Origin of the sequence: Pseudonocardia sp. Ae717_Ps2, from assembly GCF_001932475.1 — a bacterium.
GTDB lineage: Bacteria > Actinomycetota > Actinomycetes > Mycobacteriales > Pseudonocardiaceae > Pseudonocardia.
The window spans coordinates 1-110550 of sequence record NZ_MCIS01000001.1; the positions used below are offsets into that span (position 1 = coordinate 1).

117 protein-coding genes, 1 tRNA gene and 4 pseudogenes (1 of these 122 only partly in view) are annotated in these 110550 nt (G+C 72.9%); 64 read left to right on the forward strand and 58 right to left on the reverse strand.

All coding sequences use genetic code 11. From position 1 onward, the window contains the following. Together Ae717Ps2_RS38690 and lnt are read left to right on the forward strand one after the other, a co-directional pair. A pseudogene (locus Ae717Ps2_RS38690) lies at positions 1-482 on the forward strand (hypothetical protein); the annotation flags it as partial. Further along, positions 398-1123, forward strand: coding sequence for an apolipoprotein N-acyltransferase (gene lnt / locus Ae717Ps2_RS38695; protein ID WP_233147384.1), 726 nt, complete (start codon positions 398-400; stop codon positions 1121-1123). The pseudogene Ae717Ps2_RS38690 and the gene lnt, both read left to right, overlap by 85 nt. Here the strand turns inward: lnt and Ae717Ps2_RS37985 are convergent. From Ae717Ps2_RS37985 to Ae717Ps2_RS00030, 6 genes and pseudogenes are all read right to left on the reverse strand, one after another. After that, positions 1098-1250 (reverse strand): hypothetical protein, encoded by a 153-nt coding sequence (locus Ae717Ps2_RS37985; protein ID WP_198932365.1) that lies wholly within the window; start codon positions 1248-1250, stop codon positions 1098-1100. The two genes, lnt and Ae717Ps2_RS37985, sit on opposite strands and share 26 nt — an antisense overlap. Continuing rightward, positions 1220-1675: a GNAT family N-acetyltransferase gene (locus Ae717Ps2_RS00010; protein ID WP_198932108.1), complete on the reverse strand. Its 456-nt coding sequence runs from the start codon at positions 1673-1675 to the stop codon at positions 1220-1222. Before Ae717Ps2_RS00010 ends, Ae717Ps2_RS37985 begins: the two co-directional genes overlap by 31 nt. Positions 1676-1964: 289 nt before the next feature. Then, positions 1965-2573: pseudogene (locus Ae717Ps2_RS00015) on the reverse strand (hypothetical protein); the annotation flags it as partial. A gap of 25 nt (positions 2574-2598) precedes the next feature. Further along, on the reverse strand, positions 2599-2820 hold the full coding sequence (locus tag Ae717Ps2_RS00020) for a cold-shock protein (protein WP_075332854.1): 222 nt from the start codon (positions 2818-2820) through the stop codon (positions 2599-2601). A 288-nt stretch (positions 2821-3108) separates the two neighbouring features. Then, the gene (locus tag Ae717Ps2_RS00025; RefSeq protein WP_233147386.1) at positions 3109-3492 is read right to left on the reverse strand and encodes a hypothetical protein; all 384 of its coding nucleotides are present in this window, start codon (positions 3490-3492) and stop codon (positions 3109-3111) included. A gap of 109 nt (positions 3493-3601) precedes the next feature. Beyond that, positions 3602-3856 carry a glyoxalase/bleomycin resistance/extradiol dioxygenase family protein gene (locus Ae717Ps2_RS00030; RefSeq protein WP_083695499.1) on the reverse strand — a complete coding sequence of 85 codons (255 nt, stop codon included), beginning with the start codon at positions 3854-3856 and terminating at the stop codon, positions 3602-3604. Between Ae717Ps2_RS00030 and Ae717Ps2_RS34905 the strand changes: the two genes are divergently transcribed. From Ae717Ps2_RS34905 to Ae717Ps2_RS35840, 4 genes are all read left to right on the forward strand, one after another. Beyond that, the gene (locus Ae717Ps2_RS34905) at positions 3855-4139 is read left to right on the forward strand and encodes a TetR/AcrR family transcriptional regulator C-terminal domain-containing protein (protein ID WP_139318853.1); all 285 of its coding nucleotides are present in this window, start codon (positions 3855-3857) and stop codon (positions 4137-4139) included. The genes Ae717Ps2_RS00030 and Ae717Ps2_RS34905 overlap by 2 nt on opposite strands. Before the next feature lie 948 nt (positions 4140-5087). Further along, positions 5088-6188, forward strand: coding sequence for a DNA methyltransferase (locus Ae717Ps2_RS40160; RefSeq protein ID WP_369804863.1), 1101 nt, complete (start codon positions 5088-5090; stop codon positions 6186-6188). Position 6189: 1 nt separating this feature from the next. Further along, on the forward strand, positions 6190-7356 hold the full coding sequence (locus tag Ae717Ps2_RS00040) for a DUF262 domain-containing protein (RefSeq protein WP_075332855.1): 1167 nt from the start codon (positions 6190-6192) through the stop codon (positions 7354-7356). Further along, positions 7353-8051, forward strand: coding sequence for an MAE_28990/MAE_18760 family HEPN-like nuclease (locus Ae717Ps2_RS35840; RefSeq protein ID WP_143510269.1), 699 nt, complete (start codon positions 7353-7355; stop codon positions 8049-8051). The genes Ae717Ps2_RS00040 and Ae717Ps2_RS35840 overlap by 4 nt, the downstream gene beginning before the upstream one ends. A 105-nt stretch (positions 8052-8156) precedes the next feature. Here Ae717Ps2_RS35840 and Ae717Ps2_RS37990 read toward each other — a convergent pair whose 3' ends face one another. The 4 genes from Ae717Ps2_RS37990 to Ae717Ps2_RS38705 all read right to left on the reverse strand — a co-directional run bounded on the left by Ae717Ps2_RS37990 (position 8157) and on the right by Ae717Ps2_RS38705 (position 10299). Further along, positions 8157-8324 (reverse strand): hypothetical protein, encoded by a 168-nt coding sequence (locus tag Ae717Ps2_RS37990; RefSeq protein ID WP_170917006.1) that lies wholly within the window; start codon positions 8322-8324, stop codon positions 8157-8159. Next, on the reverse strand, positions 8321-8929 hold the full coding sequence (locus tag Ae717Ps2_RS40165) for a hypothetical protein (RefSeq protein WP_083702225.1): 609 nt from the start codon (positions 8927-8929) through the stop codon (positions 8321-8323). Before Ae717Ps2_RS40165 ends, Ae717Ps2_RS37990 begins: the two co-directional genes overlap by 4 nt. Before the next feature lie 156 nt (positions 8930-9085). After that, entirely contained in the window at positions 9086-9496 is a 411-nt protein-coding gene (locus tag Ae717Ps2_RS40170) for a transposase (RefSeq protein ID WP_083702226.1), read from the reverse strand. Positions 9497-9894: 398 nt separating this feature from the next. Continuing rightward, the gene (locus tag Ae717Ps2_RS38705; protein WP_233147387.1) at positions 9895-10299 is read right to left on the reverse strand and encodes a hypothetical protein; all 405 of its coding nucleotides are present in this window, start codon (positions 10297-10299) and stop codon (positions 9895-9897) included. A 69-nt stretch (positions 10300-10368) separates the two neighbouring features. On the opposite strand from Ae717Ps2_RS38705, the gene Ae717Ps2_RS38710 reads away from it, so the two are divergent. Beyond that, complete coding sequence (locus tag Ae717Ps2_RS38710) at positions 10369-10515, forward strand: hypothetical protein (protein WP_233147388.1); 147 nt, start codon at positions 10369-10371, stop codon at positions 10513-10515. Positions 10516-10529: 14 nt separating this feature from the next. Here the strand turns inward: Ae717Ps2_RS38710 and Ae717Ps2_RS40175 are convergent. Beyond that, a pseudogene (locus Ae717Ps2_RS40175) lies at positions 10530-10598 on the reverse strand (hypothetical protein); the annotation flags it as partial. A 75-nt stretch (positions 10599-10673) separates the two neighbouring features. Continuing rightward, the gene (locus tag Ae717Ps2_RS38000) at positions 10674-10874 is read right to left on the reverse strand and encodes a DDE-type integrase/transposase/recombinase (RefSeq protein WP_198932109.1); all 201 of its coding nucleotides are present in this window, start codon (positions 10872-10874) and stop codon (positions 10674-10676) included. Positions 10875-11602: 728 nt separating this feature from the next. Here Ae717Ps2_RS38000 and Ae717Ps2_RS00060 point away from each other — a divergent pair. Further along, positions 11603-12783, forward strand: a pseudogene (locus Ae717Ps2_RS00060) (IS701 family transposase). Beyond that, positions 12780-12947: a hypothetical protein gene (locus Ae717Ps2_RS38005; protein WP_170917006.1), complete on the forward strand. Its 168-nt coding sequence runs from the start codon at positions 12780-12782 to the stop codon at positions 12945-12947. The pseudogene Ae717Ps2_RS00060 and the gene Ae717Ps2_RS38005 overlap by 4 nt, the downstream one beginning before the upstream one ends. A gap of 164 nt (positions 12948-13111) precedes the next feature. Here the strand turns inward: Ae717Ps2_RS38005 and Ae717Ps2_RS00065 are convergent, their stop codons facing one another. Genes Ae717Ps2_RS00065 through Ae717Ps2_RS00075 form a run of 3 tightly spaced genes read right to left on the reverse strand, consistent with a single transcriptional unit; the run spans position 13112 to position 15488 of the window. Continuing rightward, positions 13112-14038, reverse strand: a complete 927-nt coding sequence (locus Ae717Ps2_RS00065) for a phosphotransferase (protein ID WP_083702227.1) — start codon at positions 14036-14038, stop codon at positions 13112-13114. After that, positions 13930-14622 (reverse strand): HAD family hydrolase, encoded by a 693-nt coding sequence (locus Ae717Ps2_RS00070; RefSeq protein WP_083702228.1) that lies wholly within the window; start codon positions 14620-14622, stop codon positions 13930-13932. The genes Ae717Ps2_RS00065 and Ae717Ps2_RS00070 overlap by 109 nt, the downstream gene beginning before the upstream one ends. Further along, positions 14619-15488 carry a winged helix-turn-helix domain-containing protein gene (locus Ae717Ps2_RS00075; protein WP_075332857.1) on the reverse strand — a complete coding sequence of 290 codons (870 nt, stop codon included), beginning with the start codon at positions 15486-15488 and terminating at the stop codon, positions 14619-14621. Before Ae717Ps2_RS00075 ends, Ae717Ps2_RS00070 begins: the two co-directional genes overlap by 4 nt. Before the next feature lie 128 nt (positions 15489-15616). Between Ae717Ps2_RS00075 and Ae717Ps2_RS00080 the strand changes: the two genes are divergently transcribed. The 22 genes from Ae717Ps2_RS00080 (at position 15617) to xerC (Ae717Ps2_RS00190) (ending at position 32944) form a co-directional block, all read left to right on the forward strand. Next, positions 15617-16018 (forward strand): hypothetical protein, encoded by a 402-nt coding sequence (locus Ae717Ps2_RS00080; protein ID WP_075332858.1) that lies wholly within the window; start codon positions 15617-15619, stop codon positions 16016-16018. Positions 16019-16338: 320 nt separating this feature from the next. After that, on the forward strand, positions 16339-16527 hold the full coding sequence (locus Ae717Ps2_RS00085) for a hypothetical protein (protein ID WP_075332859.1): 189 nt from the start codon (positions 16339-16341) through the stop codon (positions 16525-16527). Positions 16528-16530: 3 nt separating this feature from the next. After that, positions 16531-16869, forward strand: coding sequence for a hypothetical protein (locus Ae717Ps2_RS00090; protein WP_075332860.1), 339 nt, complete (start codon positions 16531-16533; stop codon positions 16867-16869). Continuing rightward, a complete protein-coding gene (locus Ae717Ps2_RS00095) occupies positions 16857-17057 on the forward strand; it encodes a hypothetical protein (protein WP_233147389.1) in 201 nt (66 codons plus the stop codon). Before Ae717Ps2_RS00090 ends, Ae717Ps2_RS00095 begins: the two co-directional genes overlap by 13 nt. Before the next feature lie 241 nt (positions 17058-17298). Next, on the forward strand, positions 17299-18606 hold the full coding sequence (locus Ae717Ps2_RS00100; RefSeq protein ID WP_233147390.1) for an FtsK/SpoIIIE domain-containing protein: 1308 nt from the start codon (positions 17299-17301) through the stop codon (positions 18604-18606). Beyond that, complete coding sequence (locus tag Ae717Ps2_RS00105) at positions 18606-18821, forward strand: hypothetical protein (RefSeq protein WP_075332862.1); 216 nt, start codon at positions 18606-18608, stop codon at positions 18819-18821. Before Ae717Ps2_RS00100 ends, Ae717Ps2_RS00105 begins: the two co-directional genes overlap by 1 nt. Continuing rightward, complete coding sequence (locus Ae717Ps2_RS00110; protein WP_233147391.1) at positions 18818-19483, forward strand: hypothetical protein; 666 nt, start codon at positions 18818-18820, stop codon at positions 19481-19483. Before Ae717Ps2_RS00105 ends, Ae717Ps2_RS00110 begins: the two co-directional genes overlap by 4 nt. A 115-nt stretch (positions 19484-19598) precedes the next feature. After that, a complete protein-coding gene (locus Ae717Ps2_RS00115; RefSeq protein WP_075332864.1) occupies positions 19599-20930 on the forward strand; it encodes a replication initiator in 1332 nt (443 codons plus the stop codon). Continuing rightward, positions 20927-21145, forward strand: a complete 219-nt coding sequence (locus tag Ae717Ps2_RS00120; RefSeq protein ID WP_233147392.1) for a helix-turn-helix domain-containing protein — start codon at positions 20927-20929, stop codon at positions 21143-21145. Before Ae717Ps2_RS00115 ends, Ae717Ps2_RS00120 begins: the two co-directional genes overlap by 4 nt. Beyond that, complete coding sequence (gene xerC / locus Ae717Ps2_RS00125) at positions 21129-22292, forward strand: tyrosine recombinase XerC (protein WP_075332865.1); 1164 nt, start codon at positions 21129-21131, stop codon at positions 22290-22292. Before Ae717Ps2_RS00120 ends, xerC (Ae717Ps2_RS00125) begins: the two co-directional genes overlap by 17 nt. A 467-nt stretch (positions 22293-22759) precedes the next feature. Then, entirely contained in the window at positions 22760-23521 is a 762-nt protein-coding gene (locus Ae717Ps2_RS00130) for a GntR family transcriptional regulator (RefSeq protein WP_075307005.1), read from the forward strand. A gap of 144 nt (positions 23522-23665) precedes the next feature. Then, positions 23666-23884 carry a hypothetical protein gene (locus Ae717Ps2_RS00135; RefSeq protein ID WP_075307007.1) on the forward strand — a complete coding sequence of 73 codons (219 nt, stop codon included), beginning with the start codon at positions 23666-23668 and terminating at the stop codon, positions 23882-23884. Beyond that, the gene (locus Ae717Ps2_RS00140; protein WP_143510272.1) at positions 23884-24231 is read left to right on the forward strand and encodes a hypothetical protein; all 348 of its coding nucleotides are present in this window, start codon (positions 23884-23886) and stop codon (positions 24229-24231) included. The genes Ae717Ps2_RS00135 and Ae717Ps2_RS00140 overlap by 1 nt, the downstream gene beginning before the upstream one ends. Continuing rightward, positions 24228-24506, forward strand: a complete 279-nt coding sequence (locus tag Ae717Ps2_RS00145; RefSeq protein WP_139318755.1) for a hypothetical protein — start codon at positions 24228-24230, stop codon at positions 24504-24506. Before Ae717Ps2_RS00140 ends, Ae717Ps2_RS00145 begins: the two co-directional genes overlap by 4 nt. Before the next feature lie 342 nt (positions 24507-24848). After that, positions 24849-26078 carry a hypothetical protein gene (locus Ae717Ps2_RS00150; RefSeq protein ID WP_075332867.1) on the forward strand — a complete coding sequence of 410 codons (1230 nt, stop codon included), beginning with the start codon at positions 24849-24851 and terminating at the stop codon, positions 26076-26078. A 27-nt stretch (positions 26079-26105) separates the two neighbouring features. Beyond that, entirely contained in the window at positions 26106-28445 is a 2340-nt protein-coding gene (locus tag Ae717Ps2_RS00155; RefSeq protein WP_083702230.1) for an FtsK/SpoIIIE domain-containing protein, read from the forward strand. Positions 28446-28650: 205 nt separating this feature from the next. Then, positions 28651-29064 carry an RRQRL motif-containing zinc-binding protein gene (locus Ae717Ps2_RS00165; RefSeq protein WP_198932111.1) on the forward strand — a complete coding sequence of 138 codons (414 nt, stop codon included), beginning with the start codon at positions 28651-28653 and terminating at the stop codon, positions 29062-29064. Then, on the forward strand, positions 29061-29264 hold the full coding sequence (locus Ae717Ps2_RS35845; protein WP_075332868.1) for a hypothetical protein: 204 nt from the start codon (positions 29061-29063) through the stop codon (positions 29262-29264). The genes Ae717Ps2_RS00165 and Ae717Ps2_RS35845 overlap by 4 nt, the downstream gene beginning before the upstream one ends. Next, positions 29261-30181: a bifunctional DNA primase/polymerase gene (locus tag Ae717Ps2_RS37175; RefSeq protein ID WP_158071436.1), complete on the forward strand. Its 921-nt coding sequence runs from the start codon at positions 29261-29263 to the stop codon at positions 30179-30181. The genes Ae717Ps2_RS35845 and Ae717Ps2_RS37175 overlap by 4 nt, the downstream gene beginning before the upstream one ends. Further along, entirely contained in the window at positions 30178-31548 is a 1371-nt protein-coding gene (locus Ae717Ps2_RS00180; RefSeq protein ID WP_075307021.1) for a DUF3631 domain-containing protein, read from the forward strand. Before Ae717Ps2_RS37175 ends, Ae717Ps2_RS00180 begins: the two co-directional genes overlap by 4 nt. Positions 31549-31551: 3 nt before the next feature. Next, entirely contained in the window at positions 31552-31782 is a 231-nt protein-coding gene (locus Ae717Ps2_RS00185; RefSeq protein ID WP_075307023.1) for a helix-turn-helix domain-containing protein, read from the forward strand. Between the two features lie 127 nt (positions 31783-31909). Continuing rightward, a complete protein-coding gene (gene xerC / locus Ae717Ps2_RS00190; RefSeq protein WP_233147393.1) occupies positions 31910-32944 on the forward strand; it encodes a tyrosine recombinase XerC in 1035 nt (344 codons plus the stop codon). A gap of 89 nt (positions 32945-33033) precedes the next feature. On the opposite strand, the gene Ae717Ps2_RS00195 is transcribed toward xerC (Ae717Ps2_RS00190), so the two are convergent. Then, positions 33034-33105: transfer RNA gene (locus Ae717Ps2_RS00195), tRNA-Val, on the reverse strand. Between the two features lie 39 nt (positions 33106-33144). Beyond that, positions 33145-34095, reverse strand: a complete 951-nt coding sequence (locus Ae717Ps2_RS00200; RefSeq protein WP_020627794.1) for a metallophosphoesterase — start codon at positions 34093-34095, stop codon at positions 33145-33147. Positions 34096-34133: 38 nt separating this feature from the next. Between Ae717Ps2_RS00200 and Ae717Ps2_RS00205 the strand changes: the two genes are divergently transcribed. Then, complete coding sequence (locus Ae717Ps2_RS00205) at positions 34134-34607, forward strand: GatB/YqeY domain-containing protein (RefSeq protein WP_020627793.1); 474 nt, start codon at positions 34134-34136, stop codon at positions 34605-34607. A gap of 61 nt (positions 34608-34668) precedes the next feature. On the opposite strand, the gene topA is transcribed toward Ae717Ps2_RS00205, so the two are convergent. The 5 genes from topA to Ae717Ps2_RS00230 form a co-directional block, all read right to left on the reverse strand. Then, complete coding sequence (gene topA, locus Ae717Ps2_RS00210) at positions 34669-37482, reverse strand: type I DNA topoisomerase (protein WP_233147711.1); 2814 nt, start codon at positions 37480-37482, stop codon at positions 34669-34671. A gap of 336 nt (positions 37483-37818) precedes the next feature. Continuing rightward, entirely contained in the window at positions 37819-38409 is a 591-nt protein-coding gene (locus tag Ae717Ps2_RS00215; RefSeq protein ID WP_337819625.1) for a hypothetical protein, read from the reverse strand. Between the two features lie 75 nt (positions 38410-38484). Continuing rightward, positions 38485-39087 carry a hypothetical protein gene (locus Ae717Ps2_RS00220; RefSeq protein ID WP_075308811.1) on the reverse strand — a complete coding sequence of 201 codons (603 nt, stop codon included), beginning with the start codon at positions 39085-39087 and terminating at the stop codon, positions 38485-38487. Positions 39088-39161: 74 nt separating this feature from the next. After that, positions 39162-39767, reverse strand: a complete 606-nt coding sequence (locus Ae717Ps2_RS00225) for a hypothetical protein (protein WP_139318852.1) — start codon at positions 39765-39767, stop codon at positions 39162-39164. A gap of 120 nt (positions 39768-39887) precedes the next feature. Next, positions 39888-42191, reverse strand: a complete 2304-nt coding sequence (locus Ae717Ps2_RS00230) for a sodium-translocating pyrophosphatase (protein ID WP_060713601.1) — start codon at positions 42189-42191, stop codon at positions 39888-39890. A gap of 419 nt (positions 42192-42610) precedes the next feature. Between Ae717Ps2_RS00230 and Ae717Ps2_RS00235 the strand changes: the two genes are divergently transcribed. Then, complete coding sequence (locus tag Ae717Ps2_RS00235; RefSeq protein WP_075308807.1) at positions 42611-45178, forward strand: DEAD/DEAH box helicase; 2568 nt, start codon at positions 42611-42613, stop codon at positions 45176-45178. A gap of 374 nt (positions 45179-45552) precedes the next feature. On the opposite strand, the gene Ae717Ps2_RS00240 is transcribed toward Ae717Ps2_RS00235, so the two are convergent. From Ae717Ps2_RS00240 to ssd, 7 genes are read right to left on the reverse strand one after another with little or no spacing between them, the layout of a single operon-like run. Next, positions 45553-45987 (reverse strand): Rv3654c family TadE-like protein, encoded by a 435-nt coding sequence (locus Ae717Ps2_RS00240; RefSeq protein WP_075308803.1) that lies wholly within the window; start codon positions 45985-45987, stop codon positions 45553-45555. Further along, the gene (locus Ae717Ps2_RS00245; protein WP_233147394.1) at positions 45984-46559 is read right to left on the reverse strand and encodes a TadE family type IV pilus minor pilin; all 576 of its coding nucleotides are present in this window, start codon (positions 46557-46559) and stop codon (positions 45984-45986) included. Before Ae717Ps2_RS00245 ends, Ae717Ps2_RS00240 begins: the two co-directional genes overlap by 4 nt. Continuing rightward, entirely contained in the window at positions 46537-46737 is a 201-nt protein-coding gene (locus Ae717Ps2_RS00250) for a DUF4244 domain-containing protein (protein WP_075308801.1), read from the reverse strand. Before Ae717Ps2_RS00250 ends, Ae717Ps2_RS00245 begins: the two co-directional genes overlap by 23 nt. A gap of 58 nt (positions 46738-46795) precedes the next feature. Next, complete coding sequence (locus tag Ae717Ps2_RS00255; RefSeq protein ID WP_075332870.1) at positions 46796-47443, reverse strand: type II secretion system F family protein; 648 nt, start codon at positions 47441-47443, stop codon at positions 46796-46798. Then, positions 47440-48228 carry a type II secretion system F family protein gene (locus tag Ae717Ps2_RS00260; RefSeq protein WP_075308797.1) on the reverse strand — a complete coding sequence of 263 codons (789 nt, stop codon included), beginning with the start codon at positions 48226-48228 and terminating at the stop codon, positions 47440-47442. Before Ae717Ps2_RS00260 ends, Ae717Ps2_RS00255 begins: the two co-directional genes overlap by 4 nt. A gap of 26 nt (positions 48229-48254) precedes the next feature. Continuing rightward, a complete protein-coding gene (locus Ae717Ps2_RS00265) occupies positions 48255-49412 on the reverse strand; it encodes a TadA family conjugal transfer-associated ATPase (protein WP_075332871.1) in 1158 nt (385 codons plus the stop codon). Further along, a complete protein-coding gene (gene ssd / locus Ae717Ps2_RS00270) occupies positions 49409-50500 on the reverse strand; it encodes a septum site-determining protein Ssd (protein ID WP_075334127.1) in 1092 nt (363 codons plus the stop codon). Before ssd ends, Ae717Ps2_RS00265 begins: the two co-directional genes overlap by 4 nt. Positions 50501-51172: 672 nt before the next feature. Between ssd and Ae717Ps2_RS00280 the strand changes: the two genes are divergently transcribed. After that, positions 51173-52132, forward strand: a complete 960-nt coding sequence (locus Ae717Ps2_RS00280) for an HAD family phosphatase (protein ID WP_233147395.1) — start codon at positions 51173-51175, stop codon at positions 52130-52132. An 850-nt stretch (positions 52133-52982) separates the two neighbouring features. On the opposite strand, the gene Ae717Ps2_RS00285 is transcribed toward Ae717Ps2_RS00280, so the two are convergent. Then, on the reverse strand, positions 52983-53735 hold the full coding sequence (locus Ae717Ps2_RS00285) for an oxidoreductase (RefSeq protein ID WP_075308793.1): 753 nt from the start codon (positions 53733-53735) through the stop codon (positions 52983-52985). 336 nt (positions 53736-54071) lie between these two features. On the opposite strand from Ae717Ps2_RS00285, the gene acs reads away from it, so the two are divergent. The 7 genes from acs (at position 54072) to Ae717Ps2_RS00315 (ending at position 61156) form a co-directional block, all read left to right on the forward strand. Next, on the forward strand, positions 54072-56048 hold the full coding sequence (gene acs / locus Ae717Ps2_RS00290; RefSeq protein ID WP_075308791.1) for an acetate--CoA ligase: 1977 nt from the start codon (positions 54072-54074) through the stop codon (positions 56046-56048). 42 nt (positions 56049-56090) lie between these two features. Beyond that, the gene (gene arfB / locus Ae717Ps2_RS00295) at positions 56091-56534 is read left to right on the forward strand and encodes an alternative ribosome rescue aminoacyl-tRNA hydrolase ArfB (RefSeq protein WP_086002413.1); all 444 of its coding nucleotides are present in this window, start codon (positions 56091-56093) and stop codon (positions 56532-56534) included. A gap of 132 nt (positions 56535-56666) precedes the next feature. Continuing rightward, positions 56667-57188 carry a phage holin family protein gene (locus tag Ae717Ps2_RS00300; RefSeq protein ID WP_020627149.1) on the forward strand — a complete coding sequence of 174 codons (522 nt, stop codon included), beginning with the start codon at positions 56667-56669 and terminating at the stop codon, positions 57186-57188. Between the two features lie 6 nt (positions 57189-57194). Next, positions 57195-58145, forward strand: coding sequence for an alpha/beta fold hydrolase (locus Ae717Ps2_RS00305; RefSeq protein WP_075308789.1), 951 nt, complete (start codon positions 57195-57197; stop codon positions 58143-58145). Positions 58146-58195: 50 nt separating this feature from the next. After that, positions 58196-59464, forward strand: a complete 1269-nt coding sequence (gene purD / locus Ae717Ps2_RS00310) for a phosphoribosylamine--glycine ligase (protein WP_020627151.1) — start codon at positions 58196-58198, stop codon at positions 59462-59464. Between the two features lie 199 nt (positions 59465-59663). Further along, complete coding sequence (locus tag Ae717Ps2_RS35855; protein ID WP_075550151.1) at positions 59664-59873, forward strand: hypothetical protein; 210 nt, start codon at positions 59664-59666, stop codon at positions 59871-59873. A gap of 164 nt (positions 59874-60037) precedes the next feature. After that, the gene (locus tag Ae717Ps2_RS00315; protein WP_198932252.1) at positions 60038-61156 is read left to right on the forward strand and encodes a pyridoxal phosphate-dependent aminotransferase; all 1119 of its coding nucleotides are present in this window, start codon (positions 60038-60040) and stop codon (positions 61154-61156) included. Between the two features lie 7 nt (positions 61157-61163). Here the strand turns inward: Ae717Ps2_RS00315 and Ae717Ps2_RS00320 are convergent, their stop codons facing one another. The 3 genes from Ae717Ps2_RS00320 to Ae717Ps2_RS00330 form a co-directional block, all read right to left on the reverse strand. Beyond that, entirely contained in the window at positions 61164-63314 is a 2151-nt protein-coding gene (locus tag Ae717Ps2_RS00320; protein WP_075308787.1) for a YhgE/Pip domain-containing protein, read from the reverse strand. After that, a complete protein-coding gene (locus Ae717Ps2_RS40015) occupies positions 63311-64303 on the reverse strand; it encodes an ATP-binding cassette domain-containing protein (RefSeq protein ID WP_175581809.1) in 993 nt (330 codons plus the stop codon). The genes Ae717Ps2_RS00320 and Ae717Ps2_RS40015 overlap by 4 nt, the downstream gene beginning before the upstream one ends. A gap of 335 nt (positions 64304-64638) precedes the next feature. Continuing rightward, entirely contained in the window at positions 64639-65799 is a 1161-nt protein-coding gene (locus tag Ae717Ps2_RS00330) for a low specificity L-threonine aldolase (RefSeq protein WP_051050150.1), read from the reverse strand. Positions 65800-65915: 116 nt separating this feature from the next. Here Ae717Ps2_RS00330 and Ae717Ps2_RS00335 point away from each other — a divergent pair, with 116 nt between their 5' ends. The 3 genes from Ae717Ps2_RS00335 to Ae717Ps2_RS00345 all read left to right on the forward strand — a co-directional run bounded on the left by Ae717Ps2_RS00335 (position 65916) and on the right by Ae717Ps2_RS00345 (position 68840). Beyond that, a complete protein-coding gene (locus tag Ae717Ps2_RS00335; RefSeq protein ID WP_020623689.1) occupies positions 65916-66500 on the forward strand; it encodes a TetR/AcrR family transcriptional regulator in 585 nt (194 codons plus the stop codon). A gap of 67 nt (positions 66501-66567) precedes the next feature. Beyond that, positions 66568-67986 (forward strand): adenylosuccinate lyase, encoded by a 1419-nt coding sequence (gene purB / locus Ae717Ps2_RS00340; RefSeq protein WP_198932113.1) that lies wholly within the window; start codon positions 66568-66570, stop codon positions 67984-67986. Beyond that, entirely contained in the window at positions 67983-68840 is an 858-nt protein-coding gene (locus Ae717Ps2_RS00345; RefSeq protein WP_075308785.1) for a phosphoribosylaminoimidazolesuccinocarboxamide synthase, read from the forward strand. Before purB ends, Ae717Ps2_RS00345 begins: the two co-directional genes overlap by 4 nt. Before the next feature lie 80 nt (positions 68841-68920). Here Ae717Ps2_RS00345 and Ae717Ps2_RS00350 read toward each other — a convergent pair whose 3' ends face one another. Continuing rightward, positions 68921-69871, reverse strand: coding sequence for a sugar-binding transcriptional regulator (locus Ae717Ps2_RS00350; protein WP_075332872.1), 951 nt, complete (start codon positions 69869-69871; stop codon positions 68921-68923). Between the two features lie 149 nt (positions 69872-70020). On the opposite strand from Ae717Ps2_RS00350, the gene Ae717Ps2_RS00355 reads away from it, so the two are divergent. The 6 genes from Ae717Ps2_RS00355 to Ae717Ps2_RS00380 all read left to right on the forward strand — a co-directional run bounded on the left by Ae717Ps2_RS00355 (position 70021) and on the right by Ae717Ps2_RS00380 (position 76223). Beyond that, positions 70021-71112 carry an alcohol dehydrogenase catalytic domain-containing protein gene (locus Ae717Ps2_RS00355; RefSeq protein WP_075332873.1) on the forward strand — a complete coding sequence of 364 codons (1092 nt, stop codon included), beginning with the start codon at positions 70021-70023 and terminating at the stop codon, positions 71110-71112. 8 nt (positions 71113-71120) lie between these two features. Beyond that, complete coding sequence (locus tag Ae717Ps2_RS00360; RefSeq protein ID WP_075332874.1) at positions 71121-72440, forward strand: RbtT/DalT/CsbX family MFS transporter; 1320 nt, start codon at positions 71121-71123, stop codon at positions 72438-72440. Further along, positions 72437-74164 (forward strand): dihydroxyacetone kinase family protein, encoded by a 1728-nt coding sequence (locus Ae717Ps2_RS00365; protein ID WP_075308777.1) that lies wholly within the window; start codon positions 72437-72439, stop codon positions 74162-74164. The genes Ae717Ps2_RS00360 and Ae717Ps2_RS00365 overlap by 4 nt, the downstream gene beginning before the upstream one ends. Then, positions 74161-74667, forward strand: a complete 507-nt coding sequence (locus Ae717Ps2_RS00370) for a ribose-5-phosphate isomerase (protein ID WP_060713574.1) — start codon at positions 74161-74163, stop codon at positions 74665-74667. The genes Ae717Ps2_RS00365 and Ae717Ps2_RS00370 overlap by 4 nt, the downstream gene beginning before the upstream one ends. Then, positions 74667-75389 carry a GolD/DthD family dehydrogenase gene (locus tag Ae717Ps2_RS00375; RefSeq protein WP_075308775.1) on the forward strand — a complete coding sequence of 241 codons (723 nt, stop codon included), beginning with the start codon at positions 74667-74669 and terminating at the stop codon, positions 75387-75389. Before Ae717Ps2_RS00370 ends, Ae717Ps2_RS00375 begins: the two co-directional genes overlap by 1 nt. Positions 75390-75464: 75 nt before the next feature. Further along, on the forward strand, positions 75465-76223 hold the full coding sequence (locus Ae717Ps2_RS00380; RefSeq protein ID WP_233147396.1) for a DUF2334 domain-containing protein: 759 nt from the start codon (positions 75465-75467) through the stop codon (positions 76221-76223). Positions 76224-76300: 77 nt separating this feature from the next. On the opposite strand, the gene Ae717Ps2_RS00385 is transcribed toward Ae717Ps2_RS00380, so the two are convergent. From Ae717Ps2_RS00385 to Ae717Ps2_RS00395, 3 genes are read right to left on the reverse strand one after another with little or no spacing between them, the layout of a single operon-like run. Then, on the reverse strand, positions 76301-76672 hold the full coding sequence (locus Ae717Ps2_RS00385) for a VOC family protein (protein WP_020623699.1): 372 nt from the start codon (positions 76670-76672) through the stop codon (positions 76301-76303). Then, entirely contained in the window at positions 76672-77304 is a 633-nt protein-coding gene (locus Ae717Ps2_RS00390; protein WP_075308773.1) for an MBL fold metallo-hydrolase, read from the reverse strand. Before Ae717Ps2_RS00390 ends, Ae717Ps2_RS00385 begins: the two co-directional genes overlap by 1 nt. Positions 77305-77349: 45 nt before the next feature. Continuing rightward, positions 77350-78354 (reverse strand): NAD-dependent epimerase/dehydratase family protein, encoded by a 1005-nt coding sequence (locus Ae717Ps2_RS00395; RefSeq protein WP_075308768.1) that lies wholly within the window; start codon positions 78352-78354, stop codon positions 77350-77352. A gap of 60 nt (positions 78355-78414) precedes the next feature. Here Ae717Ps2_RS00395 and purS point away from each other — a divergent pair, with 60 nt between their 5' ends. From purS to purM, 6 genes are all read left to right on the forward strand, one after another. Then, the gene (gene purS / locus Ae717Ps2_RS00400) at positions 78415-78648 is read left to right on the forward strand and encodes a phosphoribosylformylglycinamidine synthase subunit PurS (protein WP_043278022.1); all 234 of its coding nucleotides are present in this window, start codon (positions 78415-78417) and stop codon (positions 78646-78648) included. Beyond that, complete coding sequence (gene purQ, locus Ae717Ps2_RS00405; RefSeq protein WP_075308766.1) at positions 78645-79319, forward strand: phosphoribosylformylglycinamidine synthase subunit PurQ; 675 nt, start codon at positions 78645-78647, stop codon at positions 79317-79319. Before purS ends, purQ begins: the two co-directional genes overlap by 4 nt. Before the next feature lie 166 nt (positions 79320-79485). Beyond that, positions 79486-81792 carry a phosphoribosylformylglycinamidine synthase subunit PurL gene (gene purL, locus Ae717Ps2_RS00410; RefSeq protein ID WP_075308764.1) on the forward strand — a complete coding sequence of 769 codons (2307 nt, stop codon included), beginning with the start codon at positions 79486-79488 and terminating at the stop codon, positions 81790-81792. Further along, positions 81792-82130 (forward strand): sterol carrier family protein, encoded by a 339-nt coding sequence (locus tag Ae717Ps2_RS00415; protein ID WP_075308762.1) that lies wholly within the window; start codon positions 81792-81794, stop codon positions 82128-82130. Before purL ends, Ae717Ps2_RS00415 begins: the two co-directional genes overlap by 1 nt. Positions 82131-82249: 119 nt before the next feature. After that, a complete protein-coding gene (gene purF, locus Ae717Ps2_RS00420; protein WP_075308760.1) occupies positions 82250-83836 on the forward strand; it encodes an amidophosphoribosyltransferase in 1587 nt (528 codons plus the stop codon). A gap of 43 nt (positions 83837-83879) precedes the next feature. Continuing rightward, positions 83880-84977, forward strand: coding sequence for a phosphoribosylformylglycinamidine cyclo-ligase (gene purM / locus Ae717Ps2_RS00425; protein ID WP_020626716.1), 1098 nt, complete (start codon positions 83880-83882; stop codon positions 84975-84977). A gap of 269 nt (positions 84978-85246) precedes the next feature. Here the strand turns inward: purM and Ae717Ps2_RS00430 are convergent, their stop codons facing one another. The 4 genes from Ae717Ps2_RS00430 to Ae717Ps2_RS00445 form a co-directional block, all read right to left on the reverse strand. Further along, positions 85247-85987, reverse strand: a complete 741-nt coding sequence (locus Ae717Ps2_RS00430; RefSeq protein ID WP_020626717.1) for an NUDIX domain-containing protein — start codon at positions 85985-85987, stop codon at positions 85247-85249. Positions 85988-86181: 194 nt separating this feature from the next. Then, positions 86182-86388, reverse strand: a complete 207-nt coding sequence (locus Ae717Ps2_RS00435) for a DUF3073 domain-containing protein (protein ID WP_043281081.1) — start codon at positions 86386-86388, stop codon at positions 86182-86184. Positions 86389-86609: 221 nt separating this feature from the next. Beyond that, the gene (locus tag Ae717Ps2_RS00440) at positions 86610-87734 is read right to left on the reverse strand and encodes a folate-binding protein YgfZ (protein ID WP_075308756.1); all 1125 of its coding nucleotides are present in this window, start codon (positions 87732-87734) and stop codon (positions 86610-86612) included. Further along, positions 87731-88186 (reverse strand): Fur family transcriptional regulator, encoded by a 456-nt coding sequence (locus Ae717Ps2_RS00445; protein WP_051050347.1) that lies wholly within the window; start codon positions 88184-88186, stop codon positions 87731-87733. The genes Ae717Ps2_RS00440 and Ae717Ps2_RS00445 overlap by 4 nt, the downstream gene beginning before the upstream one ends. Positions 88187-88475: 289 nt before the next feature. On the opposite strand from Ae717Ps2_RS00445, the gene Ae717Ps2_RS00450 reads away from it, so the two are divergent. Together Ae717Ps2_RS00450 and Ae717Ps2_RS00455 are read left to right on the forward strand one after the other, a co-directional pair. Further along, positions 88476-90233 carry a hypothetical protein gene (locus Ae717Ps2_RS00450; RefSeq protein ID WP_075332875.1) on the forward strand — a complete coding sequence of 586 codons (1758 nt, stop codon included), beginning with the start codon at positions 88476-88478 and terminating at the stop codon, positions 90231-90233. Between the two features lie 43 nt (positions 90234-90276). Further along, positions 90277-91944: a hypothetical protein gene (locus Ae717Ps2_RS00455; RefSeq protein WP_075332876.1), complete on the forward strand. Its 1668-nt coding sequence runs from the start codon at positions 90277-90279 to the stop codon at positions 91942-91944. A 3-nt stretch (positions 91945-91947) separates the two neighbouring features. Here the strand turns inward: Ae717Ps2_RS00455 and Ae717Ps2_RS00460 are convergent, their stop codons facing one another. The 10 genes from Ae717Ps2_RS00460 to Ae717Ps2_RS00495 all read right to left on the reverse strand — a co-directional run bounded on the left by Ae717Ps2_RS00460 (position 91948) and on the right by Ae717Ps2_RS00495 (position 97507). Beyond that, positions 91948-92811: a biotin-dependent carboxyltransferase family protein gene (locus Ae717Ps2_RS00460; RefSeq protein WP_075332877.1), complete on the reverse strand. Its 864-nt coding sequence runs from the start codon at positions 92809-92811 to the stop codon at positions 91948-91950. Continuing rightward, complete coding sequence (locus tag Ae717Ps2_RS00465; RefSeq protein WP_075308748.1) at positions 92808-93422, reverse strand: allophanate hydrolase subunit 1; 615 nt, start codon at positions 93420-93422, stop codon at positions 92808-92810. Before Ae717Ps2_RS00465 ends, Ae717Ps2_RS00460 begins: the two co-directional genes overlap by 4 nt. Further along, on the reverse strand, positions 93423-94067 hold the full coding sequence (locus Ae717Ps2_RS00470; RefSeq protein WP_020626033.1) for an FABP family protein: 645 nt from the start codon (positions 94065-94067) through the stop codon (positions 93423-93425). After that, positions 94064-94297 carry a hypothetical protein gene (locus tag Ae717Ps2_RS37180; RefSeq protein WP_020626034.1) on the reverse strand — a complete coding sequence of 78 codons (234 nt, stop codon included), beginning with the start codon at positions 94295-94297 and terminating at the stop codon, positions 94064-94066. The genes Ae717Ps2_RS00470 and Ae717Ps2_RS37180 overlap by 4 nt, the downstream gene beginning before the upstream one ends. A gap of 80 nt (positions 94298-94377) precedes the next feature. After that, positions 94378-94677, reverse strand: coding sequence for a DUF1416 domain-containing protein (locus Ae717Ps2_RS00475; RefSeq protein WP_020626035.1), 300 nt, complete (start codon positions 94675-94677; stop codon positions 94378-94380). A gap of 1 nt (position 94678) precedes the next feature. Next, a complete protein-coding gene (locus Ae717Ps2_RS00480) occupies positions 94679-95515 on the reverse strand; it encodes a sulfurtransferase (protein WP_020626036.1) in 837 nt (278 codons plus the stop codon). 34 nt (positions 95516-95549) lie between these two features. Continuing rightward, positions 95550-96014, reverse strand: coding sequence for a DUF4395 domain-containing protein (locus Ae717Ps2_RS00485; protein ID WP_060713556.1), 465 nt, complete (start codon positions 96012-96014; stop codon positions 95550-95552). A 63-nt stretch (positions 96015-96077) separates the two neighbouring features. Then, positions 96078-96152: a putative leader peptide gene (locus Ae717Ps2_RS40180; RefSeq protein ID WP_350662235.1), complete on the reverse strand. Its 75-nt coding sequence runs from the start codon at positions 96150-96152 to the stop codon at positions 96078-96080. A gap of 71 nt (positions 96153-96223) precedes the next feature. After that, positions 96224-96655: a thioredoxin family protein gene (locus Ae717Ps2_RS00490; protein WP_075308746.1), complete on the reverse strand. Its 432-nt coding sequence runs from the start codon at positions 96653-96655 to the stop codon at positions 96224-96226. A 21-nt stretch (positions 96656-96676) separates the two neighbouring features. Next, complete coding sequence (locus Ae717Ps2_RS00495) at positions 96677-97507, reverse strand: DUF2993 domain-containing protein (protein ID WP_075308744.1); 831 nt, start codon at positions 97505-97507, stop codon at positions 96677-96679. A gap of 202 nt (positions 97508-97709) precedes the next feature. On the opposite strand from Ae717Ps2_RS00495, the gene Ae717Ps2_RS00500 reads away from it, so the two are divergent. The 6 genes from Ae717Ps2_RS00500 (at position 97710) to pstB (ending at position 103680) form a co-directional block, all read left to right on the forward strand. After that, positions 97710-98498: a response regulator transcription factor gene (locus Ae717Ps2_RS00500; RefSeq protein WP_020626040.1), complete on the forward strand. Its 789-nt coding sequence runs from the start codon at positions 97710-97712 to the stop codon at positions 98496-98498. 16 nt (positions 98499-98514) lie between these two features. Continuing rightward, the gene (gene mshD, locus Ae717Ps2_RS00505; RefSeq protein ID WP_075312471.1) at positions 98515-99399 is read left to right on the forward strand and encodes a mycothiol synthase; all 885 of its coding nucleotides are present in this window, start codon (positions 98515-98517) and stop codon (positions 99397-99399) included. Positions 99400-99599: 200 nt separating this feature from the next. Then, the gene (gene pstS, locus Ae717Ps2_RS00510; protein WP_020626042.1) at positions 99600-100703 is read left to right on the forward strand and encodes a phosphate ABC transporter substrate-binding protein PstS; all 1104 of its coding nucleotides are present in this window, start codon (positions 99600-99602) and stop codon (positions 100701-100703) included. 120 nt (positions 100704-100823) lie between these two features. Continuing rightward, a complete protein-coding gene (gene pstC, locus Ae717Ps2_RS00515) occupies positions 100824-101768 on the forward strand; it encodes a phosphate ABC transporter permease subunit PstC (RefSeq protein WP_233147397.1) in 945 nt (314 codons plus the stop codon). A 1-nt stretch (position 101769) separates the two neighbouring features. Next, a complete protein-coding gene (gene pstA / locus Ae717Ps2_RS00520) occupies positions 101770-102888 on the forward strand; it encodes a phosphate ABC transporter permease PstA (RefSeq protein ID WP_020626044.1) in 1119 nt (372 codons plus the stop codon). Between the two features lie 12 nt (positions 102889-102900). Continuing rightward, positions 102901-103680, forward strand: a complete 780-nt coding sequence (pstB, locus tag Ae717Ps2_RS00525; RefSeq protein ID WP_060713548.1) for a phosphate ABC transporter ATP-binding protein PstB — start codon at positions 102901-102903, stop codon at positions 103678-103680. A 78-nt stretch (positions 103681-103758) separates the two neighbouring features. Here pstB and Ae717Ps2_RS00530 read toward each other — a convergent pair whose 3' ends face one another. The 7 genes from Ae717Ps2_RS00530 to Ae717Ps2_RS00560 all read right to left on the reverse strand — a co-directional run. Continuing rightward, positions 103759-104421, reverse strand: coding sequence for a PhoU domain-containing protein (locus Ae717Ps2_RS00530; protein WP_020626046.1), 663 nt, complete (start codon positions 104419-104421; stop codon positions 103759-103761). 71 nt (positions 104422-104492) lie between these two features. Then, a complete protein-coding gene (locus Ae717Ps2_RS00535; protein ID WP_020626047.1) occupies positions 104493-104693 on the reverse strand; it encodes a dodecin domain-containing protein in 201 nt (66 codons plus the stop codon). A gap of 98 nt (positions 104694-104791) precedes the next feature. After that, complete coding sequence (phoU, locus tag Ae717Ps2_RS00540) at positions 104792-105448, reverse strand: phosphate signaling complex protein PhoU (RefSeq protein ID WP_060713545.1); 657 nt, start codon at positions 105446-105448, stop codon at positions 104792-104794. A gap of 98 nt (positions 105449-105546) precedes the next feature. Further along, positions 105547-107151, reverse strand: a complete 1605-nt coding sequence (locus Ae717Ps2_RS00545) for an LCP family protein (protein ID WP_139318850.1) — start codon at positions 107149-107151, stop codon at positions 105547-105549. Between the two features lie 746 nt (positions 107152-107897). Continuing rightward, positions 107898-108788 carry a GGDEF domain-containing protein gene (locus Ae717Ps2_RS00550; RefSeq protein WP_020625093.1) on the reverse strand — a complete coding sequence of 297 codons (891 nt, stop codon included), beginning with the start codon at positions 108786-108788 and terminating at the stop codon, positions 107898-107900. Positions 108789-108944: 156 nt separating this feature from the next. After that, positions 108945-110066, reverse strand: a complete 1122-nt coding sequence (dusB, locus tag Ae717Ps2_RS00555) for a tRNA dihydrouridine synthase DusB (protein WP_075334128.1) — start codon at positions 110064-110066, stop codon at positions 108945-108947. A gap of 108 nt (positions 110067-110174) precedes the next feature. Continuing rightward, positions 110175-110550: the 3' portion of a superoxide dismutase family protein gene (locus Ae717Ps2_RS00560; RefSeq protein ID WP_075308738.1), read on the reverse strand. It continues 176 nt past the right edge of the window; only the last 376 of its 552 coding nucleotides appear in the window; its start codon lies off the right edge, out of view; the stop codon is at positions 110175-110177.

Below are 110550 nucleotides of genomic sequence, written 5' to 3' on the forward strand. Positions count from 1 at the left end.
AGAGCAGGTTCCCGCTGAACGGTTTCCCCTGGGGCCGGGTCGCGTTCGGGCAGGTCGAGGGACCGTTCCTGCCGCTGGCCGCGATCGGTGGGGCCCCACTGGTGTCGGTCGCGGTGGTCGCGGCCGGATTCTGCGTGGCGGCGTTCCTGCAGCGCCCGCGCCGGGTCGTCGGCCTCGTCCCGGTCGTTGTGATCGTGCTCGTGCTGCTCGCGGTGCCGACCCCGCCCGTCGACGCCCAGGACGGCACCCGCACCGTCGCGGTCGTGCAGGGCAACGCGCCCGACATCGGGCTCGGTCTCTTCTCGGCCGGTCGGACCCTGCGCGCGAAAGCCTCGCCGAGACCTCCGTGCTGGCCGACCGGGTCCGGTCCGGCGCGGTCGCGCGGCCGGACCTCGTCGTGTGGCCCGAGAGCTCGCTGTCGACCGACGGCGTCGACCCGGCGGTCGACCGGGCCGTCGACGCGCTCGGCGTGCCGTTCCTGATCGGCGCCAACTACGAGGCGGGTGCGACCGACACCGAGAACGCGGTGGTCGTCTGGAACCCGGGGACGGGAGCGGGGGAGCGCTACGCGAAGCAGGAGCTCGTGCCGTTCGGCGAGCGCATCCCGCTGCGGGCGGTCACGCAGTACCTGACCCCGTTCGTCGCGCTGGCCGACTTCACCCCGGGTACGGCGCCCGGGGTCCTGCCCGTCGCGGGCACCCGGGTGGCGACGGCGATCTGCTACGAGACCGCCTACGACCACGTGCTGCGCGACGGCGTCGCCGACGGTGGTTCGCTGCTGGTGATCCCGACCAACAACGCCTGGTACGGGCGGGGCGAGATGACCTGGCAGCACCTCGCTATGTCGCGGCTGCGGGCCGTCGAGCACGGCCGGGCCGCGGTCGTCGCGGCGCTGTCCGGGGCGAGCGCGGTGATCCGGCCGGACGGCTCCGTCGTCGCCAGGACCGGGCTCTACACCGCCGACACCCTGGTCGAGCAGGTGCCGCTGCGCACCGAGCTGACGTTCGCGACCCGCTGGGGTGCCTGGTTCGAGCACGGTCTGGCGCTCGCCGGGCTGCTCGCCGCCGCGGCCGGGTACCTGCTGCGCCGCCGGGAGCTCAGCCGGACGTCGACCGGCGCATGACCACCCGCGGGAACCCGCCGGACACCCCGGTGGTCTCCGCGGCGACCGTGAACCCGCCCGCCTCGAACAACGCGCGGGTGCCGACATAGGCCATCGTCAGGTCGACCCGGGCTCCCCGGTTGTCCACCGGGTAGCCCTCGACGCCGGTGCGCCCTGGTCGCGGGCGTACCCGACGGCGCCGGCGAGCAGGGCGTGCGCGATGCCGCGGCCCCGGTGGCCGGCACGGACCCGGAAGCACCACACCGACCAGACCGGGAGGTCGTCGACGCGCGGGATGGTGCGGGAGCGGGCGAACGGCAGCTCCGCGCGCGGGGCCACGGCGGCCCAGCCGACCGGTTCGCCGTCGTCGTGGGCGACGACGCCGGGCGCGACCACGCGGGTCGTCAGCTCCCGGACGTACTCGCCCCGGGCCCGGCCGGTCAGGGCACGGTTCCGCGCCGCGGGCAGCCGGTGCGAGAGGCACCAGCAGACCGACGCGTCGGGGGAGCGCTTCGGGCCCAGCAGGGTCGCGAGGTCGTCGAAGGAGGTGGCCGGAGCGACGACGAGGGGCACCGCGCCACGCTAGTCCGGGAACGCCTCGGCGAGCATCCGGTGTCCATGGGCCTCGAACGGCTCGTCGCCGACCTGCAGGGCCCAGGTCGCGGTGCCGACGGCCTCGGCGACCCATTCGCGGCGCCACGGGCCGGGCTCGCGCGGGTCGCCGCCGTAGCCTTCGTGGTGGGCAGCCTCCAGCGCCGGGTCCCACCGGAACTGGCGGGACGCCAGGCGGACGAGGTCGGTGAGCGGGGCGCAGTGCCGCCCGGCCCAGGTCGATCATCGAGACCGCCCCGTCGTGCACCAACCAGTTGCGCGGATGCCAGTCACCGTGGGTGGGAACGAGCCGGGCCGCCGGGACCGGCCAGCCGCTCACCTCCGCCCGCAGCCGCGCGAGGATCCCGGTGCGATGCGGTGCGGACGCCCGAGCCTGGTCAGGACGGTGTCGCGCAACTGGGCGCCGTAGCCGTCGTCGTCGACGGCTACGCGGTCGTGCAGCAGTGCCAGCAGCTCCCCGGCCCCGCGGTAGGTCGACGGCTCGTGCTCGGCGGGTGTGTCCTGCACCAGGGCCCCGGGCAGGTAGCGGGTGACCAGCAGCTTCGCGTCGGCATCGGCCCGGTGGAGCTCCGGCGCACGACCGCGGGCGACGAGCGGGGCCAGCCACTCGCGGTGGGCGCGGATCTCCCGGGCGATGTGGGCGTCGGCGTCGTCGCCGGCCTTCACGACGAGGTCGACGCCGTCGTGGCGAACCCGCAGCACCGTGGTCCCGACCAGGCCCCAGCCGAGGTCGGCCACGACCTCGTGCCCGGGCAGCCAGGATCCGAGCAACGAGGCCTGACGGGCGGACAGCGGCACGGCACGACGCTAGCCGCCCGGAACACGCCGATGGCGGCACCCCCAGTGGGGATGCCGCCATCGGACGGAGGAACTACTGCCCGGCGCTACTGCCGGGCGGGGTGTCTCAGAGGGGACACCGAGGAGGCCTGCGGGCCCTTGGCGCCCTGCGTGACCTCGTAGGACACGGCCTGGTTCTCCTGCAGCTCCTTGAAGCCGCTGCCCTCGATCGCCGAGTAGTGGACGAACACGTCAGCGCCGCCGTCCTCGGGAGCGATGAAGCCGAAGCCCTTCTCGGCGTTGAACCACTTCACGGTTCCGTTGGTCATGGTGACTCCTTGTCATGCAGCTTTCGGACGGAACAACCACGTCGTGCGGCTGCCCGGGTCAGAGGAATTCCCAGACGGCAGCCAGCTTCAGCTACACCAAAGACAGCGGATCCGCCCGCATCATCATTCTGCGGACGCCTGTGAAACACGAAACTCAGAACTACGGTGACCGAGAGGAACGCTACCGCAGCACGCCGTGTGGGCCAAACACCCGTTCCTCCCGGCGGGCCCGGAGGCGACGATCCCGGGTCCGTGACCTGCTGATCATGGTGCCGATCGTGACCCTCGTCACTGACGGTCGTCGCCCCGGGGGCCGGGGCGACGACCCGTCGTCGGGGGATCAGGCGTCGGTGGCGGCCCGCTGCCGCACCGCGATGGTGCGCCGGCGAGGTCCTCCTCGTTGCAGAGCAGCTTGAGCTCGTAGTACGCGGCCTCCGAGGCCTCGTTGTAGTCGAGGTGGATGGCGATCACGTCCACCGGCTCGCCCAGCCAGGTCTGGGTCTCGCGCAGCCACTGCGCGGCACGTTCCAGTGCGGTCGGGAGGTCGTTGTCGCGGAACTGGACCGGGCGGAACGGTACGTCCTGGATCCCGTCGAGCTGGTGTGCCGGGCGGGGGAGGCCACCGGCCAGTCCCGCGTCGTCCAGTTCGAGCGCTACCGGGTTCTCACTCATTCCTCCAGGATCCCGCATCACGCCCTGTCGTCGCACCCCACCACCCCGGCGGGTCGCCCGTGCCCCGGTGGTTCCGACCACGGGCCGTCGAGCAGCCGGTGGCGGTCCGCTACCGGGGAGCGGTCGCCCCGTTCCAGTCGACGAGCTGGACGACGACGCCGTTGGGGTCGCGGACCTGGAAGGCTCGCTCGCCCCACTCCTCGGTGGTCAGCGGCATGGTGATGGCGACCCCCTCCTCGACGAGGCGTGTCAGCTCGCCCTCCAGGTCGTCGACGGTGAACGCGAGGATCTGCCCGGCCGCGTGGAGGCCGCGCTGGTCGTCCGGGAGCGTCTCCAGGCCGCGTCGCAGGAAGATCACGTTCATGCCCACGTCGTCGCGGGTGAGCGAGGCGAACCCGTCCGCCGCCGCTCTCGCCGAGCAGGAGGCCCGCGAGGCGGCCCTGGCATCGTCGCTGACCGACGAGCAGTGGTGGGCGGTCAACGCGCCGCTGCTGGACCGCGTGCTGGACCCGGAGGTCTACCCGCTGGCGGTCCGGGTCGGCAGCGCGGTGGGCGCGGCCCACGGGAGCGCCTGGGATCCGGATCGCGCGTGGGAGTTCGGCCTCGCGCGGACCCTGGACGGGCTCGCGGGGCTCGTCGGGGAGTAGTCCACCGGAACACGACGAAGGCCCAGATCCGCTGGATCTGGGCCTTCATGTGGTCGGGGTGACAGGATTTGAACCTGCGACCTCTTCGTCCCGAAGCAACTGGGGCGGCGGCTCGATGAGCTTCAACGCCCAGGTCAGCACGGCTCCTCCGTCCGTGGACGTCCGCTGGAGGGTTCCTCAGTTGGGGGCCGTTGTCAGGCAGTTGGTCAAGCAGCTCCACCATCAGGTGCACCCCGAATCCACGGAGAGACGATCCACTTCTTCCAGTGATGTATGCCCTTCGTCATTGCCCCTCGTGCGCTGCACGGACTCGCTGCGGCATCTGCCACCGGCAACAGTCCATCGTTGGCTTCTGCCGTCGAACTCTGGAGTAACCCGGAGCTGGGGGCTACTCCTTCGCTCTTCCTGAGTGCCATCCCGTCGACCTGTCGCCAGACCGACCGTGCGGGCACCCGTGGGCGGCCCTCGACGCAACCGCACTCGACGTGCCACGGCTCCGCCCACGGGTGTCCGTGCGGTACGCCCACCGGGAGGTTGACGGGATGGCACGGCGCCACCATCCCGGAGATCCGCCTGCCCGGCGAGGGCAATAGGTCAGCGATCCTAAGTGTTCGACGCCTTCGCGCCGGTCGCCACCTGGGAGCAAAGCTGCCTCTATGGGATGAACCCACCTTCTCATGATCTTGCTTGGTAGTCTAGAATTAGCTTGACTTATGTCCATAGCACTCGGGGTGGCGCTGCAATTGATGCCGAATCGAACCAATCGGCAAGCTGTCGAAATGATGACGCCGAAGTGAGTATGCACGGGTCATCGATCCCCTTATTCGATGCAAGCCGTACTAGTACCTCAAACTCTGTTTCACCGAAGCGGCCCGCTGTTGATGAGGCGGGGGCGTAAACATTTTTCCGTATTACGCTGGGTTCTCCTTCGCGTGGGCAAAGAATGAGATCCTCCGCACTCCGGCCAGCGAAGCGTCGGTTGTTCTCGATCCGTGGAACGGCAGCGGCACAACGACCTTAGCGGCCGCGTCGCTCGGTATTCAGTCGATCGGGATCGATCTGAATCCAGCAGCGAACGTTGTCGCAGAAGCACGATTCGCGGCAGCATCCCGACCAATTCCAGAATTGGAGAAGCTGGGGGCTGATGCACCTTGGGGAAGCTCAGTTAGGAGCCTTGGGGCCTGGTTCGCGGAAGAATCATCAATTAGACTATCGCAATGGACTCGCCGCGCCGCGAGTGCAGAACCTGACGTTCGCGCACTAATACTGGTTGCGATCTTCCGAACGATCCGTGACTTGACCAAGACCTTTGAGGGCAGCAATCCGACCTGGGTTAGGCGGGCTCGGAGCGTCGACGACCTTATCAATCCAGGATCGGTTGCGATCGACACTGCGGTGCACGCAGCCTATCGTTCCATCGTCGACTCAGCGCTAGGGCGAAGCTTGTGCAATGCGCCAAAACCGCATATCGTCGATGGTTCGGCGGGCCGCCTTCCGATCCGAAGCGGTGCGATCGATCGCATCATCACCTCGCCTCCTTACCTCACTCGGATCGACTATGGAGTGGCATACTCAAGAGAATTGGCCGCTTTGGGAGTTGACCTCACTATCAACCGCCACATTAGAGCCGAGCTGATGGGGACCACGCTAATTCGACCCAATCGGAGCGGGTCAGCGCTGCGGCCCGACTCAGTAGCCGCAAAAACACTAGAGGCCGTTAGGTCGCACCCCAGCAAGGACTCCGCCGGATACTATCGGAAACAGTTCGAGCAGTATCTGACCGATCTGCGCTCTGGTATTACTGAGCTCTCAAGGGTCGCCTCCAAAGGTGCATCCATGACCGTAGTAGTGCAAGACTCCTACTACAAGGACGTCGAGGTTCGACTCGCCGATATATTTGTCGAGGAGGCCGAGGTAGAGGGCTGGACTCTTTCGTCTCAGCCGGAGCGATTCAACGTTAGCCGTCTACTGACGACCATGAATACCCCGGCACGCGCATATGAGAAGGGCGCGGTCTCAGAGTCAGTCCTACGATTCGCAAGGAGCTAAGATGCCCGGGAGAAGGCGGAAGACTAAGGTGGAGCCAGTTGCTTCCGAAGTACTCATAGAGTCTATCGATACCAAGATCACCGAGGTTCGAACTAGGACGCTCGACTTCTCCTTCAATGAGCTCGTCGACATGTATAAAGACGAAGAGCTTATCATTGATCCTGAGTTCCAGCGGCTATTCCGATGGACCACGGGGAACCAGTCCCGGTTCATCGAATCTCTTCTTCTGGAGCTCCCCGTTCCGCCAATATACCTAATTGAACGCGACGATAGGGTCTACGAGCTCATCGACGGCCTACAGCGTATATCCTCGTATCTGAACTTTCGCGGAGAGTTGGTTGTTGATGGCGAGAAGAATGAGCCACTAGAGCTCGATGACTGTGACATTGTGCCAGAACTCAACGGGTACAAGTATGCAGCTCTCCCGAGGGCGCTTGAGATTAAGCTGAAGAGAAGTTACATTCGTGCTGAGATTCTTCGCAAGGAAAGCGATCCTCGTCTCCGCTACTACATGTTTAAGCGTCTGAACACGGGAGGTGAAGAGCTTTCAGAGCAAGAAATCCGGAACGCCACGATTAGGCTTCTGTCCAATGACTTCAACAAGTTCATCGGTGAGTTGAGCCTTAACGAAGACTTCCTCTACTGCGTAGATCCAGTTCCAGATACCGCACGTAAGCGCAAGTACCTCGAAGAGTTAATCTTACGCTTCTTCGCATTCAGGAACAACTTGCCAGCGTTTCGACACGACGTCGCTGACTTTCTGACCGAGTACATGGAAGCAGTCTCGGATCCTCAGGACTCTACACATCCGTTCGACTATGAGGGCGAGCGACAGGCGTTTGAACAGACCTTCAAGCTTCTTCGTGCGGCAAGCGAGGTGAACGAAGGATCGTTCAAACTATTCGGCTCGGTTGTTCCAGCCACAGGAGTTTCGAAGAATCAGTTCTCAGTTTACCATTTTGATGCTCTAAGTCTTGGACTGCAGGACCTGCTGACGACCGTCGACGCTTCTGATAAGCCCCTCATCGAACGAATCTCTGCAGTCATAGCCACCGGCAAGGTCGACCCTGAATTCCTGAAGAATACTGGGCCAGGCAAGAATGATCCCGCCCCGTTGCGTGCTCGAGTTAAGTACTTCAAGGAGAAGTTCGAGGCGGTCGTGAGTTGAAACTTCTCGACTTAAGAGCCGAGCTTGAGAACGATCTTTCTTGGCGCCTTGATGAGCTCCGCCATTTGCGGAACTTGTTGCTTCCGACGGCAGACCAGGAGAGCTGGCCAGTCTCGTCTATGCGAACTCTGCTGGTGATGCAGTACGCTCACCTAGAAGGCTACGTGCGCAATTCGGCCAACATATACGTCGCGTTCATTAACAGCATTCAGGCCGCAGCTTCAGATGTTCGAGCTGAGCTAGTCGCTGCGGCGCTCCTGCAGGAGTTTGAAGCGGTGCGTAAGGGCGGCGGCGTCGAAGCTCAGGAAGATGGCGACGAGAATGGGGTACTTCTGAAGCGAGCAAAATCGCAAGTTGCTTTCGTAAACAAGATTCGGATGATTCTGGAGAATCCCGTAGAGATTGACTCCGGCTCGGCGGTCTCTTTGGATATGAATCTTAGTGCTGACGTCCTGCGGCGCCAGCTGTTCGTTCTTGGCATCCCCTCTGAAAGAGTTGAGCGAGCTCAGTTCAGCGCGCTCGAGTTCGTTCGGCGGACTCGCCACGATATCGCGCACGGAAACCGAAAGGAGAGGATCTCCACCGGGGAGTTTCAGGCACACACCAGTCAGAGTGAGCGCTTCATGTCCGACCTTGCTCGGTTGATCACGAGCGCGGCCCGCGATGGTTGGTATCGCAGTGGGGATGGCGCTTGAGCTCCTGTCTCTCGCCGCGATCAGTCGCTACAACAGTGCGCGCCTGGACCGGCCGGAGGCCGCAGCCTGGCGCGCTTGGCGCCGTAGTACTGCAACGGCAGTTGATCAGCTCGGGGGTCGTTCGCCGCGTCGGCGGTAGTGGCAGTCGCGGGCCTGTTGTTGGCGTTCACGGCGCCAGGTCGACCAGTGCATGACGTGGTCGATGCAGGTGAGCGGGGTGAAGGCGAGCGCGGCGAGGAGACGGCGGATCTCGTTGCCCGACAGCTGAATCAATGCGCGCCGGCTGGCTGAGGATCCCCCTTTTCGGCCTCGCGTGCGTGTTCGGCGGCGCGGGTGACGGCGAGGTAGGCCGCGGTGAGCATGGCCAGGGTGATGTGGGCGTGCCAGGCTCGGTAGGAGCGGACTTGGTAGTGGTCGAGGCCGGCCTCGTTCTTCGCGGTCTGGAAGCATTCCTCAATCGCCCACCGCGCCCCGGCGACTCGAACGAGGTCGCGCAGCGGCGTGTTCGCCGGGGCGGCGCAGCGGTAGAACGCCAGCTCACGGATGGTCTTGCCCTCTGCGGGCTCGGTCTGGCGGCGCACCAGCAGCCAGTGCCCCCAACCCGCCGGGAGGCCGTCGATGGCCAGCGCAACCGCGGTCCAGTCATAGACCCGCATCCCGTGCGCGCCCGGCCCGATCGCGCGGCGCTCCCACCCGTCGTGCCCGGTGTCGAGATCACGCGCCCCGGCGATCGTGGCCAGGGCCTTGGCCGGGCGACGATTCCCGTCCGGGCTGGTGAGCATGTCGTCATTGCGGGTGGCCAACACGAACGGGATCTCCCGCTCGGTGAGCCAGTCGCGAAAGCCCGGGTTCTGCCCGTAGACCTCGTCCCGCGTCACCCACGACCCGGACGTGAGTGCCCCAGCGGTACGTGCGGGCCAGCATCGCCGTCCCCAGCTGCGGTTTCGTGGCGAACCGACGTCATCGGGACATCCGCGCGCTCGCAGCGTTCGCGGTCCTCGTCCACGAGGTCGGCAGGTAGAGCTCCCGGTCGATCAACGCCCGCCCCCCGCTTCGAGGCGTAGGCCAGGAACACACCGAGCTGACAGTTGTCGATCTTCCCGCTGGTGCCCGGTGTACTGGCGCTGCACCCCGGCCGAACGCAGGCCCTTCTTGATGAACCCGGTCTCGTCCACGATGAACACCCCCGACGCGGTGTCGTGAGATGTTGCAGGACGTAGCCGCGCAGGTCGTCGCGACCCGTCGACGTCCCAGTCCGCGGTGCGCAGCAGCCGCTGCATCCCGTCCGGGCGACATCGCCCCGGCGTGTTCGGCGAGGGTCCAGCCGTTCTTCCGCTCGAGCCCGCGAGCAGGCCTCGCAGGTAGGTTCCGACCCGCCGGCGCGGCTCGACCCTGCGGAAACGGCCAGAGATCAGCTCCACCACCGCATCCAACAGGCCACCCACCCGGCAAGATCAACCACCGGTGATCATCACCGCCGAACGGCCGTCAGCCTCTCACCACACGCCGAACTGCCGTTGCAGTACTAGGAAACTGTGCGGTCTGTCTGGGCCTTGAGATTACGGATCGCGCCGGTGCTGGTGCGGGTGACGGTGCGGTGGGCGCCGTCGGCGAGGTCGACGGTGATGGTGTGTTCGCGACGTGGGCGGTGACCAGGGTCCGGGCCTGATCACGTCCGAGCGCGATGAGTTGGCGGGCGATCATGATGGTGCCGGTGGTCGAGACCCGGCGGGTGACAGTCACCGGTTCGACCGACGGGCGTGGTGGTGGTCCGGCGGGGCGGGCGCCGCGCAGGTGGCGGGCCTGGTCGTAGGTCAGCGGGTTCGGCCTGGTCCGGAGAAGTTCACGGGTTTCGGGGTCGAAGATCAGCAGGACGTGGTCCTCGATGCGGATGGGTGACCCGGCGGCCGCCGAGGATCTCCGCGGCGAGGTTCCAGCGTCCACCGAAGCTGATCAGGCCCTGGGCGGAGACGGTGCGGTCGACCTCGATCGCGGTCCCGTCGGGCTCGACCGGTGGTAGCGGTGGCGGGCCGGCGGGCCGGCCTCCGGTCGCGGCGAGGGTGGCGAGCTGGTCCTCGGTGTAGGGGGAACGGACGGTCTTGATCCGGGCCCCGCCGGCGGTGAGGTGGATGACCTGGGTGTCGGCCCAGAACGTGACGGTGACCCCGGCCCGGAGCGGACCGAGCCAGAACTGTTTGCCGAGAACGGCGAGGTTTCCCGAGGCGGGGACGACCCGTTCGAACTCCACCGGTCCGCCCCGATAGACCTCGATCTCGGTGCTCGGCTCGTCGTCCGGGGCCGGGGCGGGGTGCTCGGAATGTGGGGTCGGGGCGGGCGCGGTGGTGAGTCGGGCGGGCAGCCGCAGCGGGAGCAGGTCCTCGTCGCCGCGCTGGTGCTGGCTGGGAGCGAAGCGTCGACCGGGCAGGCCATGTCGATGGCCTGGTGCGGGCGGGTGCAGTTGTAGGTGGTGATCCAGGAGTCCAACGCCGCCTGCGCCGCGGTCAGGGTGTCGAAGGGATCGGTGTGGTCGAGCAGCTCCCGGCGCAGGGTCTGGTGGAACCGCTCGACCTTCCCGGTCGTGGTCGGGTCGCGGGCTGGGTGAGGCGGTGGGTGATGGCGTTGTCACGGCAATCCGGTCGAACAGGACCTCGCCGCCGCGGCCGAAGCGGCGGTGAACTGTTTGCCGTTGTCGGTCAGGACCTCGTCGGGGATGCCGTAGCGGCGCAGCGCGTCGGCGAAGGCCAGACAGACCGCGCGGCCGGTGGCCCGGACCATGACGGTGGCGATGACGGCGAAGCGGGAATGGTCATCGACCCCGGTCACAATCTTGGCCCGTCACGGGCCGTCGGGCTGGCGGAGGTGGATGCCGCCGACGATGTCGAGCTCCACAGCTGCATCGGGGCGGGGCGTTCCCAGCGGCGATAGTCCGACGGCGTCTGCGTCGGCGGCGGGGTTCGACCAGGCCGTTGCGGTGCAGGATCCTCGCCACCGTGCTGCGCGAGGGGGCCTGGCGCCGAAGCGGGGCCGAGTTCATGGGCGATGCGTCGGCCCCCAGCGGGTGCCGCGGCGCATCTCGCAGACCGCGACCTCCACCTGCTCGGATGCCTGTGAGGGCAGGATCCGGGCGTGTGAGCGCGAGCGAGGCCGGCCAGGCCTTCGGCGCGGTACGGGTGATCCAGGGTGCAGGGTCTGTCGGGAGACGCCCGAACTGAGCCGCGACCTGGTTAGCGCGGTTCGCCTTGCTCGACGCCAGCACGCCGGTTAGCGCTGCTCGACCACGGTCATGTCCACCAGGGCCAATCCCGGCCTCCCACCCACCCGCTGACCAGCACGGACAGCGGACAGGAAAGCCGATCAGGCCCGAACGTCAAGCATCAGGTGAGACCGGAACGTCAAGCATCAGCCGGGACACGACAGCGCCGCCAGCGCTCGCCGTGTCTAGACCTTCCATTCGGTATCAAGGGCGCCTACTACTGCAACGGCAGTTCGGCGTTGGTGAGAGGCTGACGGCCGTTCGGCGGTGATGATCACCGCGTGGTTGATCTTGCCGGGTGGGTGGCCTCGTTGGATGCGGTGGTGGAGCTGATCTCTGGCCGTTTCCGCAGGTCGAGCCGCGCCGGCGGGTCGGAACCTACCTGCGAGGCCTGCTCGCGGGGCTCGAGCGGAAGAACGGCTGGACCCTCGCCGAACACGCCGGGGCGATGTCGCCGGACGGGATGCAGCGGCTGCTGCGCACCGCGGACTGGGACGTCGACGGGGTCCGCGACGACCTGCGCGGCTACGTCCTGCAACATCTCACCGACACCGCGTCGGGGGTGTTCATCGTGGACGAGACCGGGTTCATCAAGAAGGGCCTGTGTTCGGCCGGGGTGCAGCGCCAGTACACCGGCACCAGCGGGAAGATCGACAACTGTCAGCTCGGTGTGTTCCTGGCCTACGCCTCGAAGCGGGGCGGGCGTTGATCGACCGGGAGCTCTACCTGCCGACCTCGTGGACCGAGGACCGCGAACGCTGCGAGCGCGCGGATGTCCCCGATGACGTCGAGTTCGCCACGAAACCGCAGCTGGGGACGGCGATGCTGGCCCGCACGTACGCCGCTGGGGCACTCACGTCCGGGTCGTGGGTGACCGCGGACGAGGTCTACGGGCAGAACCCGGGCTTTCGCGACTGGCTCACCGAGCGGGAGATCCCGTTCGTGTTGGCCACCCGCAATGACGACATGCTCACCAGCCCGGACGGGAATCGTCGCCCGGCCAAGGCCCTGGCCACGATCGCCGGGGCGCGTGATCTCGACACCGGGCACGACGGGTGGGAGCGCCGCGCGATCGGGCCGGGCGCGCACGGGATGCGGGTCTATGACTGGACCGCGGTTGCGCTGGCCATCGACGGCCTCCCGGCGGGTTGGGGGCACTGGCTGCTGGTGCGCCGCCAGACCGAGCCCGCAGAGGGCAAGACCATCCGTGAGCTGGCGTTCTACCGCTGCGCCGCCCCGGCGAACACGCCGCTGCGCGACCTCGTTCGAGTCGCCGGGGCGCGGTGGGCGATTGAGGAATGCTTCCAGACCGCGAAGAACGAGGCCGGCCTCGACCACTACCAAGTCCGCTCCTACCGAGCCTGGCACGCCCACATCACCCTGGCCATGCTCACCGCGGCCTACCTCGCCGTCACCCGCGCCGCCGAACACGCACGCGAGGCCGAAAAGGGGGATCCTCAGCCAGCCGGCGCGCATTGATTCAGCTGTCGGGCAACGAGATCCGCCGTCTCCTCGCCGCGCTCGCCTTCACCCCGCTCACCTGCATCGACCACGTCATGCACTGGTCGACCTGGCGCCGTGAACGCCAACAACAGGCCCGCGACTGCCACTACCGCCGACGCGGCGAACGACCCCCGAGCTGATCAACTGCCGTTGCAGTACTAGCCCGAACGTCAACCATCACCCGGGACAGGAACGTCAAGCATCAGGTGAGACCCGACAGAGCGCTGATGCCTGTGTCGTGTCCCGGCTGATGCTTGACGTTCCGGTCTCACCTGATGCTTGACGTTCGGGCCTGCTGGCGTAGTTAGACGGTGGCGGCGTCGGCGACGGTGACCCAGGCGTCCGCTCGGTCGGGGTCGGTGCCGCTGGAGAGGGCGATGCTGCGGGCCAGGGCTCGGGCGGTGTCGAGGTGGTCGTCGCTGAGCTTGAGCGCGAGGACAGCGATGTCGTAGGTGGCTTCGCCGTTCCTCCCTCGGGGGTCGATGAACCACAGTCGTCCGCGCCCGTGGAGGACGTTGGGCGGCGAGAGGTCGGCGTGGCACAGCCCAGTCGGTACGTCGGCGGCAAGCTCGTCGAGAACCACGCTGGCGGCCTCGCGGACCGTGGCGGGTTCAGGGCCGCGGTGTGGTGGCTGGTCGTCGGCCGGTGGGTCGGTGAGCCGCGCTCGGAGCCAGGGCACGATGCTCGGCACCGAGGGCACGCCGTCCTCGTCGGCAAGTGTGTACAGCATCGCGGCTGTATCCGCGAGGTCCCGCGGCCTCGCTTCCTGCTCGGCGAGCGATGCGCCGGGCTCGACCGCGTCCATGGCGGTCCACGTGCTCGTGGGCGTGTTCCGCAGGAGACGGACCGCTGGCGCCAGACCAGCCCGTGAGAACTGGTCCAGTACTGCGGCCTGGTGGACGGCATCGGGGTCTGGGCTCGATCGCAGGATCAATCGAGTGCCGGTGCTGGTCGTGGCTTCGACGACGTGGGCCGACCTGGCAGAGAACGTCCGGCCGGTCAGGGTGACCGAGAGAGCTGCGCAGACCTCGGCCAGCTCGACGGGAAGCGCCTGGATCCAGGCGGGTGCGCGGTCAGGCCATCGCGCGTGCGCGGCGCGGGCGACGTCGGGTTGGAGCGGTGTCACGGGCGTAGTGCGGTGGCGAGGGTGTGCATGTCGTCGACGACGACCATGGCGTCCGCGTCGGCCAGGCCCTCGGCGCGTTCGGGCTGCTTGGCGTAGCCGATGCACGGCACCCCGGCTGCAGTCCCGGCGAGGACGTCGGTGATCGAGTCTCCGACGAACACCGCGTCGCTCGGTGCCGCTCGGCTGATGTCCAGGGCTGCGTGCAGTAGGTGGGGGTGGGGCTTCATCTGCTCGGGGTGCCCGAAGGGGCGGCCGATGATCTGCGCGACGTGTTCGGTGAGGTCGTGGCGGGCCAGGTAGGTGCGGATGGCTCGTTCAGAGTTGTTGCTGACGGCCAGGACGGTGTGTCCGGTGGCCACGGCGGTGCGGATGAGCTCGTGAGCTCCGGGGGTCGGTTCGGCGATGGTCGCGGCGCGGGTCTCGTGCTCGATGACGTGGGCCTCGACGTCGCGGCCGGACTCGGGCGAGTGCCGGTAGGCGGCTCGGAGCAGGACCAGCGGGTCATCGGTGCGGACCTCGGTGAGATCGATGCCGTGCACGGTGGCGAACTGGCGGACAGCGGCGGCGACCTCGGGTGCGGGGTGGCCGGCGAACAGGTGCGCGACGGGCCCGTCGAAGTCCAGGAGCAGGACCCGGGCGCCGCGGAGCAAGTCGGCGAGCTGGGTGCGGGTTCCGGCCAGGAGGATCACTGCGGGTAGTCCCGGGTGATGGTGGTCCACACGGAGTCGAACCAGGTGCGGGCCTGGGTGACGTACTGGGGGCCATTGCTGGTGTCGGCGTCGTCGCCGGTGGAGAAGTGGAACAGGGTGGCGTCCTTGCCCATCGGGTCGAAGATCGGCACGGGGGCCTTGTCGATGGTGACGGTGTGTTCGAGGACGGGGTAGAAGCCGAAGAACGCTTCCTCGTCGTTGATCAGGTAGAGCTTGAACAGCGGGGACGCGCTGTGCGCCCGGACCTCCGCGGTCGCGGACTTGACCAACCCGAGGTCGGCAAGCTCCCCGACGCCGTCGGTGATGCTGTCCACGGCACGACGGGTGATCCGGTCGGCGCGCTTGCGGACGGCGGGGTCGTCGGCGGCGGTGTCGGCACGGCACGGGAGCGCGAGGGGGACGCCGGGGTCGGACAGCATGATCCGCACGGCGATCGACTCCGGGCTCAGGCGTCCGGCGCGGACCTTGTCCAGGACCTCGGACAGGGTGTTGGCCAGGGTCTCCCCGGAGAACCCGGCGAAGTCGATGCGCACGTGCGGGCGCTCGAACGCGGCTTCGATGTGCGGGCGCAGCCCCACCGGTAGCTCGGTCTGGGCGCGGACGAACACCCCGCTCCCCTGGCGGCTGATGAGCAGCCGCTCGGCGTAGAGGGGGCGCAGGGCTGCCTTGACTGTCTCGCGGGCGACGCCGTAGCGCTCGGCCAGGTCAGGTTGCGACGGCAGCTTCTCTCCGGCCTTGAGCTTGCCGAGCTTGATCGCGGCGCGGATCTGGTTGGAGATCTGCTGCGACGGGGTGCGCGGATCCTCCGGGTCCAGGTGCGCGAGGAACTCGGCTGGCGTGCTCATGACCCCACGGTATCGGTCGGCTGGCTAGCCCGGCTAGCCAGCTTCCTTATTGGCGCTTGACATGGCTAGCCAAGCCGGTCACGCTGAGATGGCTAGCCAAGCTGGTCAGGCGAACGAAGGAGAGAGCGATGAGGGATCTTCCGGTGGTGCTCGACGGCTACAAGCTCACGGTGGTGGAGCCGCCTGCGCCCAAGACCCGTCAGGACGCGAACGGTGCGGAGGTGCCGGTGACGGATCGGGATGGGGTGACGCAGTTCGTGGTGTCGCTGTTCGCGAAGTTGCAGGTGGCGGCGGGGCAGCGGGCTCCGAAGGGTGAGGAGATCAAGGTGACGCTGACGACGGATCCGGGTGAGGGGTTCGGGGAGGACGCGCGGGTGCAGTTGATCGATCCGAAGATCAACCCGTACTCGATCGAGTCCGCGGATGGTCGGACGGTGTCGGGGATCGCGTTCAAGGCGATGGGGCTCAAGCATGCCCACCCGGCTCCTGCGCCGATGCGGCGGGGCAAGGACGACGAGAACCAGTCCTGACCGACCTCTGCGTGTCGGTGTCGCCCGGGTGATGTGCGGGCTGGCCGCGTGATGTAGCGGCCCATCTGTTCGCCGGAATGGTGTTCCGGCAATTCCCAGTAATTCCGAGACGGGGACACCTGTGTCCTCGATCAGGGGTGATCTGCGGTGGTGTGTAGCGAATGCAGCGGTAGCGGGGCGTGCGATGTGTGCGACGGCTACGGCGACTCGATAACAGGTGTCGAGTGTGGGGCGTGTGGTGGTTCCGGAGTTTGCCCGGACTGCTTCGGAGACGGCGAGACCACGAGCCGAGTGGCCGTGGTCGGGATGGAGATGACGGCATGAACACCAACACGAGTGTCCGTCCGCGGGTGACGACTGGTGTCGGTCGGCTGGTGCGGCGGTTGGAGATCGAGCGGCGCCGCTGGGCCCGCACCGAGCACCCCGTCGTCGCGACGGAGCAGGCGTGGCGGGCGGGTGTCGCCGAGGGCCTGCGCCTGGCCCAGCTCGCGATCCGCAAGGGGGTCTGAGCGGTGGCGATCAACCTCGGAGCCCGGGACCGGGTCAAGACGTTGCCGAAGGTCAACCGGCGCGCGCTGCGCAAATACGGGGAGTTCTGGCGGGCATTGCAGCTCGTCGGGGACGCCCTTGCAGAGGCGGACAAGGTCGCCGCGAAGGCCACCGACACCAAGTCCAAGCGGTCCGGCAAAGGGTTGTCGGCCAAGGCCGGTGCTCAGGGAGAGCACTGGTCGACCGCGTCACCGGAGGAGATCCGGGCCTCGGCCAAGACCGCACACGCCTCCCTACGGGTCATGGCCGCCTCAGCCAAGAAGTGGGAGGCCGAGTTGGTCTCCCGCGAATGGAGGAAGTGATGTCGAAAGCTGTCGACCGCACCGTCGAAGAACTCGACGCTGCGATGCGCGAACTCAAGCGCAGCCTGCACGGGATTCCGTATCGGACGGGCGGGTTCAAGAACACCCACGACAACCTCGCCCGCGACGTCGCCCACCTCACCGTGCACCTCGATTCGGCGCGTGGGGCCTTGCGCGAACAGAAGTAACCCATCTCTGGGTGGTGGGGTCGCCCGCTGCACTGATTCTTGGCGGAAACACACAGCGGGCGCCCCTGCTACCCGACACAAACTCTCGTGAGGACTGGTAGCAGTGAACAAGCGTAGTAGCTCTGCGACACGTATGAACGGCCCGTCTCGGACCCATGTGGGTCGGGCGTCTCGGCCTCCGGGTCGGGAGTTCCAGGCGCTGGCCTGGACGGCTCGGCATCCTGGGTTCGTCGCCGTCCCTTTGATCGTCCTGGGGCTGGCGCTGATGCTCGGCCCGGTCATCACGGTGGTCTTCCTGACCGTCTTGGTCGTCTCTGTGGCGGTCTGGGGCCGTGCCCACCCGGCCACCTTCGACCGCTTCGCCGCCCCCGCTCTACGGGCCACCTGGCGGCGGTGGACGGTCTACCGCGGCCGTCGCTGGGCGCAGCTCATGTCCGACTGCGGACTCACGAAGGAGCACCGCCACACGGGCGACCTGCTCGTCCCCCGGGTGCTGCGGGTGCGGTCGTCGTCGCGATCGATCGACACCGTCTACGTCCGCATGGTCCGTGGCCAGGACGTCGCCTACTGGCAAGAGCGCTCCTCGATCCTCTGGGAAGCGCTCATCGCCCACCGGGTCGCGATCACCCGCCACCGGCCCGGCGTGGTCGCGATCGTGATCGAGTGGGAGTTGCCCTTCACCCGCACGATCCCGGCCCCGGACATCCCCGAGACCACCGAGGACGTGGACCTGGGCGCGGTGGAGATCGGGGACAACGAGCGCGGCGAACCCTTCACCGCCCCCGTCATCGGCGGACACCGCCTGGTCGCCGGCGCCTCCGGAGCGGGCAAGGGCTCCGTGCTCTGGTCGACCCTGCGCGGGGTCGGGCCGTGCATCCGCGACGGCATCGTCCGGGTCTGGATGGTCGACCTCAAGGGCGGCGTGGAGACCGAACAGGGCGCACCGCTGTTCCACCGCTACGCCACCACCATGCCCCAGGCCCTCGAACTGCTCACGGAGTTTCGGGATGCGATGCGGGACCGGCAGGACGACATGCGCGACCAGAACATCCGCGCCTGCACCCCCAGCGTCGGGACGCCGGTGGAGCTGCTGGTGATCGATGAGATGGCGATGCTCACCGCCTACGGCGACCGCACCTCCGTCCGTGACGCCCTCCGTTTGCTGGCGGAGGTGATGACGCAGGGGCGGGCGTCGCTGTTCGCGGTCCACGGCTACCTGCAGGAGCCGTCCAAGGACGTCGTGGACGTCCGCGAGCTGTTCACCCAGCGGATCTGCCTCGGCGTCACCGCCGCCTCCCACGTCGACATGGTCCTCGGCGAAGGGGCCCGGGAGCGGGGTGCGCTGGCCGATGAGATCCCCGGCGACGCCCGCCACGCCGGGATCGGCTTCGTCATCGACAAAGGCTCCCGCCTGCCGATCCGGTTCCGGGCCGCGTTCGTCTCCGACGACGACATCGCCGAGCTGGTCCAGCGCTGCACCCCGCCGCCGGACGCGGACGTGATCGACCTCCACGACGACAGCGACAACACAGGGCGGGGGGCCGCCTGATGGGCACCACCACCGCATGGGTCCTGCGCACCTGGGCCAAGTTCACCCTGCTCTTCGCCCTCATCGTGGCCGGGACCTGGCTCTACCTCGGGTCCGCCTCGGGCTGGTTCTGGGTCGTGACCGCTGGCGCGGTCGTGGCGGAGTGGTACATCATCCGCCAGCTCGCCCGGGAATGGTCCTGGGAGGCCCGCGCCACCTGGTGGTGGTCGGCATGACCACCAAGACGAGCACCGTGCAGGGCGCGCTGTTCGGGGACCCGGTCATCGTCGAGACCACCGACCACGGGCCCGCCGCGACGCAGGACCCCCGGGAGGTCGCCCGTGTGGTCGGGCTGGCCCAGGATCCGGGGCTGTTCGTGGTCGAGCGCTCGGGTCGGGTGCTGCGCGCCGATGCTGCCCGCCCCGGCTGCGCCGACGCACTGGCCCGGCATGACGGTGACACCGTCGCCCAGCTCCTCGACACCGGACACCTGCGCCTCGGCGGCACCCACCACATCCACCACGCGGGCTCCGAGGGCCCGGCCCGCTCGGTCCTGGTTCCGAAGGCGACCCGGGACATGGTGTCGCGCTGGGACCACCTCCGCCCCATCCCGGAACCCACCCGGGCACCGGAACCGCAGAAGGCGCCGCAGCGCTCCACCGGGTTGATCGGCGTCGACGTGGTCGAGCCGGGTAAGGCCCTGGTCTGCCTGGGCACGACCGGGCAGGGCGGAACGGTGCTGCGCGACGGCGGCCGCTACCGGGTCGAGAACGACCACGGCGCACTCGTCGGCCACGCGTCCAGCTACCGGGCCGCAGCCCGGCTCCTGGCCCGCTACCACGGCTTCACTCCGGGGCCGGTCGAGATCGAGCACGAGCACCGCCTCTACCGCCGGTGATCCGGCCCGGTCCCGCCGCGTGAGTCCAGCTCCCGGCGGGGCCGGCGCCACCCCAACCCACTCACTCGTCCCTCGGAGGGATGCCGTGATCACGGCTGCCACAACCACGCCCGACATGCACGAGCACGACCTGTCCCACCTGCTGCGCTCGGAGAACTTTCAGACCTGGCGACGCGAGGTCACAGCGATCGGCGGCTGCGCCGCACCGATCCACCTCACCGGCTCCTCGCGGATCTACGACCGCGCCACCGGCACCGTGTTGGCCGAGCGGGAAGGCGAGATCCTCGCCCCCTGCGGCAACCGGCGAGCGAGCGTGTGCCCGGCTTGCTCGGATCGCTACGCCTCCGACGCCTACCACCTGCTCCGCTCCGGAATGGCGGGCGGCAAGGGCGTGCCGGACACCGCGGCAGTCCACCCGCGGCTGTTCGTCACGCTGACCGCGCCCTCGTTCGGGCCGGTCCACACCCGCCGGGTCACCGCCCGCGGGCTCGTCGTCCCCTGCCGCTGCGGGACCAAGCACCACCGCGACGACCCCCGCGTCGGATGCGCCCTCGATCCTGAGTCGCACGACTACGTGGGCGCGGTGCTGTGGCAGGCGCACTCCGGGGTCCTGTGGAACCGGTTCGCCATCCGCCTCCGTCGCCTGCTCGCGCAGGTGCTCGGGGTCCGGGTCCGTGACTTCCGGGATCACGCCCGGCTGTCGTACGCCAAGGTCGCGGAGTACCAGCGCCGTGGGCTGGTCCACTTCCACGCTGTCGTGCGCCTCGACGGCCCGGAGGGGCCCTGGACCGCGCCACCGGCAGGGCTCACCGCCGACGCGCTGCACGCGGCGATCCGGGATGCCGCGCACGACGTGTCACTGACAGTGGACCGGCCCGACGGCACCCCGCAGGTGCTCGCGTGGGGCACCCAGGTCGACACCCGTCCGATCACGAGTACGACCGCGGTGGCGCTGGAGAACGACGACGGCGAGATCACCGACTCAGCGCTGGCCGCCTACGTCGCCAAGTACGCCACCAAGGGCACCGGCAAGTCCGAGGCCACCGACCGCCCTATCCGCGACATCGCCCACCTCGACCACCTCGACATCACCCCCCACCACCGGCGGCTCATCGAGACCGCGTGGGAGCTCGGCGGGCGCGAGGAGTACGAGGGGCTGAACCTGCGCCGGTGGGCGCACATGCTCGGGTTCCGCGGCCACTTCCTCACCAAGTCCCGCGCGTACTCCACGACCTTCGGGGCGATCCGTGGGGATCGGCGCACCTACCGCCTCGGGGAGACCTTGGCCGCTCTCGACACCCCGACCGAGCCCGGAGCGGTGCTGGTGGTCAACGACTGGCAGGTCGTGCACATCGGGCACCGGAACGACGCGGAACGAGAGATCGCGATCGGCATCGCCGAACGACGACGCGAGCAGCGGCGGACCGGCTCCGGGAGGACACCGTGAAGCTCGACGAGATCCCGCCGTGGCGCCTGTTCCGGGTGTCCGAGGCGATGGAGCTGCTCTCGATGAGCCGGTCGGTGATCTACGAACAGCTCCGCTCCGGGCGGCTGCGCTCGGTCCATCAGGGCCGCGCACGCCTGATCCCCGCCTCGGCGATCGCCGCGTACGTCCAACTGCTGACCGACGAGACAGGGAACCGCTATGAGCGCACGGCGTAGCCGCGGGGACGGAAGCCTGCACTGGCACGAGGCCCGGCAACGTTGGATCGCCTCGGTGACCATCGGCTACACCCCCGAGGGCAAGCGGATCGTGCGCTCGGGCAGCGGGAAGACCAAGACCGCCGCCAAGGCCAAGCTGCGCGAGATCGTCCGCGCCGTCGAGGACGGGCACGCCGTCGCCGAACACGGCTACACCGTCGAACATGCGGTCCGCGACTGGCTGACCTACGGCCTCACCGGCCGCGCCGAGAGCACGACCACCAAGTACGCCATCCTCGCCGACCAGCACGTCATCCCTGCGCTCGGCGCCCGCAAGCTGCGGGAGCTGTCTGCGGAGGACGTCGACCGCTGGCTCGCCGGCAAGTCTCGCGACCTGAGCACCCGTACTCTGCAGGACATCCGCTCGATCCTGCTCCGCTCGGTCAAGCGCGCCCAGGCCCGGGACAAGGTGCAGCGCAACGTCGTCCTGCTGTGCAGCACCCCGAGCGGTCGGACCGGACGCCCGTCCAAGGCTCTGACCTTCGCCCAGGCCCGCGCCCTGCTCTCCCGCGAGGTCACCACCACCTACGGCGCCTACGTCGTCCTCGGCCTGCTCACCGGAGCCCGCACCGAGGAGCTGCGCGCGCTCGTCTGGGGCGACGTCGACCTGATCGGCGATCCCGACGCCGACCCGCCGGTGCCGCCGCACATGAAGGTGTGGCGCTCGGTCCGCCGCGACGGCGACACCAAGACCCGCAAGTCCCGGCGGACGATCGCCCTGCCGAGCCGCTGCATCGAGGTCCTGCGCGCCCAACGCGCCCGCGTCGACCGCCACCGCACCCGGGCCGCCGTCCGCTGGCAGGAGCATGACCTCGTGTTCTCCTCCGAGACCGGCACCGGCCTCGACGCGGCCAACGTCCGCCGCGGGTTTCGCCGGGTCCTCACCGCCGCCGGACTCGAGGCCGCCGAGTGGACACCTCGGGAGCTGCGGCACAGCTTCGTGTCCCTGCTCTCCGACAGCGGCATGACCGTCGACCAGATCGCCCGGCTCGTCGGCCACGCGGGCGGCAGTTCGGTCACCGAACTCGTCTACCGCAAGCAGATCCGACCCGTGATCGACGACGGCGCCACCGCCATGAACGACCTGTTCCCCGAGGCACAACGGTAGTCAGGCAGTTGGACAAGCAGTCGTCTCCGCACACGACGAAGGCCCTGGTCAGACGTTCGCTGTAAAGCGTCTGACCAGGGCCTTCGCGTTGTCGGGGTGACAGGATTTGAACCTGCGACCTCTTCGTCCCGAAGCAATTTCCGTGAACGTCTCATGTCGGGATCGCCCTGGTGGATCCTCGTGGCGCGGTCCTAGGGCGTCCCGACGTGTCCCCGTCAGTCCGTGGCCGTTGATACTCAATTAGCTACTCAGAAGCGCGAGCTTGCCTTGCGATGACCGACGGCACTTCGTGCAGCCCCCGGACGGCGCTACACCCGCAGGGAAGGCAGCGGCGGCGGGCCCGTCGAGACACTGTCTACCCCTCCCTCGGCGGCTTGACAGGTGGGGGCGCCGCCGCGATGATGGCCCGCTGCTCGTACACTTGACCGCATAAGCGCACGAGCGAGGCAACGAGGAGAGTGTGAACTGTGGCAATCGATCAGCGCAGTGACCGGCCGGTGTTCGCACAGGTCGCCGACGTGCTCCGGCAGCGTATCCGCTCTGGCGAGCTTGGCCCCGGAGCCAAGCTGCCGAGCGAGGCCGAACTGATGTCCGAGCTGGGCGTGACCCGGCAGACGATCCGTCGAGGTCTGGCCGTCCTGCAACAGGAGGGCCTGACGGAGCCGATTCACGGCAAGGGCACCTTCGTCAGGCAGGCGCTGCCCGTACTGGCCATGCGAAACAACCGGTTCAGCCGAGCCGCCCGAGCGCAGGGCAAGGGCGCTCTTGCGGCAGAGGCTGAGGCTCTCGGGCTGGAGTGGACCTCCGAGGAGCTTGGTCCGGTCGAGACTGTCGACGTCTCGGCCGACGTTGCAGAGCTGATCGGTGAGCCCACCGCAGTCGTCAAGCGTCGTCGCATGTGGGTCGGTGGGTCCCCGACCCAACTGGCGGACTCCTACATCCCGTCCAGCCTTGACGCCGAGATCGGGTTCTCGGCGGGCGAAACGGCCCCGGGTGGCATCTACGGCTTGCTGGAGGCGAAGGGGCACGCCATCGCCGAGTTCCAAGAGGAACTGTTCGCCCGGCAGGCGTCGCCGGAGGAGGCAGTGGCGCTGCACCTGGCGTCGGGCGCTCCCGTCGTGTCGCTCGTCCGGCAGGCGCTCGACAAGGACGGCCGCGTCCTGGAGTACTTCGATTCCGTAGCAGTTGGGGACCGACACCGGTACGTGTACCGGTTCGCCGCCGAGTAGGGCACGACCCGCCAGTCTCTCCACACGGGGCCAGCTCGCCAGGTGCGAGCTGGCCCCTTTCGCATCTTGGTACTTGTACACACGAGTGCTCGTGTGCTTGAGTGTATGAGTCAGTGAGGGTCGGCACGGCGGCAGGAGATTCAGATGCGGGACCGCTCGAATCAGTTCGCGGATTGCGTTGCAGTGCTGGAGGAGGAGCAGGTGGTGGCGCTCCACGCCTACTGGGATCAGGTGCTCGATGAGGCATGGGGTGTGTCGGCTCCGGTCGTCGCGGATGGCGGCGAGCGGGCGACCGGCGTCGTTCTTGCCCTCGGGTCGCGGACGTCGGTCCGGTCGGACGTCGTGAGTGGTGAGGCGGCGTGATGCGGGTCGTGGATGCGCACCGTCGTCGGGTGCTGGACCAGGTCCGGGGCGAGTTCTGGCGCCGGTCCGGCGCCGGGGTGGCGCTGGTGGTGCTGACCGGGGTGTTCGTTGTCCTCGCGCTGGGCGCGGCTGGCCCCCTCGACGGCGTGGCCGGTGCGCTGGTGTGGGTCGCGGGCGGTGCGGCCGGGGCCGAGGCGCTGAGCAGCGCGGTCGTGGGGTGGCGGGAGTGGCGTCGTCTGCGTTCCAACGACGGCTATCTGTCGGCGGTGGTGGAGGTTGTGGCGGCGCAGGATCGGGCGGAGCTGGTCCTGCTCGGCGCCGAGGAGCCCCCGGCGGGTGTGCGGTGAGCGCCCGGTTGGCGGCTGGTGTGGAGCGCGCGGCGGCGAAGGCGGCCCAGGAGCGTCCGGTGCGGCTGGTCCGGCCCGGGTGGTGGGTCTACTCCTACGGGCCCGCGGGCGGTGCCTGGGCGGAGGTCCTCGGGATCGAGTGGCGCCCGCAGGGGCGGGTGAGGGTGAAGCTGCGTCACCTCGACGGCGGCGCCGGTGTGGTGGAGACCGAGCGGTCGGCGCCGATGTCGTACCTGACCGGGGCCACGGCCCGGCGGGTCGGAATCTGCCGGTGACGCCGGTGAAGTGGGTCCTGCGCTTCACGCGCTGACCCCGGGTGCAGGCCGGTCGAGGCCGGACGGGCGCACCCCTTTGATCCACATAGGACAGATGAAGTAGGCGCAGGAGAGGAGCGGGGCGATGGGTTGGTTGTCGAGTACGGCCAAGGGCGGGGCCCGGGTGGGGCGGGCTGCGGTGGCGCGGGAGGTCGCGGCGTCGCAGCACGCGAAGCATCACCGGCGGGGCCGTCACACGGAGGAGGCGTCGGGGCCGGTGCATTGCCGGTCCTGCGGGGTCCGGGTGCGGTCGGGCATGGGTGATGTGTGCTCGCGGCCGCGGTGCATGAAGGCGGCCGTGCGATGAGTACGGGTACGTGGGCGGAGCGTCGTCGTGAGGACCGGGCGGCGGCGGCGGAGCTGGCGCGTCGTGACGCCGACGCTGCTGCGGAGCGGGCTTTGCATGTGGAGGCGGTGCGGGCGGAGATCGCCGAGCGCCGCCGTACCGAGCGGGCCGCCCGGGATGAGGCCGCGCGGGCGGCGCGGGTCGAGCAGACCCGCCGGGCCCGGGCGGAGCGGCGGAAGCGTGCTGCGGCCCGGCGGGCGGCGGTCGGGGTGTGGGCGGCTCGGCATCGGGTGGACCTGCTGATCTATCCGCTGGCGGTGGCGTCGGCGGTGATGGCGGTCCCGGCGATGGCCGCCTACGGCGTCGCCGTCTACGGGTCCTGGACCGGCGCGGTGCTGCCGGTCCTGAGTGAGCTGGGGATGTGGGCGTTCGCCCTGGCGGTGCAGTCCCGGCGCCGGACCCACCCGGGCGCTCCGCTGTGGGCTCTCCAGGCCGGGGTGTGGGCGTTCGCCGCCGTGGCCGCGGGGCTGAACGTCGCCCACGGCCTCGACGCCGGGGCGAGTACCGGGCTGGTGATGGGTGTGGTGTCGGTGGCCGGGGTGATCGCGCACCAGTTGGTGACCGCCGGGGCCCGCCCGGCCCGCAGGGCGCGCACCGTGCGGGCGGCGGAGCGGAAGCTGCGCGCGGCTCGTCGGGCGGCGCTGCGGGCCGCGGTCGCCGAGATCGACACCGACGGCGACGCCCGCCTGGTCCACGCCCCTGGGGTCTACCGGGTGCGCCGTGACCGGCTCGGCCGTGCCCACCTGGCCCCGCACACCACCCCCGGGCTGCCCGTCGACGACGACGGCGGGGACCTGGCCGCGGAGGTGTCGGCGTGGCTGGCCGAGCAGACCCCGCCCCTGTCGAGCATCCCGGTCCCGTCCGCTGACGACCCCGCGGGCGGGACCGGGGACCAGCACGACCCGGCCGATATCGGCACCGAGGACGACCGCCCGGACGGGCACGGTGTCGCGACCCTCGACCGGCCCGCTGGGGGCCGCGACGGCGAGCACGGCCGCCGCCGACCGCGGCGTAAGGCGACCCGCCCGCGGGCCCGCTCGATGGCCGAGCTCCGCGCCGAGCTGGCCGCTGCGGTGGCGGCCGGGGAGGTCGATCCGTCCTCGGCGGAGTCGATCCGCACGGGCCTGCGCTGCGCACCGGCCAGGGCGCGGGCGCTGCGTGATGAGCACCGAACCAACCAGTCCTGACCAGCGATGATCGAGGGGAATCGACCCGTGACCAGCAACCCGCACGACACCGACCACACAGGACACGACACCGAGACGATCGGCGGTCCGGCCGCGCGGCCGGCCACCGCTCCGGGGGAGCACGGGCGCCGCCCGCCGCCACGCCCGCACCGCACCCCACCCGCCGACATCCCGACCACCGACGGCCCGGTCGAGGAGGCCGAGCCGCTGGTCGTGGACGGCGAGATCGTCGACGACCAGGCGGCCGACCACCGGCCCGCCGAGACCGTGAAGGCGCGCCCCGGGACCGCTCTGGTGCGGGTCGCTCGACAGGCCCCGGTCCGCGCCTACAGCGTGTCCCGCGCCGTCGTGGCCCACCCGACCACCAAGGCGGTGGCCAAGGGCGGGGTGCGCAACCTCTGGTACCCGCTGCTCGGCGCCGGGGTGGCCTACGGCTACTGGCGCGACGCTCACGGCGCTTCCCGCTACGAGCGCCAGATGCGCCGCGCGGAGGTCGCGGGCGATCAGGAAGGGCTGTTGGAGTGGGAGGCCCGCGACGTCGCGGAGAAGCAGCGCCGCCATGACCGGGTCATGGACTGGATCCGCCACCCCCTGGACTTGTTCAAGGCCATCGGGGCGGGGCTGCTCGGGTTCCTCGGGCTACTGCTCCTTCTCGGGGTGGTGCTCGCGTTCGGGCACCGCGACATCACCCAGGTCATCGCCCCGCTGATGGCGGTGGTCGACCTGGTCATGTGGGTGTCGTGGTTCCTCGCCGTCTACGGCGCGACCCTGCTGCTCGCCGCCACCGCCGCCGCGGTCGCGTTCCTGTGGCACCTGGGGCGGTCGCGCTGCGAGCTGCCCGCGTGGGTCGCTCCCGGCGAGCCGGAGGAGTCCCGCCGCGACGTGATCCCCGACGAGCGGGCGATCGTGAACGCGCTGCGGAACATGAACATCCCCGCGCTGAACCGCAAGTTCCGGGAGGGCTGGGCCCCGCGGTGGGTGATGCCGCCGACCCATGACGGGAAGGGCTGGCACTGCCAACTGTTGCTGCCCGAGGGCGTCACCGTGGAGATGATCAACAACAGCAAGCCGGTCCTGGCGCACAACCTGCTGCGGCTGCCGGTCGAGGTGTGGCCCACCGAGCCCCGCGACAACCCCGGTGTGATGGACCTGTGGACCGCTGATCAGGGCTCGTTGACCAAGCCGGTGGCGCCGTGGCCGCTGCTGCGGGACGGGACGGCGGACTACTTCAAGGGTGTCCCGGTCGGGGTCGACCCCCGCGGGAAGCTCGTCCTGGGTCGGTTGTTCGCGGCGAACTGGGGCGTGGCCGGGATGATGGGGTCGGGCAAGTCCACCCTGATCATCACCGCGCTGCTCGGCGCGATCCTCGACCCCCTCGTGGAGGTCGACGTCTACTGCATGGCCGTCAACGCCGACTACGACCCGCTCAAGCCCCGCCTGCGCACCCTGTTCGTCTCCGACGACCCGGAGCAGATCCCCACGGTCCTGGACGCGCTCAAGGCCCTGATGTCGGAGCTGTCCGAGCGCGGCCGCAAGTTGCAGGCCGCGGGCGAGCCGAAGCTCACCCGGGCGCTGGCCGAGGCCGACCCCACCATGCGGCCGCGCGTGGTGGTGATCGACGAGTGCCAGGAACTGTTCGTCTCCGCGGTGGGTGAGGAGGCGGCGGAGCTGGTGGAGAAGATCGTGGCCAAGGCCCGTAAGTACGGGGTCACGCTGATCTTCGCCACCCCCGTCCCGTCGGCCGATTCGCTGCCGCGGAAGGTGGCGAAGGTGCTGTCGAACCGGGCGTGCTTCGCCATCGGTGACCACCAGGGCAACGACGCGATCCTGGGCACCGGCAAGCACCGCGCCGGAATCTCGGCGACCACGCTGCGCCCGATGACCGTGGACTCCGACGGGTCGGTGGACATGGGTGACCTGGGTACGGCGATGACCAGTGGGTTCACCCCGGCCGATGGGCTGATGCGCTGCTTCTACGTCGCCCGCGGCAACGGCGTCGACGACGTCACCCCCGTCGTCGAACGAGCCCTGGGCATCCGCGCTGAGGCCGGACTCACCACCACCGGAGCGCGGACCCCGGAACCGGTCGCGGGGCGGGACCTGCTCGACGACCTCGCCCGCGTCCTCGCCGAGGCGGGGGCGAAGCGGATGCGCACCCAGGAAGCGCTCGCGTTGCTGGCCGGACTGGACCGGAGGCACTACGGGTCCTGGACCTTCGAGCGCCTGGCCGAGGAGCTGCCCGACGGAGCCAAGCCCTACAAGACCGGCGGCACCATGCAGGTCTCCACCGCGCGGGTCGCCGAGGCCATCGCCGACCGCCTCACCGCGACAGAGAGTGACGACGACGGGACCGGCGAGGGCGGCTGATCACAGGGAGTCGCTCAGGGAGGCAGGGAGTTCTCCCTCCCCGCCTCCCTGAGCCCGCCTCCCTGCCCTGATCAGCAACAACACCCCTCCAGGGAGGCCAGGGACCCACCCCGCCCCCACCAGCAACAACCACCGAAAACCGGGATCGAGCCGCACCCTCGCGCCTCCCTCCCTGTCCTTCGTCATGCCAAAAACAGGAGCAGCAATGTCGACACAGAGTGAGCACGGAGTGATGACCGACCGGTGGGGCTGGCAGCCCACCGCCCGCATGCACGACGGACTACCGACGTGGCGGTGGCGCTGCGCCCCGGCCGGGCTGGTCACCCGACGCCAGATGCGCGCCGCCGGACGAGCACCCGCAGGTGCCGCACCGGTCGGGCGGATCGAGTGCCGCCGCGGACGCCGATGGGCGCTGCTCTGGGACCCGGCCGAGCTGGGCCCCAAGCGGGTCCCGACACCCGCGCAGCGGGCCGCGCTGGGCCGGGCGTTGGCCGCCCGGCGGCGCTGCCCGTCCTGCGATCGCGACGCCGGGTACTGCATCCCCCGCTCGCTGGGCTGCTGCCTCGACTGCCACGACACCACCCACCCGACCCGCCACCACCAGGGAGACCCGCGATGAGGTTCCGCGCGCGCAAGACGTTCCGACTCGGCCCGCTGCGGGCCACGGTCAACCAGGACGGCCGCTGGTCGTTCGCCATCACGGTCGGCCCGGTCACCCACAACCTGACCCGCCGCACGACCTCGATCGACACGCCGGGCCCCGGCGGGTTCCACCACCAGCACCGCCGCCGCACCCGCCGCGACGGGGGGCAGCGGTGAACGCCGCGGACCGGGCACGGCTGGCGGGGTGGCTCGACCTCGCCGCCCGCGGCTGGGCGCTGTTCCCGGTCCTACCGAGCCGTAAGCAACCCGCCATCGCGGCGTGGGAGTCCCGCGCCACCACCAACCCGGAGATCATCGTGGACTACTTCACCACCCACCCCCACCACAACGCCGGGATCGCCTGCGGCCCCTCGGGCCTCTACGTGATCGACTGCGACACCCCCAAACCCGACCACGCCGACCAGACCCGCGACGGCTGGGACGTCCTCACCGCCCTGGCCGCCGGACGCGGCGGACTACCCGACACCTGGACCGTCACCACCCCATCCGGCGGGCGGCACCTGTACTTCCGCGCGCCGACGGCCCGGCTCGGCAACACCGCCCGCACGTTGGGACCGATGCTCGACAGCCGCGGGCACGGCGGGCAGGTACTCGCCCCCGGCAGCCGCCTCCCGAACGGCGTCTACGAACTCGCCGACGACACCGACCCACCACCCCTGCCGGGGTGGATGGTCTGGCACCTGTCCGTTCGCTCGGCTACGGCCCTCTCAGGGCCGTCTGAGCGGCCCACCACGGCGCCCACCACGGCACCGCGCGACCACGGGGCCTACGTGTCCGCGGTCGTGAGGGCGGAGTTGCGGCGGGTCGAGAAGGCCGAGAGCGGGGGGCACAACGCCGCGGTGTTCACCGCCGCCCGCGCCCTCGGCCAGCTCGTCGGCGCGGGCGCCCTCGACGAGCACCAGGCCGCCGCGGACCTGACCGCTGCGGCCGGCCACATCATCGCCGGGTCGTGCGACTGCACCACCGCCGACATCGCCGCCACCATCCGGTCCGGACTGGCCTACGGCGCCCGACGGCCCCGCCGACTCCCCACCCTGTCGAGCACCACCACCGAAGGGCGGCGGACGGCATGAGCAACACCGCGCCTCAGAGCCTGCGTGCGGTCCCGGACCTGCCCGCCGTCGCACCGGCTGTTCTGCTGGACCAGGTCGTCGCGTTCGTGTCCCGGTTCTCGGTCTTCCCCGACCGGCACACCGCGCCGATGCTGGCGCTCTGGTACGCCCACACCCACGCGATCGAGCACTTCTACACCACCCCGCGCCTCGTCCTGGATTCCGTCGAACCCGGGTCCGGGAAGACGCGTGTGCTGGAGGTGGCGCAGTTCCTCGTCCGCAAGCCGGAGATGACCATCTCGGCCACCACCGCCGCTGTCTTCCGGATGCTCTGCGACGGGCCGATCTCGCTGCTGTTCGACGAGATCGACGCCGTGTTCTCGGCCAAGAACGGCGGGAACAACGAGGACCTGCGAGGCCTGCTGAACTCCGGCTACAAGCGTTCCGCGACCGTGGCGCGCTGTGTCGGGGACGCCTCCCGGATGAAAGTCGAGCGGTTCCCGACGTTCGCCCCGGTCGCGCTCGCCGGGATCGCCGGTGCCGTACCAGTCACCATCACCTCCCGCGCCGTCACCGTCCACATGCGGCGCCGGGCTCCACACGAGCAGGTCGAGGCGTTCCGGGAGCGGCGGGTGGAGGCCGAAGCTCAGCCATTGCGTGAGCAGCTCGCGGCGTGGATGGACAGGGTCGCGGAGGAGCACCTGGCGGGGGCCGATCCGGTCATGCCCGAGCAAGTCACCGACCGCAACGCCGAGATCTGGGAACCGCTGCTCGCGATCGCCGACCTCGCCGGAGACCACTGGCCCGACACCGCACGCGCCGCCGCGGTGCACTTCGTCGGCCAGGCGACCGAGACCGGCACGTCGGTCGGGACGAGGCTGCTCGCTGATCTGCGGGCACTGTTCGTCGCCCACGAGACCGACCGGATGGCAACCAGCGACATCATCGGACGGCTCTGCACCGACGACGAATCCGGCTGGGCCGACCTGGACGGGCGCCCCCTCGACGGCCGCCGCCTCGCCAGAGAACTCAGCCGGTACGGGGTACGCCCCGGCTCGATCCGCGTCGGCGGACACGTCACCAAGGGCTACACCCTCGCCGGAGCGCTGACCGATGCGTTCACCCGCTACCTCCCCGCCCTCACCGAGGACCACCCTCCAGGAGCGGTTACATCGGTTACATCGGTTACGCCGCAGGTCAGAGGCGTAACCGATACCGCAGGTGTAACCGCTACATCGGTTACACCCACTGCCGAGCCCCCGCCCCCACCGCTGCCCGACGGCACAGCTGTAACCGATGTAGCGGTTACACCCCAATCGTCGGTTACGCCCCTGACCAGGCATGTAACCGCTGTAACCGATGTAACCGACTCTGACGGGGGTGCCTGAGCCATGCCCGAATTCACTGCCGAGACGCTGCCCGTCCGTCAGCTCTACCGCGTGTCCGAGGTGATGCTGCTGCTCTCACTCAGTCGCTCAGTGATCTACGAGCTGATCCGGTCCGGGCGGCTCGGCTCGGTTACCGAGGGCCGGACCCGCCTCATCCCGGCGACTGCGATCAGCCGCTACATCGATCTACTCACCGCCGAGGCGAAGGACGCCGACTATGGCCAGTCGGCGTAGTCGCGGGGACGGCGGACTCAGCTGGAGCGAGTCTCGCCAACGATGGATCGGGGCGGTGACGGTTGGATACACCCCCGCGGGGAAGCGGATCATGAGGCGCGCGAGCGGGCGCACGAAGACGGAGGCGATGAAGAAGCTCAAGCAGCTTCTTCGCGACTACGAAGACGGCATCGTCGTCAAGGACGCCGGGTTCACCGTGGCGCAGGCTGTGGAGGACTGGCTGACGTACGGGCTCAACGGTCGGGACCAGAGCACAGTCACGACGCGTCGGATTCTGGCCGAGCAGCATGTCGTTCCCGCGCTTGGTGCCCGCAAGCTGCGGGACCTGTCGGCCGAGGACGTCGACCGCTGGCTAGCGAGCAAGGCCCGCGAGCTGAGCACCCGCACTCTGCAGGACATCCGCTCGATCTTGCTGCGCTCGGTGAAACGCGCACAGGCCAGGGACCGAGTCCGGCGGAACGTCGTGCTGCTCTGCAGCACGCCCAAGGGCAGGAGCGGGAGGCCGTCGAAGGCACTCACCCTCGCCCAGGCACGGGCGCTGCTGGAACGCGAGGTTGCGAACACCTACGGCGCCTACACGGTGCTGGCCCTGCTGACCGGCGCGCGGACCGAGGAGCTTCGGGCCGTCGTCTGGACCGACGTTGAGTTGACCGGTGAGCCCGACGCTGACCCGCCGGTTCCCCCGCATATGAAGGTCTGGCGCTCGGTCCGAGTCGATGGCGACACGAAGACCCGGAAGTCACGCCGGACGATCGCCCTGCCGAGTCGCTGCGTCGACGTTCTCCGCGAGCAGCGCCGTCGCCAGGCCCGGCACCGGAATCAGGCCGGGGCCCGGTGGGAGGAGAACGGGCTGGTGTTCGCCTCGGAGACTGGCACCGAGCTGGACGCCGCCAACGTCCGACGAGGATTCCGCCGGGTGCTCGGCGCGCCAGAGTTGAAGGAGATCGGGCTGAACGCCGCCGAGTGGACACCGCGGGAGCTGCGCCACAGCTTCGTGTCCCTGCTCTCCGACAGCGGCATGACGGTCGACCAGATCGCCAGTCTGGTCGGACACGCGGGCGGTAGCGGGGTCACCGAGCGCGTGTACCGGAAGCAGATCCGGCCCGTCATCGACACCGGAGCCACCGCCATGAACAAGATCTTCCCGGACTCGGCCACGTAGGTACTCAGTTAGTTACTCGGGTCCCCGCGCAACAACGAAACCCCTGGTCACATCCGGCTCACTGAGCCTGTGACCAGGGGTTTTGACTGTGGGCGATACTGGGATCGAACCAGTGACCTCTTCGGTGTGAACGAAGCGCGCTACCAAGCTGCGCCACACCCCGATGGACACTCGGGTCTCCCCGTGAGCCGTGGAGAACTCTACCCGATGCCCTCCGTGGCCTGCGCGGGGGTTCCCGTCCGCGCATCGGGGCCGGTCGTCCGCGGTACGAGGGTCAGCAGCGAGGCCTCCGGCGGGCACGCGAAGCGCACCGGCGCGTACGGCGAGGTGCCCAGCCCGGCCGACACGTGCAGCCGCATCCGGCTGCCCCAGCGGCTCGCCCCGCGGGCACGGCCCCGGTCGATCCCGCAGTTGGTGACGAGTGCGCCGTAGCCGGGCAGCCGCAGCTGGCCGCCGTGGGTGTGGCCGGCGAGGACGAGGTCGTAGCCGTCGGCGGCGAAGCCGTCGAGCACCCGCGGCTCGGGGGAGTGGGTCAGCCCGATGCGCAGGTCGGCGTCGGCGTCGTGGCCGGCGATGCGCGGGTAGCGGTCCAGGTTCAGGTGCGGGTCGTCGACGCCCGCGATCCGGACCGACCGGCCGTCGACCTCGAGCAGGTGCCGGGCGTGGGTGGCGTCGACCCAGCCGTGCTCGCGGAACGCGGCGCGCAGGTCGGTCCAGGGCAGGTCCGCCCCGTGCACCCGCCTGGTGTCCCCGCGACGCAGGTAGCGGGCCGGGTTCTTCCGGGTGGGGCCGTAGTAGTCGTTGCTGCCGAACACGAACGCGCCCGGCCGCTCCAACAGCCTCCCCAGTGCGGTCAGCACGCCCGGGACGGCGTCGGGGTGCGCCAGGTTGTCCCCGGTGTCGATCACCAGGTGCGGGTCGAGCTCGTCGAGCGCGGCGATCCACCGCATCTTGCTGCGCTGGCCCGGCATGAGGTGGAAGTCCGACAGGTGCAGGATCCGCAGCGGCCGCGCACCCTCGTCGAGGACGGGCAGCTCGACCCGGCGCAGCGTCCAGTGCCGTCGCTCGATCCCCGCCGCGTACCCGATTCCCGAGGCCCCGAGCAGGGCGGCTCCGGCGGCGGTGCGTGCGAGGGTCCCAGCGATACTCACGCGATCCAGCGTACGTCGCGGGACTATCGTGGCGACCCGTGAGCACCCTCAAGGAGCAGCTGCGGGCCGACCTGACCACCGCGATGAAGGCCAGGGACGAGCTGGTCCGGACGACCCTGCGATCCGTCCTGACCTCGATCGGCAACGCCGAGGTGGCCGGTGACACCGCCCGGGAGCTCTCCGACGACGAGGTCCGCGCGGTCATCACCAAGGAGACCAAGCGGCGTGCCGAGTCCGCCCAGGCCTTCGCCGACGGCGGCCGCCCCGAGTCCGCGGACCGTGAGCGCGCCGAGGGCGAGGTCCTCGCCCGGTACCTGCCGACCCAGCTCGACGACGACGAGGTGGCCGCCCTGGCGACCGCCGCCGTCGCCGAGGTGGAGGCCGAGACCGGGGAGCGGCCCGGCATGCGGCAGATGGGACAGGTCATGAAGAAGGCGAACGCCGCCGCGGCGGGCCGCGCCGAGGGCGGCCGTGTCGCCGCCGCGGTGAAGAAGGCCCTCGCCGCGGGCTGACCCGCCCCCGTCGACGACGGGCCCCGCACCGGATCGCTCCGGTGCGGGGCCCGTCCTCGACTCAGGTCGTGGGGGTCTTGCGGGTGCGCGTCCCGGTCGACTTCGTCGTGGTGCTCTTCGCCGCCGTGCTGCGCGTCGTGGTCTTCTTCGCCGCGGCCGTGCGGGTGCCGGTCTTTGCCGCAGGGCTCTTGGCCGTGGTGCTCTTCGACGCGGCCGGCTTGCGGGTCGTGGTCTTCTTCGCGGGGGCCTTCGCCCGCCGCTCGGCGAGCAGCTCGGACGCCCGCTCGTCGGTGATCTCCTCGACCGAGTCGCCCTTGCGCAGGCTGGCGTTCGTCTCGCCGTCGGTGACGTAGGGGCCGAACCGGCCGTCCTTGATCACCATCTTCTTGCCGGTCGAGGCGTCCTCACCCAGCTCGCGCAGCGGCGGTGCCGCGGCGGCACGGCCCCGCTGCTTGGGCTGGGAGTAGATCCCCAGGGCCTCCTCCAGGGTGACCGTGAAGAGCTGCTCCTCGTTCGACAGCGACCGCGAGTCCGTGCCCTTCTTCAGGTACGGGCCGTAGCGGCCGTTCTGCGCGGTGATCTCGTCACCGGAGTCCGGGTCCGTGCCGACGATCCGGGGCAGCGACAGCAGCCGCAGCGCGTCCTCGAGGGTGACGGTGTCGACCGACATCGACTTGAACAGCGAGCCGGTGCGCGGCTTGGGCTTGGCCGGCTTCTTCTTGGCGCCCTCGGGCACCTCCGGCTCGGGCAGGAGCTCGGTGACGTAGGGGCCGAAGCGGCCCTCCTTCGCCACGATCTCGTGGCCGGTGACCGGGTCGGTGCCCAGCTTGCGGCCCTCCTGCGGCACCGAGAACAGCTTCTCGGCGATCTCCTCGGTCAGCTCGTCGGGGGCCAGGTCGTCGGGCAGGTTGGCCCGCTGGGACTCGCCGTCGACGATCCGCTCCAGGTACGGGCCGTAGCGCCCGACCCGGACGACGACGTCGCGGCCCTCGGCGTCGGTGAACATCGGGATCGAGTTCACCGTGCGGGCGTCGATCTCCTCCAGGTTCGCGCCGACGAGCTTCTTCAGCCCGCCCGCCTTCGCGATCTCCGACCCGGTGTCCGCGCCCTCGTCGCCGAAGTAGAAGCCGGACAGCCAGTGCACGCGGGAGTCGTCCCCGGAGGCGATGGAGTCGAGGTCGTCCTCCATGGCGGCGGTGAAGTCGTAGTCGACGAGCTGGCCGAAGTGCTGCTCCATCAGCCCGACGACGGCGAACGCCACCCACGACGGGACGAGCGCGGAGCCCTTCTTCCAGACGTAGCCGCGGTCGAGGATGGTCTTGATCGTCGACGCGTACGTCGACGGCCGCCCGATCCCCATCTCCTCCATCGCCTTGACCAGCGCGGGCTCGGTGAAGCGCGACGGCGGGCTGGTCGAGTGCCCGTCGGGCACCAGCTCGGTGGCGGTCAGCGCCTGCCCCTCGGTCAGCTCCGGGAGCCGGGACTCGGCGTCGTCGGCCTGGCCGGTGGACTCGTCGTCCATGGTCTCGACGTAGGCCTTGAGGAAGCCGGGGAAGGTGATCGTGCGGCCGGAGGACGCGAACACGACCTTCTCGCCGGTCCCCGCGGTGCCCGCGATCCGGATGCTCACGGTGGTCCCGCGGGCGTCGTTCATCTGCGAGGCGATGGTCCGCTGCCAGATCATCTCGTAGAGACGGAAGTCGTCACCGTCGACCTCGCGGGCGATCGCACCGGGGGTCCGGAAGGTCTCGCCGGCAGGGCGGATGGCCTCGTGGGCCTCCTGGGCGTTCTTCACCTTGCGCGTGTACTGGCGCGGCGAGTCCGCGACGTAGGCGTCGCCGTAGAGCTCACGGGCCTGCGAGCGGGCGGCCTCGATGGCCGTCGCCGACAGCGTCGTCGAGTCCGTACGCATGTAGGTGATGTAGCCGTTCTCGTACAGGCGCTGCGCGCTGCGCATCGTGCGCTCGGAGGAGAACCGCAGCTTGCGGCCCGCCTCCTGCTGCAGCGTCGAGGTCATGAACGGCGGGTACGGCTTGCGCGTGTAGGGCTTGGACTCGACGGAGGCGACCTCCATCGGACGGTCCTGCAACCCGTCGGCGAGGCGGCGTGCCTGCGCCTCGTTCAGGGTGACGACCTCGGCGGAGCCCTTCTTCAGCTGCCCGAGCGAGTCGAAGTCGCGGCCGGTGGCGACGCGCTTGTCGTCGACCTGCACCAGCCGTGCGCCGAACGAGCGCGGGGTGGCCTTCTCCCCGGCGTCGAGGGTCGCGGCGATGTCCCAGTACTCCGCGGAGCGGAACGCGATGCGGTCACGCTCGCGCTGCACGATCAGCCGGGTCGCGACCGACTGGACGCGGCCCGCCGACAGCTTCGGCATGACCTTCTTCCACAGCACGGGGGAGACCTCGTAGCCGTAGAGACGGTCCAGGATGCGGCGGGTCTCCTGCGCGTCGACGAGGTGCTGGTCGAGCTCGCGGGTGTTCTCCGCGGCCGCCCGGATCGCCGACTCGGTGATCTCGTGGAAGACCATCCGCCGGACCGGGACCTTGGGCTGGAGGGTCTCGAGCAGGTGCCAGGCGATGGCCTCGCCTTCGCGGTCGGGGTCCGTCGCGAGCAGGAGCTCGTCGACGGTCTTCAGCGCCTCGCGCAGCTCCGAGACGGTGCTGCGCTTCTCCGGTGTGACGATGTAGAGCGGGCTGAACTGGTTGTCGACGTCGACGCCGAGCCGCGCCCAGGACTCGCCCTTGTACTTGGCGGGCACGTCCGCCGCACCGCGCGGCAGGTCACGGATGTGCCCGACGGAGGACTCGACGATGTAGTCGTTGCCCAGGTAGGGCTGGATCTTCTTCGCCTTGCTGGGGGACTCGACGATCACCAGGCGGCGCGTCGGGCGGCCGGATGCGTTCGCCGTCGAGGTCGGCTTGCGCGTGCTGCCCCCCGACGTGCGTGCCGAACCCGTCGTTCCCGTTGTCGCTGCTGCCACGTGGTCCTACCTCATCTCCTCGGCTGCGTCGCGGTCCCTGCGACGTCGTCGCCGTTATCCGACCCCGTACAGGTGCATCGTGCGGTCCCGGAGCGTGCCGGGACGGTTGCGCTGAGCGTCTTCTTCGGGGTCGACGATCGCACGATCTCACACCGTCGTCGCTCCGTGTCGTGGCTCGTGCCACTGGGAGCGGGCGAGTCGCCAGCGTAGACCCAGCCGTAGTTCGGCAGGTCAGGCGGCCGGTCGGCCGCGGTACCGGGGCCAGTCGGCCGGATTCGTCATCCGCGGCGCGGGGCCGACCAGTTCCACCAGTCGGGCCAGTCGACGCGCTCCGTGCAGGCGTAACGCCGGGCCGGGCGCGCCGTGTTCCCCCGGGGCGAGCCGTGCCGGGGGCAGGCCGGCCCGGGTGGCGGCGGCGATCAGCGGGCCGTGTGTCCACGACGCCTGTGGATCGAGCAGCAGCAGGTACCCGCCCCGCAGGTCGGGGGTGCCCGCGGCGAGCGCCCACAGCCGGAGCGCGGCGCCGTCGAGCTGGAAGTCCGGCGGGATCTGCTTGCGACCCTCCGGCGTGCACCAGGCGCGGGCCAGGGGAACCAGGTCGCGCCGGAACGCGCTGCGCATCCCGGACGCCCCGGGGGCGAGGGTGACGCCGCGGGCCGCCGCCAGCGCGGCCAGCGCGGTCTCGCGCCCCTCGATCGGCAGTGGGACGTCGAACCGGGCCGTGTCCCCGGCGCCGAACCGCTCGATCCGCCCGGGCCCGCAGAGCAGCCCGGCCAGGTCGGTCAGCCCGGCCGGCCGGGCCTCCGCGGAGAACAGCGACATCTGCGGCACCCGCGAAGCATAGAACGCATGTTCGACCTTGCCCAGCGGGGAGCGCCGTACGGGTGACGCAGCGGGTCAGGCGGGGCCGTTGATCTTCTTGAGTGCGACGCACTTCGGTGCGGTCGCGAACGCCTTGTCCAGACGCGGGGTGGGCCCGATCTTGTCCAGCCCCTGGGCGCCGGAGATCGTCCGCAGCTTCTGCTGGGCGCCGTCGAGCTTGCCCTTGAAGCCCTGGACGTCGTTCGGGTCGATCGCGTCGACGTCCTTCTTGGCCTGGGCGATCGTCGTGCCGGACCGGTCGAGCATGTCGCGGACCGCGGCGGCCCACGCGTCGCCGCCGCTCACCGGGGACTGCCCGGCCGCAGCCAGCTGCTTCTTGCCGGTGTCGATGCCGGCCGCCACCTTGCCGAGGTACTCCGACAGGCGCGTCTTGATCCCGGCGAGGTCGGCGCCGTCGTAGTTCGGCGGGGTGTTGAGCGGCTGGTAGTAGGCCAGGGTCGCGCCACAGACCTTGTCGCCCCAGGCGACCGGGTCGGCGCCGACGCCCGCGGTCGGTCGGGGGGCCGGGTCCGCCGCGGGGGTGCCGGCCACGCTCGACGCGCAGCCGCCGGCCAGGAGCGCGGCGAGCAGGGTGGGGAGCAGGACCCGGGCGGTGCGCGCCGGGCGGGGGGTGGCCATCGTCGGGCTCCAGGGTCGGGGCCCGTGGGGGCCCGGGACACGGACAGTGGTCGACGGTAGGACGCCGCCGCGGGTCAGCTGCCTCCGCCCTCCCCGGTTGACCCGTTCGGGGCATCGGCGGGGCCGCCGGGCGGCGGTGTCGGGCGGGCCTGCTCCGCCGTTCGGGTGAGGTCCGTGCAGGCCGTCGAGGCCCGGAACGCCGAGGCGATCGCCGGGTTGCCGGTGACCTCGTCGAGCGGCCCGGTGGTCCCGGCGAGGCGGGCGAGCGGCTCCAGCGCGGCAGGCAGGTCACGCTGCACCGCGGCCGGGTCGGCCGGGTCGATGGCGTCGACCCGCGAGCGCGCCCCGGAGAACGCCGAGCGGATCTCGCCGAGTCCGCCCTGGAGCCGCGCGGCGAGGGCCTCGCCGTCGTCGACGGGGGCCGGGCCGAGCCGGTCCAGGTCGCCCAGCGCGCCGTCGGCGGCCTGGGTGGTGCGGGTCAGGTAGTCCGAGAGGGCCCGCAGCCGCTGCGCCGGATCCGGGGTCTCCGCGGGCGCGTCCACGGCGGTGCGGACGAAGGGCAGCACGGCCGCGCACATCGAGTCGGTCCACTGTTCGACGGTCGGCCCGGAGGGGCCGCAGCCCGCCAGCACGACGGTCGGGGCGACGAGGAGCGCGGCGAGACCTCGCGATGTCCGCATCGCTCCTCCGTCGGGGGTGATCACTGCGGTCCGGCGGAGAGTATCCGAATCGTCCCGAGACGAAAGACGGCCGCCCGTCCCGATGGGACGAGCGGCCGCCGTGGTCCTGCGAGGTGTCGGCTAACCGACCGAGCTCTCGGCCGGGGTGTCGGTGATCGCCGAGGTGCGGCGCTTCGAGACCACCACCGCGGCCGCGATGATCACCACCGCGACGATCGCGATGAGGACGCGGATCACCGGGTTGGCGTCCGGGGTGGACAGCACCACGACCGCGGGGGCGATCAGCACCGAGACCAGGTTCATGACCTTGATCAGCGGGTTGATCGCGGGGCCCGCGGTGTCCTTGAACGGGTCGCCGACGGTGTCGCCGATGATCGTCGCCTCGTGGGCGTCGGAGCCCTTGCCGCCGTGGTTGCCGTCCTCGACGAGCTTCTTGGCGTTGTCCCAGGCGCCGCCCGAGTTGGCCAGGAAGATCGCCATCAGGACGCCGGTCGCGATGGCACCTGCCAGGTAGCCGGCCAGCGGGCCGACGCCGAGACCGAACCCGACCGCGATCGGGGCGAAGATGGCGAGCAGGCCGGGGGTGGCCAGCTCGCGCAGCGAGTCCCGGGTGCAGATGTCGACGACGCGGCCGTACTCCGGGCGCTCGGTGCGGTCCATGATCCCGGGGTGCTCGCGGAACTGGCGGCGCACCTCGTAGACGACGGCGCCCGCGGCGCGGGTCACCGCGTTGACCGCGAGGCCGGAGAACATGAAGACCACCGAGGCGCCGATGATCACGCCGACCAGGGTGTTCGGGCTGAACACCTCGTAGGCGAACGCGGTCCCGGCGTCCTGCGCGGCGATGTTCACCCCGGCCAGGGCCTGGCTGATCGCGTCGCGGTAGGAGCCGAACAGCGCCGTCGCCGCGAGCACTGCGGTGGCGATCGCGATGCCCTTGGTGATCGCCTTGGTGGTGTTCCCGACCGCGTCGAGCTCGGTGAGGATGTCGACGCCGTCGCCCTCGACGTCGCCGGACATCTCCGCGATGCCCTGCGCGTTGTCCGAGACCGGGCCGAAGGTGTCCATCGCGACGATGACGCCGACCGTGGTCAGCAGGCCGGTACCGGCCAGTGCGACCGCGAACAGCGACACGACGATCGAGCCGGACAGCAGGAACGCCCCGTAGACGGCCGCGGAGATGACGAGCGCGGTGTAGACGGCGGACTCGAAGCCGATCGAGATGCCGGACAGGATCACGGTGGCCGCACCGGTCAGCGACGACTCGCCGACGTCCTTGACCGGGCGGTCCTCGGTACCGGTGTAGTAGCCGGTCAGCTTGAGGATGACCGCGGCCAGCACGATCCCGATGACCACGGCGACCGAGGCGATCAGGCGCGGGTCGCCCGCGAGCCCGACGACGCTGGTGTCGGTCGGGTTCAGCAGCTCGCCGAAGGTGCTCGGGAGGTAGACGTAGGCGGCGATGATCGACAGCACGCCGGCGAACAGTGCCGAGAGGTAGAAGCTGCGGTTGATCGCCCGCAGGGTGTTCTCCCCGGCGCGGGCCTTGGTCAGGTAGACGCCCAGGATCGCGGTGATCACGCCGATCGCCGGGACGATCAGCGGGAACAGCAGGCCCTGCAGGCCGAACGCCGCGGTGCCGAGGATCAGTGCGGCGACCAGCGTCACCGCGTAGGACTCGAACAGGTCGGCGGCCATGCCGGCGCAGTCACCGACGTTGTCGCCCACGTTGTCGGCGATGGTGGCCGCGTTGCGGGGGTCGTCCTCGGGGATGCCCTGCTCGACCTTGCCGACCAGGTCGGCGCCGACGTCGGCGGCCTTGGTGAAGATGCCGCCGCCGACCCGCATGAACATCGCGAGCAGTGCCGCGCCGAAGCCGAAGCCCTCCAGGACGCGGGGCGCCTGGCCGGCATAGACGAGCACGACGATCGCGGCCCCGAACAGGCCGAGGCCGACGGTGAACATGCCGACGACGCCGCCGGTGCGGAACGCGATGCGGGTCGCCTTCTCACGGCCGCCCGGCTCGCGGGAGGCCGCGGCGACGCGGATGTTCGCGCGGGTGGCGAGCCACATGCCCAGGTAGCCGATGATCGCGGAGAAGACCGCGCCGACGACGAAGAAGATCGATCGTCCGATGCGTTCACCGAGGTCCTCGGCGGGGAGCGCGAAGAGCAGGACGAACACGATCGCGGCGAAGATCGCGAGCGTGCGGAACTGGCGGTTGAGGTACGCCGTGGCGCCCTCCTGGACCGCGCGGCCGATCTCCTGCATGTTCGGGGTGCCCTCGCCGTAGGAGAGCACCTCCCGCAGCAGTAGACCGCCGACGACCAGGGCGACGAGGGCGACCACCGCGACCACACCGACGATGGTGAGGTCCCCCGCGCCGAGCTCGAGGCCCTGGGCGAGGTAGGTGGGCTGGGACATCCGTGTCCTCCCGGTGGAAAGGATCCGGCCGGCGAGGTCCCCGGCGGCCGGGTCGGGGTCACTGTGGCGCGACCCGGCCGGGCGGCGACGGCCTCGTCGGCGTCGACTGGGCCCGGGCGGCGTCCACCGGTGACCGGGCTGGTGCAGTCTATGAGTGTGGGACATCCCTCAGTGCGATTGGGATCACAAGACGTAACGAACTGGCAAAAGTGATCAATCCCACACGATGTCGCGACGCAATCCGGGAACCTGCAGATCACCTGCGACGCAACCACTTCTGTCGTCCGCCCGTGCCGCGCCCGTCGGCCGGGGGCGGACACCGGGAGCGACCGCTGATCGTTCGAACATCTGTGCCATCGTGGTCGGTCGTGGGAGCGACGGCGGACAGCACGCAGGGCCCGGACGGGTCGCAGCGCGGGATGGAGCTGCTCCGCCGCGTGCTGGCGGGCTCGGGCCTCGACCCGGCCCGTGCCGACGCCACGTGGACGTCCGGCCCGGCGGAGACGGTCCCGCCGAGGCCGGGACCGGGCGCCGGGGCGTTCGCCGCTCAGGACGGGTTCGACGGTCCGGACGGAGCGCGCGGCTCCGGGGGGCCGACCGACCCCGTCGGCTCTGCCGGCTCCCGCGGCCCTGCCGGTCCCAGCCGTCCTCCTGGCCCTGCCGATCCTCCCGGCTTCCATGGTGTCGATGGCGACGATCCGGCCGGCGCCGTCGACGATCCGTTGCGGCACGTCGTGCGGATTCCGGCACGGCCCGGCCGCCAGGTCGACTGGCCGGGCTGGACACCCGAACCGCTGCGCACGGCCTGGGCGGCCCGCGGCGTGACCCGCCCGTGGTCGCACCAGGCACACGGGGCGGAGCTGGTGCACTCCGGCGCCGATGTCGTCGTCGCGACGGGGACGGCGTCGGGGAAGTCGCTGGTCTACCAGCTCCCGGTGCTCGCCGGGCTGGCCGAGGACCCGCGGGCCACGGCGCTGTACCTCGCCCCGACCAAGGCACTCGCAGCCGACCAGCTGCGGTCCCTCGACGGGCTCGCCCCGGACGGTGTCCGGCCCGCCGCCTTCGACGGTGACACCCCCATGGACCAGCGCGACTGGGTCCGCAGGCACTGCCGGTGGGTCTTCTCCAACCCGGACATGCTGCACCGGTCGCTCCTTCCTCGGCACGGACGCTGGACGACCTTCCTCCGCCGGCTGCGCTACGTCGTGGTCGACGAGTGCCACACCTACCGCGGGGTGTTCGGCTCGCACGTGGCACTGCTGCTGCGACGGCTGTTGCGTCTCGCCGCCCGCTACGGCGCACGCCCCACGATCGTGCTCGCCTCGGCGACGGTGGCCCGCCCGGAGGAGTTCGCGTCCCGGCTGACCGGCCGCGACGTCGTCGCCGTCACCGAGGACGGGTCCCCGCATGCCGGTCGCACCGTCGCGTTCTGGGAGCCGCCGCTGCTCGCCGAGATCACCGGGGAGAACGGGGCGCCGGTCCGCCGCTCCGCCGGGGCCGAGGTCTCCCGGATGCTCGCCGACCTCGTCCTGGAGGACGCGCGGACCCTGGCCTTCGTCCGGTCCCGGCGGGCCGCCGAGCTCACCGCGCTCGGTGCGCAGCGCCAGGTCGCCGAGATCGCTCCCGAGCTGGCCGCGCGGGTCGCCGCCTACCGCGGCGGCTACCTGCCGGAGGAGCGCCGCGCGCTGGAGGCCGACCTGATGTCGGGCAGGCTGATCGGGGTCGCGACCACCAACGCCCTCGAGCTCGGCGTCGACATCTCCGGGCTCGACGCGGTGGTGCAGGCCGGCTTCCCCGGAACCCGCGCGTCGTTCTGGCAGCAGGCCGGGCGTGCCGGGCGCGCCGCCGACGAGGCACTCGTCGTGCTCGTCGCCCGCGACGACCCGCTCGACACCTACCTCGTCCACCATCCGAGCTCGCTGGTCGGTGCGCCGGTGGAGAGCTGCGTGCTCAATCCGGTCAACCCGTACGTGCTCGCTCCGCAGCTGGCATGCGCGGCCGCGGAGATGCCGCTGACCACGGTCGACGTCGAGGAGATGTTCGGAGGAGCGCCCGCGGTGGAGGTCCTCGACGCCCTGGTCGAGGAGGGCGTGCTGCGCCGCCGACCGCACGGCTGGTTCTGGCCCGACACCGGCGACGCACCCGCCGCGCACGTCGACATCCGCGGCTCCGGACTCGGACAGGTCGCCGTGGTCGAGGCGGCCACCGGGCGGATGCTCGGCACCGTCGACGGCGGCTCGGCCCCGGGCACGATCCACTCCGGTGCGGTGTACCTGCACCGTGGCGACAGCTTCGTCGTCGACGAGCTGGATCTCGACGACGGCGTCGCGCTCGTCCACGCCGAGGCCCCGGACTGGCGCACCGAGGCCCAGTCGGTCTCCGACGTCGCCGTGCTCGAGGTACTGGAGCACCGCCGGTGCGGGCCGGTGCAGGTCTGCTTCGGCGCGACCACGGTGACCAGCCAGGTCGTCGCGTACCGCCGACGGACCCCGGACGGGACGGTGCTCGACCAGACGCCGCTGGACCTGCCGCCGCAGAGTCTGGACACCCGGTCGGTCTGGTACACGATCGACCCCGACGCGCTCGCCGACGCCGGCATCGACGAGGCCCGTCTCCCCGGTGCCCTGCACGCCGCCGAGCACGCCGCGATCGGACTGCTCCCGCTGTTCGCGATCTGTGACCGCTGGGACATCGGTGGCCTGTCCACCGCGCTGCACCCCGACACCGGGCTCCCGACGGTGTTCGTGCACGACGGGCACCCCGGCGGCGCAGGGCTGGCCGAACGCGGCCACGAGGTGCTGGGGCGATGGCTGGCGGCGACCCGCGCCGCCGTCCGGGACTGCGAGTGCCGCACCGGATGCCCCTCGTGCGTGCAGTCCCCGAAGTGCGGCAACGGGAACAACCCGCTGGACAAGAGCGGGGCGGTGCAGGTGCTGGATCTGGTTCTGGCCGCGCTGGAAGGCGGGACCCCGACCGGCTCGCGGTGACCGCGGGACCGGACGGGGTACCACCGGCCCGCCCGTCGGGGGCGGGGGCGGACCGGTGGCAACCACGTGCGACGACATCGGACGGGGGCGCCAGGGGCGCTCCGACGTCGTCGCTGTCTGGGGAGCGTGGTCTTCGTGGCGGGGGCGGACCGGACCCTGCGCGTCCTCGCGACTCCTAGTAGGCCCGAGTGTCGCGACAGTGACCAGATGTGGGCCGCGCAACGTCGGTGATCGGTCACGCCCCCACGACGAGATGCCGTTGCGTTGGGACGTTCGTCGTAAGCAATCGTGATGACGGCGTGCTCCGGGGTTCGCCGTCCGTTCATCTGGAGGCGCGGACCGCTCACCGAGATCGTGATCACGTCCGGGCGTGTTCACGACGGCTCCACCGCAGGAACCGAACCGTCCACGGGCCCGCTCGCCGGGGGCGTGCCCGCGTCGACGGGAGCCGGACCCGCGCGTGCCCTCGCCCGTGCGGGACCCCGGAGCGGGAGCAGCCCCGACCAGGCGACCTGGGTCTCGACCAGGGCGTCCCAGCCGTCGAGGCGGCAGGTCAGCAGCTCGGCGCCGTTGCGGACGGCGAGGTCGGAGGCACGGGCGCAGGCGGCAGCGGTGCCGTCCACCGACTGTCCCGCGGCCGCGAGCGCGGACAGGTCTGCGGCGGCGGAGGCGACGTGCCGGGCGCGGGCCGCGGCAGCCAGGTCGACACCGACGGTGCCGACCAGGAGCAGCACCGCTGCGGCCGTCGCGGCCCAGACCGAGGCGACGCCCGCGTCGCCTCCGCGACGTACCGGGGCGTGCCTGCTCATGGCGCGCCACCGGGCTGCGCCGGCGCCGACCCGGAACGGACCGCGCCTGCCGTGACGCCGGGTTCGACCGCGGCAGTCGCGGCACCGCTGATCGTGACCGGGAGCAGCCCGACCGGCCGGACCCGCACCGTCACGACGACGAGATCGCCGTCGACGCGGAGCTCGGGCTCGGCCCCGGCCGGTGCGAGCTGCGCGGCCGCGGCCCGACCCCGCTCGGTGTCACCGCGCGCGGCCTGGCGGGCCAGTTCGAGAGCGGCGTCGGTGCAGCGGACCCCGGCCGCCACCGCGGCGACGGCTCCGACCGCCGCCGCGGTGACCGCGACCAGGGTGCCGAGCGCCAGCGCCGCCTCGACGGTGACCGCGCCACGGTCGTCCGCCAGCCAGGACGGCGCGCCGCTAGTGGGGCCGACCGCGGCACCACGACGGGTGGCGCGGCCGCGGACACGGCGGCCACCGTGTCCGCGGTCCGCCCGGTCCGCCCGGTCCGCCCGGTCCGCCCGGTCGGGTCGGTCGGGCCGATCGGGTCGGCTCGGGATGTCGCGGCCGTTGTCAGAGCGTCGTGGACAGTGCACGTTGCACGATCCCGGTGAGGGCGGCGAGGACGTCTCCGCCGCTGACGATCGCGTAGAGGAGCGCGGCGAAGGCCGCGGCGGCGACGGTGCCGACGGCGTACTCGACGGTGGACATGCCGTCGTCGTCCGAGGCGAGTGCGCACAGCCGGCGGTGCAGCAGGGAACGGGTGGGGGTCATCGGTGTCTCCTTCGTCGGGGGCCCGCGGAGTGCGGACCCGGTCGCCGCGCGGCGGTGGTCACCACCGTGCGAACGCCTCCCCGGCCAGCCCGATCACGACCGGCACGATGCCGAGGACCAGGAAGGCGGGCAGGAAGCAGAGCCCCAGCGGGGCGGTGATGCGGACCGCGGCGGAGCGTCCGAGGGCGGCACCGGTGCGGGCCGACCGGCCCGCCGCGCGGGCGAACCCGGCGAGTTCGGGGACCGGGCCGGCGGCGGCCCAGGCGTCGTCGGGGTCGGCGCCCAGCGCCAGCAGGCCCGCGACCCTGCGCAACGCCTCACCGGCCGGGCCGTCGAGCCGCCGGGCCGCGGCTCCGACGGCGTCCGCCACGGCGAGACCGGCGGCGAGGCAGGTCGCCAGGAGGTCCCAGGCGGCGGCCAGATCCGCGGAGTCCACCGACGCGGCCGGCCCGCGGGCTGCCCGCCGGGCGAGCCACAGCAACCCGCCGCCCAGCGCGGCGCCGACGACCGCGCCGCCCATCCCGCCGAGGGCTCCGCCGAGCGCGGCCCCGGAGGGAACGAGCACCGCGAGGACCGCGGTGCGGGTCGGCGCCGCGGCCGTCGTCGCTCCGGTGACGGAACGCAGCCCGCGCAGCCGCCCCGGTCCGGGACGCCCGCCGCCGACGACCAGGGCGAGCGCGGCGAGCCCGAGCGCGGCCGCGGTCACGTCGGCACCGCCGCACGCAGGATCCGGTCGGCCCACGCCGCCCCCGCGACCGTGAGGCCGACCCCGGTCAGCAGCAGAGCGGGCCCGTGCAGCCCGGTGCGCAGCACGGTCAGCGGCGCGATGCCCATCAACTGCCCGAGACCGATTCCGGCCAACGGCAACGCGGTCAGCACCGACGCCGTCGCCCGAGGCCCGGCGAGCTGGGCTCGCACCCGGGCTCCGTGCGCGATCCGCCAGCGGATGTCGTCGAGCAGGCCGGTGAGCAGGTCGGCGAGCGGGGCACCGTGGGTGTCGGCGAGCTCCCAGGCCGAGGCGACCCGCTCGACGTCGCGCCGGGCGGGGCCCCGCGCCGTCCGACGCAGGGCCTCGGGGACCGGCTCACCGATCCGCGCGGCGACCGCGGCCGGCTCGAGCAGCGCGCGGGCGAGCGGCCCGTCGTGCACGTGCCCGGCCAGCGCGGCCGCGGGGTGCGCGCCGGTGCGCAGCTCGTCGGTGATCCGGGCGAGTGCGTCGGCGAGTTCCGCAGCCGTCGACCCGGCCCGGTCCGCGGCCCGACGTGTGGCGATCCGGCGCCGCACTCCCCACGCCACCCCCGCTGCGCACACCGCGCCGGCGGGGCCCAGGAGCAGCCACCCCAGCGGGGCGGCGAGCAGCGGCAACGGCGGAGCGAGCAGCCGGGCCGTCGGGAGGGCGGTTCCGGTGCCGGTCAGGGCCCGCCACCGGGACCGCCCCGGCGCCGCGGGCAGTGTCAGCACCGCCAGCGCGAGCAGGACGGGAACCGTCACGCCCTGCGGCGTCCCGGGAAGTGCGCTCAGCACGGCACACCGACCCCGCGCTCGCGCAACAGCGTCGCGAGCTCGTCGCGGCCCGGCCCGACCCCGGAGCCGCGGCTCCAGGCGGCGGTGACGTGTGGGGTGCCGTCGTCGGAGCGGCCCAGCACACCGATCTCGTCGAGCGTCCGGCCGGCGCCGGGGCGGCGTCGCATGTGCAGCACGACCTGGACGGCGGCCGTCAGCTGACCGTCGAGCGCGGCGGGGGACATCCCGCCGAGCCCGGCCAGTGCGCGTATCCGGGCCGGGATCTCGCGGACCGAGTTCGCGTGCACGGTGCAGCCGCCGCCGTCGTGACCGGTGTTCATCGCCGCCAGCAGGTCGCACACCTCGGCGCCGCGGACCTCGCCTACGACCAGCCGGTCCGGCCGCATCCGCAACGCCTGACGCACCAGTTCGCGCAGCGGAACCCCGCCCGAGCCCTCGATGTTCGGCGGCCGGGCGACCAGCCGCACGACGTGCGGGTGGCGTGGGGAGAGCTCCTCGGCGTCCTCGACGGTGATCAGGCGCTCGCCCGGGTCGACCGCGCCCAGCAGCGCATTGAGCAGCGTGGTCTTGCCGCTACCCGTCCCGCCGGCCACGAGCACGGCCAGCCGGGCGCCGACGATCGCGCGCAGCAGTGCCTCGCCGGTCGCGTCGAGGGTGCCGGTCCGCCGGAGCGCGGCCAGGTCGTGCCCGGCGGGACGCAGCACCCGCAGCGAGATCGCGGTCCCGGCCGCCGCCACCGGTGGGAGGACGGCGTGCAGCCGGACCCCGGCGTCGGGGAGCCTGCCGTCGACGCAGGGGCTCGCGTCGTCGAGGCGGCGGCCCGCGGCGAGCGCCAGGCGCTGGGCGAGTCGCCGGACCGCGGCCTCGTCGGTGAAGGTGATGCCGGTGCGGCGCAGTCCGTCGCCGCGGTCGACCCAGACGGCGTCGGGCGCGGTGACCAGCACGTCGGTGGTCATCGGGTCGCGCAGCAGCGCGTCGAGCGGGCCCGCTCCGGTGAACTCCTGGCGCAGGGTGCGGAGCGCGGCGAGGACGTCCAGATCGGACGCGACCCCACCGGACTCGGCCCGCACCGCAGCGGCGACGGCGGCCGGCCCGGTCTCGCCGCCCGCGTCGGCCAGCCGGGCCCGCACCCGGTCGACCAGCGGGTTCACGAGGCCGCCCGCCGGATGCCGGCCGTACCGGAGAGGCGCTCGTGCACGGCCCGGGCCGCGGTGGTCAGCGGGCCCCGCCCGGAGCCGGGCGTGCGGCCCCGTTCGAGAGCGCCGGCGAGGTCCCGCTCGGGACGCATGGTCGTGAGCAGCGGCAGCCCGAGAGAGGTGACGACCTCGTCGGGCGTGATCCCGCCGGGGGAGGGCCCGCGCACGACGAGCTCCACGGCCCGGGCATGCTCGGCGAGCACGTCGGCGACCCGGGCGGCCGCGGCACAGGACCGCAGCCCGGCGGGCACCACCAGGACGGTCAGGTCGGCTCTGCCGAGAGCGGTGAGCGCGGCGTCGGTGGGGTAGCGAGGCAGGTCGCACACGACGGTGCCGCCTGCGCGGCGCCCGGCGTCGAGGACCGCGGTGACCGCGGCCGGTTCGGGTCCGTGCGGGGAGCGCGCGCAGGACAGCACCGACAACGCGGTGCGCCCGGACCCGGCCCGTGGGAGCGCGGCGTGCAGCGACGCGGCGCGCACCCGGCCGTCGCCGACCGACAGCTCCGGCCAGCGCAGCCCGGCCTCCTGCTCCAGCCCGACCATCAGGTCGAGGCCGCCGCCGAGCGGGTCGCAGTCGACCAGCAGCGCGGACTCCTCGGCTCGCGCGGAGGTCAGCGCGACCGCGGTCGCGAGCACCGAGGCACCCGCCCCGCCGCAGCCGCCGACCACGGCCAGCACCCGGCCCGCCCGACCGTCGCCCGCTGCGCGTTCCCGGGCGTCGGCGAGGATCCCGGCCAGGCCCGCCTCGCCCTGGGGGAGCTGCACGACCCTGTCCGCGCCGACGGCGACGGCGAGCCGCCAGTCCTCCGCGGCGGGCTCGCCGGGGACGGTGATCACGACGCCGTCGCGGCGCGGGAAACCGGCCTCGCCGCAGCGCCGGGCCCCGGACCGGTCGAGCAGGACGACCGGTGCACGGGCCCAGGCCCGGCGGGCGTCGGCCGCGTCGACCGCGCGTTGGGCATCCATGTCGGCTGCTGCCGCGAGCCGTAGCAGCGCGTCGAGCAGCTCGGGATCGTCGGCCACGATCAGGCAGCGCCGGTCCATCGCGTCGTCCTCCACACCGGCCCGCCGGTGCGAGCCCCGGTATCGAGCGTGCGGCCTCGGGAGGGCTCCGCCGGCCTCGATCGTGGGCCTGTGGACAACTTCGTGGAAACGGCTCGGCCTGTGGACAACTCCCCGGTTCCGTCGGTCCCGCGCGGGAGGATGGAGCAGAGGGGCGGGCCCTCGCGCGGGCGGGCGACGCAGGAGCGGCACGGAGCCACGAGGAAGGGCGCGGAGGCGGCGGCGGGGGACACGACCGTGTCCGTCCCGGCCCGGACGTAGGACGACCCCCGCCAGGGGGGATTGGCGGGGGCCGTCGGGCGGTTCAGCCCCGGGGGGTCGAGCTGAACCCGCTCGGACCAGGTCCGAGCTCGGTCAACTGTAGCCGGAACATGCCGGTCGCGCCCATACTCCGGCCGTGGCCTGCGCCGACCGGTACCGGTGACGACGTCACTCCCGGCTCCCGACGGCGTGAAGTGCGCCACTGACCGGTGGGCGCGTCCGGGCGACCGGTCGCATGCGGCCGATCACTCTCCGCTGCTGGGCATCGGTCTGCTCGCAGCCGGGCGGAGCGGTGCAGGGACGGTGGGGCCCACCGTGGGGTCGCCGGCCGGGGATGTGGACGGAGTGGAGGGCCGGGGACGTGCGCTCCGCGTTTCGGGCACGCTGGACGTCGTGCCCGAGACCTCCAGAGCCCCCGCCGCACCGGACCGGACCGCCGGTGCCACCGTCCCCCAGGCGGTGTTCCTCGACCTCGACAACACGATCATCGCCGGGTCGAGTGCGCTGGCGTTCGCGCGGCCGTTCGCCCGTGCCGGTCTGATCGACCGCGCGACCGTCCTGCGCGGGGCGTGGGCCCAGCTGCTGCTCGTGCTCGCCGGGGCGGACGCGTCCACGATGGACACCCTGCGCCGTCGGATGGTGCTGATCTGCGAGGGCTGGGAGGTGGCGCGGGTCCGCACGATCGTCGCCGAGACGCTGCAGGAGATCATCGGTCCGCTCGTCTACCCGGAGGCGCTCCGGCTGATCGAGCACCACCGCGGGCAGGGGGCGGAGATCGTGCTGCTGTCGGCGTCGGGGCTCGAGGTCGTCGAGCCGATCGCCGAGCTGGTCGGGATCGAACGGTTCCGGGCGACGCGGATGCACGTCGTGGACGACCGCTACGCCGGGGAGATCGAGTTCTACTGCTACGGCGAGGGCAAGGCCGTCGCGGCCCAGGAGATCGCCGAGGAGCTGGGGTTCGACCTCGCGCACTGCGCCGCCTACACCGACTCGATCACCGACCTGCCGCTGCTGGAGGCGGTCGGCCAGCCGTCCGTCGTGAACCCCGACCGCGAGCTGCGGGCGATCGCCCGGGAGCGGGGGTGGCCGGTGCTCGCGTTCGTCCGCGCGGCGTCCCGGCGGGACCGGTTGTTCCGGTTGCGCGACCGGCTGTCGGACCGGTTCGCGGCCGGGGCCCGGGTCGGTGCTCCCGCCGGTCCGGCCACCGACGCGGAGGGTCCGGACGCCGGCGGGGTCGGTGCGGCGGGGCCGTGGCGGGACCCGGCGCTGCTCGGCGCCGCCGCGGTCGGCGGGGTGCTCGCGGCGCTGCTGGCGGGTGCAGCCGTCACCCGGTCCGCCCGCGGCGGCCGCTGAGGCGACGGCCGGCCTGGGGACACCGTGCGGGACCGTGCCGCGCCGGGCTGAGCCACACAGGACCGTGCCGCGCCGTGCGACGCAGGACCATGTCGCGCCCAACCGCGATGCAGAGCCGGACCGCGCAGCGCCGCCCAGCGCCGACCCACTGTCGATCAGTGCATGAGTGCTGCCCAGACAGCGGCCACCAACGCTCATGTACTCATCGACGGCGTCGCACGGCCCCACGGCGCACCGGGCGGGCTGGCGACCGGGTCGACCGGCAGGTGTGGGCGGACGGGCAGGCGTGGCGGGCGGACGGTGCGACCGGAGCGGCCCGGCGTGGCCGACGCCGCGCAACAACTCCGACGCCGTGTAACGCGGCCGGTCACGCCGACGCGGGCGGTCCTGGGCGGAGTGCCGCGGTGCGGGAGGTGCGGGAGTGCGAACCCAGTCAGGTGTGCAGGTCGCGGAGCAGGGCCGTGCCCACAACCCCGACCGCGACCGCCGTCCGTGCGTCGTCGTGCACCCACCCGGCGGTCGTCGCCGGTCACCCTGTGCTGCTGAACCGGTGCACATCGGTGAGGGGGTTGCCCACATCATGTTCCGGGTCTACGAAGGAGCCACGGACCCCGGCCGGGCCAGGGGCGTCTCGGAGGAGAAGAGGCGTCTCCCCTGACCGGGCTCCGTACGTGGGGACCGGACCACGTCCACGCCGAGCACGCCGCGGGAGGCATGTCGTCGTGGGCCTGCGAACCGGGACGCCGGGCGCCGAGGCCGCGCAACACGGCACGTAGTGCACGCCAGGACGCCGGTTCCCACGTCGGGCCGGGTGGCGCCCCTCGGGGCACCACCCGGCTCCTTCATGCGCTCAGCCGGACTGCGCGGCGGCGATCGACAGGCCCTCCCGGCCGCCCGCCTCCCACTCCGCGCAGGTGTGGACGATCCAGCGGGCCAGCCCGTCGGGCGTCCCGGAGGCGAACGCCGCCGCGGCCTCCCGGTACTCCGCGGTGCGGCGCAGGAACCCCACCTCGGGCACCGACAGACCGCGCGGGTCCAGCCCGGTCGACATCGCGGTCAGCCGGGCCGCCGCCCGGGCCACGACCCCGTCGGCGGTGCCGAACGGCGCCAGGGTCAGCAGCTCGCCGTGCACGACGGCGACCAGCACCGGAGCCGGCACCGAGGTGCCCCCGCCGATCAGGTCGGCCAGTGCCGTGAGTCGCGCCGACGTCGCCGGGCGCGGCCTGCCCAGCACCTGCTCGTGCTCCTCGGCGGGCACGAGGTCCCCCGCGGCCAGCACGTGCAGCCGGGCGAGCCCCTGCAGCGGGGCCCGGCGCCAGGTGTCGAGGAGCTTGGAGCGCTCGTCGGCGATCCGGACGGCTCCTGCGAGGACCGGGTCGGAGACGTGGTCGGCGGTGACCGGCCGCAGCGGGGCCCCGTCGACCGCGGCGGAGGAGCGGGCGGCGCGCAGGGCGGCCTCGGCGGCCGTCGCGGGCCAGCCGCGCCGGTTGACCGGCTGGTTGTGCACCTCGGTGGCCGCGTCGCGGGCGCGGGCGACCGCCTCGGCGACGCCGGGGAGTGCGGCGAGCGGGGCGAGCGGATCGGCTGCTGCGGGGCGGGCCATGGACGTCATCGTCCCAACCGGTGGGCTACCGCCGGGTAAGTACCCCTGCGGTGTGGACCGCTCGGCGACCGGTCGTGGTGATCCGTCGACCGCCGGACATCCGCCCGCCCGCCGTCGGAGGGCCCGCGAACACCCTGCCGCGCCCGGGAACGGCCCCCCACCCGCGCGGACGGTCAGGTGCGGCGTTGGTGTCCGGCTGGTACCTGTCCCGACAGACGGTGCACGGGCGAGGACGGTTCACTAGCGTCGGACCGCACACGTGCGCGCACACCGAGTGCGCCCGAGGCCGCCACGTCGGCCCGAAGTGACCCGCCGCGTCGAGGAGGACACCAGGACATGGCCGAGTCCGAGAAGAGTTCCGCGCTCAGCGCGCTCTCCAGCGAGAGCAGGTCGTTCCCGCCGTCGGAGGAGTTCGCGTCGCAGGCGAACGCCACCGCCGACTGGTACGACCGTGCCGATGACGACCGCGAGGGGTTCTGGGCCGAGCAGGCCGACCGTCTGCACTGGACGAAGAAGTGGGACACCGTCCTGGACTGGCAGCCCCCGTTCGCGAAGTGGTTCGTCGGCGGCGAGCTGAACGTCGCCTACAACTGCGCCGACCGGCACGTCGAGGCCGGCAACGGCGACCGCGTCGCCATCCACTGGGAGGGCGAGCCCGGCGACTCCCGCACGATCACCTACGCCGACCTGCAGCGCGAGGTCTCCAAGACCGCGAACGCGCTGACCGAGCTGGGCGTCGGCAAGGGCGACCGCGTCGCCATCCAGCTGCCGATGATCCCCGAGGCCGTGTTCTCGATGCTGGCCTGCGCCCGCCTGGGCGCGCTGCACAGCGTCGTGTTCGGCGGGTTCTCCCCGGGCGCGCTCAAGGCGCGCATCGAGGACGCCGAGGCCAAGGTGCTGATCACCAGCGACGGTCAGTACCGCCGTGGCAAGCCGGCCCCGATGAAGGAGAACACCGACGAGGCCGTCGCGGGCACCTCGATCGAGAAGGTCCTCGTCGTCAAGCGGACCGAGACCGACGTGCCGTGGACCGACGGCCGCGACGTGTGGTGGCACGACGTCGTCGACGGTGCGTCCGACCAGCACACCCCGGAGTCCTTCGACTCCGAGCACCCGCTGTTCATCCTCTACACCTCGGGCACCACCGGGAAGCCGAAGGGCATCCTGCACACCTCCGGTGGCTACCTCACGCAGTCCGCGTACACCCACAACGTGGTGTTCGACCACAAGCCGGGCGAGAGCGTCTACTGGTGCACCGCCGACATCGGCTGGGTCACCGGGCACACCTACATCGTCTACGGGCCGCTCGCGAACGGTGCCACGCAGGTGATCTACGAGGGCACGCCGAACACCCCGCACGAGGGCCGGCACTGGGAGATCGTCGACAAGTACAAGGTCTCGATCTACTACACCGCCCCGACGCTGATCCGCACGTTCATGAAGTGGGGCGAGGACATCCCCGCGAAGTACGACCTGTCCTCGCTCAGGGTGCTCGGCACGGTCGGCGAGCCGATCAACCCCGAGGCCTGGATGTGGTTCCGGGAGAAGATCGGCAAGGAGCGCTGCCCGATCGTCGACACCTGGTGGCAGACCGAGACCGGCTCGCAGATGATCGCCCCGCTGCCGGGCGTCACCGCGACCAAGCCGGGCTCGGCCATGCGCGCGCTGCCGGGCATCTCGGCCACCGTCGTCGACGACACCGGCACCCCCGTGGGCAACGGCGAGGGCGGCTACCTGGTCCTCGACAAGCCGTGGCCGTCGATGCTGCGCGGCATCTGGGGCGACACCGAGCGCTACAAGGAGACCTACTGGTCCCGCTTCGCCGAGCAGGGCTACTACTTCGCCGGCGACGGCGCCAAGTACGACGACGACGGTGCCATCTGGCTGCTCGGCCGCGTCGACGACGTCATGAACATCTCCGGGCACCGCATCTCGACCACCGAGGTGGAGTCGGCGCTGGTCAGCCACCCGACCGTCGCCGAGGCCGCGGTCGTGGGCGCCTCCGACGAGACCACCGGCCAGGGGATCGTCGCGTTCGTGATCCTGCGCGGGAGCGCGTCGAAGGACGAGGCGAAGGGCGAGCAGGCCATCAAGGCGCTCCGCGACCACGTCTCCAAGGAGATCGGTCCGATCGCCAAGCCGCGCCAGATCCTGGTCGTGGAGGAGCTGCCGAAGACCCGCTCCGGCAAGATCATGCGCCGCCTGCTGCGCGACGTTGCCGAGAACCGGGACGTCGGCGACGTCTCGACCCTCGCCGACTCGTCGGTGATGGACCTGATCTCGTCCGGCATGAGCGAGTCCAAGGAGGACTGACCGCGTCCCCGGGCCCCGCGCGTGCCGCGGGGCCCGGGCCCGATGGGCGACACTGGGGTGGTGGACGACCCGATCGAGGTGCGGCGCGGCTTCGTCGTGCCCGCTCGCGAGCTGAGCTGGCGGTTCTCCCGCGCCTCGGGGCCCGGGGGGCAGGGCGTCAACACCACCGACTCCCGGGTGGAACTGTCCTTCGACCTCGCGGGCTCGCCGAGCGTCCCCGAGGACCTGCGCGACCGGGCCCTGTCGCGGCTGGCGAACCGGCTCGTCGACGGCGTGCTGACCGTCGTCGCGTCCGAGCACCGCAGCCAGCTCCGCAACCGCGAGGCCGCCCGTGGGCGGCTCGCGACCCTGCTCGGCGAGGCGACCGCGGCTGGCCCGCGCACCCGTCGCCCCACCCGCCCGACGCGCGGGTCGCAGCGCCGCAGGCTCGACGCCAAGAACCGGCGCGGACAGATCAAGAAGCTGCGCGGCCGCCCGGACGAGTGAGGCCCCGTCCCCGGCGTGGCGCAGCCGAGCAGCCCGGCTGACCCCGTGGCACGATGGCGGCTCACCGAACGACGGCCGTCCGGGGGACCCCAGCGCCCCGGGCAGGCGAGTGCACCAGCAGGAGGGAAGACGGTGGCCAGCAACAGCCAGTCGGGCAACGCGGAGGTTCCGCCGGTCCTGCCCTCGATCCCGCTCACGAACGAGCCGGGGCCGCGCGACGCGTCCCTCGGCGCCCTCGCGAAGGACGTCACCACCCATCTCTCGACCTTGGTCCGGTCGGAGGTGGAGCTCGCCAAGGCCGAGGTCACGGCCGAGGTGAAGAAGGGCGTGCAGGGCAGCGTCTTCTTCGTGATCGCCGCGGTGATCGGGCTGTTCAGCCTGTTCTACCTGTTCTTCACCCTCGCCGAGTTCCTCTCGATCTGGCTCAACCGCGCCGCGGGCTTCGGGATCACGTTCCTGTTCATGCTGCTCGTCGCCGGCCTGTTCGGCTTCCTCGGCTACCTGCGGGTCCGCAAGATCCGCAAGCCGGAGCGCACCATCGACTCGCTCAAGGACTCCGCGCAGGTGCTCGCCCAGCGCGGCCAGCGCGGTGACCGCGACAACGTCCGCGAGATCGCCGACGGCACCTCCGGGCGGCACGCAGCCGCGGGCTGATCCGGCGTGTCCGCGACGGCCGGCACCCCGCCCGACCCCTCGGTCGTCCGGATCCCCGGTCCGTGGACGCACCGTGCGGTGTCGGCCAACGGCATCCGCATGCACCTCGCGGAGTACGGCCCACCGACCGGCCCGCTCGTCGTGCTGCTGCACGGCTTCCCGGAATTCTGGTGGACCTGGCGCCACCAGCTCCTCGCCCTCGGCGACGCCGGCTACCGGGCCGTCGCGCCCGACCTCCGCGGCTACGGCGACACCGACAAGCCACCCCGCGGCTACGACCTGTGGACCCTCGCCGGGGACTGCGCCGGGCTGATCCGGGCGCTCGGGGAGTCGCGCGCCCACGTCGTCGGGCACGACTGGGGTGCCACGATCGGCTGGACGGTCGCCACGCTGCACCCGCGCCTGGTCGTCTCGCTCACCGGGCTCGGGGCGCCGCACCCGATCGTGATGCGGGACGCGCTGCTGCGCGATCCCCTCGGGCAGGGGGCGGCCAGCCGCTACATGGCGGGGTTCCAGCTGCCGCGGCTGCCGGAGCGCTCGCTGCGCGCCGACGGCGGCGCCCGGGTCGGCCGGATCATGCGGGCCTGGGCGGGGCCGGAGTGGGCCGCGACCACCGACTTCGCCGACGTCGTCGCCCGCAACGCCGAGGCGATGCGGATCTCCACCGTGGCCCACTGCAGCCTCGAGTACTACCGCTGGTCGATGCGCTCCCAGCTGCGCCCCGACGGCCACCGGTTCGCCCGTGAGGTCTCCCGGCCGGTGGGGGTGCCGGTGCTGCAGGTGCACGGGGCCGACGACACGTGCGTGCTCGACACCACCATGCGCGGCGACGAGCGGTTCGCCGGTGCCGGGCTGACCCACCACACGCTCCCGGCCACCGGGCACTTCCCGCAGCAGGAGCACCCCACACACGTCACCGCCCTGATCGGTGCCCACCTGCAGCGCTGCGACGGTTGATCCGAGACCGGTTCCCCGTCGTCCGACGTGCACGGATACGCTCGGCCACCGTGCGGATCCTGATCGTGGGAAGCGGTGCGCGTGAGCACGCCATCGCCGTGGCTCTGGCGCAGGACCCGGAGGTGACGGCGCTCGCCGTCGCCCCCGGCAACGCGGGAACGGCCGCGGTGTCCGAGCAGCTCGGACTCGACGTCACCGACAACGGTGCCGTCGTCGAGCTGGCGCGGACCTGGAAGGCCGACCTCGTGGTCATCGGGCCGGAGGGTCCGCTGGTCAACGGCGCGGCCGACGCGGTCCGGGAGGCCGGGATCCCCTGCTTCGGCCCGAGCGCCGAGGCGGCCCGGATCGAGGGGTCCAAGGCGTTCGCGAAGGCCGTGATGAGCGCGGCGGGGGTGCCGACGGCCTCGTCGGTCGTCGTCGACAACCCGGCGCACCTCGACACCGCGCTGTCGGTGTTCACCCCGCCCTACGTCGTCAAGGACGACGGATTGGCCGCGGGCAAGGGCGTCGTCGTGTCCGACGACATCGAGGTGGCCCGCGCGCACGCCCTCGGGCTGCTCGACGCCGGCCACCCGGCGCTGCTGGAGTCGTTCCTCGACGGGCCCGAGGCGTCGCTGTTCTGCCTCGTCGACGGTGCCACCGTCGTGCCGCTGCTGCCCGCGCAGGACTTCAAGCGCGTCGGCGACGACGACTCCGGCCCCAACACCGGCGGCATGGGCGCCTACTGCCCGCTGCCCTGGGCGGGCGAGGACCTCGCCGAGGAGCTCGTCGCCCGGGTCGTCGCGCCGGTCGCCGAGGAGATGGTGCGCCGCGGGACCCCGTTCACCGGGCTGCTCTACGCCGGTCTCGCGCTGACCTCGGAGGGCCCCGCGGTCATCGAGTTCAACTGCCGCTTCGGGGACCCGGAGACCCAGGCCGTGCTGGCGCTGCTGCGCACCCCGCTGTCGCAGCTGCTGTTCGCCACCGCGACCGGCACCCTCGCCGAGCAGCCCGCGATCGAGTGGGCCGAGGGGGCTGCGGTGACCGTCGTCGTCGCCGCGGAGGGGTACCCGGCCACCCCGCGGCTCGGTGACGTCATCACCGGCGCCGAGGGCGACGGCGTGCTGCACGCCGGCACCCGTCGCCGCGACGACGGCGCGGTCGTCTCCTCCGGCGGGCGCGTGCTGTCGGTCGTGGGCACCGGCTCCGACCTCGCCGCTGCCCGGGCCGAGGCCTACGCGCGGCTGGCGCCGGTCCGCCTCGCGGGCTCGCACCACCGCACCGACATCGGTCTCAAGGCCGAGCGGGGCGAGGTCAGCGTTCCGGTTGCGCAGGGTTGATGTTACCGCCGCGTAACGCCCGTATGGCCTAGCGAGATTAGTCCGAATGGGCCCACCTGGGCGTTCGAAGGCCGGTTGTTCGATGATCATGAAGAGCCGGTTAAAACGGACACCAGGGTTTGATCTCCACCGGTGCGGCGGGGAATCGTCCTGTGGCACAGGGGCACAGCCGGTGCCCCTGAACCTCAGGAGGATCATCATGGCCCACGCTCCCCAGCAGGCCCGTCGTCGTCGCGCCCTCGCCCTCGTGGGTGGCGTCGTCGCCGCGCCGCTCGCCGCCCTGGCGTTCACCGGTACCGCGCAGGCGGCCGAGCTGACCCCGGTCGCCGAGTACCTCGACGAGACCGTCGCCGCCACCGACGCGCAGGTCGGCGCGGTCGTCGACGCCCTGGGCTTCGAGGCCGAGTGACACCGGGCGGGCCCCGTGCCCGCCCCGGTTCGTGACTGACCGCGCGCCCGGGAGGGGCTCCCGCCCGGGCGCGCGGTCCGGTCCCCAGGGGGCCGCCGCCTAGGCTCGGCGGCGTGACCCGCCTGACCGTCGCCGCCCGCGCCGCCGTCGCCCCGTTCCATGTCATGGACGTCTGGGCCGCCGCCGCCGAGCGGGCCCGCACCCACGGCGACCTGATCAATCTCTCGGCCGGGCAGCCCTCGACCCCGGCGCCGGAACCGGTCCGCGCGGCCGCCGTCGCCGCCCTGGGGTCCCAGGTGCTCGGCTACACCGTCGCCCCTGGCATCGCCGAGCTGCGCGAGGCCGTCGCCGGGCACTACCGGCGGACCCGGGACCTGGACGTCGACCCGGGTGACGTCGTCCTCACCACGGGGTCCTCCGGCGGGTTCCTGCTGGCCTTCCTCGCCGCGTTCGACGCGGGCGACCGCGTGGCCATGGCCCGTCCCGGCTACCCCTGCTACCGCAACATCCTCGCCGCGCTGGGCTGCGAGGTCGTCGAGCTGCCGTGCGGTCCGGCCACCCGGTTCCAGCCCACGGTCGAGATGCTCGAGGCGCTCGACGAGCCGGTGAAGGGCCTGATCGTGGCCAGCCCGGCGAACCCCACCGGCACCGTCCTCGACCCCACCGAGCTCGCCGCGCTCGCGTCCTACTGCGAGGACCGCGGCATCCAGCTCGTCAGCGACGAGATCTACCACGGCATCACCTTCCCGGGCAGCCCCGCGACGAGCTGCGCCTGGGAGACCTCCCGCGAGGCCGTGCTGGTCAACTCGTTCTCGAAGTACTTCTCGATGACCGGCTGGCGGCTCGGCTGGCTGGTCTGCCCACCGCGGCTGCGGCGCACCGTCGAGGGCCTCGCCGGCAACTTCACCGTCTGCCCTCCGGCGCTGCCCCAGCACGCCGCGCTCGCCGCGTTCGACGAGGCGAGCTACGCCGAGGCCGACGCCCACGTCGTGCGCTACGGCCGCAACCGTGACCTCCTCCTCGACGGACTGCGCGCACTCGGGATCACCCGGCTCGCCCCCGCCGACGGCGCGTTCTACGTCTACGCCGACATCGCGCACCTGCTGCGCGACGGCGAGGACTCGATGGGCCTGACCTACCGGCTGCTCGACGAGACCGGCATCGCCGTCGCACCGGGGCAGGACTTCGACCCGGTCGACGGCGGTGGCTACGTCCGCTTCTCCGGCGCCGGGACGCCGGAGGCCATCACCGAGGCGCTGGAGCGGCTGCGGGCCTGGGTCTGAACGGTTCTCAGAGCACCAGCTCGGGCTTCACCGCCGTCGCCGTCCACACCCGCTTGCGGTACGCCGCGAACGTCGCCAGTGCGAGCGCGCCGACGAACCAGGCCAGCAGCACCGGCACCGCCGTGCCCACGACACCGGCCAGCTCGCCGCCGTACATGAGGTGCCGCAGTGCGTCGACGGCGTAGCCCATCGGCATCACGTGGTGCACCGGGTACAGCGGCGCGGGGATGGTCTGCCACGGGAACGTGCCGCCCGCCGAGACGAGCTGCAGCACCATCAGGACCAGCCCGAGGAACTGCCCGACCGCGCCGAGCAGCGCGTTGAGGGCGTGCACGATCGCGGTGAACGTCATCGAGGTCAGCCACAGCAGGGCCAGCGTCGCGACCGGGTGCACCGGTGTGATCCCCAGCAGCAGCGACACCACCGCGTACATGCCGGTGACCTGCACGATCCCCAGCAGGCCGGCCGGGATCCAGCCGCCCAGCGCGATCCGCAGCGGGCTCTGCCCGGCCGCGATCGCCCGTCGGGACAGGGGCTGGACCAGCAGGAACAGCACGTAGCCGCCGATCCAGGTGGCCAGCGCCATGAAGAACGGGGCCAGTCCGGCGCCGTAGGTGTCGGCCTGGGAGTAGGCGACGTCGCGGGTGGCGACCGGGTCGCCGATGTTCGCGGCGGTGGCCTCCCGGACCCCCGGCGCCGGGTTCGGGATGTCCCCCAGCCCCGAGGCCAGGCCGTCGTGCAGCTGCGTCGCCCCGTCGGCGAGCTCGCCGGTGCCGGCGTCGAGCCGGCGCGCCCCGTCGGCGAGCCGGTCGGTGCCGTCGACGGCGGTGCGCTCCCCGGCGACGAGCTGGTCCGCCCCGGTCCGAAGCGCGGTGGCGCCGGTGGACAGTTGTGTGGCGCCGTCGGCGAGCTTCCGCACGCCGCCGGACAGCTCGCTCGCGCCGTCGCGCAGGGACCCGGCCCCGTCGGCGGCGCTCGCGATGCCCTGGCTGAGCTGCGGCGCGGACGCGGCCAGCTGCTCGGCGCCGTCGGCGACCTGCCCGGCGCCGGACCCGAGCCGGTCGAGCTGCCCGGACACCTGCTGGACGCGGGCGTTGCCGTCGACGAGCGGCTGCTTGGCCGTCGCCAGCGCGGCGAGGGCCTGCTGGACCTGCTCGTCGGTGAAACCGCGTTCGCGCAGCGACGCGGCGATGGTGCCGTCCGCGGCGTCGAGCTGGTCGGCGAGGCGGGCGCTCTCCTGCGCGACCCGGTCCCCGGCCGCGGCCAGCTGCGCGTTGCCGTCGGCGACCTGGCGGGCGCCGTCGGCGAGCCTGCGCGACTGCGCGGGCAGGTCCGCGGTGGCGCTGCGGAGGGTGCCGAGCCCGGTCGCGAGCTCACCCGCGCCCGAGGACAGCCGGTCCGCCCCGGTCGCCGCGGTCCCGGCACCGGAGGCGAGGGTCCCCGCCCCGGTCGCGAGCCGGTCGGCGCCGCCGGAGAGCTGCGTCGCGCCGTCGAGGAGCCGGCGCTGCCCGGACGCGAGCTCGCCCGCCCCGGAGGCCAGCTGGCCCGCCCCGTCGTGGGCGGTCGCCGCGCCGTCGGCGAGCTTCCCGGCGCCGTCCGCGGCCTCCTGGGTCTTGGTGTGGATGGTGGAGAAGCCGGTGAGGAACCGGTCCGCGGCCTGCGTCCCGACCTCCTTGGCGACCGAGTCGCGGACCCGGGTGGTGAGGGTGTCGGCGATCGTGCGGGCCAGGTAGTTGTTGGCGTCGTTCGTGGTGAGCACGAGGATCCCCTGGCGCGGTGTGAACTCACTGGAGGACTGCAGGGCCGCGGTGAAGTCGTGCGGGATCGTCAGGGCGAAGGTGTAGATGTTGTCGCGCACACCGCGGTCGGCCTCGGCGGCGGAGACCCGGTGGAAGTCGAACGAGCCGGACTCGGTCAGCTCCGTCGCGACGTCCTGGCCGACGTTCTGCGCCTTCCCGTCGGCGTCGGTGCCACCCGTGTCCTCGACGACCAGCGCGGCGGGCACCTGGTCCAGGCGGGAGTAGGGGTCGCCGTTGGCGTAGAGGTAGAAGCCCGCGTAGAGCATCGGGATCAGCAGCAGGGCGAGCACGGCCAGGACCGGCAGCCGCCCGGCGGTGATCCGCCTCAGCTCGCTGATCGCCATCCTGACCGCGCTCATGAGGTCCTCTCCGTGGTGTCGTTCCCGCTGGTCTCGTTCCCGCTGGTCCCGCTGTCGGCCGTGGACCCGGGGGGTTCGGTGGCGTCGGGTGGCTCCGGGGCGGGCTCCGCGCCGGGCAGGATCGCCGTGCCGGCGTCCTCGGTGCCGGTGCCGGTGGCTGTGCCCGGTTCGGGGGCCGGCGCGGCCCCGGACGGGCGGCGCAGCAGCCACCGGGTCCAGCCCTGCGGCAGGTCGTCGGCCCCCTGCGGCGCGACGACGGTCAGCGGCCCCGTCGGGTCCTCGGGCCTGCTGTGCCGCCCGGGCGGCTCCGGGAACGCGCCGGCGTCGCCGCCGCCGAGCCGGACCGCCGGCACCCCCAGCAGCGCCGCCGACCCCTCGGTGCAGGTCACGACCACGGTGAACCCGGCACGGGCGTGCTCGGAGGCCACCTGCCACCAGGTCACCGGGGTGCCGCCGTGCCGGTCCGGCGCGGTGAGGACGAGCACCCGCACCCCGGGCCGGGACGCGGCGAGTGCGGTCATCAGCCCGATCCGCACGGGTGCGGGCACGTCCTCGAACCGCGAGCGCACCCAGCTCTCGGCGCCCCGCGCACCCAGCCACTCGGTCACCGCCCGCGGGGTGGTGCCGCGCCCGGCCATCGCCAGCTCCTCGCCGACGACGGTCCGCAGCGGCAGCACCGGCTCCGGCTCGCTGACCCCGGGCGTATCGACGACGGCGACGGCCCGGCGCAGCCGGCGGGGGTCGTCGTCGCCGTCGAGGGTGACGGTGCCCTGGTCGGGCCGCATCCGCCCGGCGAGCGCCAGCGCGAGCGCGGTGTGCCCGGACCCGGGGGTGCCCGCGACCAGCAGGACCGAGCCGGGGACGGCGCGCAGCGAGGTCGGCGCGAGCAGCACCCCGTGGGCGCCGTCGACGGCGACGCCCTCGGCGACGAGGGCCGCCTCCGGATCGGATGCGGAGGAGGGGGCGGACGAGGGGGCGGAGCTGGTCATGACGGTCCTGCTGTCCTGGGCGCCACGGGCCGCGCGACCCCCGGCGATCGCGGGTCCGCGCAGCTCACCGGCACCGGTCGGGGGTCGGGGCCACCGGCGCGCAGCGGTGCGTACGCACGGGCGCGACGGCGGCGGAAGCCTAGGCCGACGCCTGCTCCGGCGTCCGGCCGTCGCCCAGTGTGGACCCGATCGTGCGGGGCGACTTGACTTCGGACGACAGTGAGTTGACTCCGCGCGACACTGTGACGGCGGCGACGGCGGGCGTCCGACGCGCTCCGTCGCCGATGCCGTGGGACGGGCCCGACCGGACCGGACGGTGCAGCGGGGCGGTGGCCTCAGCTGCCGAGGGCGGTGCGGGGCAGCATCCCGGGGCCGCCGGGGGAGCCGGTGCTGGCCGGGCCGACCTCACCGATCCGGTCCAGTGCCGCCTTGATGTGCTTGTCGCCGACGTCGCGGTGGGTCATCAGCCGCAGCTTGCCCGCGATGGCACCTGCGCGGACCCCGGCCTCGGCGAACGTGGCGATCGTGCCGCGCACGTCGGCCACGTCCACCAGCACGATGTTGGTCTGCGGCTCGCGGACCCGCCAGCCGCGCTCGCGCAGCCCGGCGGCGAGCCGCGTCGCGAGGTCGTGGTCCTCGGCGAGCCGGTCGATCTCCTCCAGCGCGACGAGTCCGGCCGCGGCCAGCACCCCACCCTGCCGGACGCCGCCGCCGAGCATCTTGCGCAGCCGCCGGGCGTGCTCGACGAACTCCGTCGACCCCGCGACGACCGACCCGACCGGCGCGCCCAGCCCCTTGGACAGGCACACCGCGACCGTGTCGGCGCCGACGGTCAGCGCGCCCGGCGGGACCCCGAGCGCGACCGCGGCGTTCCACAACCGGGCGCCGTCGAGGTGCACCGACAGCCGGGCGGCCCGTGCCGCCGCGGCGACGGCGGCGTGCTCCTCCGGAGCGATCACGGTGCCGCCCGCGGAGTTGTGCGTGTTCTCCAGGCACAGCAGCACCGGGCGCAGCGCGGCGTAGGAGCCGTCGTCGACGGCGGCCCGGCGCACCGCCGCGGCGGTGACCTTGCCGGGGCCCGCGTCGTGCGGCAGCGGCCGCGGCATCCCGCCGGCCAGCCAGGCGGCCGTGCCCAGCTCGAAGTCGAGCACGTGGGCGCCCTGCGGGGCGAGGAACGCCTCGCCCCGGCCGAGCCTGCTCATCAGCGCGATCAGGTTGGCCATCGACCCGGTGGGGGTCCACAGCGCGTCGGCGGCGCCGAGCAGGCCGGCGACCCGTTCCTCCAGCTCGCGCATGGTGGGGTCGCCGTCGAGCACGTCGTCGCCGACCTCGGCCTCGGCCATCGCCCGGCGCATCGCCTCGGTCGGCAGCGTGACGGTGTCCGACCGCAGGTCGACGGGCTCGCCGGGGGCCGGGGCGGCCGCCGCGCCGCGCGTGCCACCACGCGACGACCAGCGGCTTCTGGGTGACGGGCGCACACCCACAGTGTGTTCCATACCGGTCACGGTGAGAACGGCAGGGTCACGAAACGGTCACGGTCCCCTGTCCCACCTGGGCGTCGAGTCCGGTATCTCACTCGTCCGGATGGGGCCGGTCTTGGCACTATGTGGCGATGGCGGCCCCGAAACAGACCGAGAAGGGTGAACGGCGCCGCGCCCTGCTGGTGGCGGCGGCAGCGGACCTGCTGGCCGAGAGCGGGTTCGACGCGATCCGCCACCGCGCCGTCGCCGAGCGCGCCGGGGTGCCGCTGGCCGCCACCACGTACTACTTCTCCTCGCTGGAGGACCTGGTGTCCGCCGCGCTCGACCGGCTGGCCCGCACCGAGCTCGCGGACGCCCACGACTGCCTCGCCCGGCGCGACGACCCGGCCGAGATCGTGCTCGACCTGCTCCTCGGGCCGCGCTCGCGCACCGACGGCCTCGACGCCGTCCTGTGCCGGTTCGAGCGGCTGATCGGTTCCGGCAGGCGCCCGTTCCTGGCCGGGCTGCTGCGGGCCCAGCGCGTCGAGTTCGACGCCCTGCTCGACGAGGCCCTCACCCGCGCGACCGGCCGTCGCCCGGGGCCGGGGGAGGTCCGCAGGCTGACCGCGCTCGTCGACGGTGTCGTCCTCACCGCGCTGATCGAGGCCGACCCCGACCCGCGTGCGGTCGGCCGGGTCGCGCTGCGCGAGGCGTTGGACGCGCTGCCCCGGACGTGAGCCCCCGGGTGTGAGCCTGTGCTCCCGGCCGTGGCGGGGCCGTGAGCAGCCATTACCATCGCGCCACGTGATTCCCAACGTGCTGGCCGCGCGCTACGCGAGCCCCGAGCTGGTCCGCCTCTGGTCTCCGGAGTACAAGATCCAGCTGGAGCGACGGCTGTGGATCGCGGTGCTGCGCGCCCAGCGCGACCTGGGCATCGAGGTGCCGGCGTCGGTGATCGACGACTACGAGGCCGTCGTCGAGCAGGTCGACCTGGATTCGATCGCCGCCCGTGAGCGCGTCACCCGGCACGACGTGAAGGCCCGCATCGAGGAGTTCAACGCCCTCGCCGGCCACGAGCACGTGCACAAGGGCATGACCAGCCGCGACCTCACCGAGAACGTCGAGCAGCTGCAGATCCGGCTGTCGCTGGAGCTCGTCGCCGACCGGACCGTCGCGGTCCTGGCGCGGCTCGGGCGTCGCGCGTCGGAGTACGCCGAGCTGGTCATGGCCGGGCGCAGCCACAACGTCGCCGCGCAGACCACCACCCTGGGCAAGCGGTTCGCCTCTGCGGCCGACGAGCTGCTCGTCGCGCACGCCCGGCTGGAGGACCTGCGCTCGCGCTACCCGCTGCGCGGGATCAAGGGCCCGATGGGCACCAGCCAGGACATGCTCGACCTCCTCGACGGCGACGCGGCCAAGCTCGACGAGCTGGAGCGGCGCGTCGCCACGCACCTCGGGTTCGCCGAGGCGTTCACGAGCGTCGGGCAGGTCTACCCGCGCTCGCTCGACCACGACGTCGTCACCGCGCTGGTGCAGCTGGCGGCGGCGCCGTCGTCGCTGGCCACGACGATCCGGCTGATGGCGGGCGCCGAGCTCGCCACCGAGGGCTTCGCCCCCGGCCAGGTCGGCTCGAGCGCCATGCCGCACAAGATGAACGCCCGTTCCGCCGAGCGCATCAACGGCCTCATGGTGATCCTGCGCGGCCTGTCGGTCATGACCGCCGACCTCGCCGGGTCCCAGTGGAACGAGGGCGACGTCTCCTGCTCGGTGGTGCGCCGCGTCGCGCTGCCGGACGCGTTCTTCGCCCTCGACGGCCTCTACGAGACCACCCTGACCGTGCTCGACGAGTTCGGCGCCTACCCGGCCGTGATCGCCCGTGAGCTCGACCGCTACCTGCCGTTCCTCACCACCACGGCGGTGCTCATGGCGGCCGTGCGGGCCGGGGTCGGCCGGGAGACCGCGCACGAGGTCATCAAGGAGCACGCGGTCGCCGTCGCGCTGGCGATGCGCGAGCAGGGCCAGGCCGACAACGACCTGCTCCAGCGCCTCGCCGGCGACGACCGGCTCGGCCTGCCCGTCGGCACGCTGGACCGGCTGCTGGAGGACCCGCTGCGCTTCACCGGTGCCGCGTCCGCGCAGGTCACCACCGTCACGGAGAAGATCGCCGCGATCACCGCGAAGCACCCCGAGGCCGCCGCCTACACCCCCGGAGGGATCCTGTGAGGCTCGTCCACTCCGGCAAGGTCCGCGAGCTCTACCTCGACGAGTCGCGCGACCCGGCCCAGCTGCTGCTCGTCGCCTCGGACCGGCTGTCGATCTACGACGTGGTGCTCCCGACGCCGGTCCCGGACAAGGGCGCGATCCTCACCGCGCTGTCGTTGTACTGGTTCGAGCGCACCGGCGACCTCGTGCCCAACCACGTCATCGGCACCGACGACATCCCCGCCGAGTTCGCCGGGCGCGCCGTCCGCTGCCGTCCGCTGGAGATGCTGCCGGTCGAGTGCATCGCCCGCGGCTACCTCACCGGCCTCGGGCTCAAGGAGTACCAGCGCACCGGGGCCGTCTCCGGCGTCACGCTGCCCGCCGGCCTGGTCGAGGGCTCGAAGCTGCCCGAGCCGATCTTCACCCCGACCACCAAGGCGCCGGTCGGCGAGCACGACGAGTTCATGACCTTCGACGACGTCGTGGCCCTGCTCGGCGCCGACACCGCGGCCCGGCTGCGGGACCTGACCCTGGAGGTCTACCGCCGCGGCGCCGAGTCCGCCGCGCAGGGCGGGATCCTCGTCGCCGACACCAAGCTGGAGTTCGGCCGGGACGCCTCCGGCGAGATCGTGCTGGGCGACGAGGTGCTCACCCCGGACTCGTCGCGGTTCTGGCCCGCCGACTCCTACGAGCCCGGTCGCGTGCAGTTCTCCTTCGACAAGCAGTACGTCCGCGACTGGTCCGCCGGTCTGGACTGGGACCGCACCGCTCCCGGCCCCGAGGTCCCCGACGACGTCGTGAAGGTCGTCCACGACCGCTACGCCGAGGTCTACCACCGGATCACCGGTACCCCCTGGACCTCACCCACCGCCTGACCCCGCGACGGACGTGGCGACCCACGCGCGGGGCACCGGGGAGGCCGCCGGCCGCCGTGGTGGCGGCGCCGAGGTGCCGGTCAGGCCGGGGGCAGGGCGTCGAGCAGGGCGCGGGCCGTCGGGGCGTCGGTGACCAAGCGGTTGAACAGGCCCGCCCTGGCCCCGCCGACGATGCTCGGCACCTTCTCCTCCCCGACGGCGACGGCGATCGTCCGCGGCACCCGGCGCAGCTGGTCCGGGGAGATCCGCACCATCCGGTCGCTGCCCGGGAAGGCGATCGGGCGTCCGTCGGCGCGGTAGAAGTTCAGGCAGACGTCGCCGACCCCGTCCTGCAGGCCCTCGTCGTCGAGCGGGACCGAGGTCGAGATCGACGCGCGGCCCGCGGGCGGGGCACCGACGCCGACCAGGGCGGCCTGGGCGCGCGTCCAGAACCCGGTGACCCGCCGGAACTCCGGGTCCTCGGCGAGCGTGCGGCTCATCGCCGGCGACGGCATGGCCTGGGTGAACAGGAAGTGCGGGCGCCCGTGTCCGCGTTCGGCGACCGACCGGACGATCTCGTTGGTCTGGTGCCACGCCTCGGGCTCGGCGACCCCGCCGACGGTCGGCACGATCTCGCAACCGGCCAGCGCGGGCAGCGCGGTGTGGCTGAGCTCCCACACGGTGCGCCCCGAGGAGACGAGCAGGACCTCGCCCGCGCGCAGTCCGGCCTCGCGCAGCGCGTCGCCGACCGGCTCGGCGAGCGACGCGCCGAGGTCGGTCGCGGTCCGCGGGGCCAGCCACACCCGGTCCAGCCCGAGCGCGGCGGCGAGCCGGGCCGCGTCGTCGCCGCCGGTCCGCAGCGTCTCCGGATCGTGCACGGTGATCTGCACGATCCCGACCCGGCGGGCCTCGGCGAGCAGCCGGGACACGGTCGGGCGCGACACCGTGAGCCGGTCGGCGATCGCGGCCTGGTTGAGCTCCTCGACGTAGTAGAGCCGTGCGGCCCGGTGCATCAGCCCCAGGTCGCGCCGGGAGAAGTCGTGCGGCGCCATCACCGTCCCCCTCCGTGGGTCGCTCCGATCGAACCCTACTGCACGTTTGTTCAAGTCGGAACCGATGTGTTGACGGATGTTCACGAGAGAACGCATGCTCACGGCCAGACGCATGCAGTAGCCCGCATGGCACCAACGGAGGTTTCGCCGTGGCAGAGAACATCCCCACCCGGATGCAGGCGGTCGTCGTGCACGGCCCCGAGGACTACCGCCTCGAGGAGGTGGACGTCCCGAAGCCCGGGGCCGGTGAGCTGCTCATGCAGGTCGAGGCCGTCGGCGTGTGCGCGAGCGACCTGAAGTGCTACCACGGCGCCGCGAAGTTCTGGGGCGACGAGAACCGCCCCGCCTGGGCCCAGACCGGCGTGACCCCGGGCCACGAGTTCGTCGGCCGGATCGTCGCCGGCGACGACGAGGGCCTCGCCCTGCACGGCGTGTCCGTCGGCGACCGCGTCGCCTGCGAGCAGATCGTCCCCTGCGAGCAGTGCCGCTACTGCCTGCGCGGCCAGTACTGGATGTGCGGCCCGCACGACATGTTCGGCTTCCGCAACTTCGACGGCGCCATGGCCCAGTACATGCTGGTCCCGACCCGCGCCAGGGTGCACCGGGTCTCGCCGGACCTGGAGCCCCAGCACGCCGCGTTCGCCGAGCCGCTGTCCTGCGCGCTGCACGCCGTCGAGCGCGCCACGATCTCCTTCGACGACGTGGTGGTCGTCGCCGGGTGCGGTCCGATCGGCCTCGGCCTGATCGCCGGCGCCCGCGCGAAGAACCCGCGCCTGCTGATCGCCCTCGACCTCGACGACGAGAAGCTGGAGCTCGGTCGCCGTACCGGTGCCGATCTCACGATCAATATCTCCCGCGAGGACGCGGTCGCCCGGGTCAAGGAGCTCACCGACGGCTACGGCGCCGACGTCTACCTGGAGGGCTCGGGCGCCGTCCCGGCCGTCGCGCAGGGGCTGAACCTGCTGCGCAAGCTCGGCACCTACGTCGAGTACTCGGTGTTCGGCTCCGAGGTCACCGTGGACTGGTCGATCATCTCCGACGACAAGGAGCTCGACGTCCGCGGCGCCCACCTCGGCCCGCACTGCTGGCCCGCCGCGATCAAGATGCTGGAGGACGGCAAGCTCCCGATCGCCGACATCTGCACCCACCAGGTGCCGCTCGCGGAGTTCCAGAAGGCCCTCGACCTGGTCGGCGACACCTCCGGTGCGTCGGTGAAGGTCTCGATCCTCCCGAACGCGTGAGGGCCGCCATGTCGACGACGACACCGCGCGAGACCTTCCTCGACCGCATCGGCATCCCGCACAGCCTGCGCTGGGGCTTCCTCGGCGTGCTGGTCTTCATGACCGGCAACGGGACCGAGTCCAACTTCATCTCCCCGCACATCGAGGCGGTGCTCGGCTCGCCCGAGGCCACCGTCGCGACGATCATCACCGGCTACAGCCTGGCTGTGCTCGTCGCCAGCTACCTCTCCGGAGCGCTCGCCGACCTGTGGGGGCCGCGCCGCGTCATGACCCTCGGTGTCGCCGTCTGGGTCGTGTTCGAGGTGCTGTTCCTGCTGAGCCTGCAGATCGGCAGCCTCCCGCTGGTCGCCGCCACCTACTTCCTGCGCGGCTTCGGCTACCCGCTGTTCGCGTTCGCCTTCCTGGTGTGGATCAACGTCGTCACGCCCTACTCGCGCAACGGCGTCGCCGTCGGCTGGTTCTACGTCATGTTCACCGGCGGCCTGCCCACGCTGGGCTCGCTCTTCGCACTCGGCATGATCCCGGCCTTCGGCGGGAGCACCGGCGGCGAGACCGCCGCGATGGTCGGCTCGACCGCGCTCGTGGTCGCCGGGTACCTGATCGCCCGCTTCGGGGTGCACGAGCCGCACGCCACGCAGCGGCTGGCGCCGGCGGGGGAGACCACCGGCCAGGTGCTGACCGCCGGGCTGCGGCTGACCGCGGCCAACCCGAAGATCCTCATGGGTTTCCTGGTGCGGCTGATCAACACCGCGCCGCAGTACGGCATGTTCATCATCCTGCCGGCGGTCATCGCGGTGGACCTCGGCTGGGGTCAGAGCCGCTGGCTGACCATGACCGTGTTCGTCTACGCGACGAACATCCTGGTCAACGCGGTGTTCGGGGCCGTCGGCGACCGGTGGGGCTGGCGTCGCACCGTGCAGTGGTTCGGCGTGTTCGGCTCCGCGGTCGGCCTGCTGCTCTGGTGGTACGTGCCGCAGCTGGTCCCGGCCGGGTCGACCTGGGGATTCTGGGTCTCGGTCGCCGCGGGCTGCGTCTTCGGCTGCCTGCTCGCCGGGTTCGTCCCGATGGGCGCGATCATGCCCGCGCTCGCACCCGACCACCAGGGCGCCGCGATGGCCATGTACACCACCGCCGCCGGTGGTGCGGCCTTCCTCGGTTCGGGTGTCGTCGCCCTGATGCTGGCGCTCGGCACCGGCAACGTCGGCGTCGTGTGGGCCTTCGTCGCCCTCTACGCCGCGGCCTTCGTGATGGTCTCGTTCCTGAACGTGCCGCAGGACGCACCCGAGCCCCGCGCCGCCGTCGCGACCCCCGTGAAGGAGACCTCGTGACCAGGATCCACGACGACCCCGCCACGTTCGCCGACGACCAGTTGGCCGGCTTCCTCGACCTCTACGCCGACCGTGTCCGAGGGGTGCACGGCGGTGTGGTCGCCCACCGTGGCGACGGCGGCCCGCAGGTCGCCGTCGTCATCGGGGGCGGCTCCGGCCACTACCCGGCGTTCTGCGGGACGGTCGGGCCGGGGATGGCACACGGCGCCGTCGTCGGCAACATCTTCACCTCGCCGTCGGCGGCCCAGGCCTACTCGGTCGCGAAGGCCGCCGACCAGGGCCGCGGCGTGGTCTTCAGCTTCGGCAACTACGCCGGTGACACGATCAACTTCGGGATCGCCGCCGACCGGCTGCGCGCCGAGGGGATCGACACCCGCGTCGTCGTGGTCACCGACGACGTCGCCTCCGCCGACGAACCGTCGCGCCGCCGCGGGATCGCGGGCGACTTCACCGTGTTCAAGGCGATGGGCGCGGCCGCCGCACGCGGTGCCGACCTCGACGAGGTCGAGCGCATCGGGAACCGGGCGAACGCCGCGACCCGCACGCTCGGCGTCGCGTTCTCGGGCTGCACGATGCCCGGCGAGGACGAGCCGCTGTTTACCGTCCCGGACGGTCACCTCGGTCTCGGCCTGGGCATCCACGGTGAGCCCGGCATCCGCGACGTCCCGATGCTGCCCGCCCGCGAGCTGGCGGAGCTGCTGGTCGACGACGTGCTGAAGCACGCGCCCGCGGGAGCGCCCGGCCGGGTCGGGGCGATCCTCAACGGGCTGGGCACCACCAAGTACGAGGAGCTGTTCCTGCTGTGGCGCCACGTCGCGCCGCGGCTGCGCGACGCCGGGTACGCGATCGTCGACCCGGAGGTCGGCGAGCTCGTGACCAGCCTCGACATGGGCGGCTGCTCGCTCACCCTGATGTGGCTCGACGACGAGCTGGAGCCGCTCTGGCGGGCGGACGCCTACACCCCCGCCTACCGCAAGTCCGCGGCCCCGGTGGCGGCGCTGCGCGAGCCGACCGCCGACGAGCTCGCCGAGGCCGACGCCGTCGTCACCGCACCCGCCGCGAGCGGGGCGGCCCGCGGGCTCGCCGGCACCGTGCGCACCGCACTGGCGGCGGTGGAGTCGACGATCCGCTCCCACGAGCACGAACTCGGCCGCATCGACGCCGTCGCGGGCGACGGCGACCACGGCCGCGGCATGCTCAAGGGCATCACCGCCGCCACCGCCCGGGTCGGCGAGCTCGGCGACGACGTCGGCGGCGGCTGGGCGCTCCAGCAGGCGGGACAGGCCTGGGCCGAGCGCGCCGGCGGCACCTCGGGGGTGTTGTGGGGCGCCGCGCTCGAGGCGTTCGGGCGGCACCTCGGCGACACCGCCGACGGCTACCCGGCCGCGACCGTCGTCGCCGGGACCCGGGAGTTCGCGACGACGATCCAGCAGCTGGGCGGGGCGCAGGCGGGGGACAAGACCCTGCTCGACGCGCTGCTGCCCTTCGTCGACGAGCTGGAGCGCCGGGTCGGTGCCGGCGAGGACCTGGCCGGCGCGTGGACGGCCGCCGCCGCGACCGCGACCGGCGCCGCCGCCGAGACCGCCGACCTGAGGCCACGGATCGGACGGGCCCGCCCGCTGGCCGAGAAGAGCGTGGGCACACCCGACGCCGGGGCGACCAGCCTCGGCCTGATCGTCACGGCCGTCGCCGACGTCCTGACGTCGCAGGAGGAGCAGACGTGAGCGAGAAGCTGCGCATCGTGGTGGGCGCCGACGACGCCGGCTACGACTACAAGGAGAAGCTGAAGGCCGATCTGGAGGCCGACGACCGCGTCGCCGAGGTGGTCGACATCGGCGTCGGCGCGGACGGGCACACCGCCTACCCGCACATCGGCGTCGCCGCGGCCCGCCGGATCGCGGACGGGGAGTCCGACCGTGGCCTGCTCATCTGCGGGACCGGGCTGGGCGTGGCGATCTCGGCGAACAAGGTGCCGGGGGTTCGTGCGGTCACCGCGCACGACCCGTTCTCCGTGGAGCGCTCGGTGAAGTCCAACAACGCGCAGGTCCTCTGCATGGGCCAGCGCGTGGTCGGCATCGAGCTCGCGCGCACGCTCGTCGACGGCTGGCTCGACCACCGGTTCGACCCGGCGAGCGCGTCGGCGGAGAAGGTCGCCGCGCTCGACTCCTACGACCGGCGCGACGGCGAGCGCCTCGCCGAGGCGGAGACCGTCGGGACGGACTGCTGATGTTCGACCTCACCGGGTCGGTCGCGCTCGTCACCGGGGCCGCGTCGGGGATCGGCGCCGAGGTGGTCCGGGCGCTCGCCGGGCAGGGCGCGGTGGTCGCCGCCGCGGACCTGCGCACCGACGGAGTCCCGGACGTCCGCGCGTCGACCCACGTCGTCGACGTCGCGGACCCCGACGCCGCGGCGGCCTGCGTCGACGAGGTCGTCGCCCGGCACGGCCGGGTCGACGTGCTGGTCAACTCGGCCGGGATCGCGCGCCTCGCCCCCGCCCTGGAGCTGGGGATCGACGACTGGCGCCGCACCCTGGACGTGAACCTCACCGGGTCCTGGCTGATGGCCCGCGCCGCGGGCCGGGTCATGGTCGGGCAGGGGTACGGGCGGATCGTGAACCTCGCCTCGCAGGCGGCGAGCAGCGGGCTGGAGCAGCACGCGGCCTACTGCGCGTCCAAGGCTGGGATCAACGGGCTCACCCGCACCCTCGCCGTCGAGTGGGGGCCGCACGGGGTGACGGTGAACGCCGTCTCGCCGACGGTCGTGCTCACCGACCTGGGCCGCGCGGCGTGGGACAACCCGGCCGGGGACGCGCACCGCGCCGAGATCCCGGCGCGCCGCTTCGCCGAGCCGTCGGAGGTCGCCGCGGCCGTCGTCTACCTGGCCTCGGCCGAGGCCGCCATGGTCAACGGGGCCGAGCTGCGGGTCGACGGCGGGTTCACGGCCCGCTGAGAACGCCCGCCGATCGTCGTCCGCGCGATCCGGCGGCTCCACCCGGGGTTCATCTCGGTCGGGTCGGATGGGGCCATGAGCACGCTGCTGGTCTCGCTGTCCGGCCTGACCGACTCCGACGACGCCGACCGCGCCCGCGCCGCCGCGTTCGCCGCGGAGCTGGACCGGCGCGGCGTGCCGCTGACCCATCTCGTGCAGCCCAAGGGTCCTGAAGGACCGCTGCGCCGCGGCGACGACCTGGTCCGCTGGATCGCCGGCCGCGTCCGAGCCGGGGACGACCTGCTCCTGCACGGCTTCGACCACACGAGCGACCCGGTGGGGGCCTGGCAGAACGGCACCGTCCCGCGGATCGGGCGGCGCACCGAGTTCGGCGCGCTGCCCCGGCACGAGGCGGGCCTGCGGCTGACCGGTGCCCGGCGCATCCTGCTCGCGACCGGGCTGTCCACCGACGGCTTCGCCCCGCCCGGCTGGATGGCCTCCGAGGGCACCCTCGACGCGCTCGCCGACCTCGGCTTCGGCCTGTGCGCCGACGAGACGACCGTCCGCGCGACCGGCGGTCCGGTGCTGCGCTCGCGGGTGCTCACCTTCCGCTCGTCCGAGCCCTGGCGGGGCGAGCGCCGTGCGGGGGAACGCCGTCGCGGACGGGCGCTGGAGCAGCAGGCCGTGCGTACCGCCGAGCGCGGAGGGCTCGTCCGGCTCGCGCTGCGGGCCAAGGACCTGCGCCGCGAGCACCGCGTCGAGGCCGCGCTGGCCGCCGTCGACGCGGCGCGCGGAGCGGGCGCCGTCGGCGCCGTGCACCGCACGCTGTTCCGCGCCGCGGCCCCGGCAGCCTAGGAGCTCCCCGGCGATCGGCCCGGTTGTCCACAGTGTGTGTTCCCCTGTGGACAACCGGTGCCACCTGTGGACAGGTGTCAGGTCCGCCGCTCGCCGAGCACGCAGAACTCGTTGCCCTCGGGGTCGGCGAGCACCGTCCAGGACACCTCGTCGGCCGGGACGCGGTGTTGGCCGACGTCGACCCGGGTCGCGCCCAGCATGAGCAACCGGGCGACCTCGGAGTCGCGCACGCCGTCCGGTCGCAGATCGATGTGCAGCCGGTTCTTGGTCCGTTTGCCCTCCGCGACCGGCACGAAGATCAGCCCGGGGGTGACACCCGCGGCCGGCTGGATCTCGAACTCCGCCGCCGAGGCGTTCGCCACCGTCCAGTCCAGGGCCTCGGCCCACCAGCGGCCGAGCCGGATCGGGTCCCGGGCGTCGACGACGACCTGCTCCCACTGCAGCGCCATCAGACGGTGATCGCCTTCTCCCGGTCGGGGACCAGGAGCGTGGTGGCGTCGGGACCCAGGTTGTCGAAGAACCGGTAGTGCAGCGCCGGGTTCGCGAGGGTGCCCTCGTGGATCGGGACGACCGTGCGCGGCGCGACCGCCCGCAGGTAGTCGACGGCCTCGGACACCTTCAACCACGGCGCGCCGGTCGGGAGCAGCAGCGTCGCCAGCTCCTCGACGCCCGGCGGGACGTAGGCGTCGCCGGGGTGCAGGAGCGCGCCGTCGACGAGGTAGCCGTTGTTCGCCACCAGCGGGATGTCCGGGTGGATCTGCGCATGGTCCCCGGACCCGACGACGGTCACCTCGGCGCCACCGAGGGCCAGCACGTCGCCGGGGGCGGCGGTGCGGGCGTCGATGCCGTCCAGCTGCTCGGCGGTCTGGCCGTCGGTGACCAGGGCGGCGTCGGGGTTGGCGCGCAGCAGTGTGCGCAGCGCGTCGGCGTCGACGTGGTCGAAGTGCTGGTGGGTGACCAGGATCGCGTCCAGGCCGTCGAGGGCCTCGAAGCCGGTGGAGAACGTGCCCGGGTCGAACAGGAGCCTGGCCGACCCGGTGTCGACCAGGACGCAGGCGTGGCCGTAGTGCGTCAGGTGCATGGGACCAGCATGCCCGGTCGGGGGGTGGGTGGCACGTCGCTCCGCTCAGCCGAGCGCTCGCAGCACGGCCCGTTCCTCGGCGTCGGTGAGCCCGGCCCGGCGCTCCCGACCGGCGCCGAGCCCACGGTCCCACGCCAGCGCGGCGCGGGCGGTGTCGGCGAGCGGGCGGGGGGTCAGGCCCGCGGCGAGCGTCGTGGTGACGTCCCGGTCGACCATGCCCCAGAGCTCTTCCGGCAGCCGGAGCGGCAACGACCGCGGGCCGGCCCAGATCCCCACGCCCTGCTCCGCCAGCGTCGGTTCCGGGATCCGGACGAGCTCCAGGTCGTCGGCGCCCACGGCGGCGGCGGTCTCGGCGAGCACCCGGTCCAGGGTGGACCGCGGGCCGGCGCCGTCGTGGGTGCCGGTGGTGCCGTCGGCCGCGCAGGCCACGATCCAGGCCGCGAGGTCGTCGACGTCGACGAGCTGCATCGGCTGGGCGGGCACGTCCGGGACGACCACCCGGCCCCCACGGGCGAACCGGTCCGCCCAGTAGCCGTAGCGGTCGGACAGGTCGCCGTGCCCGCACATCAGGCCGCCGCGCACCACGTGCGCCCGGTCGCCGGCCCGTTCCCGCACGGCCTGCTCGCTCGCGACCTTCGCGGCGCCGTAGACGTCCGGGTCCCGCTTCGCGAGCTCCTCGTCGGGCCGGCCGTGCAGCGGTGCCAGGGTCGGCTGCGCCACGGTCCCGCCGCGCAGCGACAGGTCGGCGTAGGCGTTGACCGAGGAGACGAAGGTCCAGTGCCCGAACCGGCCGTGCAGCGCGTCGAGGGCGTCGCGGACCCACGGCGCCGACATCGTCGCGACGTCCACGACGGCGTCGAACGTGCGCCCGTGCAGCGCCGCGGCCAGCGCCCCGGGCCGGGACCGGTCGGCGATCACCGCCTCCGCGCCGTCCGGTGGCGCCCCGGAGACACCACGGGACACGCAGGTCACCGCGTGCCCCGCGGCGAGCGCCGCCGCGGCGACCGCGCGGGAGAGGAACACCGTGCCACCCAGGACGAGGATCCGCATGGGCCGATGGTGAGGGCACGCACGTCGAGCCGTCGCCCCTGTTCACCGTAGGCTGACCCCGTGGCCAGAGTGGTGGTGGACGTGATGCCCAAGCCCGAGATCCTCGACGTGCAGGGTCAGGCCGTGACCCGGGCGCTCGCTCGGATCGGTGTGTCCGGGGTGAGCGGGGTGCGGCAGGGCAAGCACTTCGAGCTGGAGGTCTCCGACGGCGTCGACGACGAGACCCTGCACCGGCTCGCCGGTTCGCTGCTGGCGAACCCGGTGATCGAGGACTGGACGGTGACCCGGCTGTGAGCACCCGCGTCGGTGTGATCACCTTCCCGGGGACCCTCGACGACGCCGACGCCGCCCGCGCGGTCCGCCGCGCCGGCGCCGAGGCCGTCCCGCTGTGGCACGGCGACCACGACCTGCAGGGTGTGGACGCCGTCGTCGTGCCGGGTGGGTTCTCCTACGGCGACTACCTGCGCGCCGGGGCGATCGCGAGCCTGGCGCCGATCATGACCGAGGTCGTGGCGGGCGCCGGGCGCGGTCTGCCGGTGCTCGGCATCTGCAACGGCTTCCAGATCCTCTGCGAGGCACACCTGCTCCCGGGCGCGCTCGTCGCGAACGCCGGGCTGCACTTCCTGTGCCGGGATCTCGAGCTGACCGTGGAGAACGCGCAGACCGCGTGGACCGGCGACTACACCGCGGGGGACCGGCTGACGATCCCGCTGAAGTCGCAGGAGGGGCGCTACGTCGCCGACGCCGCGACCCTCGACGAGCTGGAGGGCGAGGGCCGCGTGGTGTTCCGCTACAGCGAGCCCGCCCCCAACGGCTCGACGCGTGACATCGCCGGCATCACCAACCCGGCGGGCAACGTCGTCGGCCTCATGCCGCACCCGGAGCACGCGACCAGCGGGCTGACCGGCCCGTCCGCCGACGGCCTCGGCCTGTTCACCTCGGTGCTGGCCCGGGCCACCGCCTGACCCGGCGCCCGACCCACCGTCGACGCACGGCCCGGCCGGTGGTCCCCGCGGACCACCGGCCGTCTCCGTCTCCGACCCCTCCCGGGGCCCGCTGTGGGGAACCCCGCCTGTGGGCCCCGGCACCGTGCCGGGACGTGGACCGGGGCGGTCCGTCTACCCTGGCCCCGTGACGCAGTCCCAGGTGCCGGTCGATTCCGTCAAGCACGCCGAGGCCACTCCGGAGCAGCCGCAGCCCTTCCGGGAGCTGGGGCTCAAGGACGACGAGTACGCCCGCATCCGGGAGATCCTCGGCCGCCGGCCCACCGACGCCGAGCTCGCGATGTACTCGGTGATGTGGAGCGAGCACTGCTCCTACAAGTCCTCCAAGGTCCACCTGCGCTACTTCGGTGAGACCACCACCGAACAGATGCGCTCGACGATGCTCGCCGGGATCGGCGAGAACGCGGGTGTCGTGTCCGTCGGCGACGGCTGGGCGGTCACCTTCAAGGTCGAGTCGCACAACCACCCGTCCTACGTCGAGCCCTACCAGGGCGCGGCGACCGGTGTCGGCGGCATCGTCCGCGACATCATGGCGATGGGCGCGCGCCCGATCGCCGTCGGCGACCCGCTGCGCTTCGGCCCGCTCGACGCCGACGACACCGGCCGGGTGCTGCCCGGCATCGTCGCCGGGGTCGGCGGCTACGGGAACTGCCTCGGTCTGCCGAACGTCGCGGGCGAGGTCGTCTTCGACCCGTCCTACGCGGGGAACCCGCTGGTCAACGCGCTGTGCGTGGGCGCGTTGAAGACCGAGGACCTGCACCTCGCGTTCGCCTCCGGCACCGGCAACAAGATCATTCTGTTCGGGGCGACGACCGGGCTGGACGGCATCGGCGGTGTCTCGGTGCTGGCGTCGGAGACCTTCGACGCCGAGAGCGGCGGCACCGGGCGCAAGAAGCTCCCGAGCGTCCAGGTCGGCGACCCGTTCACCGAGAAGGTCCTCATCGAGTGCTGCCTGGAGCTGTTCGCGGCCGGGCTGGTCGTCGGCATCCAGGACCTCGGTGGTGCCGGGCTGTCGTGTGCGACCTCCGAGCTCGCCTCCGCCGGCGACGGCGGCATGCACGTCGACCTCGACGCCGTTCCGCTGCGTGCCACCGGCATGACCGCCGCCGAGATCCTCTCCTCGGAGTCCCAGGAGCGGATGTGCGCGGTCGTGACCCCGGAGAACGTCGAGGCCTTCCTCGCCGTCTGCCGCAAGTGGGACACCATCGCCACCGTGATCGGCGAGGTCACCGACGGCGACCGCCTGGTGATCACCTCCCAGGGGGAGACCGTCGTCGACGTGCCGCCGCGCACCGTCGCCCACGAGGGCCCGGTCTACACCCGCCCGGTCGCCCGGGACGACGCGAAGCAGGACGCGCTGAACGCGGACTCGCCGGAGGCGCTGCCCCGCCCGGAGACCCCGTCCGAGCTGCGCGCGGAGATCCTGCGGATGGCCGCCGCGCCGAACCTCGCGTCGCGGGCCTGGGTCACCGACCAGTACGACCGCTACGTGCGCGGCAACACCGTCGCCGCGCACGGCGCCGACTCCGGGGTCGTGCAGGTCGACGAGTCCACCGGCCGCGGCATCGCCGTCGCGACCGACTGCAACTCCCGCTTCGTCGCGCTCGACCCGTACGTCGGCGCGCAGCTCGCGCTGGCCGAGGCCTACCGCAACGTCGCGACCTCCGGCGCCGTCCCGCTCGCCGTCACCGACTGCCTGAACTTCGGCTCGCCGGAGGACCCGCACGTCATGTGGCAGTTCGAGCAGGCCGTGCGCGGCCTCGCCGACGGCTGCGCGGTGCTGGGCACCCCGGTCACCGGCGGCAACGTGAGCTTCTACAACCAGACCGGGACGACGGCGATCCTGCCGACCCCGGTCGTCGGCGTGCTCGGCGTGATCGACGACGTCACCACCGCGGTCCGGTCCGGGTTCGCCGGTGCCGACGGCGACACGGTCGTCCTGCTCGGCACCACCACCGCCGAGTTCGGCGGGTCGGAGTGGGCGCACGAGGTGCACGGGCACCTCGGCGGACGGCCGCCCGCCGTGGACCTGGAGCACGAACGGCGCCTCGCGCAGCTCCTGGCGGCCGCGGCCGCGGACCGGGCCCTGACCGGAAGCCACGACCTGTCCGACGGCGGCCTGGCCCAGGGTCTGGTCGAGGCCGCACTCGCCGGGGGCCGGGGCGCCCGCGTCGACCTGGCCGGGGTGCACGAGGACTCCTTCACCGCGCTGTTCGCCGAGTCCGCCGGACGGGTGCTGGTCACCGTTCCCGCCGCCGGGGCCGACGCGTTCCTCGTCCGCGCCGCCGAGGCCGGTGTTCCTGCGCTGCGGCTCGGCGAGACCGGCGGCGACGTCCTCGACCTGGGCGACGCCGTCGGCGCGGTGCCGCTCGACGAGCTGCGCACCGCCTGGGAGGGCACCCTCCCCGCGCGGTTCGGCGCCGTCTCGGTCTGATGTCCGACCTCCTCGCGGACTGGGTCGACCGGGACGTCGAGCCGGAGCGGGCGGTGCGCAAGGCCGCGGTCAGGGAGTCACTGGACGAGCTGGCCCGGCGTGCCCCCGGCCGCAGCGTCGAGGTGCGGGTCCCGCCGTTCGGTGCGGTGCAGTGCGTCGAGGGGCCGCGGCACACCCGCGGCACCCCGCCGAACGTCGTCGAGGCCGATCCGCGGACCTGGATCGCGCTCGCCATCGGCCGCCTGAGCTGGGACGACGCCGTCGCCACCGGGCGGGTGTCCGCGTCGGGGTCGCGGGCGGGGGAGATCGCCTCGTTCCTGCCGCTGCGCACGCCGTGACCGGACGGGAGCGGTGTGCGACGCCGACGTGACCCCTGTCCCCGTACCTGGGGATGGGTGATCTCGGGGCGTACAGTCGTGCCCTGGTCCCGGTACGCCGCCAGCCGAGGAGCGCCGCGTTGAGTTCCGTCCGGAACGAGCACGTCAGCCCTGAACGAACCCTCTCCCTCACCCCTGTCGCCCCCCCCGCCCCCGAGCCCGACGAGTCAGGACCCCGCGAGGAGTGCGGTGTGTTCGGCGTCTGGGCCCCCGGCGAGGACGTCGCGAAGATGACCTACTACGGCCTCTACGCGCTGCAGCACCGCGGCCAGGAGGCCGCCGGCATCGCCGTGTCCGACGGCCGTCGCACCGTGGTGTTCAAGGACCTCGGCCTGGTCAGCCAGGTGTTCGACGAGCAGACGCTGTCCTCGCTGCGCGGGCACCTCGCCGTCGGGCACTGCCGCTATTCGACGACCGGCGCGACGACCTGGGAGAACGCCCAGCCGACGTTCCGGACCACCGCCGCGGGCTCGGGCCTCGCGCTGGGCCACAACGGCAACCTCGTCAACACCGCCGAGCTGCGCGACGCCGTCGCGAAGCTGGAGAACCGCAAGCGGTCCGGGCTGCGCGCGACCACCGACTCCGACCTGCTCACCGAGCTGCTCGCCGCGGGCGCGGCGGACCTCGGCGTCTACGAGGCCGCGATGCGGCTGCTGCCGCGGCTGCGCGGCGCGTTCTCGCTGACCTTCGCCGACGAGAACACCCTCTACGCCGCCCGTGACTCCCACGGCGTCCGCCCGCTGGTGCTGGGCCGCCTGGAGCGGGGCTGGGTCGTCGCGTCGGAGACGGCGGCGCTGGACATCGTCGGTGCCTCCTTCGTCCGCGAGGTCGAGCCGGGCGAGCTCATCGCGATCGACTCCGACGGCATCCGCAGCCAGCGCTTCGCCGCCCCGGAGCCGAAGGGCTGCGTGTTCGAGTACGTCTACCTGGCGCGCCCGGACACCACCATCGCCGGCCGCTCGGTCTACGACACCCGGGTCGAGATCGGCCGCCGGCTCGCCGAGGAGCACCCGGTCGAGGCCGACCTGGTCATCCCGGTCCCGGAGTCCGGCACCCCGGCCGCGATCGGCTACGCCCAGGGCTCCGGCATCCCCTACGGCCAGGGCCTGGTGAAGAACGCCTACGTCGGGAGGACCTTCATCCAGCCCAGCCAGACCATCCGCCAGCTCGGCATCCGGCTGAAGCTGAACCCGCTGCGCAACGTCATCCGCGGCAAGCGCCTGGTCGTCGTCGACGACTCGATCGTCCGCGGCAACACCCAGCGCGCGCTGGTGCGGATGCTGCGCGAGGCCGGCGCGCTCGAGGTGCACGTGCGGATCGCCTCGCCGCCGGTGCGCTGGCCCTGCTTCTACGGCATCGACTTCGCCAGCCGGGCCGAGCTCATCGCCAACGGCGCCGACACCGAGGGCGTCCGACGCTCGATCGGCTCGGACAGCCTCGGCTACGTCTCGGTCGACCAGATGGTCGCCGCCTCCGAGCAGCCACGCTCGCGGCTGTGCTGCGCCTGCTTCGACGGGGAGTACCCGATCCCGCTGCCGGAGGAGGCCCAGCTCGGCAAGCACCTGCTGGAGGACGTCCCGGAGCCGACGGCGTCCGGTGCGGCCTCTGGCGATCCGGGGCCGTTGTCCGTCGGATACGGTGCCGGGGAAGCGCTGACCCGCCCGTAGCGGCACCCGATCACGACCCCGCCCCGACCTGGAGAGACCACGCATGCCCTCGACCGAGCCCGGCCCCGCCAGCTACGCCTCCGCGGGGGTGGACATCGATGCGGGGGAGCAGGCGGTCGAACGTTTTCGTCCGTTCGCCGAGAAGGCGACCCGGCCCGAGGTGCGCGGCGGCATCGGCGGGTTCGCGGGCCTGTTCGCGGCGAAGTTCGGCAAGTACTCCGAGCCGGTGCTGGCCGCCTCGACCGACGGCGTCGGCACCAAGGTCGCGATCGCGCAGGCGATGGACAAGCACGACACCATCGGTCAGGACCTCGTCGCGATGGTCGTCGACGACCTGGTGGTCTGCGGGGCCGAGCCGCTGTTCCTGCAGGACTACATCGCCATCGGCAAGATCGTCCCCGACAAGGTGGCGACACTCGTGCGCGGCATCGCGGAGGGCTGCCAGACCGCGGGCTGCGCGCTGCTCGGCGGCGAGACCGCCGAGCACCCCGGCCTGATGGAGGAGGGCGCCTACGACCTCTCCGCGACCGGTGTCGGTGTCGTCGACGCCGAGAAGATGCTGCGACCCGAGCGGGTCCGCCCCGGCGACGTGCTGGTCGCGCTCGGCTCCTCCGGGCTGCACTCCAACGGATACTCTCTGGCCCGTCACGTGCTGCTCGACATCGCCCGGCTGCCGCTGGCCGGTGAGCTGGAGGAGTTCGACCACTCCCTCGGCGAGGAGCTGCTCGTTCCGACCCGGATCTACGCCAAGGACTGCCTGGCGATCACCGCCGAGACCGGCGTGCGGACGTTCTCCCACATCACCGGCGGCGGGCTGGCCCGCAACCTGGAGCGGGTGCTGCCCGACGGTCTCGCCGCCACCGTGGAACGCGGCTCCTGGACGCCGGCGCCGATCTTCAAGCTGATCCAGTCCCGCGGCCGCGTCGAGCGTGCGGAGATGGAGAAGACGTTCAACATGGGCGTCGGGATGGTCGCGGTGCTCCCGCCCGAGGACGTCGACCGCGCCCTGGCCGTCCTCACCGCGCGGCACGTGCCCGCCTGGATCCTGGGCGAGGTCGGCCGGATCGGCGACGTCGACGGTGCCGGTTCCGGCGAGCTCGGCGCCCGGGTGCAGCTGCGCGGGGAGCACCCCCGCTTCTGAGCGGCCCGTGCCGCCCGGTTCCGCCGGGGCCGGCAGTCCGGTGCGCTCGGTTCCGGTTCGGTGCCCGGCTCCGCGGCGCGTCCCTCCGCCATCCGGCGCGCTCCTCGTACCGTCAGCGTCGCGGCGTCGTCCCGGCCGCCGGCCGGGGACGGTCTCCGCGTGGGAGTCGCTTACCCGGTAAGCGAATTCGGCGCAGGGGGTGTCGCCGGCGCTCGGTCGGGCGTGGCTCAGCCGGGCGGCGACCCGGTCCGGGTCTCCTCGACCGTGCGCTACGCCGGTCCCGGCGGCGACGCCGCGTCCTGCGCGGTCGGTCGGTTCCCGGCGCGGTGCGACTCGCGCAGCATCGGGGGGTGCAGTGCGGTCGCCGGACCCCGGCGGAACAACCGGGGCGGACGCCCGCGGCCACCGGTGACCAGCGTCGTCGTCGGCACGAGGAAGCCGTCGGTGGAGGTCACCTTGCGCTGGAAGTTGCGCGGGTCGAGGGAGGTCTCCCAGACGGCCTCGTAGACCCGGCGCAGGTCGGTCACCGTGAACTCGTCCGGACAGAACGACACGGCGAGCGTCGTGTACTCGAGCTTCGACTTCGCCCGCTCCACACCGTCGGCGAGGATGCGCTGGTGGTCGAACGCCAGCTGCGGCACGTCGTCGACGGCACACCACGCGGATGCGGTGGCCCCGCCGCCCGGCGTCGGCTCCGGCATGTCCGGAAGGAGCGCGAGGTAGCCGACGGACAGGACCCGGCCGCGAGGATCGCGGTCGGGGGCGGCGTAGCTCGCCAGCTGCTCGAGGTGCCCGCAGACGGCGTTGCCGGTGTCGGTCCCGGTCTCCTCGTCCAACCGCCGACTGGCGGTGTGGACCAGATCCTCCTCAGGGCGCACGAAACCACCGGGCAGCGCCCAGTGCCCGAGGAACGGGGGCTCGCCCCGTTCGATGAGCAGCACGTGCAGGCGGTCCGACCGTACGGTCAGCACGACCAGGTTGACGGCGACCGCGAACAGGTTGCCGCGCATCTGCTGAACACCTCGGACGTGACGGGACCGGTGACCACGCCTCCCACGGGAGACAGGTCGTGATCTTGCCCTATCCGAGCGGCCAGGGGAAACCGGCCGGTGCGACCGGTCCGGCGAGCGGGCTCACCGGGTCGGCACGTGCCACGGCGCCCGGACCGTCGCAACACGACGGGGGCCGGGCGCCGAAGTGGCCGTCAACGCCGAGGGTCGTCGTCCTCGTCGTTGTACTTGGCGGCGAGGTCGTCGTACTCGCCGTAGTCGTCCTCGCGGCTGTCCGTCGTCGTCACCGCCGTCGCACTACCGATCTCCCGCTGCAAGGCGTCGAGATCCATAGAAGGGGAGCTGTACTTGAGCTCACGGGCCACCTTCGTCTGCTTGGCCTTGGCTCGTCCACGCCCCATGGCAGGTCCCCCTTACAACAGGGAAGGGGCGGCCGGTCATTGCGCACGACCCGGCGGCCCCTCTCGTCTCATCAATGTCGTGGGACCAACCGTACCCTGCTCACCCCGGAACATGCGACGCGGCACCGCCGTCGTCACAGGCGGACCCGGGCGCGGACCGGTGCGGGACACCCGGGTGTTCACCCGGTGGCCGTCCCACGGTGGTCCGGCCGGGCCGCGCGTCACCCCCGGCGCGCGGCGCCGCCCGTCCGTTCCCGGGCGGCACGGCCCGGCGGCGGGGTGTCCGGGTCCGGCTCGTAGGAGTCCGGGTCGATCGTGGCCGGGGAGACCCGGTCGTCGACGCCCGCGGTCAGCTCGGCGTCGACCGGGACCGACCGCTTGAGCAGCGCGAGCGCCACCGGGCCCAGCTCGTGGTGCTGGACGACCGTGCCCACCCGGCCGACCGTGCGGCCGTCGCGCACCACCGGGTCGCCGGTGCGGGGCAGGTCCTCGTCGCCCGCGTCGAGCATCAGCAGCACCGTGCGCCGCGGGGGGCGGCCCAGGTTCGCCACCCGGGCGACGGTCTCCTGCCCCCGGTAGCAGCCCTTGGTGAGGTGCACGGCGGAGCCGATCCAGCCGACCTCGTGCGGGATGGTGCGGTCGTCGGTGTCGCGGTGCAGGCGCGGCGCGCGCGACTCCACCCGCAGCGCCTCGAACGCGATCGTCCCGGCGGCCCGCGCCCCGGCGGCGGTGAGGTCCGCCCAGCGGGTGTCCTTCGTGCCGCGGGGGACGACGACGTCCGCCGCGTCCCGGCCCGGCCACGGCATCCGTCGCACGAACCCGCCGTCCGGCAGGGCCGCGACGCCGTTCGGCGCATCGGGCACCGGGAGCCCGGCCGCGGCGAGCACGGCGGGGGTCTCGGGGCCGACGACGGACAGCACGGCCAGCTCGGCGGTGACGTCGCGCGGCTCGACCTTCGACCAGAAGACCATCTTGGACAGGTAGTCGAGCAGGGCGGCGCCCTCACCGGGCTCGGTGTCGAGCCAGACCGTGTCCGCCGACGACGCGACGGCCATGTGGTGCAGCACCCGGCCCTGCGCGTCGAGCACCAGGGCCTCGGTGCCGGTGCCGGGCGGCAGCTCGCTGACGTGCTGGGTGAGCAGCAGGTGCAGCCAAGACAGCCGCTCCTCGCCGGTCACCGCCAGCACCTCGCGGTGCCCGCGGTCGACGACGGCCGCCGAGCGGGCCATCGCCCGCTGCTCGGCCGGCGGGTCGCCGTGGTGCGCGGCGACGGCGTCGTCCGGGTCGGGGGTCGAGCCTTCGGCGTCGGTGGTGTCCGGGGTCTGCTCGGATCCGGGAACGGTCACCGGTCTCCCTCCGCGCCCTCGGGGGGCGCCGTGTCGTCCTGCTGGGGGGCTCCTTCGGCGGAGTCCTCTTCTGTGGAGTCCTCGTCGTCGTGCGCACAGTCGACACACGTGCCGGACAGGGCCACGTGCGTCGCGTCCAGGCGGAATCCCAGGTCGGCGAGCGTGCGACTCGCCACATCGGAGAGCAGCTCGGTCGGCGCCTCGTCCACCCGGCCGCAGTGGTGGCAGACGAGGTGGACGTGGCGGTGCTGGTGCTCGGAGTAGGTCGGCGCCCCGTGCCCGAGATGGGCGTGCCGGACGACGCCGAGCTCCTCGAGCAGGTCCAGCGTCCGGTACACGGTCGTGATGTTCACCGCCGGTGCCGTCGCCTGGACCCGGGTGCACACCTGCTCGGGTGTCGCGTGCCCCAGCTCCCTGACCGCGTCCAGCACGAGCTGGCGTTGAGGGGTCATCCGGAGCCCACGCCGGTGCAACGTGCCCTTCAGTGTGCTGTCCACACCGCCGATGGTATTCGGTGTGGCCCGGTAGGATCGGGTCACGAGGGCGGTGACCGAACATCGTGTCACGGAACCGTCCGTCGCGGGGCCCGCCACGCCGACGGACGACCGGTGCACGCTGCGTGGTTCGCCGCGACCCCGTCGTCGTGACTACCCTGACCGGCGAGGTCGCGCCGGACCGTCGGTCCGCCGACCTCGAACGTGCCCGTCGAGGGCGCCCATGTCGACGACCTGAGGAGAGGCGATGACGGCAGACGGGGCGGACCGCCCGGGCGGTTCCCCGCGGTTCGACGTCGTTCTCCGCGGCTACGACCGGCGGCAGGTCGACGAGCACATCGTCGGGATGCAGCGGGTGATGGGCCGGATGCGGGCGGACATCGAGGCGCTGCGGAGCAGGCCGATCCCGCCGCCCATGCCGGTGCCGCCGCCCGGCGGGTTCGCCGTCGGGCCGGCGGGTGGGCCACCCCGCCCGGTGCCGCGTCCCGGCCCACGCCCCGTCCCGGGGCCGTCGGACTCCGACCGACACGGTGCCGTCGACAGCTTCTCCGACCGCATGCAGGCGATCCTGCAGAAGGCCGAGGAGGAGGCGGAGGAGATCCGCAACAAGGCCCGTGCCGACGCCGAGCGCGTCGTCGCGGAGGCCCGCAAGCAGGTCGACCGCGCCCGCGCCGACGCCGACCGTGCCCGTGAGCAGGGCGACAAGCTCCGCACGGAGGTCAGCGAGCTGACCCGTCGTCGCGACGAGCTGCGCGCCGAGGTCGGGAAGGACCCGGCCGCGGGGGACAAGGCCCGCCACGAGGTCCGACCGGTCCCCGGTCCGGCGCAGAAGCCCGGTGGACCGGCCGGCGAGGCGGCGTCGTCCGACGACCGTTCCGCCCAGGGCCGCTCCGACCAGGGCCGCTCCGACCAGCCCAAGGCCCGTCCCGACTCCGCGGACCAGCGGCCCGGTCGTCCCGGCCCGCGCCCGGGTGCCCCGGAGCCGCAGCGTCCCGGCTCCCGGTCCGGCGCCGAGGAGCGTCCGGGGGCCGAGCAGCGGCCCGGTCAGCAGGAGCGTCCCGGTCAGAAGGAGCAGGGCTCTGCGCGTCCGCAGAGTTCCCCGAACGGCCGCCCGCAGGCACCCGCGGCGGGTGTCAACGGTGCCGGGGTGAACGGCGCCCGACCGGCGGCCGCTCAGGCGTCGCCGTCGGCCGACGCGGCACCGCGTCCCGGTCCGCGTCCGCAGCCGGGCCCCGGCCCGGGCCGCCAGGACTCCGGGTCCCAGCCCCGGCCGGCCTCGGGTCCGGTCTCGCCCGGCTCCGGTGGGTCGGGCGGTGGCCGTCCGGCCGGCGCGCCGCAGCCCGCCCGGGCCGACGGCGCGGGACAGCGGCCGGGTGGTACCGACGGGGACAAGACCGAGGCGGACAAGAGCTCCGGTCCGCGCCCGGGCCCGCGGCCCGCACCGGGCCCGCGCCCGTCGCCGGCCCCCACCGGGCAGCAGGGTGGTGCCGAGCGTGCCACCGCGGCCCGCCCCGGTGACGAGCCCGAGCCCGCCGAGCTGTTCCGGCCCGCGTCGGGCTCCCGGCCTGCCGAGGCGGAGCCGAAGACGTCGGTGGTGCCGGTCCAGGACCCGCGTCCGAAGTCCGGCGGCGACGCCGAGCGCACGGTCGCGGTCGGCGCCGTCCGCCGTTCCGGTGACACCCCAACGGATGGTTCGCAGAAGCCGCCGGCAGGGGACAAGGGCACCGCGGCCGAGGGCGCGAAGGCCGACGTGGAGCCGCCGACGACCGCGAACCCGGCTCCCGGGCGCGGCCCGGCACGACCAGGTCCGGAGGGCGCGCGCAACGGCTCCGGCCAGGCCGGCCACGGTCAGAACGGTCGTAACGGTGCGTCGTCGGGGTCCGAGCCGTCGTCGCAGGGCGGCGGGAAGGGCAACGGCGCGACCCGCAACGGTTCCGGCACGGCCACCGGGGACAAGGGCCGGACGGACGCGGCGCAGCCCTCGACGGGGACGCGCAGCAGCTGAGGTTCCCCGCGCGGGGCCCGGGACCCCAATAAGGTCCGGGCCCATGCAGCTCGGCTCGTTCACGGTCCCGGTCCTGCCCCTCGTGGCGGTGCTGGGCGCGGGCGTGCTCGTGGTACTGGTCCTGTGGGGGGTGTGGCGTGCGCGCCGCACCTCCGCGCCCGTGCCGCTGCCGCTCGAGCCCCCGCGCACGGTCGCGGACCCGCAGCCGTCCTATGCGGACTGGACCGGTGAGGCGGCCGGTGGTCCGGCCGACCCGCCGCCCCCGGCGCGTGTACGGACCGTCGCCGACGTGGTCGCCGAGCGCGGCGCGGACACGGGTCCGCTGCCGCGGGTGCCCGCGTACGCCGGCGCGGCCGTCGCGTCCGGTGCGGCGCGGCACGCCGCTCCCGACGACGACGGGGACGACGGGGGCGACGGCTCGCTGGAGGCACTGTTCGCCCCGGCCGACGAGCTGCCCGACGCGGCCACCCTCGCCCGGGGCCGTGCCCCGGAGGCGACGGCCGCCGTGTCGCTCGCCGCGGTTCCGCCGGCGTCGGGTGCCGGGGTGTCCGGTGCCGGTGCGCCGGGTGCCGGAGCGTCGGGTGGAGGTGCGTCGGGTGCCGCGGGGGAGCCGCTGCCCCGGCCACGACCGACCCCGCGTTCCCGGTCGACCGGTCTGCGAACGGCCCGGCACACCGATGCCGCCGCCCTGACCGATGCCGCCGCTGACCGGGGCACCGCTGACCGGGCCGCCGCGGACCAGAACGTGCCGGTCCAGGACGCGGCGGACCGGAACGTGCCGGACCGGAACGTGCCGGGCCAGAACGCGCCGGACCGGAACGCCGCGGACCAGGACGCCGCGGACCAGGACACGACGAACCAGGGCGCCGCTGACCAGGACACGACGAACCAGGGCGCCGCTGACCAGGACGCAGCGGACCAGAGCACCACGCACCAGGATGCGGCGGGGACCTCGGACCACCCGGCGACGCCGTCGGCCCCGGAGTGGCCGGTCGCGCGGCTGCGCGTCGTCGACGACCTCACCGACGTCGTCGCGCCCGGCCCGGACGCCACGCCCGCCGCGGCCGAGCAGACCCCGGCCGGAGACGACACCGCGACCCCGGCGACGGAGCGGACCCCGGTCGACCGGCAGGACACCGCGACCGGTCCGCTGCCGCCCTGGTCGGCCGAGCGCACCGAACCGGCGTCCGAGGACCTCCCCGCGACGTCCGCGATGCCGGCCACACCGGTCCCACCCGCCGTACCGACCCCGCCCACCGGGGCCGCGTCCCGACCGACGCCCGAGCCGGTCTCCCGGGCCGTGCAGCAGGCCCTCGCCGCCCGGGCCGTGCAGCGGGCGCGTCTGCGCGGCGCCGACGCGGTCGTCGACCCGCAGCCCGATCTCCCCGGAGGGGAGCAGCAGGAGCTGCCGCTCGCCGTCGTCCCGCCCGCGGGGGCCCGCACTCCGACGGCCGGCGACGCGAAGGACCGGCTGCTCGGAGTGCTCATCGAGGACCCGGCCCGCGCCGTCGACGCGACCGAACGGCTCGACGACACCCGCGACCGCATCGCCGAGCTCGACGAGGTCCTGCGCCGCCGCCGTGACGACCTGGCCGGCGCCGTCCGGCGCCTGCACGAGTGCGGGCTCGACCCGGCGCAGATCGGCCGGCTCTCCGGGATGGCCGTCGACGAGGTCCGCACCATCCTCGACGGCGAGGACGCCGAGCGCTGAGCCTCAGCGCAGCACGGTGAACCGCACGCCCGTCCCCGGCGGGGCCTGGGCGAGCAGCGGCAGGTCGGCGGGGTCGACGACGCCGATCACCGGGTAGCCGCCGGTCGTCGGGTGGTCGGCGAGGAACACCACCGGCGGCCCGTCCGGCGGGACCTGCACCGCGCCGGTCACCATCCCCTCGCTCGGGAGCTCCCGGTCGCTCCACTCCGGACGCCGCCCCGGGGACGGCCCGTCGAGGCGGACCCCGATCCGGTTCCCGTCCGCCGTCACCGTCCACAGCGGACCGGCGAGGGCGCCGTGCGGGTCGGTGAACCAGTCGTCGCGGGGGCCGGGACGCACCCGCAGCCCGACCACGGCACCGGGCACCGACACCGGGACCGGCCCGGACACCGGGACCCGGCCCGACCACGGGCCGACCGGCAGCTCGTCGCCGTCGGCGACGGGGTCGGGGCCCAGCCCCGACAGCAGATCCGTGCTGCGGCTGCCCAGCGCGACCGGAGCGTCCACCCCGCCCGCGACGGCGAGGTAGCACCGCAGCCCGCCGACCGGCGTCCCGACCGCGAGCTCGGCGCCGTCGGGCAGGTGCAGCGCCCGGTGGGACCCGGCAGGCCGGCCGTCGACGAGCACCGGCGCGGGCGCCCCGGTGACGGCGACGGTCCGGCCGCCCCTGGCGCGCACCCGCAGCCCGCCGCCGAGCAGCTCCAGGCCGGCGGCGCCGTCGTCGTTGCCGACCAGGCGGTTCCCCAGCTCGTAGGCCGGCCGGTCCAGCGCACCCGACGGCGGGACCCCCAGGTGCGCATGCCCGGGATGACCGCGGTCGGTCACCAGCGCCTGCGGTCCGGCCCGCACCACCAGCAGCGCGTTCACCGGGGCTCGAACCGGACGCGGTCGCCGGGGGTGAACAGCGCCGGCGGGTCGGCGACGGGGTCGAACAGGACGGCGTCGGTGCGGCCGATCAGCCGCCAGCCGCCGGGGGAGCGACGCGGGTAGACGCAGCTGTAGACGTCGGCGATCCCGACCGAGCCGGCGGGCACCGCGGTCCGCGAGCTCTCCAGCCGCGGCTGCTGCAGCGGCTCGGGGAGGCCCGACAGATAGCCGAAGCCCGGCGCGAAGCCGCAGAAGTCCACCCGGTACTCGGCGCCGCTGTGCAGCGCGACCACCTCGTCGACGGACAGGCCCGCGGTCCCGGCGACGAGTGCGAGGTCCTCGCCGTCGTAGGTCACGGCCAGCGTGTGGACCGTGCCGGTGCCCGCCTCGCCGGCGTCGGCGTCCGCGGCCCGCGCCACCTGCACGACCCGCTCGGTGGTGGCCCCGGGCGCCACCTCGACGAGCACGGTCCGGGCGGCCGGGACCAGCTCCCGCACCTCGGGCAGCCCGGCGTCCCGCACGGCGGCGACGACGGCCGCCACCCCGGCGGCGTCGTCGACCTCCAGCAGCACCGCGTGTCCGCCGCAGGGGCGGACCCGGACCGCGACCAACTAGCCGACCACCCGGTGCAGGACGGCCGAGATGTGCGGCTGCATCGGCTGCCCGACCATCGCGCGCTCGTCGACGTAGGCGAGGTCGCCCTGGTTGACCAGGCCGTAGAGCCGCTTCGCCGCGGTGACCTCCTTGGCCGACGGCGTCCGGGCGACGGCGTCGGTCTCGATCTGCCAGGACCGCATGTCGCCCCGGGGGCCGTAGTAGACCTCGACGATGCCGGTGTTGTGCGCGATCAGCACCTCGATCGAGCCGTCCTCCTGGGGACGCCAGAACCCGGTCTCGCGCGCGGCCTGGCGGATGATGCCGCCGTCGTCGTCGAGCAGCCAGGAGCGTGCCTCGTAGGACAGGAACGGGCGGCCGTCGTGCGCCCAGGTGATCTGCTGGCCGAAGTGGAACGGGCCCTCGATCGTCGGGTAGACGACCTCGCCGGTGCCCCGCCAGGTCCCGACGAGCGGGAGCAGGCCGAGGCAGGCCTCGTGCAGGTCGGGGCCCTGCCGCAGGTTGGCGGTGTCGTCGTCGACGGGCAGGTCGGGCCACTGCGGCCGGTTGCGCTGCGGGGAGTCCGGGGCCGCGTTCTCCGGTCCGGTGATGGTGGTCTGCAACTCCTCGTCGGCGGCTGCGGCGGGCTCGGGGTCGGTCACGGGGTCTGCTCCTCGGTGTGGTGGTCGTCGGGGTCCCGTTCGGGATCGGGACCCGGCCCGGGCGCGGCGGCGGGCTCGACGACGAACAGGCGACGGAGCAACCATCCGGCCCAGGCGGCGGTTCCCGCGGACAGGGCGATCAACAGCCCGGTGGAGAACCAGTGCACGACCGGCCATTCTACCGCCGCCCCGGTCCGGGCACCGAGTGCCGTGCCGATGCCCCTGTCCACGCACGAACGGACCCCTCGTACGAAAGCTCTCGTACGAGGGGCCCGTTCGTGCGGTCGGGGGCGGCGGCCCCGCGGACCGGTCAGGCGACGGCGATCTCCGCGCTGTGCAGGCCCGGCCCGTCGGCAACGAGCTCGGACTGGCCGTTGCCCGAGCGCGACAGCGCCCGGACGGTCCAGGTGCCCGGGGCGGCGAAGAACCGGAAGTCACCCGAGGCCGAGGACACGACCTCCGCGGTGAACTCCCCGGTGCCGTCCAGCAGCCGGACGAAGGCCCCGGCCACCGGGTCGCCACCGGCGATGACGCGGCCGGCGAGCACGGTCTCCTTGGAGAGGTCCGTGTTCGGGGGCAGGGTCAGGTTCTGGTCAGGTGCGGCACACATGTCACTTCGCTCCCAGCTCGATCGGCACGCCGATCAGCGAGCCGTACTCGGTCCAGCTGCCGTCGTAGTTCTTGACGTCGGAGTGGCCCAGGAGCTCGTGCAGCACGACCCAGGTGTGGCTGGAGCGCTCGCCGATGCGGCAGTAGGCGATGGTCGCCTTGCCCTCGTCGAAGCCGGCCTCCTTGTAGAGGGAGGCGAGCTCCTCGTTCGACTTGAACGTGCCGTCCTCGTTGGCCGCCTTCGACCACGGGATGTTGATCGCGCTCGGCACGTGGCCCGGACGCTGGCTCTGCTCCTGCGGGAGGTGGGCCGGGGCCAGGATCTTGCCGGAGAACTCGTCGGGTGACCGGACGTCGACCAGGTTCTTGGTGTCGATCGCGTCGACGACCTCGTCGCGGAAAGCGCGGATCGAGGTGTCGGCCTCCTTCGCGGTGTAGGAGGTCGCGGGGCGGTCCTTGACGTCGGTGGTCAGGGTCCGGCCGTCGAGCTCCCACTTCTTGCGGCCGCCGTCGAGCAGCACGACCTTGTCGTGGCCGTAGAGCTTGAACTCCCAGTACGCGTACGCGGCGAACCAGTTGTTGTTGCCGCCGTAGAGCACGACCAGGTCGTCGTTGGCGACGCCCTTGGCCGAGAGCAGCTGCTCGAACTGCTCCTTGGTGGGGATGTCACGACGGACCGCGTCCTGCAGCTCGTCGGTCCAGTTGACCTTGACCGCACCGGGGATGTGGCCCCCGTCGTAGGCGGTGGTGTCCTCGTCGACCTCGAGGAACACCACCCCGTCGGTCTCCAGGTTCTGCTCCGCCCAGTCGGCGGTGACGAGGACGTCCTCGCGGCTCATGTTCGTTTCTCTCCCGAGTCGTGTCGAGGGTGGGTCAGGAACGCGCGGCGGCGGCGCCACCGCGCAGGCGGGCGAGGAGCCCGTACATCTCGCAGCCCAGGCAGAAGCCGAAGGCCGCGTTGAGGAAGGCCGCCACGAGTGCCGCCGCCGTGGCGACGACACCCAGCACGGTCAGTCCGGACAGGTAGCCGACCGCCGCGACGGCGGTGAACACCAGCCCGACGGTCTGCGAGAAGCGGACCGGGGCGGCGTCCTCGCGCTCGGCGGGCGGACCCAGCCGGGGCGCGACGAGGTGCCGGTAGACCACGCCGTACGGCGCGAACCGCATGCCGGCGAACGAGGCGACGGCGAACACGACGGCCTGTGCGGTGACGAGCACGCCGCTGCCGGACAGCAGCACCAACGCCAGCACGACGGTGGTGATCGCGGCGGAGAAGCGGACCCCGCGCGGGTCGAGCCGGGGCTCGGAGTGCGCGGATCCGTGGTCCGTGGCGGACATGGGACTCCAGTAACCGGGGTGGGAACCTCGGCGTCGCGGGACGCCGGGCTCAGGACACGCGGGTCAGGAGTCCAGACACAGGCAGCCGGCGAGGCGGCACAGATCAACCGTGCGGCGTCGGGTCAGCGGCCAGTTCACGTCACCGAGCCTAGCTCACGTTCGGCGCGGAGCCCAGCGGTCGGCGCCGACCGGACATCACACACACGTTCTCAGCCGGTGGGAAGGGCGGCGACGAGCTCGTCGACGCGCGGGACACCGGAGACCCGCAGGACCTCCGCGCCGCGGGCGTCGAAGACGACCGTCGTCGGGGTCCGCAGCACGCCCAGTGCCCGGGCGACGTCGACGTGCTCGGCCACGTCGACCTCCACGTGCGCCAGGCCCGGGTCCGCCGCGGCCAGGTCACCGAGGACGCGCGCGGTCTGCCGGCACGGCGCGCAGACCGGCGAGGACAGCTGCAGCAGCAGGGCCCGGCGCCCGTCCGGACCGGTTCCGGCCAGGTCCCAGCCCGGCCCGGCGCCGTCGGTCGCGCCGCGGTCGTCGCCGGTGGGCCGGAGCCGCCCGGACCGGTTGCGCAGCACCAGCCCCGCGAGCGTCGCCACCACCAGGACGACGACCAGCACCACTGCACCCGTGACGTCCACCGACGCCTCCTCTCGGCCCGCTCAGCCCGCGGAGCGGGACGTACCCGGTCCGGCGCCCACACTCAGGTCGCGCATCGAACCGGCGACCTGCAGCACGTTGTACTCCGGAACGCTCGCCGACGTCGCGGTGACGCCCAGTGGCAGCGGACCCGGGTCGATGTCCACGGCGAGCGCGCGCAGCATCGAGGTGCGCACCGCGTCCGGCACCGGCTCGTCCGAGCCGTCGAGCCGGACGTCGCGCGGGACGACCCGCATGGTGCCGTGGTCGACGACGAGCGCGGCCAGCACGGCCACCCGCGCGTCGGCCCCGTCCACCGGCATCTCCGCGACGAACCGTGCGGCGTTGCGCGGGTCGAGCCCGCGCAGCGTCGGGTCGCCGCCGGCCAGGATCACCGAGTCGATCGCGTTCGCGTCGACGGCCTCGACCGACAGTCGCGTCACCCCGGCGGCGGGCCCCCCGGCGTCGACGACCATCCGGCGGACGTCGTTCGGGCTGATCTGGACGATCCCCTCGGCCGCCGCCGCACGGAACCGGGCCGGCCCGGGACCGGCGAGATCGGAGAGGTCTCCGCGCAGGCCGTACAGCTGCACCTGGAGCTCGGGGGTGCGCAGCGGCCCGACCGGGACCCGCTGCAGCGTCATCTCGACGTGGTCGTAGCGGCCGGTCGCGGCCTGGGCCAGCACCGAGAAGCCGTGCACCTGCACACGGGGGTCCTCGGGGAGGTCGAGCCGGTCCCGCAACGCGCGCGAGATGCCCGACTCGACGGCCGCGCCGGTGGCGAGATCACCCACGACGAGCACGGCGGCCACCGCCAGGACGGCGACGAGCACGCGACGGACGGGGCGTCCCACGACCGGGCCTCCACAGGATCGGAATACGTCCTGACCAGGGTAGAGAGCCCCGCTGCCGGCCCGATGGGCGGCCCCGGGACCCCGGATCGGACCCGATCGGTGGTGAGAACGATCCAGATCGCGGCGTGAAACCCGTCGCTCTGCGGCTGACCGTGGGGTGACGTCCCGGTATCGTCTGCGTATCGCGAGAAGGGGGGAGTCCATGGAACTGCTCCTGCTGACCACGGCTCCGGATGCGGCAGCCGTACTGCCCGCCCTGTCGTTGCTGCCGCACAACGTGCGGACCGCGGCGCCCGAGGTGGCAGCACTGCTCGACGCCGGTCCGCACGACGCCGTCCTGGTGGACGCCCGCTCGGACCTGGTCGCCGCGCGCAGCCTGTGCCGGCTGCTGGGCAGCGCCGGGACCGACGCGCCGGTGATCGCCGTGCTGAACGAGGGCGGTCTGGTCGCCGTGTCCGGCGAGTGGGTGGTCGACGAGATCCTGCTCCCCGACACCGGCCCGGCGGAGGTGGACGCGCGGCTGAGGCTGCTGCGGTCGCGCCCCGGCGCCGAGTCCGCGTCCGGAGGTGGCGCGCTCGTCCTCGGTGAGCTCGTCATCGACGAGGCGACGTACTCGGCTCGGCTCAAGGGCCGGCTGCTGGAACTCACCTACAAGGAGTTCGAGCTGCTCAAGTACCTCGCGCAGCACGCGGGCCGGGTGTTCACCCGGGCCCAGCTGCTGCAGGAGGTCTGGGGCTACGACTTCTTCGGCGGCACCCGCACCGTCGACGTCCACGTCCGGCGGCTGCGCGCCAAGCTCGGCGGCGAGCACGAGCAGATGATCGGCACCGTGCGCAACGTCGGCTACAAGTTCGTCCGGCCGTCGCGCGGCGGGCTGTCGGCGCCGCCCGACCAGGACGACGCGGACCCCGAGCCCGTCCCGGACCGTCGGCCGTTGCCCGGCGCCCGGCCCTCGGCCGGCCCGGGACGTGGAGCGTGGGCACCGCGGTGACCTAGGGTCGGCGCTCGTGGACCCGCAGCAGCACTCCCGTCTCGACGCCGCCACCGTCTCCGCGGTGCAGGATCTGCTGAGGGCGGCGACCGCTGCCGACGGCGCCGAACCGCTCTCCGAGCAGTACCTGATGCACCTGCGCCCGGACACCCCCGCCGACGGCGTGACGCACCTCGTCGTCGCCGGTGACGACGGCGCGGTGGCCGGCTACGCCCAGGTCGACGGCACCTACGCCGAGCTGGTGGTGCACCCCGACGCGCGACGGCGGGGGATCGGCGGCGCGCTCGTCACCGCGGTGGAGAAGGTCACCGCCGACCCGCACGTGTGGGCGCACGGCGACCTCGACGCCGCGAAGGAGCTCGCCGCGGGCCGCGGCTACCGCCGGGACCGCGTGCTGTGGCAGATGCGCCGCACCACCGAGGCGGGCCCGCTGCCCGCCCTGACCGTCCCCGACGGCGTCACGATCCGCGCCTTCGAGCCCGGCCGCGACGACGACGAGTTCCTCCGCGTCAACAACGCGGCCTTCGACTGGCACCCGGAGCAGGGCGGCTGGACCGGCGCCGAGCTCGCCGCCCGGGAGGCCGAGGACTGGTTCGACCCGGCCGGGTTCCTGCTCGCGGTCGACGACGGCGGCACCCTGCTCGGCTACCACTGGACCAAGGTCCACCCGGCGACCGGCGACGAGCGCGCGATGGGCGAGGTCTACGTCCTCGGTGTGGACCCGGCCAGCCACGGACGAGGGCTCGGGAAGGTCCTGACCCTCGCCGGGCTGCACCACCTGCACGACCGCGGGCTGGACACCGTGCTGCTCTACGTCGAGGCCGACAACGCCCCGGCCGTGCGCGTCTACGAGCGCCTCGGGTTCGCCGTGCACGCCGCGGACGTCAACTACGCCCGGTGAGACCCTGTCACCGTTCGACTACGGGTGACCATGTTCCGTCGAACGTGTGATGCAGGTCCACCCGGTCGCCGACCCTGTTCATCCCACGTTCATCTTCCGTGGGGGTGGCGTCCAACGGCGGCTCCTAGCGTCTGCGGCCGGGTGGTCACCCCAGACCGCCGTACCGCAACCGGCTCGTTGCCGACTCGGAGGAAACTGCAGTGAAGACCAAGCGGCGTGCGCCCCGGGCGCGCCTGGCTGCCGTCGGTATCGCCACGTCCTGTGCGTTGTTCGTCGCCGGCTGCGGTGCGGCGAACGAGGGCGGCGGCTCGGACGCCCAGGGCTCGGGCGTCACCGGCCAGATCTCCGGTGCGGGCGCGAGCTCCCAGCAGGCGGCCATGCAGGCCTGGATCGCCGGCTTCGGCGGCGCGAACCCGGGTGCCACCGTCAACTATCAGCCGGTCGGCTCCGGCGGAGGTCGTACCCAGTTCATCCAGGGCGGTGTCCAGTTCGCCGGTACCGACGCCTACCTCAAGGACGACGAGCTGACCAAGGCGCGTGAGCGCTGCGGTGGGTCGGTCATCGAGGTGCCGAGCTACGTCTCGCCGATCGCCGTCGTCTTCAAGCTGAACGGAGTCAACGACCTGACCCTGTCCCCGGCCACCATCGCCGGTCTCTTCAAGGGCCAGATCACCACCTGGAACGACCCGAAGATCGCCGCGGACAACCCGGGCGTCCAGCTCCCGGCCACCCGCGTCACCCCGGTGCACCGATCCGACGAGTCGGGCACCACCCAGAACTTCACCGACTTCCTGAACAAGGCCGCCCCGGCGGTGTGGACCGACAAGGCCGCGCAGACCTGGCCGGTCCAGGGTGGCGAGGCCGCTCAGGGCACCTCCGGTGTCGTGACCGCCGTCGGCGGCGGCGACGGCACCATCGGCTACGCCGACGCCAGCCAGGCCAAGGACCTCGGCAAGGCCAAGGTCAAGCTGGGCGACCAGGCGGTCGAGCCGACCGCCGAGGCCGCCGCCAAGATCCTCGAGGAGTCGAAGCGCGTCGAGGGCCAGGGCGACACCTCGTTCGCCTTCGACCTCAACCGGACCGCCACCGGCGGTGCCTACCCGGTCGTGCTGGTGTCCTACCTGCTGGCCTGCCCGCAGTACCCGGACGCCGCCCAGGCCGACACGACCAAGGCGTTCCTGAACTACGTGGTCAGCCCGGAGGGGCAGCAGACCGCCGCTCAGAACGCCGGCTCGGCGCCGCTGTCGGACACCCTGCGCGGCCAGATCACGCCGGTCATCGACCAGATCAAGGCCCAGGGCTGAGCGTCTGAGTCGGATGTCATCTAGCCAGGAACCCCGGGCGGTCGTCATCATGGTGACCGCCCGGGGTTCCCGGCCGCTCGAGTCCCCTGCCCAGCGCGTTCCGCACCCCCAGGGATCACAGTGACCACCACGGAAAACTCGCCCGCGCCCGCTCCCGCGAAGCCGGTGACCCAGCTCGGGGACCGGATCTTCGCCGGGTCGGCCAAGGGTGCAGGCATCCTCATCCTCGTCGTCCTTGCGGGCGTCGCGGCCTTCCTCGTCAGCGAGGCGTTCCCTGCCGTCGTGGCCCCTGCGTCCGAGGTGCACGGAGGACTCGCCCTCTACATCGCGCCGCTCATCTTCGGCACGCTGGTCAGCGCGGTCATCGCGTTGATCGTGGCGTCGCCGCTGGCGATCGCGGTCGCGCTGTTCATCAGCCACTACGCCCCGCGCCGGCTCGCACAGACGCTCAGCTACGTCGTCGACCTGCTGGCCGCGGTGCCGTCCATCGTGTACGGCCTGTGGGGCATGGCGACCCTGGCCCCGGCGACCGTCGGGCTGATGGTGTGGCTGAACACCTACCTCGGCTGGCTGCCGTTCTTCGCCGGTCCGCCGTCGGCCACCGGCCGCACGATGCTGGTCGTCGGCCTCGTCCTCGCGGTGATGATCCTGCCGATCATCACCGCCGTCGCCCGTGAGGTCTTCCTCCAGGCGCCGAAGCTGCACGAGGAGGCCGCGCTCGCCCTGGGGGCCACCCGCTGGGAGATGATCCGGCTCGCGGTGCTGCCGTTCGGCCGCTCCGGGATCGTCTCGGGCGCGATGCTCGGCCTCGGCCGCGCGCTCGGCGAGACCATGGCGGTGGCGATCATCCTGTCGGTCTCCGGCGGGATCACGTTCAACCTGATCGGCTCCGGCAACCCGTCGACGATCGCCGCGAACATCGCGCTGCAGTTCCCCGAGGCGTCCGGCATCGACGTCAACGTCCTCATCGCGTCCGGTCTGGTGCTCTTCCTGATCACCCTGCTGGTCAACATGATCGCTCGCTACATCGTCGAGCGCCGCCGCGAGTTCTCGGGAGCGAACTGAGATGTCCACCGGGACCGAACGAAACCGCACCGACACCGAGGCGACCGTGACCGGAAGCACGCTGCAGGCCCCGGCCACGACGACGGCTCTGCCGCGTCGCAAGGGCTCCCTCCCGAAGTGGTCGCCGTGGGCCCTGGTCGCCGGATCGGCCGTGGTGGCGGCCGGTGCGACCGCCCTGGCGGGCGGCTTCGGCATCGGGCTGTGGGTCTTCCTGACCGTGGTGGTGTACCTGGTCGCCACCTACGTGGTGTCCCGCGCGGTGGAGGGCGCCCGCAAGGCCGCCGACCGGTTGGTGACGGCGATCGTCACGGGTGCGTTCCTGCTCGCGATGATCCCGCTGGTGTCGGTGCTGTGGACCGTCGTCTCGAACGGCTGGGCACGGTTCGACCCGACGTTCTTCAACAGCTCGATGCGCGGCGTCGTCGGGGTCGGCGGCGGTGCGCTGCACGCCATCCAGGGCACGCTCATCATCACGGCGCTCGCCGCGATCATGTCCATCCCGGTGGGTGTGCTCACCGCGATCTACCTGGTCGAGTACGGCAACCGGTCACGGCTGGCGCGGGCGATCACGTTCTTCGTCGACGTCATGACGGGCATCCCGTCGATCGTCGCCGGTCTGTTCGCGTTCGCATTGTTCGCGCTGTTCGTCGGCCCGGCGGTGCGGTTCGGCTTCGCCGGCGCGGTCGCCCTGACCGTCCTCATGATCCCGATCGTGGTGCGCTCCACCGAGGAGATGCTCAAGATCGTCCCGAACGAGCTGCGCGAGGCCGCGTACGCGCTCGGTGTGCCGAAGTGGCGGACGATCCTCAAGGTCGTCATTCCCACGACGGCCGGCGGTATCGCGACCGGCGTCATGCTCGCCGTCGCCCGCGTCATCGGTGAGACCGCCCCGCTGCTGGTCACCACGGGTCTCGCGCTCGGCGTCAACCTGAACCCGTTCTCGGGGCCGATGGCCACGCTGCCGGTGTTCTCGTACTACTCCTACGCCGTTCCCGGCATCCCGCGTGAGGCGTTCCTCGACCGGGCCTGGACCGCTGCGCTGGTCCTGATGCTCGTCGTCATGGTGCTGAACATCGTCGCCCGCATCATCTCCCGCATTTTCGCCCCGAAGACCCGATAAGGAATCCGCGACATGGGCAAGAGTGTCGAAGCCAAGGACCTGAACATCTACTACGGGTCGTTCCTCGCCGTCGAGGGCGTCAACATGACGATCAAGCCGAAGACGGTGACGGCCCTGATCGGTCCGTCCGGCTGCGGCAAGTCGACCTTCCTGCGGTCGATCAACCGGATGCACGAGAACATCCCCGGCGCCCGCGTCGAGGGCCGGCTCGAGCTCGACGGCCAGGACCTCTACGGGGCGAACGTCGACCCGGTCGGCGTCCGCCGCCAGATCGGCATGGTCTTCCAGCGGCCCAACCCGTTCCCGACGATGTCGATCTACGACAACGTCATCGCGGGGATGAAGCTGAACAACAAGCGGGCGTCGAAGGCCGAGTTCGACGACACCGTCGAGCGGTCGCTGCGCGGCGCGAACCTCTGGAACGAGGTCAAGGACCGGCTCGAGAAGCCGGGTTCGGGCCTCTCCGGTGGTCAGCAGCAGCGGCTCTGCATCGCCCGCGCGATCGCGGTGCGGCCCGACGTGCTGCTGATGGACGAGCCGTGCTCGGCGCTGGACCCGATCTCCACGCTCGCGATCGAGGACCTGATCAACGAGCTGAAGAACGACTACACGATCGTCATCGTGACCCACAACATGCAGCAGGCGGCGCGGGTCAGCGACTTCACCGGCTTCTTCAACATCGAGGGCACCGGCAAGCCCGGCAAGCTGGTCGAGCTCGACGAGACGAAGACGATCTTCTCCCAGCCGAAGCAGAAGGCGACCGAGGACTACGTGTCCGGCCGCTTCGGCTGACCTCGCAGTACGTCCGCACGGCGCGAACGCCCTCGACCCCTCGCGGGGGGCCGGGGGCGTTCGTCGTCGCGGGCCGGGTCAGAGGACCGGGAGCTCGTCCACGGTGCCGCCGGTGACGGCGTAGACGACGTGGTCGGCCAGGTGCACGCAGTGGTCGGCGTAGCGCTCGTGGAAGCGGGCCAGCAGCGCGGCGTGGACGGCGGCCGGCACGCCCGCCGTCCAGTCCGGGCCGAACATCAGCTCGAAGACCTGGCGGTGCAGCGCGTCGACGACGTCGTCGTCCTCGCGCAGCTCGGCGGCGAGGACGACGTTGTGGGTGCGGAGCACCTCGACGGCCTTGTCGCCCATGGCCGCGACCCGGGCGCCGTAGTCGGCGAACAGCGGGTGGGCCTGCTCGGCGAGCACCACGTGGTCCCCGCTCCGGACGACGGTGGCGGCGATGTGCCGGGCCAGGTCGCCCATCCGCTCCAGCTGCTGGGCGCACCGCAGAGCGGTGATCACCGCTCGCAGCGGAGCGGCCATCGGCTGGTGGATGTTCATGGTCTCGACGGCGAGGAGCTCGATCGCGTCGCGGTAACCGTCGATGACGGGATCGCGGGAGACGACCTGCTCGGCGAGCCGGGTCCGGTCGGACAGCAACGCTTCGGACGCGTCGCGGAACGCGGCTGCGACGAGCGGACCCATCTCGTCGAGCATGGACCGGAGCTGCGCGAGGTTGTCGTCGAGCGTCTCCCTGCGCATGGCGACGACCTTAGATCGGAGTTCGCGTCGGCTTCGGCCCGGGACCGGTGAACGCTCGGTGAACGGCGGGGTCAGGCGGCGCGGGCACGCAGGCCGACCCGCAGGCCGACACGGAAGCGCTCGGTGGAGCCGAGGACGGTCGACTGGACCCCGGTCACCTCGAACCACTCGAGGGCGTGTCCGGCGCGGCTCATGGCGTCCCGGATCGCAGCTTCGACGCTCTCGTCCGAGGTCCCGACGACCTCGGTGACGACGCAGCTCGCGTGTTCCATGCAGCAGACGTGCCCCCGGCATCTCACCGTCAAACCCGATCGGTCGACCGTTCGCCGAGTGGGGTGTATCGACTGCCCCGAACGGGCCAACGATGCTCTCAGACGGCGAGGGGACCGGGCATCTGGCCGGTGACGACGTACACGATCCGGCGAGCGACGGCGACGGCGTGGTCGGCGTACCGCTCGTAGAACCGCGCGAGGAGCGCGACGTCGACCGCGGCGGACACCCCGTGGGTCCAGTTGCGGTCCATCAGCACGGTGAACATGTGCTGGTGGATGTCGTCGACGGCGTCGTCGTCGGCCTCGAGCTCGTTCGCCGCGTCGAGGTCCCGGGTTCGGATGACCCGCCCGGCCTTCTCCGCGAGCTCGACGCCGACCCGGCCCATCTCGGCGAAGTAGGACTTCACCTCGTCGGGCAGCACGGACTGCGGGTGCCTGCGACGGGCGGCCTGGGCGACGTGCAGGGCGAGGTCACCCATGCGCTCGATGTCACCGGCACCGTGGATCGCGGCGACGACGACCCGCAGGTCGGTCGCGACCGGCGCCTGCAGCGCGAGCAGGCCGAAGGCCCGGTGCTCTGCGGCGGCACGGACGTCGTCGATCTTGACGTCCTCGGAGATGACCTGCTCGGCGAGCTGGAGGTCGGCCTCGAGCAGTGCGGTCGTGGCGCGCGCCATGGCACGTGCGACGTCGTCGCACATGTCTGCCAGGCCGGAGGCCAGCTCGTCCAGCTGCTCCTGATAGGTGTCGCGCATGTCCCGAGCCTAGGCCCCCGAGCGGCAACGTTCAGCCGCGGCGGGTGAACCCGCCGTGAACGCTGGACGACATACCCCGTTCGGGGGATACGGGCGGTTCAGTCGCAGTCGGCGTCGTCGGAGGGGACGGCCTGCACCGGAGCCGCATCACCGGCACCGACGACGAGCTCCAGCACCCGGCTCGCGGTCGGGTCCGGGACGGGGCGGGCACCCGGCAGCGCCTCCACGAGGGTGCCCGCGGCGTCGGTGTTGTCGGGGGAGTAGCGGACCTGCGCGCCCGGTGCGGCCGTTCCGGGGGTGACGCTGCCGATCTCGTAGCCGCGGTCGCGCAGGTCCGCGGCGATCCGGTCGACGGCACCGGGGCGACCGGTCGCGTCGACCAGGTTCACGACGGTGCCCGGCCCCGGAGCACCCGCGGAGCGGGAGGCCGGCGCTGTCGCGCTCTCGGGCAGCGGTCCGTGCTCGCGCAGCGCGGAGAACAGCGCGCGTGCCTCGGAGCGGCGCAGCTCCAGCTGGCCCCGGGTGTTCGGGGCGTCGCTGACCGGGACGGACAGGAACAGCGGGGCTTCCCCGTCGCCCGCGGCACCCGACCGGGCGAGTCCGCGGGCGAGGGTGAGGATCTCGCCGGCGTCGACCCCGTCCGCCGACAGCGCCGACGACACCCCCGCCGCGGAGCGGCCCGGCGCACCAGGGGTCAGCAGCGAGGTGGTCGAGAGCGCATCGCCCAGCGCCGCGGCGAGCACGCGTTGCTGGCGCCGGACCCGGTTGGCCGGGGAGCTGTCCGCGGTGCCCGCGGCGGAGGCGAAGCGGACCGCGGTGGCCCCATCGAGCTCCACGGTGCCCGAGCCCTCCACGACCGGGCCGAGCACCGGGTCCACGACCGGGCGCTCGGTGCAGACCTCGATCCCGCCGACGGCGTCGACGAGCTCCGGGGTCCCGGCCAGGTCGAGTGCGACGAAACCGCTCACCGGCATGCCGGTGAGCTGCTGGACGACGCCGACGCTGCAGGCGGGGCCGCCGACGTCGTAGGCGGTGGCGAAGGCGGTCCGGGACTCCGCGGGCACGGTGTCGCCGTAGGTGCCGGTCGCGGCGTCGAAGCGCCGGCACGGCGGCCGGGAGACCTCCAGCGTCGCGGGGATCGACAGGGTGACGGCCGGTCCACCGCCCGCGGGCCGGTGGACCAGCACTGCCGTGTCGGTGCGCGCGGACTCCGCGGTGCTCGCGCGGTCGGCCTGCAGACCCAGCACCAGGACGTTCTGGTCATCGGCCTGGGTGTCGGCATCGAGGATCGCGTCGGTGTCCGGGGCGAGGGCGACGACGTCGCGGACACCGGCGTGGACCTCGCTGCGCCCGGCGAACCCGAAGGCGGTGGTGACCAGGACGAGCACCGCGGCCGCCGCCGCGCCGATCCGCAGCGCACGGGCGCGGGGGTCGGGCCGGGCCGGTGGCGGGGTGCCTGCCGGTTCCGGCTCCGCGGAGCCGGGGACGGCCTCGTCCGGCGCGGCCTCCTCCGCCGTGGAGGCGTCCGTGGCGGGCGGGTCGTCCCGGTAGCGACGACGGCGGCGGCGCGGCACCAGCGCGTCGACGACCTCGGTGACGCGCGAGTCCGCGGCGCCGCGGCGTGCGGGGCGGGACGGCGCCGCGCCCGCCCCGGCCCGTCCGGCCTCCGCGGTGGCGGCGACCCCGGTGCTCCCGGTGGCCACTCCGCTCCCGGAGCCCGGGCGCGCTGTGGCGGCCGGGGTCGCCCGGGTTCCCGGGCCGGTTCCGGTGGTCGGGGTGGCGGGACGCGCGGTCTCCGGCGCCTCCGCGGGGGTGCGGGCGGGCCGGGTGCCGGCGCCACCGGGAGCGATGGGCGCCGGCGGGCGCGGGGCGCCGCCCGGGGGTGGCACCGGGGTGGGACGCGACGGGGCGGGCGCGGCGCCGTCACGCGGACGTGGACGCTGCGGCGCGGGCGGCTCACCGGGACGGCGCGGTACGGGACCGCCGCGCACGCGTCGCACGCCGGTCGGGGGGACCGGCCCCGGCGGGGCGTCGGCAGGTCGCGGCTGCGGCTGCGACGGGTGTGCGCCGGTCGCCGGGCGCGGCTGTGGCCCGGACGGATGCGGCCCGGAGCCGGGGCGCGGCTGGGCCCCGGAGGGCTGGGCTGAGGACGGCTGGGCCCCGGACGGCTGGGCCCCGGACGGGTGCGCACCGGGGCGCCGCTGCGGGCCCGACGGGTGCGCCCCGGGTGGCGGGACGGGCGGTCCGGGAGGGCCCTGCGGTGCGGGGGGCGCGGGCGGGCCCGCGTCGTCCGGGCGCCGACGCGTACGCCGGGACCGGCGCACCTCGTCGTCGCCGTCCTGCACCGGGCCTCCTCGTCGCGACCGCCGGAGCGGACGCGCGTGACGGGGCGCGGGGTGGGGGGCGCGCCCTTCCGGATCGTGCGGCCGCGGGGACCGCACGGCCGATCTTATTCGGCTCGGACCGACGCGGGTGGCGCGGGGCGCGACGCGCCCTGCTCCGGTTGGGGGATCGACCTGCGTCCGGCTGCCGCCCCGGCCAAGGTCACCCGGCCGTCGGCGTCGCGGTGGGCGACGGCGTTCCGTCCCGCCTGCTTGGCCGTGTAGAGGAGCACGTCGGCCTCGGTGACGAGGGCCTCGACGTCGTCGTCGCCCGGACGGGACCGGGCGACGCCGATGCTGATCGTCATCCGCAGGTCGGGGTGCAGGTCGGTCCAGTCGTGCGCGGCGACGCGCTCGCGGGCGGTCTCGCAGGCCGCGACGCCCTCCTCGGCGGTCAGCCCGGGCAGCACCAGCGCGAACTCCTCGCCGCCGTAGCGGGCGCAGAACGCGCCGGGCGGCAGGGCCCGGCCGAGCTCCAGCACCATCCGCTGCAGGACCCGGTCCCCGAACGGGTGCCCGTGGGTGTCGTTGACCAGTTTGAAGTGGTCGATGTCGGCGAGCGCCAGGCAGACGGGCAGGTCGGTGCCCGCGGCGAGCAGGTCGATCAGCCGCTCGTCGAGGTAACGGCGGTTGTACGACGCCGTCAGGCTGTCGCGGCGGCTCTGCTCCCGGGCCTCGGCGTGCTCGCGGCGGAGCCGGTCGAGCTCGTCGGCCGGGCTCGGCGCGCTGAGGCCGTGCAGGAGCCGGACGGCCTCGCGCAGGTGCAGGTAGGCCTGCTCGTAGCGGTGGTGCTCGGCGAGCCGCTCGGCGGCCGCGGTGTGCAGGGCCGCGCGGGCCGCGGGTGAGGCGGGGGCGAGGTCGTCGTCGTCCGGGGCGTCGGGCCCCTGGGCGGGCGGCGTCGGGCCGACGCGGCGGGCGGACCGCACGAGCCTGCGCACCGTCCATGCGGTGTCGGTCATGATCCACCTCCCCGTCGTCGTGCCGTTCCGGCGCCACTGGGACTGTTCATCGGTGACACCCCTGGGACGCTTGAGGCGTACGGGGTCGTCGGCACCCGTTCGGCGCCGTGGTTCCCCCGGGTCGGGGTAACGCGTTTCGCCCCGGGGTCGCCGCGATCAACCTCCGGAGTGCTCCACGTCCGCCCCGAAGGGGATCGACGGGTCGTCCGGGTCGTCGAGCCAGTGCTCGGGCAGCACGACGCGACCGGGTGAGCCCTGACGCCCCCGCGGCCCGTCGGCCTCGGCCGGGAACGGCTCGTCCGGGTCCAGCCCGGACAGCAGCTCGTCGAGGTGGTCGATCGACTCCACCATGCCGAGGCTGCGCCGCAGCTCCGGGCCGACCGGGAAGCCCTTGAGGTACCACGCGATGTGCTTGCGGACGTCGCGGATGCCCTTGTGGTCGCCCATGTGCTCGCACAGCAGGACGGCGTGCCGGCGCAGCGTCGCCGCGACCTGGCCGAGGTTCGGGGGTGCCGGCAGCTCGCGGCCGGCGAACGCGGCCTCCAGGTCCCCGAACAGCCACGGCCGCCCCAGGCAGCCCCGGCCGACCACGACGCCGTCGCAGCCGGTCCGGGCGACCATGTCCAGCGCGTCCTGCGCGGAGAAGATGTCGCCGTTGCCCAGCACCGGGACGTGCGCCGGGACGGCGTCGCGCAGCCGGGCGATCTCGTCCCAGTCCGCCGTGCCCGAGTAGCGCTGCGCGGCGGTGCGCGCGTGCAGCGCGACGGCGACCGCACCCTCGTCCACGGCGATCCGCGCGGCCTCGAGGTGGGTGTGGTGCTCGTCGTCGATGCCGATCCGCATCTTGACGGTGACCGGTCGGTCGCCGGCGCCGGCGACCGCGGCCCGCACGATCCGCCGGAACAGCTCCCGCTTGAACGGCAGTGCCGCCCCGCCGCCCTTCCGGGTGACCTTGGGGACCGGGCAGCCGAAGTTCATGTCGATGTGGTCGGCGAGGTCGCGCTCGACGATCATCTCCGCGGCCCGCTGCATCGACGCCGGGTCGACGCCGTACAGCTGCGTCGAGCGGGGGTGCTCGTCCGCGTCGAAGGCGATCATGCGGAACGTCAGCGGGTTCTTCTCGACCAGCCCGCGAGCGGTGATCATCTCGCAGACGTAGTAGCCGGCGCCCTGCTCGCGGCACAGGCGACGGAACCCGGGGTTGGTGATGCCGGCCATCGGCGCGAGCACCACGGGGGTGTCGACCTCGAACGGGCCGATGCGCAACGGCGGCAGCACGCGGTCACGGCGGGCGGGGGTGTCCGTCCGCGCGTCGCGGACGCTGTCCAACACGGTCACGCCTACCAGTGTCCCAGGCGCGCGGACGGGCGCCGACCTCGGCGTCGCTCAGAAGTCGACGGTGACGCAGGCGGGGCGTCCGCCCGCGGTGCCCGCGTGCCCGGCGTGGGAGGCGGTCGGCTTCTCGTGCAGGACGACGGACTCCGCCCGCCGGTCGTCCGGGAAGACCCACGGGACGGTGGCGGTCGACTCGCCTGCGCCGTTCGCGTCGGTGGTGACGTCGAGCCAGATCTCGTTCATCGGGTTGGCGTAGGACGGGTCGACGCTCGGTGTCACCGGGTCCTCGGAGAACTGGTAGTGCGGCCCCGCGTCGGCACCGGAGGCCGCGGTGCAGGGCCGCGTGTGCGCGTGCGCGCCATAGGTCCGGTTCGGCAGCAGCCCGGTCACCCGGAGGGTGGCGACGGTGGCACCGTCCTGCTCGGCG

Excerpts from the sequence above, each read along its gene's own strand:
- Ae717Ps2_RS00360 (WP_075332874.1), top strand. The coding sequence starts at position 71,121 with ATGTCGACGACGACACCGCGCGAGACCTTCCTCGACCGCATCGGCATC.
- purM (WP_020626716.1), top strand. The coding sequence starts at position 83,880 with ATGCCCTCGACCGAGCCCGGCCCCGCCAGCTACGCCTCCGCGGGGGTG.
- Ae717Ps2_RS34905 (WP_139318853.1), top strand. The coding sequence starts at position 3,855 with ATGCCCACGTCGTCGCGGGTGAGCGAGGCGAACCCGTCCGCCGCCGCT.
- Ae717Ps2_RS00040 (WP_075332855.1), top strand. The coding sequence starts at position 6,190 with ATGCCCGGGAGAAGGCGGAAGACTAAGGTGGAGCCAGTTGCTTCCGAA.
- phoU (WP_060713545.1), bottom strand. The coding sequence starts at position 105,448 with ATGCGCGACACCTATCAGGAGCAGCTGGACGAGCTGGCCTCCGGCCTG.
- Ae717Ps2_RS00285 (WP_075308793.1), bottom strand. The coding sequence starts at position 53,735 with ATGGCCCGCCCCGCAGCAGCCGATCCGCTCGCCCCGCTCGCCGCACTC.
- Ae717Ps2_RS00330 (WP_051050150.1), bottom strand. The coding sequence starts at position 65,799 with ATGGAACACACTGTGGGTGTGCGCCCGTCACCCAGAAGCCGCTGGTCG.
- Ae717Ps2_RS00025 (WP_233147386.1), bottom strand. The coding sequence starts at position 3,492 with ATGAGTGAGAACCCGGTAGCGCTCGAACTGGACGACGCGGGACTGGCC.
- Ae717Ps2_RS00480 (WP_020626036.1), bottom strand. The coding sequence starts at position 95,515 with ATGAGCCGCGAGGACGTCCTCGTCACCGCCGACTGGGCGGAGCAGAAC.
- Ae717Ps2_RS00455 (WP_075332876.1), top strand. The coding sequence starts at position 90,277 with ATGCAGCTCGGCTCGTTCACGGTCCCGGTCCTGCCCCTCGTGGCGGTG.
- Ae717Ps2_RS00250 (WP_075308801.1), bottom strand. The coding sequence starts at position 46,737 with ATGACCCCCACCCGTTCCCTGCTGCACCGCCGGCTGTGCGCACTCGCC.
- Ae717Ps2_RS00080 (WP_075332858.1), top strand. The coding sequence starts at position 15,617 with ATGAGGGATCTTCCGGTGGTGCTCGACGGCTACAAGCTCACGGTGGTG.
- Ae717Ps2_RS00140 (WP_143510272.1), top strand. The coding sequence starts at position 23,884 with ATGCGGGTCGTGGATGCGCACCGTCGTCGGGTGCTGGACCAGGTCCGG.
- Ae717Ps2_RS00115 (WP_075332864.1), top strand. The coding sequence starts at position 19,599 with ATGCACGAGCACGACCTGTCCCACCTGCTGCGCTCGGAGAACTTTCAG.
- pstB (WP_060713548.1), top strand. The coding sequence starts at position 102,901 with ATGGGCAAGAGTGTCGAAGCCAAGGACCTGAACATCTACTACGGGTCG.
- Ae717Ps2_RS00075 (WP_075332857.1), bottom strand. The coding sequence starts at position 15,488 with ATGAGCACGCCAGCCGAGTTCCTCGCGCACCTGGACCCGGAGGATCCG.
- xerC (WP_233147393.1), top strand. The coding sequence starts at position 31,910 with ATGAAGAAGCTCAAGCAGCTTCTTCGCGACTACGAAGACGGCATCGTC.
- Ae717Ps2_RS00535 (WP_020626047.1), bottom strand. The coding sequence starts at position 104,693 with ATGGAACACGCGAGCTGCGTCGTCACCGAGGTCGTCGGGACCTCGGAC.
- Ae717Ps2_RS00105 (WP_075332862.1), top strand. The coding sequence starts at position 18,606 with ATGGGCACCACCACCGCATGGGTCCTGCGCACCTGGGCCAAGTTCACC.
- Ae717Ps2_RS00475 (WP_020626035.1), bottom strand. The coding sequence starts at position 94,677 with ATGTGTGCCGCACCTGACCAGAACCTGACCCTGCCCCCGAACACGGAC.
- Ae717Ps2_RS00220 (WP_075308811.1), bottom strand. The coding sequence starts at position 39,087 with ATGGCCACCCCCCGCCCGGCGCGCACCGCCCGGGTCCTGCTCCCCACC.
- Ae717Ps2_RS00530 (WP_020626046.1), bottom strand. The coding sequence starts at position 104,421 with ATGCGCAGGGAGACGCTCGACGACAACCTCGCGCAGCTCCGGTCCATG.
- Ae717Ps2_RS00375 (WP_075308775.1), top strand. The coding sequence starts at position 74,667 with ATGTTCGACCTCACCGGGTCGGTCGCGCTCGTCACCGGGGCCGCGTCG.
- Ae717Ps2_RS00450 (WP_075332875.1), top strand. The coding sequence starts at position 88,476 with ATGACGGCAGACGGGGCGGACCGCCCGGGCGGTTCCCCGCGGTTCGAC.
- pstA (WP_020626044.1), top strand. The coding sequence starts at position 101,770 with ATGTCCACCGGGACCGAACGAAACCGCACCGACACCGAGGCGACCGTG.
- Ae717Ps2_RS00415 (WP_075308762.1), top strand. The coding sequence starts at position 81,792 with ATGTCCGACCTCCTCGCGGACTGGGTCGACCGGGACGTCGAGCCGGAG.
- Ae717Ps2_RS00110 (WP_233147391.1), top strand. The coding sequence starts at position 18,818 with ATGACCACCAAGACGAGCACCGTGCAGGGCGCGCTGTTCGGGGACCCG.
- Ae717Ps2_RS00165 (WP_198932111.1), top strand. The coding sequence starts at position 28,651 with ATGTCGACACAGAGTGAGCACGGAGTGATGACCGACCGGTGGGGCTGG.
- Ae717Ps2_RS00235 (WP_075308807.1), top strand. The coding sequence starts at position 42,611 with ATGGAGCTGCTCCGCCGCGTGCTGGCGGGCTCGGGCCTCGACCCGGCC.
- acs (WP_075308791.1), top strand. The coding sequence starts at position 54,072 with ATGGCCGAGTCCGAGAAGAGTTCCGCGCTCAGCGCGCTCTCCAGCGAG.
- Ae717Ps2_RS00500 (WP_020626040.1), top strand. The coding sequence starts at position 97,710 with ATGGAACTGCTCCTGCTGACCACGGCTCCGGATGCGGCAGCCGTACTG.
- Ae717Ps2_RS00030 (WP_083695499.1), bottom strand. The coding sequence starts at position 3,856 with ATGAACGTGATCTTCCTGCGACGCGGCCTGGAGACGCTCCCGGACGAC.
- Ae717Ps2_RS40015 (WP_175581809.1), bottom strand. The coding sequence starts at position 64,303 with ATGACCAGCTCCGCCCCCTCGTCCGCCCCCTCCTCCGCATCCGATCCG.
- Ae717Ps2_RS38710 (WP_233147388.1), top strand. The coding sequence starts at position 10,369 with ATGTGGGGTCGGGGCGGGCGCGGTGGTGAGTCGGGCGGGCAGCCGCAG.
- Ae717Ps2_RS00385 (WP_020623699.1), bottom strand. The coding sequence starts at position 76,672 with ATGGCGCTGCAGTGGGAGCAGGTCGTCGTCGACGCCCGGGACCCGATC.
- Ae717Ps2_RS00085 (WP_075332859.1), top strand. The coding sequence starts at position 16,339 with ATGAACACCAACACGAGTGTCCGTCCGCGGGTGACGACTGGTGTCGGT.
- Ae717Ps2_RS00430 (WP_020626717.1), bottom strand. The coding sequence starts at position 85,987 with ATGCGCGGCAACCTGTTCGCGGTCGCCGTCAACCTGGTCGTGCTGACC.
- Ae717Ps2_RS00095 (WP_233147389.1), top strand. The coding sequence starts at position 16,857 with ATGGAGGAAGTGATGTCGAAAGCTGTCGACCGCACCGTCGAAGAACTC.
- Ae717Ps2_RS00485 (WP_060713556.1), bottom strand. The coding sequence starts at position 96,014 with ATGTCCGCCACGGACCACGGATCCGCGCACTCCGAGCCCCGGCTCGAC.
- Ae717Ps2_RS00180 (WP_075307021.1), top strand. The coding sequence starts at position 30,178 with ATGAGCAACACCGCGCCTCAGAGCCTGCGTGCGGTCCCGGACCTGCCC.
- arfB (WP_086002413.1), top strand. The coding sequence starts at position 56,091 with ATGGGCGACACTGGGGTGGTGGACGACCCGATCGAGGTGCGGCGCGGC.
- Ae717Ps2_RS00335 (WP_020623689.1), top strand. The coding sequence starts at position 65,916 with ATGGCGGCCCCGAAACAGACCGAGAAGGGTGAACGGCGCCGCGCCCTG.
- Ae717Ps2_RS00395 (WP_075308768.1), bottom strand. The coding sequence starts at position 78,354 with ATGCGGATCCTCGTCCTGGGTGGCACGGTGTTCCTCTCCCGCGCGGTC.
- Ae717Ps2_RS00150 (WP_075332867.1), top strand. The coding sequence starts at position 24,849 with ATGAGTACGGGTACGTGGGCGGAGCGTCGTCGTGAGGACCGGGCGGCG.
- Ae717Ps2_RS00380 (WP_233147396.1), top strand. The coding sequence starts at position 75,465 with ATGAGCACGCTGCTGGTCTCGCTGTCCGGCCTGACCGACTCCGACGAC.
- Ae717Ps2_RS00020 (WP_075332854.1), bottom strand. The coding sequence starts at position 2,820 with ATGACCAACGGAACCGTGAAGTGGTTCAACGCCGAGAAGGGCTTCGGC.
- Ae717Ps2_RS00315 (WP_198932252.1), top strand. The coding sequence starts at position 60,038 with ATGGACGTCTGGGCCGCCGCCGCCGAGCGGGCCCGCACCCACGGCGAC.
- ssd (WP_075334127.1), bottom strand. The coding sequence starts at position 50,500 with ATGGACCGGCGCTGCCTGATCGTGGCCGACGATCCCGAGCTGCTCGAC.
- Ae717Ps2_RS00435 (WP_043281081.1), bottom strand. The coding sequence starts at position 86,388 with ATGGGGCGTGGACGAGCCAAGGCCAAGCAGACGAAGGTGGCCCGTGAG.
- Ae717Ps2_RS00135 (WP_075307007.1), top strand. The coding sequence starts at position 23,666 with ATGCGGGACCGCTCGAATCAGTTCGCGGATTGCGTTGCAGTGCTGGAG.
- Ae717Ps2_RS00350 (WP_075332872.1), bottom strand. The coding sequence starts at position 69,871 with ATGGCGCCGCACGACTTCTCCCGGCGCGACCTGGGGCTGATGCACCGG.
- Ae717Ps2_RS00240 (WP_075308803.1), bottom strand. The coding sequence starts at position 45,987 with ATGAGCAGGCACGCCCCGGTACGTCGCGGAGGCGACGCGGGCGTCGCC.
- Ae717Ps2_RS35855 (WP_075550151.1), top strand. The coding sequence starts at position 59,664 with ATGGCCCACGCTCCCCAGCAGGCCCGTCGTCGTCGCGCCCTCGCCCTC.
- Ae717Ps2_RS00390 (WP_075308773.1), bottom strand. The coding sequence starts at position 77,304 with ATGCACCTGACGCACTACGGCCACGCCTGCGTCCTGGTCGACACCGGG.
- Ae717Ps2_RS00550 (WP_020625093.1), bottom strand. The coding sequence starts at position 108,788 with ATGACCGACACCGCATGGACGGTGCGCAGGCTCGTGCGGTCCGCCCGC.
- Ae717Ps2_RS00185 (WP_075307023.1), top strand. The coding sequence starts at position 31,552 with ATGCCCGAATTCACTGCCGAGACGCTGCCCGTCCGTCAGCTCTACCGC.
- Ae717Ps2_RS35845 (WP_075332868.1), top strand. The coding sequence starts at position 29,061 with ATGAGGTTCCGCGCGCGCAAGACGTTCCGACTCGGCCCGCTGCGGGCC.
- Ae717Ps2_RS00215 (WP_337819625.1), bottom strand. The coding sequence starts at position 38,409 with ATGTCGCTGTTCTCCGCGGAGGCCCGGCCGGCCGGGCTGACCGACCTG.
- Ae717Ps2_RS00445 (WP_051050347.1), bottom strand. The coding sequence starts at position 88,186 with ATGACCCCTCAACGCCAGCTCGTGCTGGACGCGGTCAGGGAGCTGGGG.
- Ae717Ps2_RS00230 (WP_060713601.1), bottom strand. The coding sequence starts at position 42,191 with ATGTCCCAGCCCACCTACCTCGCCCAGGGCCTCGAGCTCGGCGCGGGG.
- Ae717Ps2_RS00320 (WP_075308787.1), bottom strand. The coding sequence starts at position 63,314 with ATGAGCGCGGTCAGGATGGCGATCAGCGAGCTGAGGCGGATCACCGCC.
- xerC (WP_075332865.1), top strand. The coding sequence starts at position 21,129 with ATGAGCGCACGGCGTAGCCGCGGGGACGGAAGCCTGCACTGGCACGAG.
- Ae717Ps2_RS00225 (WP_139318852.1), bottom strand. The coding sequence starts at position 39,767 with ATGCGGACATCGCGAGGTCTCGCCGCGCTCCTCGTCGCCCCGACCGTC.